The sequence below is a fragment of the Chitinophaga eiseniae genome (assembly GCF_900167135.1).
Classification (GTDB): Bacteria; Bacteroidota; Bacteroidia; order Chitinophagales; family Chitinophagaceae; genus Chitinophaga; species Chitinophaga eiseniae.
Genome location: NZ_FUWZ01000003.1, coordinates 1,037,940 through 1,147,663 on the forward strand (window position 1 = coordinate 1,037,940; position 109,724 = coordinate 1,147,663).

At 51.5% G+C, this 109,724-nt stretch carries 81 protein-coding genes and 1 tRNA gene (1 of these 82 only partly in view); 47 read left to right on the plus strand and 35 right to left on the minus strand.

Annotation, left to right across the window (positions count from 1 at the left end; translation table 11 throughout):
• On the minus strand, nucleotides 1-706 hold the 5' portion of the coding sequence (locus B5D63_RS23385; protein ID WP_078671249.1) for an aminotransferase-like domain-containing protein. The gene continues 773 nt to the left of window position 1, outside the view; the window shows 706 of its 1,479 coding nt (coding positions 1-706); the start codon lies at nucleotides 704-706; the stop codon falls past the left edge of the window.
• Between the two features lie 65 nt (nucleotides 707-771).
• On the opposite strand from B5D63_RS23385, the gene B5D63_RS23390 reads away from it, so the two are divergent.
• From B5D63_RS23390 to B5D63_RS23400, 3 genes are all read left to right on the plus strand, one after another.
• A complete protein-coding gene (locus B5D63_RS23390) occupies nucleotides 772-1,398 on the plus strand; it encodes a pyridoxamine 5'-phosphate oxidase family protein (RefSeq protein ID WP_078671250.1) in 627 nt (208 codons plus the stop codon).
• A gap of 221 nt (nucleotides 1,399-1,619) precedes the next feature.
• Nucleotides 1,620-2,954 carry a GntP family permease gene (locus B5D63_RS23395; RefSeq protein WP_143313047.1) on the plus strand — a complete coding sequence of 445 codons (1,335 nt, stop codon included), beginning with the start codon at nucleotides 1,620-1,622 and terminating at the stop codon, nucleotides 2,952-2,954.
• Between the two features lie 103 nt (nucleotides 2,955-3,057).
• A complete protein-coding gene (locus B5D63_RS23400; protein WP_078671252.1) occupies nucleotides 3,058-5,592 on the plus strand; it encodes a phosphocholine-specific phospholipase C in 2,535 nt (844 codons plus the stop codon).
• 274 nt (nucleotides 5,593-5,866) lie between these two features.
• Here the strand turns inward: B5D63_RS23400 and B5D63_RS23405 are convergent, their stop codons facing one another.
• From B5D63_RS23405 to B5D63_RS23445, 10 genes are all read right to left on the minus strand, one after another.
• Nucleotides 5,867-6,862 carry a Gfo/Idh/MocA family protein gene (locus tag B5D63_RS23405; RefSeq protein WP_078671253.1) on the minus strand — a complete coding sequence of 332 codons (996 nt, stop codon included), beginning with the start codon at nucleotides 6,860-6,862 and terminating at the stop codon, nucleotides 5,867-5,869.
• A gap of 17 nt (nucleotides 6,863-6,879) precedes the next feature.
• Nucleotides 6,880-8,073 carry a Gfo/Idh/MocA family protein gene (locus tag B5D63_RS23410; RefSeq protein WP_078671254.1) on the minus strand — a complete coding sequence of 398 codons (1,194 nt, stop codon included), beginning with the start codon at nucleotides 8,071-8,073 and terminating at the stop codon, nucleotides 6,880-6,882.
• A 17-nt stretch (nucleotides 8,074-8,090) separates the two neighbouring features.
• Nucleotides 8,091-9,284, minus strand: coding sequence for a nucleoside permease (locus B5D63_RS23415; protein ID WP_078671255.1), 1,194 nt, complete (start codon nucleotides 9,282-9,284; stop codon nucleotides 8,091-8,093).
• A 4-nt stretch (nucleotides 9,285-9,288) separates the two neighbouring features.
• Nucleotides 9,289-12,381 (minus strand): PQQ-dependent sugar dehydrogenase, encoded by a 3,093-nt coding sequence (locus B5D63_RS23420; protein WP_078671256.1) that lies wholly within the window; start codon nucleotides 12,379-12,381, stop codon nucleotides 9,289-9,291.
• Between the two features lie 212 nt (nucleotides 12,382-12,593).
• On the minus strand, nucleotides 12,594-14,186 hold the full coding sequence (locus B5D63_RS23425) for a RagB/SusD family nutrient uptake outer membrane protein (protein ID WP_078671257.1): 1,593 nt from the start codon (nucleotides 14,184-14,186) through the stop codon (nucleotides 12,594-12,596).
• 18 nt (nucleotides 14,187-14,204) lie between these two features.
• Nucleotides 14,205-17,675, minus strand: coding sequence for a TonB-dependent receptor (locus tag B5D63_RS23430; protein WP_200817077.1), 3,471 nt, complete (start codon nucleotides 17,673-17,675; stop codon nucleotides 14,205-14,207).
• A gap of 227 nt (nucleotides 17,676-17,902) precedes the next feature.
• Nucleotides 17,903-18,946: a FecR family protein gene (locus B5D63_RS23435; RefSeq protein WP_159456129.1), complete on the minus strand. Its 1,044-nt coding sequence runs from the start codon at nucleotides 18,944-18,946 to the stop codon at nucleotides 17,903-17,905.
• 300 nt (nucleotides 18,947-19,246) lie between these two features.
• Nucleotides 19,247-19,384, minus strand: a complete 138-nt coding sequence (locus B5D63_RS35125; protein ID WP_159456130.1) for a hypothetical protein — start codon at nucleotides 19,382-19,384, stop codon at nucleotides 19,247-19,249.
• A 151-nt stretch (nucleotides 19,385-19,535) separates the two neighbouring features.
• Nucleotides 19,536-20,087 (minus strand): RNA polymerase sigma-70 factor, encoded by a 552-nt coding sequence (locus tag B5D63_RS23440; protein ID WP_078671259.1) that lies wholly within the window; start codon nucleotides 20,085-20,087, stop codon nucleotides 19,536-19,538.
• Between the two features lie 201 nt (nucleotides 20,088-20,288).
• Nucleotides 20,289-21,170, minus strand: coding sequence for an MBL fold metallo-hydrolase (locus tag B5D63_RS23445; protein ID WP_078671260.1), 882 nt, complete (start codon nucleotides 21,168-21,170; stop codon nucleotides 20,289-20,291).
• Nucleotides 21,171-21,384: 214 nt separating this feature from the next.
• On the opposite strand from B5D63_RS23445, the gene B5D63_RS23450 reads away from it, so the two are divergent.
• The gene (locus B5D63_RS23450; protein ID WP_078671261.1) at nucleotides 21,385-23,466 is read left to right on the plus strand and encodes a heavy metal translocating P-type ATPase; all 2,082 of its coding nucleotides are present in this window, start codon (nucleotides 21,385-21,387) and stop codon (nucleotides 23,464-23,466) included.
• Between the two features lie 23 nt (nucleotides 23,467-23,489).
• Here the strand turns inward: B5D63_RS23450 and B5D63_RS23455 are convergent, their stop codons facing one another.
• On the minus strand, nucleotides 23,490-24,008 hold the full coding sequence (locus B5D63_RS23455) for a DinB family protein (RefSeq protein WP_078671262.1): 519 nt from the start codon (nucleotides 24,006-24,008) through the stop codon (nucleotides 23,490-23,492).
• A gap of 141 nt (nucleotides 24,009-24,149) precedes the next feature.
• Between B5D63_RS23455 and B5D63_RS23460 the strand changes: the two genes are divergently transcribed.
• On the plus strand, nucleotides 24,150-24,677 hold the full coding sequence (locus B5D63_RS23460; protein ID WP_078671263.1) for a DinB family protein: 528 nt from the start codon (nucleotides 24,150-24,152) through the stop codon (nucleotides 24,675-24,677).
• Between the two features lie 39 nt (nucleotides 24,678-24,716).
• Here B5D63_RS23460 and mgtA read toward each other — a convergent pair whose 3' ends face one another.
• Both mgtA and B5D63_RS23470 read right to left on the minus strand, forming a co-directional pair.
• A complete protein-coding gene (gene mgtA / locus B5D63_RS23465) occupies nucleotides 24,717-27,428 on the minus strand; it encodes a magnesium-translocating P-type ATPase (protein ID WP_078671264.1) in 2,712 nt (903 codons plus the stop codon).
• Nucleotides 27,429-27,631: 203 nt separating this feature from the next.
• Nucleotides 27,632-28,282, minus strand: a complete 651-nt coding sequence (locus B5D63_RS23470; protein ID WP_078671265.1) for a hypothetical protein — start codon at nucleotides 28,280-28,282, stop codon at nucleotides 27,632-27,634.
• Nucleotides 28,283-28,421: 139 nt separating this feature from the next.
• Between B5D63_RS23470 and B5D63_RS23475 the strand changes: the two genes are divergently transcribed.
• Nucleotides 28,422-28,838, plus strand: coding sequence for a winged helix-turn-helix transcriptional regulator (locus B5D63_RS23475; protein ID WP_078671266.1), 417 nt, complete (start codon nucleotides 28,422-28,424; stop codon nucleotides 28,836-28,838).
• Here B5D63_RS23475 and B5D63_RS23480 read toward each other — a convergent pair.
• Nucleotides 28,777-31,152, minus strand: coding sequence for an ABC transporter permease (locus tag B5D63_RS23480; protein ID WP_078671267.1), 2,376 nt, complete (start codon nucleotides 31,150-31,152; stop codon nucleotides 28,777-28,779). The genes B5D63_RS23475 and B5D63_RS23480 overlap by 62 nt on opposite strands.
• Before the next feature lie 196 nt (nucleotides 31,153-31,348).
• On the opposite strand from B5D63_RS23480, the gene B5D63_RS23485 reads away from it, so the two are divergent.
• Nucleotides 31,349-32,548, plus strand: a complete 1,200-nt coding sequence (locus tag B5D63_RS23485) for a S41 family peptidase (protein WP_078671268.1) — start codon at nucleotides 31,349-31,351, stop codon at nucleotides 32,546-32,548.
• A gap of 8 nt (nucleotides 32,549-32,556) precedes the next feature.
• Here B5D63_RS23485 and B5D63_RS23490 read toward each other — a convergent pair whose 3' ends face one another.
• Both B5D63_RS23490 and B5D63_RS23495 read right to left on the minus strand, forming a co-directional pair.
• A complete protein-coding gene (locus tag B5D63_RS23490) occupies nucleotides 32,557-33,045 on the minus strand; it encodes a GNAT family N-acetyltransferase (protein ID WP_078671269.1) in 489 nt (162 codons plus the stop codon).
• Between the two features lie 80 nt (nucleotides 33,046-33,125).
• Nucleotides 33,126-35,540 carry an ABC transporter permease gene (locus B5D63_RS23495; RefSeq protein WP_078671371.1) on the minus strand — a complete coding sequence of 805 codons (2,415 nt, stop codon included), beginning with the start codon at nucleotides 35,538-35,540 and terminating at the stop codon, nucleotides 33,126-33,128.
• Between the two features lie 125 nt (nucleotides 35,541-35,665).
• Here B5D63_RS23495 and B5D63_RS23500 point away from each other — a divergent pair, with 125 nt between their 5' ends.
• Nucleotides 35,666-36,436, plus strand: coding sequence for an AraC family transcriptional regulator (locus tag B5D63_RS23500; protein WP_078671270.1), 771 nt, complete (start codon nucleotides 35,666-35,668; stop codon nucleotides 36,434-36,436).
• 120 nt (nucleotides 36,437-36,556) lie between these two features.
• Nucleotides 36,557-37,396 (plus strand): hypothetical protein, encoded by an 840-nt coding sequence (locus B5D63_RS23505; RefSeq protein ID WP_078671271.1) that lies wholly within the window; start codon nucleotides 36,557-36,559, stop codon nucleotides 37,394-37,396.
• Nucleotides 37,397-37,406: 10 nt separating this feature from the next.
• Here B5D63_RS23505 and B5D63_RS23510 read toward each other — a convergent pair whose 3' ends face one another.
• A complete protein-coding gene (locus tag B5D63_RS23510) occupies nucleotides 37,407-38,006 on the minus strand; it encodes a DUF4974 domain-containing protein (RefSeq protein WP_078671272.1) in 600 nt (199 codons plus the stop codon).
• Between the two features lie 741 nt (nucleotides 38,007-38,747).
• On the opposite strand from B5D63_RS23510, the gene B5D63_RS23515 reads away from it, so the two are divergent.
• The 6 genes from B5D63_RS23515 to bioA all read left to right on the plus strand — a co-directional run bounded on the left by B5D63_RS23515 (nucleotide 38,748) and on the right by bioA (nucleotide 48,822).
• Nucleotides 38,748-39,419 (plus strand): response regulator transcription factor, encoded by a 672-nt coding sequence (locus B5D63_RS23515; protein WP_078671273.1) that lies wholly within the window; start codon nucleotides 38,748-38,750, stop codon nucleotides 39,417-39,419.
• Nucleotides 39,420-39,434: 15 nt separating this feature from the next.
• Nucleotides 39,435-40,697: a sensor histidine kinase gene (locus B5D63_RS23520; RefSeq protein ID WP_078671274.1), complete on the plus strand. Its 1,263-nt coding sequence runs from the start codon at nucleotides 39,435-39,437 to the stop codon at nucleotides 40,695-40,697.
• 71 nt (nucleotides 40,698-40,768) lie between these two features.
• Nucleotides 40,769-42,757, plus strand: coding sequence for a TonB-dependent receptor plug domain-containing protein (locus tag B5D63_RS23525; RefSeq protein ID WP_078671275.1), 1,989 nt, complete (start codon nucleotides 40,769-40,771; stop codon nucleotides 42,755-42,757).
• Nucleotides 42,758-42,815: 58 nt separating this feature from the next.
• Nucleotides 42,816-44,765, plus strand: coding sequence for an LTA synthase family protein (locus B5D63_RS23530; protein WP_078671276.1), 1,950 nt, complete (start codon nucleotides 42,816-42,818; stop codon nucleotides 44,763-44,765).
• Nucleotides 44,766-44,949: 184 nt separating this feature from the next.
• Complete coding sequence (locus B5D63_RS23535) at nucleotides 44,950-47,448, plus strand: ATP-binding protein (RefSeq protein ID WP_078671277.1); 2,499 nt, start codon at nucleotides 44,950-44,952, stop codon at nucleotides 47,446-47,448.
• A gap of 18 nt (nucleotides 47,449-47,466) precedes the next feature.
• Entirely contained in the window at nucleotides 47,467-48,822 is a 1,356-nt protein-coding gene (gene bioA, locus B5D63_RS23540) for an adenosylmethionine--8-amino-7-oxononanoate transaminase (protein ID WP_078671278.1), read from the plus strand.
• A 72-nt stretch (nucleotides 48,823-48,894) separates the two neighbouring features.
• Here bioA and B5D63_RS23545 read toward each other — a convergent pair whose 3' ends face one another.
• From B5D63_RS23545 to sppA, 6 genes are all read right to left on the minus strand, one after another.
• Nucleotides 48,895-49,389: a DUF2911 domain-containing protein gene (locus B5D63_RS23545; protein ID WP_078671279.1), complete on the minus strand. Its 495-nt coding sequence runs from the start codon at nucleotides 49,387-49,389 to the stop codon at nucleotides 48,895-48,897.
• Nucleotides 49,390-49,511: 122 nt separating this feature from the next.
• A complete protein-coding gene (locus B5D63_RS23550; protein ID WP_078671280.1) occupies nucleotides 49,512-50,042 on the minus strand; it encodes an SRPBCC family protein in 531 nt (176 codons plus the stop codon).
• A gap of 8 nt (nucleotides 50,043-50,050) precedes the next feature.
• Nucleotides 50,051-50,584 carry an SRPBCC family protein gene (locus B5D63_RS23555; RefSeq protein ID WP_078671281.1) on the minus strand — a complete coding sequence of 178 codons (534 nt, stop codon included), beginning with the start codon at nucleotides 50,582-50,584 and terminating at the stop codon, nucleotides 50,051-50,053.
• 42 nt (nucleotides 50,585-50,626) lie between these two features.
• Nucleotides 50,627-51,733, minus strand: a complete 1,107-nt coding sequence (locus B5D63_RS23560; protein WP_078671282.1) for an ABC transporter permease — start codon at nucleotides 51,731-51,733, stop codon at nucleotides 50,627-50,629.
• Nucleotides 51,734-51,764: 31 nt separating this feature from the next.
• Complete coding sequence (locus B5D63_RS23565; protein ID WP_078671283.1) at nucleotides 51,765-52,007, minus strand: hypothetical protein; 243 nt, start codon at nucleotides 52,005-52,007, stop codon at nucleotides 51,765-51,767.
• A 25-nt stretch (nucleotides 52,008-52,032) separates the two neighbouring features.
• Nucleotides 52,033-53,787, minus strand: coding sequence for a signal peptide peptidase SppA (gene sppA, locus B5D63_RS23570; RefSeq protein WP_078671284.1), 1,755 nt, complete (start codon nucleotides 53,785-53,787; stop codon nucleotides 52,033-52,035).
• 86 nt (nucleotides 53,788-53,873) lie between these two features.
• On the opposite strand from sppA, the gene folK reads away from it, so the two are divergent.
• Nucleotides 53,874-54,368 (plus strand): 2-amino-4-hydroxy-6-hydroxymethyldihydropteridine diphosphokinase, encoded by a 495-nt coding sequence (folK, locus tag B5D63_RS23575; protein WP_078671372.1) that lies wholly within the window; start codon nucleotides 53,874-53,876, stop codon nucleotides 54,366-54,368.
• 117 nt (nucleotides 54,369-54,485) lie between these two features.
• Nucleotides 54,486-55,115, plus strand: a complete 630-nt coding sequence (locus B5D63_RS23580) for a deoxynucleoside kinase (RefSeq protein ID WP_078671285.1) — start codon at nucleotides 54,486-54,488, stop codon at nucleotides 55,113-55,115.
• Between the two features lie 6 nt (nucleotides 55,116-55,121).
• Here the strand turns inward: B5D63_RS23580 and B5D63_RS23585 are convergent, their stop codons facing one another.
• Nucleotides 55,122-56,354 carry a BaiN/RdsA family NAD(P)/FAD-dependent oxidoreductase gene (locus B5D63_RS23585; protein ID WP_078671286.1) on the minus strand — a complete coding sequence of 411 codons (1,233 nt, stop codon included), beginning with the start codon at nucleotides 56,352-56,354 and terminating at the stop codon, nucleotides 55,122-55,124.
• A gap of 130 nt (nucleotides 56,355-56,484) precedes the next feature.
• On the opposite strand from B5D63_RS23585, the gene B5D63_RS23590 reads away from it, so the two are divergent.
• On the plus strand, nucleotides 56,485-58,929 hold the full coding sequence (locus B5D63_RS23590) for an MG2 domain-containing protein (protein ID WP_078671287.1): 2,445 nt from the start codon (nucleotides 56,485-56,487) through the stop codon (nucleotides 58,927-58,929).
• A gap of 180 nt (nucleotides 58,930-59,109) precedes the next feature.
• Here B5D63_RS23590 and B5D63_RS23595 read toward each other — a convergent pair whose 3' ends face one another.
• The 3 genes from B5D63_RS23595 to aspA form a co-directional block, all read right to left on the minus strand.
• Nucleotides 59,110-60,273: a porin gene (locus B5D63_RS23595; RefSeq protein ID WP_078671288.1), complete on the minus strand. Its 1,164-nt coding sequence runs from the start codon at nucleotides 60,271-60,273 to the stop codon at nucleotides 59,110-59,112.
• A 39-nt stretch (nucleotides 60,274-60,312) separates the two neighbouring features.
• Nucleotides 60,313-61,653: an anaerobic C4-dicarboxylate transporter family protein gene (locus B5D63_RS23600; RefSeq protein ID WP_078671289.1), complete on the minus strand. Its 1,341-nt coding sequence runs from the start codon at nucleotides 61,651-61,653 to the stop codon at nucleotides 60,313-60,315.
• Between the two features lie 424 nt (nucleotides 61,654-62,077).
• Nucleotides 62,078-63,484, minus strand: a complete 1,407-nt coding sequence (gene aspA, locus B5D63_RS23605) for an aspartate ammonia-lyase (RefSeq protein WP_078671290.1) — start codon at nucleotides 63,482-63,484, stop codon at nucleotides 62,078-62,080.
• A gap of 135 nt (nucleotides 63,485-63,619) precedes the next feature.
• On the opposite strand from aspA, the gene B5D63_RS23610 reads away from it, so the two are divergent.
• On the plus strand, nucleotides 63,620-64,723 hold the full coding sequence (locus tag B5D63_RS23610) for a lipase family protein (RefSeq protein ID WP_078671291.1): 1,104 nt from the start codon (nucleotides 63,620-63,622) through the stop codon (nucleotides 64,721-64,723).
• On the opposite strand, the gene B5D63_RS23615 is transcribed toward B5D63_RS23610, so the two are convergent.
• Together B5D63_RS23615 and B5D63_RS23620 are read right to left on the minus strand one after the other, a co-directional pair.
• Nucleotides 64,720-65,262 carry a hypothetical protein gene (locus B5D63_RS23615; RefSeq protein ID WP_078671292.1) on the minus strand — a complete coding sequence of 181 codons (543 nt, stop codon included), beginning with the start codon at nucleotides 65,260-65,262 and terminating at the stop codon, nucleotides 64,720-64,722. The genes B5D63_RS23610 and B5D63_RS23615 overlap by 4 nt on opposite strands.
• A gap of 171 nt (nucleotides 65,263-65,433) precedes the next feature.
• Nucleotides 65,434-66,924, minus strand: a complete 1,491-nt coding sequence (locus B5D63_RS23620) for an aminotransferase-like domain-containing protein (RefSeq protein WP_078671293.1) — start codon at nucleotides 66,922-66,924, stop codon at nucleotides 65,434-65,436.
• 88 nt (nucleotides 66,925-67,012) lie between these two features.
• On the opposite strand from B5D63_RS23620, the gene B5D63_RS23625 reads away from it, so the two are divergent.
• Both B5D63_RS23625 and B5D63_RS23630 read left to right on the plus strand, forming a co-directional pair.
• Complete coding sequence (locus B5D63_RS23625; RefSeq protein ID WP_078671294.1) at nucleotides 67,013-67,474, plus strand: carboxymuconolactone decarboxylase family protein; 462 nt, start codon at nucleotides 67,013-67,015, stop codon at nucleotides 67,472-67,474.
• A complete protein-coding gene (locus B5D63_RS23630; protein WP_078671295.1) occupies nucleotides 67,471-67,902 on the plus strand; it encodes a GNAT family N-acetyltransferase in 432 nt (143 codons plus the stop codon). Before B5D63_RS23625 ends, B5D63_RS23630 begins: the two co-directional genes overlap by 4 nt.
• A gap of 54 nt (nucleotides 67,903-67,956) precedes the next feature.
• Here B5D63_RS23630 and B5D63_RS23635 read toward each other — a convergent pair whose 3' ends face one another.
• Entirely contained in the window at nucleotides 67,957-69,162 is a 1,206-nt protein-coding gene (locus B5D63_RS23635; RefSeq protein WP_078671296.1) for a hypothetical protein, read from the minus strand.
• Between the two features lie 463 nt (nucleotides 69,163-69,625).
• Between B5D63_RS23635 and B5D63_RS23640 the strand changes: the two genes are divergently transcribed.
• The 4 genes from B5D63_RS23640 (at nucleotide 69,626) to B5D63_RS23655 (ending at nucleotide 75,840) form a co-directional block, all read left to right on the plus strand.
• A tRNA-His gene (locus tag B5D63_RS23640) sits at nucleotides 69,626-69,699 on the plus strand.
• Between the two features lie 134 nt (nucleotides 69,700-69,833).
• On the plus strand, nucleotides 69,834-70,409 hold the full coding sequence (locus B5D63_RS23645) for a DUF445 domain-containing protein (RefSeq protein ID WP_078671297.1): 576 nt from the start codon (nucleotides 69,834-69,836) through the stop codon (nucleotides 70,407-70,409).
• Nucleotides 70,410-70,624: 215 nt separating this feature from the next.
• A complete protein-coding gene (locus B5D63_RS23650; RefSeq protein WP_078671298.1) occupies nucleotides 70,625-73,189 on the plus strand; it encodes a TonB-dependent receptor in 2,565 nt (854 codons plus the stop codon).
• Nucleotides 73,190-73,356: 167 nt separating this feature from the next.
• Complete coding sequence (locus B5D63_RS23655; protein ID WP_159456131.1) at nucleotides 73,357-75,840, plus strand: TonB-dependent receptor; 2,484 nt, start codon at nucleotides 73,357-73,359, stop codon at nucleotides 75,838-75,840.
• Nucleotides 75,841-75,894: 54 nt separating this feature from the next.
• Here the strand turns inward: B5D63_RS23655 and B5D63_RS23660 are convergent, their stop codons facing one another.
• Nucleotides 75,895-76,548 (minus strand): protein-L-isoaspartate(D-aspartate) O-methyltransferase, encoded by a 654-nt coding sequence (locus tag B5D63_RS23660; RefSeq protein WP_078671300.1) that lies wholly within the window; start codon nucleotides 76,546-76,548, stop codon nucleotides 75,895-75,897.
• A gap of 125 nt (nucleotides 76,549-76,673) precedes the next feature.
• Here B5D63_RS23660 and B5D63_RS23665 point away from each other — a divergent pair, with 125 nt between their 5' ends.
• A complete protein-coding gene (locus tag B5D63_RS23665) occupies nucleotides 76,674-78,398 on the plus strand; it encodes a phospho-sugar mutase (RefSeq protein WP_078671373.1) in 1,725 nt (574 codons plus the stop codon).
• 23 nt (nucleotides 78,399-78,421) lie between these two features.
• The gene (locus B5D63_RS23670; protein WP_078671301.1) at nucleotides 78,422-79,405 is read left to right on the plus strand and encodes a DUF2279 domain-containing protein; all 984 of its coding nucleotides are present in this window, start codon (nucleotides 78,422-78,424) and stop codon (nucleotides 79,403-79,405) included.
• Between the two features lie 9 nt (nucleotides 79,406-79,414).
• Here the strand turns inward: B5D63_RS23670 and B5D63_RS23675 are convergent, their stop codons facing one another.
• Entirely contained in the window at nucleotides 79,415-79,912 is a 498-nt protein-coding gene (locus tag B5D63_RS23675; protein ID WP_078671302.1) for a phosphoribosyltransferase family protein, read from the minus strand.
• Between the two features lie 109 nt (nucleotides 79,913-80,021).
• On the opposite strand from B5D63_RS23675, the gene B5D63_RS23680 reads away from it, so the two are divergent.
• From B5D63_RS23680 to B5D63_RS23735, 11 genes are all read left to right on the plus strand, one after another.
• Entirely contained in the window at nucleotides 80,022-81,344 is a 1,323-nt protein-coding gene (locus B5D63_RS23680; protein WP_078671303.1) for a 4Fe-4S dicluster domain-containing protein, read from the plus strand.
• Nucleotides 81,345-81,367: 23 nt separating this feature from the next.
• Complete coding sequence (locus B5D63_RS23685) at nucleotides 81,368-82,147, plus strand: (Fe-S)-binding protein (protein WP_078671304.1); 780 nt, start codon at nucleotides 81,368-81,370, stop codon at nucleotides 82,145-82,147.
• A 22-nt stretch (nucleotides 82,148-82,169) separates the two neighbouring features.
• Nucleotides 82,170-82,679, plus strand: coding sequence for a hypothetical protein (locus B5D63_RS23690; protein WP_078671305.1), 510 nt, complete (start codon nucleotides 82,170-82,172; stop codon nucleotides 82,677-82,679).
• 275 nt (nucleotides 82,680-82,954) lie between these two features.
• On the plus strand, nucleotides 82,955-84,367 hold the full coding sequence (gene miaB / locus B5D63_RS23695; protein WP_078671306.1) for a tRNA (N6-isopentenyl adenosine(37)-C2)-methylthiotransferase MiaB: 1,413 nt from the start codon (nucleotides 82,955-82,957) through the stop codon (nucleotides 84,365-84,367).
• A gap of 55 nt (nucleotides 84,368-84,422) precedes the next feature.
• Nucleotides 84,423-85,673 carry a sigma-54 interaction domain-containing protein gene (locus tag B5D63_RS23700; protein ID WP_078671307.1) on the plus strand — a complete coding sequence of 417 codons (1,251 nt, stop codon included), beginning with the start codon at nucleotides 84,423-84,425 and terminating at the stop codon, nucleotides 85,671-85,673.
• A gap of 16 nt (nucleotides 85,674-85,689) precedes the next feature.
• Nucleotides 85,690-86,211: an LPS assembly lipoprotein LptE gene (lptE, locus tag B5D63_RS23705; protein ID WP_078671308.1), complete on the plus strand. Its 522-nt coding sequence runs from the start codon at nucleotides 85,690-85,692 to the stop codon at nucleotides 86,209-86,211.
• A gap of 105 nt (nucleotides 86,212-86,316) precedes the next feature.
• On the plus strand, nucleotides 86,317-87,675 hold the full coding sequence (locus B5D63_RS23710) for a hypothetical protein (protein ID WP_078671309.1): 1,359 nt from the start codon (nucleotides 86,317-86,319) through the stop codon (nucleotides 87,673-87,675).
• Between the two features lie 5 nt (nucleotides 87,676-87,680).
• Nucleotides 87,681-88,055: a preprotein translocase subunit SecG gene (secG, locus tag B5D63_RS23715; RefSeq protein ID WP_078671310.1), complete on the plus strand. Its 375-nt coding sequence runs from the start codon at nucleotides 87,681-87,683 to the stop codon at nucleotides 88,053-88,055.
• A gap of 73 nt (nucleotides 88,056-88,128) precedes the next feature.
• Nucleotides 88,129-89,172 (plus strand): endolytic transglycosylase MltG, encoded by a 1,044-nt coding sequence (mltG, locus tag B5D63_RS23720; RefSeq protein ID WP_078671311.1) that lies wholly within the window; start codon nucleotides 88,129-88,131, stop codon nucleotides 89,170-89,172.
• 29 nt (nucleotides 89,173-89,201) lie between these two features.
• Nucleotides 89,202-90,182: a YihY/virulence factor BrkB family protein gene (locus B5D63_RS23725; RefSeq protein WP_159456132.1), complete on the plus strand. Its 981-nt coding sequence runs from the start codon at nucleotides 89,202-89,204 to the stop codon at nucleotides 90,180-90,182.
• 264 nt (nucleotides 90,183-90,446) lie between these two features.
• The gene (locus tag B5D63_RS23735; protein WP_235021616.1) at nucleotides 90,447-91,052 is read left to right on the plus strand and encodes a redoxin family protein; all 606 of its coding nucleotides are present in this window, start codon (nucleotides 90,447-90,449) and stop codon (nucleotides 91,050-91,052) included.
• On the opposite strand, the gene B5D63_RS23740 is transcribed toward B5D63_RS23735, so the two are convergent.
• Complete coding sequence (locus tag B5D63_RS23740) at nucleotides 91,053-93,584, minus strand: M14 family metallopeptidase (protein ID WP_078671314.1); 2,532 nt, start codon at nucleotides 93,582-93,584, stop codon at nucleotides 91,053-91,055.
• Between the two features lie 67 nt (nucleotides 93,585-93,651).
• On the opposite strand from B5D63_RS23740, the gene ggt reads away from it, so the two are divergent.
• The 6 genes from ggt (at nucleotide 93,652) to B5D63_RS23770 (ending at nucleotide 103,235) form a co-directional block, all read left to right on the plus strand.
• Nucleotides 93,652-95,358: a gamma-glutamyltransferase gene (gene ggt, locus B5D63_RS23745; protein ID WP_078671315.1), complete on the plus strand. Its 1,707-nt coding sequence runs from the start codon at nucleotides 93,652-93,654 to the stop codon at nucleotides 95,356-95,358.
• 125 nt (nucleotides 95,359-95,483) lie between these two features.
• Nucleotides 95,484-96,005, plus strand: a complete 522-nt coding sequence (locus B5D63_RS23750) for a DUF1572 family protein (RefSeq protein WP_078671316.1) — start codon at nucleotides 95,484-95,486, stop codon at nucleotides 96,003-96,005.
• Between the two features lie 3 nt (nucleotides 96,006-96,008).
• Nucleotides 96,009-96,431, plus strand: a complete 423-nt coding sequence (locus tag B5D63_RS23755) for a hypothetical protein (protein WP_078671317.1) — start codon at nucleotides 96,009-96,011, stop codon at nucleotides 96,429-96,431.
• A 6-nt stretch (nucleotides 96,432-96,437) separates the two neighbouring features.
• Nucleotides 96,438-97,493: an aminotransferase class I/II-fold pyridoxal phosphate-dependent enzyme gene (locus B5D63_RS23760; protein WP_078671318.1), complete on the plus strand. Its 1,056-nt coding sequence runs from the start codon at nucleotides 96,438-96,440 to the stop codon at nucleotides 97,491-97,493.
• A 19-nt stretch (nucleotides 97,494-97,512) separates the two neighbouring features.
• Entirely contained in the window at nucleotides 97,513-98,394 is an 882-nt protein-coding gene (locus tag B5D63_RS23765; RefSeq protein ID WP_159456133.1) for a TraB/GumN family protein, read from the plus strand.
• A 77-nt stretch (nucleotides 98,395-98,471) separates the two neighbouring features.
• Nucleotides 98,472-103,235: a translocation/assembly module TamB domain-containing protein gene (locus B5D63_RS23770; RefSeq protein WP_078671320.1), complete on the plus strand. Its 4,764-nt coding sequence runs from the start codon at nucleotides 98,472-98,474 to the stop codon at nucleotides 103,233-103,235.
• A 76-nt stretch (nucleotides 103,236-103,311) separates the two neighbouring features.
• Here the strand turns inward: B5D63_RS23770 and B5D63_RS23775 are convergent, their stop codons facing one another.
• Nucleotides 103,312-104,514, minus strand: a complete 1,203-nt coding sequence (locus B5D63_RS23775) for a bifunctional 3,4-dihydroxy-2-butanone-4-phosphate synthase/GTP cyclohydrolase II (RefSeq protein WP_078671321.1) — start codon at nucleotides 104,512-104,514, stop codon at nucleotides 103,312-103,314.
• A 421-nt stretch (nucleotides 104,515-104,935) separates the two neighbouring features.
• On the opposite strand from B5D63_RS23775, the gene B5D63_RS23780 reads away from it, so the two are divergent.
• The 3 genes from B5D63_RS23780 (at nucleotide 104,936) to B5D63_RS23785 (ending at nucleotide 109,689) form a co-directional block, all read left to right on the plus strand.
• Nucleotides 104,936-108,235: a TonB-dependent receptor gene (locus B5D63_RS23780; protein ID WP_200817078.1), complete on the plus strand. Its 3,300-nt coding sequence runs from the start codon at nucleotides 104,936-104,938 to the stop codon at nucleotides 108,233-108,235.
• Nucleotides 108,236-108,316: 81 nt separating this feature from the next.
• Nucleotides 108,317-108,871: a helix-turn-helix domain-containing protein gene (locus B5D63_RS34750; protein WP_143313048.1), complete on the plus strand. Its 555-nt coding sequence runs from the start codon at nucleotides 108,317-108,319 to the stop codon at nucleotides 108,869-108,871.
• Nucleotides 108,787-109,689 (plus strand): IS3 family transposase, encoded by a 903-nt coding sequence (locus B5D63_RS23785; protein WP_143313049.1) that lies wholly within the window; start codon nucleotides 108,787-108,789, stop codon nucleotides 109,687-109,689. The genes B5D63_RS34750 and B5D63_RS23785 overlap by 85 nt, the downstream gene beginning before the upstream one ends.
• Nucleotides 109,690-109,724 lie beyond the last annotated feature (35 nt).

Below are 109,724 nucleotides of genomic sequence, written 5' to 3' on the forward strand. Positions count from 1 at the left end.
CCTGCCTGAAGTTAGCCGCGGCGCCGGCCCAGGACATGCTGGCGCTCACCACATGGTCTCCTTTGCTCACCAGCCCGGTCGCCACCAGGAAGAAACCCATAATGGTCCCCCTGACGATCAGGATATTTTCAGCGGTAGTATTTAGTCCGCGCGTTTCATTGAGATATTCGGACAGCTCCTGCCGCAGGCGGGAGGCGCCGGTGGTGTCGCCATAACCGAGGCGCACATAGGGATTGCCATTCAGCAGCTGGCTGCGGTAATTACGCGTCAGCTCATCCAGCGGGGCCAGGCGGGCATCAGGGAAACCGTCGTCCAGGTGCAGTTGGCTATAGGCTTTCATCACCGGGCGGTTGAGATGCTCCGGCACCGTGAAGGAGAAACCTGCCGTCCGTAATGGGTTGAAAGTGGCCTCCGCATTGGCTGTCAGCGTCTGTAGTTCTGTTTTGGGGAGATGACGGGCCACAAAAGTACCGCTGCCGGTATGGCTTTCCAGCCAGCCCTGCGCCAGCAGTTCGTCGTAGGCACGTACGACCGTCTTGCGGTGCAGCTGCAGTTTCTCCGCCATCTCGCGGCTGCTGGGCAACCGCTGACCCGCATGCAGGGGGCCGGTCCTGATAAATCCCATCAATTGATTGGCCAGTTGCAGGTACACTGGCTGCTTGTCATCCCGGTCTAACTGCAACAGGGAGAAAATTGGACTACTCATTTTATCTGAATCGGATGATAACACCGAGCCAATAAAGGTACAACTTTGTAAAAAATTACAACGACATGCAACCTATTCCCCCACATCTCACCCCCAGCCGCTATCCCAAAAGGGCTTCCTACGACCGGGATGCCATCCATACCATCCTGGACGAAGCCCTCGTGTGTACCGTCAGCTTTACAATGGACAATAAACCGTTTGCCATTCCGACCGGCTTTGTACGCCATGAGGACAAAATATATATCCACGGTTCCGTGGGCAGCCATTTCATCCGCGAAATAGAAAAGGGACTACCGGTATGCATTACCGTCACCCTGCTGGATGCCATCGTGGTGTCCAAATCAGCTTTCAACCACTCGATGAACTACCGCTCCGTCATCCTGTTTGCCACCCCCGAAAAAATGGAGGACCCGCAGCAGAAAACCGAAGCCTTTCGCTGGCTGACGGAGAAGTTTGTTCCCAACAGCTGGGACTACCTGCAGCCGGTTAAAGAAAGCGAAGTCCGGAAAACCACCATACTGGCTTTCTCCCTTGAAGAAGCTTCGGCTAAAATACGCACCGGCATGCCCGGCGAAGATGAATACAAAGACCTGCCCATCTGGTCCGGCATCATCCCGCTGGAAACACGGCGCGGAACACCGGTAACAGAAGCGCTCAGCGAAGGAATACCGTTGCCGCCACATTTGTTGTAATAGCACACACCCTGATTCCCCTGCTAACGAAGATCAAAGCGAAGATGAATACAATGACCCGACAGACGAAAGCTACCAACCGATACAGGATAGTTCAGCACTGATCTTCGCTATCAGGGGAATCAACCGTGGCCCCGGGCTTCCGCCCGGGGTTAATTATAATTTGCGGGATGCGGATATAATAGATATCTTGTAAGATATCAGAACTATCACTGCCGCCCATGAACAATATCTCGCTGTTGCAGAGTATCAGCGGGCTGCTGGCTGGTATCGCACTGATTGTGATATTGACCGCACGCTTCCGGATACACGCTTTTTTCGCCCTGTTGCTGGCCGGACTATTGGCCGGACTCATTTTCCAGCTATCGCTGACAGATATACTCACCACTATCAAGACCGGGTTCGGACAAATCATCGGTTCTCTCGGACTGCTGATTATTCTCGGCACCACGCTGGGACTCATCCTTGAGCACACCGGCAGCACTACGGTGCTGGCCGCTTACGTACTGCGGCAAACAGGCACCCGCCGTTCCCCGCTGGCGCTCAATATCATCGGTTACCTGGTAGGCATGCCTATTTTCTGCGATTCCGGGTTTATTGTACTCAGTGGCCTGAACAAGGCGCTGGCACTGCGCTCCGGCGTATCTATGGTCATCATGGCTTCCTCGCTGGCCACCGGACTGTATGCCGTACATTGCATGATGCCGCCGCATCCCGGCATTACGGCCGCCATGGGCGTTATCGAGGCCGACATCGGACGCGTGATGTTATTCGGCCTCCTCATTGCACTCCCTGCTTCCTTCTGCGGATATGCGTGGTCGTTATATGCAGGCAGACGGCTGCCTGTTGTAGCCCCAGCCGCTATGGAGACCGACAGTACACCGGCTGCACTGCCTTCCGTTCTGATGTCGGTGCTGCCCATTGCGGTACCTATCCTGCTGATCGCCCTGCGATCTTTTTTTACGCTCGAACAAAAGACCCTTTCTCTTCCGCTACAGCTGCTGAATCTGGCAGGTATGCCAGAGATCGCCATCACCATCGGTATCGTGCTGGCGTTATCAGGTATGCGCAAAAATCAGGGCGACAGCTTCCGCAAAATACTACAGGAGGGCGCAGAAAAAGCTGCCGGCATCCTCGTAATTATCGGCGGTGGTGGCGCATTTGGCGCCATCCTGGCCAAGGCGGGGATCGGTGAACATATTGCCAGCAACCCTGCTATAACGGGCACGGGCATACTATTACCTTTTATTGTGACCGCCATCCTGAAGACCGCACAAGGCTCTTCCACCGTAGCCATTATCACTGCGGCCTCTATCATTCATCCCTTACTGCCTGCCCTGGGACTGCATACGCCCGATGGCTCCCTGCTCTGCGTGCTGGCCATGGGCGCCGGTTCCATGATGGTATCCCATACCAACGACGCTTATTTCTGGGTGATCACCCGCTTCTCCGGACTGGAAGTAAAAGACATGCTGCGCGTATATACCATGGCCACGCTGGTGATGGGCATCGTAGCGATGCTGGGTGTGTACTTACTGTCGCGGCTGATATTATGATATCGTAAAAGATGGATGAATGGTTACCATCTAACATAAATGATGAGTATTTTTCGCCCCGACACAAACTAAAACTAACGACACATTTAAACAATTTCCACTCATGGACACTCGCAGGGAATTCCTGAAAAAATCGCTATTGTTATCCGGAGCGGCCGGCTTCTCCACCATCATGCCGGCATCCATTCAACGCGCGCTCGCGATAGACCCGACACCTGGCAGCACCTGGCTGGATGCGGAACACATCGTCATCCTCATGCAGGAGAACCGCTCTTTTGACCACTGCTTTGGCACGTTGCAGGGCGTCAGAGGCTTCCGCGATCCACGCGCCATCCCACTGCCAGACCTGAAACCGGTATGGTTCCAGACCGACGAAAACGGCGACACCTATGCACCCTTCCGGCTCGACATCAAAGACACAAAGATCACGTGGATGGGCTCCCTGCCACATTCCCGCGCCAGCCAGGTAGACGCTTACAACGCAGGTAAACACGACCAGTGGCTGCTCGCCAAAAAACCGGGCAACAAACAATATGCACACATGCCGCTCACCATGGGGTATTTTACCCGGGAAGACCTTCCCTTCAACTACGCCATGGCAGACGCTTTCACCATATGCGACCAGCACTTCTGCTCGGGCATGACCAGCACCACGCCCAACCGCTCCTTCTTCTGGACCGGCAAAATCGACAGCCAGGAAAACGGTCGCGCCAAACAAAACATCCGCAACGACGACTTCGCCTACGGCAAACAGACCTGGAAAACATTCCCGGAACTGCTGACAGAAAATAACATCCCCTGGAAATTCTATCAGAACGATCTTAGCTGCGGCGGCGGCTTCAAAGGCGAAGAAAGGGCATGGCTGGCCAATTTCGGCTGCAACCTCCTCGAATTCTTCGAAGCCTATCACGTGAAATTCTCTTCCCGCTATATCCAAACCCTGCTCAAACAGGTGGAAACCCTGCCGGAAGAAATCAACAAACTACAGGAAGCCTCTCCTTCTTCCGATGCAGCGGCAGCCAAAATACGCACCGAAGTGGCAAAAAAACAGGAGGTGCTGGACAACGCCACCAAAGAGCTGGCCAAATGGAACAAAGAAAGTTTTGAGCAACTAACCGCACAACAGCAACAACTTTATAACAATGCCTTTGTGATCAACAACGGCGATCCCAACTTCCGAAGCGTGACCACCTTCCGGTACACCGATGATGGACAGGACCGCAAAGTCACCGTCCCTGCGGGCGATATCCTGCACCAGTTCCGCCAGGACGTGCGCGAAGGGAAACTACCCACCGTATCCTGGCTCAGCGGTCCGCAGAATTTCTCAGACCACCCCAGCGCCCCCTGGTACGGCGCCTGGTACGTGTCTGAAATCATGGACATCCTCACCGGCAACCCGGAAGTATGGAAAAAAACCATCTTCATCGTTACCTACGATGAAAACGACGGCTACTATGACCATGTGCCCCCCTTCTCTATCCCCGATGAAAACAAATCCGGTACCGGTAAAGTATCCGCCGGCATTGATACGGAAGTGGAACACGTACGGCTGGAAAATGAGCTGGCGCAAGGTATCCATAAAAAACAAGCCCGGGAAGCGCCGGTCGGCCTCGGCTTCCGCGTCCCGCTGCTCATCGCCTCCCCCTGGAGCCGCGGCGGTAAAGTGTGCTCACAGGTATTCGATCACACCTCTACCCTGCAATTCCTTGAAACATTTGTAAACCGTAAATACAAAAAACAGGTACACCTGGATAACATCAGCCAGTGGAGACGCACTATCTGCGGCGATCTCACCGCTGCCTTCAGCACCTTTGTGCCTAAAAAAGAAAAACTGCCCTTCCTGCAGAAAGAAAAGTTTGTACAGGAAATTTATAACGCACAGTTTAAAACCATTCCCGGCGGCTTTAAAAAACTGTCCGCAGATGATATCTCGCAGGTCACCGGCAAAACCACACCCACCCGGCTGCTGGCGCCGCAGGAAAAAGGCGTACGCCCCTCTCCCGGCCTGCCTTATGAACTGTACGCCGACATCGACTGTCAGCCCGGAAGCCGGCAGGTAAAAGCCAGCCTCGCAGCGGGCAACAAAGTATTCGGCGCCGCAGCAGCAGGCTCGCCCTTTACCGTTATTGCCCCGGTAACCTACAAAGACGATAAAGGCAACACCGACAAATGCCGCAACTGGTCCTTCGCTGTGAAAGCGGGAGACCAGCTTCACTACGAATGGCCGCTGGAAGCGTTCGAAAACAACCGCTATCACCTGCAGCTGCACGGCCCCAACGGCTTCTTCCGCGAAGCGACCGGCAATACGGAAGATCCGGGTATTATCACTACGTGCACCTATGAACGAAACAAGTCTTCCCAAAAACTGACGGGCAACGTATTGCTCTCCGTGGCCAACAGCGGCGGCAAACCACTGCACATCACCATCCGGGACAATGCTTACGGCAATAAAGCCATCACCCGTACGGTAACGAAGGACCTGCCTGCACAGATCATCCTGCCGTTGCAGTCCAGCCACGGATGGTACGATTTCACGGTACAGGCCGACGGTAACGCCCAATACGCACGGAGGTACGCCGGCCGCGTGGAAACAGGCGCGGAAAGCATTACCGATCCGTATATGGGAAAAATGTCCTGATAACTTATGGAATCCGGGTGGAAATACCGCTCTTTGAATCACCGGGCGGCCACCGGATTCCTTATCCTAAAAAGAAAGATAGCTGTTAAGCATGTTTTAGAGCTGGAGAACTACGGGGAGCGTAGGTACAACCGCTGTGACTACCAGCGCAAAAAGAAACCCTGTGGCCGGGTAAAGTGTACAATGGGACCACGATGTACATTAACTACATGGAATGGGACTGCGAGTAAATAAAACCCCGAAGCAGGCACGATACCCGCCCCGGGGCAGGGCGCTACACATTCATCATTACAGGAGCGCCTTTTTTCTTTTTGCTGGCATCAGCAGCCTCCATAAAGGCCATCATTTCAATCGTCTCCTGTGGTTCCACCGGCACTACGCCGGTTTCGAAGAAGGAAGCGATCTGTAATACCAGCGGCTGGTAAGAACTGAAATCACCGATGGGCATAATACCTTTCTCGCCAAAAGCATGACCACCAAAGCCATACGGCCCCTTGATCACGCCGCGCAGCGTACCGATACGGCCATCGGCCCATACACCGGTCACCTGGTCCATATCAGCAGAGGTAGTACGGGTCACCTTACGGCAACCGGGCCCCATCAGGGCAAACAGCATCTCTACACCGTGGATGCCGTACCAGAACAAGTCGGGATGCGTTTTCTCGGTGGGCGACGGCGTATACACGTCGGCACCGGCCACCTTGCCGATCTTACCCTGTTTCACCTGCCGGATGCTGTCAATAAAACGTAGCGCGGAAGAAGAGAACACGGGCACCTTGTATTTTTCAGCTGCCTTAAAAATAGCTTTGGTGTCTGCGAGGGAGGCGGCTATCGGCTTATCGATAAAAACCCTTTTCCCTGCTTTGAACACCGGGAGCGCCTGCTCCAGATGCACACGCCCGTCATTGGACTCCAGTAGCACCACATCCACCTTCTCCAGCAACGCGGCTATGGAATCCACGATCTCCACGCCCAGTTCTTTCACCTTCGAGAGATGGCCCGGTACCATCTCCAGGCTGGAAGCAATGTCCTTGCTTCCCTGCGGGTAAGCCGCCACCACTTTGAAGCCATGGTATGCCGGGTCTGTATTCGGTGCATTGAACATTTTAGTGAACTCCACACTATGCGAAGTGTCCAGCCCAATGATACCTATCCGTTTACCTGCTGCGGACGTACCGGCAAACAGGGAGCCGGCCCGGCCGACAAGGCCGAGCCCCACACCCGTTATTGCTGCTGTTCTGAGAAATTTCCTGCGATCGTATGCGGTCATATTTTTTTATTTGATGATTAACGGGTCACTTCAATGATCTTCCCGCTTTGTTTTTCCTTTAATATCAGTTTGGTGCTGCCAAAGTGTGTCTTTTCTTCTTTGATCAGGTAGTGATGCTCGTCATAATCCACCAGCGATGCGCCTTTGGCAACACCTTCCAGCCCACGCCATATGTCCAGCTTTACCGGCTCCCACAGCTTACTGGCGGCGCTCCTGTATGCAGCATCCAGGATAGCGTTCACTACATAACCGTCGTAGAAAGATTCCCGCGGCGCCTTGTTTTGTTCGATAGCGTTGAACATATCAGCGAACATGTGATTGTACCCGAGATCATTCAGTTCATCCCCTACGGGAAACAACCAGCCGGTATTGCTCTCTGCTTTCTCTGCTACGTAATCCGCGCCCTTGCCCGTGGTGAACATATCAAAACCGGTACGCAGGAAGTTGTTGAGCCAGATGGTCCCTTCGGTGCCCATCACCTCGTCGCGGAGGTCCAGGCCGCCGCGGAAAGTCCAGCTTACCTCAAACTGTCCGATAGCGCCGTTTTCGTACCGTACCAGTGCGATGGCATGGTCTTCCGCATCGATGGGTTTCACCTGTGTATCCGCCCAGCACATCACTTCCACCGGCTTGATGTCTTTACCTATGAAGCTGCGGGAAATCTCCACGCAATGACATCCCAGATCGAGGATACAACCACCGCCGGCCTGCTCTTTGTCCCAGAACCATTCGCTGTGCGGGCCAGGATGCGTTTCCCGGGACTTGGCCCAGAGGATACGGCCCAGCGCGCCGGCCTGTACGCTCTGCAAGGCTTTGGAAAATTTAGGCGTATACACCAGGTCTTCCATATAACCATGGAAGATACCCGCCGCTTCTACCGCCTCCAGCATCCTTTTGGCTTCTTCCGCATTACGCCCCAGCGGCTTGGTGCAAATCACCGCTTTCTTTGCTTTACAGCAGGCCATTACAGCCGCTTCATGCAGGTTATTCGGCAAAGCGATACACACCACATCCACCTCCGGATGGTTGATCGCTTCTTCCATCGCCGTGGTCCAGTGAGGCGTTTCATAGTCGGCCGCAAACTTCTGCGCGCTCTCTTCCCGGCGCGAATAAATGCTGACGATCCTGTCTTTACTGCGCTGACTGTGGATGGAATCGGCATAAAACCGGCCGATAAAACCACTGCCCAGCATGGCAATTTTTCTTCCCATATGAAAATGTTTTATAATTATTGTCGATCATCATCCCTGAATAAAAAAACAAATAACAGCAAGAATACGGCGGTAATGCCCGCGGGCACCAGCCAGATCGCCTGCCAGTCATAGACCGGGCCGGCAGCGGTAACATGACTGAACTGCCGCGCTACAAACCCTGATACATAAGAACCAACCAGCATACCAATGCCATAGGTAGCCAGCGTAATCAGTCCCTGTGCCGCACTCCTTACTGCCGCTCCCGCTTTCCGGTCGGTATAAATCTGCCCGGTCACAAAAAAGAAATCATAACACATGCCATGCAACACAATACCACCATACAACATCCAGGCGCCAGTGCCGCTATCGCCATAAGCAAACAGCACATAGCGTAATATCCAGCAGGCCATGCCTAATATCAGCATCCGTTTTACGCCCATGCGTACAAACAGCAACGGCATCAGCAACAGGAACAAAAACTCAGATACCTGTCCCAGCGTCATCTTGCCGGCGGCATTGCTCATACCGCTGTCGTTAAGGAACGCGTTCGTAAAACTATAGTAGAAAGCCAGCGGCACACACACCGCGATGGCGGTGATAAAAAATAACCAGTAAGACCGGCTCTTAAACAATACCAGCGCATCCAGTCCCAGTACGTCGGACAGCTGTACCTTCTTTTTCACCGGCGGCGTGTCCGGCAGAAAAAAGCTGTACACGCCCAGCAGCAAAGAACTGGCCGCAGCGATATGAAAGGTCAGCGCTGAAGCTTCCACTTTTGCAAACCCTATCAGCAGCCCGGCAGCAATCCATCCTACGGTGCCGAATACACGTACTGAAGGGAACTCCCTGCCGGCATCGGTCATCTGCCGGAAGGAGATAGCGTTGGCCAGCGACATCGTAGGCATGTATAACAATGTATACAGTAATATCAGCCACCAGAAACTGCCAAAATCCTGTACACTGCCGGTCAGGTAAAGCGTTACCGCCCCCGCCAGATGCAGTACCCCCAGCACTTTCTGCGCCGCAAAAAAACGGTCAGCGATCAGCCCCACAAAAAACGGGGAGATAATGGCCGCAATGGATAGATTGGCATACGCCGCCCCCACCTGCACCGCATCTGCTTTCAACGCTGTGATCAGGTAAGTACTCATGGTGACGTACCATGCCCCCCAGGTGAAGTACTCCAATAACATCAGGACAGACAGCCGTAGCCGTACGGAAAAGGACATAGGTTTAGTTGTTGTTGGAGAAATGTATCCAGTCTATGTTAAAGAGATAACCGTCTTTGCCATCCGCGCTTTTAAACACAAAGTACAGGTCATGCTGACCGGTAACCGGTTGTACCGCGGCAGTAACGGTTTTCCAGCCAGCAGTTCGACCGGCAGCCGCTGCATTGCCGGCTTTGATGGCCACCTGGCCCGCCAGCGGGCCATCCTGCTTGTCCAGCCGTATCTCCAGCACACCGCCGATGCCTTGCTCCTGCACATTGAACTGCAGGCTCTTCACCCCATCCATATACAGCCGGTTGAACCGCATGTAACTATTATTGCGTACCGCGGTATATGCCAGGTTGGCGGTAGTGATCGTAATCAGGCTGACGTTACCTTCATCAAAATCTTCTGCCTGTACACGCGGGTTCTTCAGCATGATATATTCTCTGCCGGTAATCGGCTCTATGTTATTTGCGCCTTTATCGGTGTAAGTGGCCATCAGCAGGTATCCACCTTCAGTGCCTTTACCCGCATGTGCTTTAAACGGTTGTACGCCGTGCATCGGCAGGGTGCCCTGCACGCTGCTGAGGGAAAGGATATAATGCACAATTTCCCTGGCATCTTCCGCGGACATGTCCGGATGGGCGGACATGGTGCGGTTGCCCCAGCTGCCGCTGCCGCCGGCAATGATCTTCTCCGCCAGCTTGTTCACATTGGTTTCGTTATCGGGATAACGTTTGGCCACCTCCAGTAAACTCGGACCGATAGATGCGGTATTCTCGGTATGGCAGGACTTGCAGTCCAGCGACCAGAACAGCTGATGTCCCTTAGCGAACTTCGTATTGCCTCCACCGTTATTGGCCAGTACCAGTGCAAAATCTTTTCCCATCGGGAGATAATCAAAGGTGATTTTAATCTTGCTGCTGTCCGGCGTGCCATCTTCCGGATCTGTCACCATTACCTTGTAATCCAGCGCTGCATTGTCCCAATAGAAGCTTTTATTGGCCGATGTGAATATCTTTACGTCCGGTGGCGTGTTACCTACTTTAATATCCACAGAAGAAGTGCCTTTACCGCCATGGTCATCGGATACGGTCAGATCTGCTTTATATACGCCCGGCTTCGTGAAGGTGTGTTCCACCTGTTCGCCTGTCAGCTGCTGGTCTCCGATTTTCCAGGTATACGTGAGCTTATCGCCTTTATCGTAATCCACGGAACCGTTGGCAGAGAACTTCACGGTCAGCGGCGCACCGCCGTACAATTGGCTGCTGCGTATATTCGCCACCGGTTGACGGTTGCCTTCCGAATAGGTGATACGTACCAGTTTGGCGTTGGAATTTTTGGAGAACCAGTTGGTGCCGTATTCCAGCATGTAGATGCTGCCGTCGGGAGCGAATTGCATATCAGTAGGCGCCGCAAAGTCAATATTTTCCAGAAAAGGTTCCATGCGCAGGTAGTTACCTGCGGAATCCAGTGTTACCGCCATAATCCAGTGCCGCATCCATTCGTAGATAAAGAGCTTACCGTCGTAATAGTTGGACAGTTTATAGGGAGCATCTTTAAAGTGGTCTGCATAAAACACAGGACCGGCCATGGCAGTCTCTCCTCCTTTGCCCACCATCGGAAATACAGGTGAAGCGGCATCGCCGTACCAGATCAATGCCGGTTGCGCTGGCGGCAGTTCTTTGATGCCGGTGTTGTGCGGTGAGTTATTGACAGGCCGCATCGGATCTTTACCCGGGCGTTCCTTCATAGTAGCATAGTCCAGCAATGGATATGCCTCGTTGTTACCATTGAAATAGGGCCATCCGAAGAAACCGGGCTTCTTTGCCTGGTTGATTTCATCGAAGCTCAGCGTGCTGCCTTCTGCGGAAGGCACTTTGGTATCCGGTCCCACGTCGCCCCAGTACACAAAAGCGTTCTTCATGTCTACGGAAAAGCGGTAAGGGTTACGGCATCCCATCACGTAGATTTCCGGGCGGCCTTTGGAGCCGTCTTTCGGGAAGAGGTTACCGTCAGGGATAGCATACGTACCATCCGGCTCCGGCTTGATACGCAGGATTTTTCCGCGCAGGTCCATGCTGTTGGCCGAGCTGGCCTGATCGTCAGACAGCTCGCGGCCCGCTCTTTCATCTACCGGCGTGTAGCCGTGGGTCTCTTCCGCATTGGTATTATCGCCAATAGAGAGATACAGTAAATCCTGCGGACCGAAGAACAGGTAACCGGCTGAGTGGCAGCAATAGCGGCGCTGGGTAGGCACTTCCATCAACACTTTTTCGGAAGACATGTCCAGCGTATCGCCATGCAGTTCCAGCCGTACCAGTTTGTTATACCATTTTTCACCGGCAGGCGCATAGTAAAAATATACCCAGTGATTTTTTTCATAGTGGGGGTCCAGCGCTACGCCCAGCAAGCCGTCTTCTATACCGCTGAACACATCGAAGCGGCCGATCGTTTTCGTTTGCCGCAGGTGGGCATCGTACATCTTCACCGCTCCCTTGCGTTCCACGAACAACACGTTGCCGCCGGGCAGGATCGCCAGCTCCATCGGTTCGTCCAGTCCATGGTCCAGTACCGTATAGGTGTAACGGTTAGTATCCGGCGGTGCAATGGTGAGGGTTTTGTTATAGTCCGGCCACGCGTTATTGCCTACAAGGTAACGGATCGCCGGCTGTATGGTTGCAGCCGCAGCTGTGGCAGGCAAAATATACAGACGGCCTTTGTCCTGTTCCAGTGCTTTGTTTTCCGGCAGGGTGTTCCATTCCCGCAGCCAGGGCCATCCCTGTTTAACGGCGCCACTGTCTTTCACTGCCAGGATGCCACCGCCACCGGCTTCTGCATACCGTTTCAGTGCTGGTATATCGCGGTAGTTCAGGCTGTCGGTCAGCGAAAAGGGTACGCATACCGCACTGAAATTCTTCAGGGAATCGTCCTGGAAATACTGTCTGTCTCCCGTCAGCACAATCTGCCAGCCTTCTTTTTGTCCTGCCTCCTGTAGTTGTTTCACCCAGGCGCTTTCTGTGTTTTTAGTGTAACATAAAATGCGGGTAACAGAACGCTTGGCCCCGCATGCTGTAAGCAATGCGAGCAACACAGGCAACCATAGTTTTTTCATTTCTTTCGATTATAGAGTTCACTTATGACAATTACGAATTACGAATTACGAATTACGAATTGGGGGCGTGTTTTACCGTAATAACCTGGTATTTGCCTTTACAGATAATAACCTGGTATTTGCCTTTATAGATATTTTCTTAACTGTTTTTCCAGGTTCATTTCAAGCCCTTGATTCATAGTCCACCCCAATTCGTAATTCGTAATTCGTAATTAATAACCGGGGTTTTGTTTGATACCGCCGCCGGTGCGGTCTATTTCCTGTTGTGGTATGGGGAACAGGTATTTATTTCCGGAGGCCGGCGCTCTGAAGGCGCTGCCTTTACCGTTGGAATAAGGTTTGGTGGAATAGTCTTTCATGGTGGACACGTAGATGTTCCAGCGTAACAGATCGAACACGCGGCCATATTCGCAGCCCATTTCCACACGGCGCTCGTGGCGCACGGCTTTGCGCAGATCAGCGGCAGCCGTTACCGCCGGCAGCGGGGTGCCGGCGATCACCCTTTTACGGGACACCGCCTCCACATCCGTATGGGAAGAGTTGCTGGCGCGGTCACGTACCATATTGATGTAGTTGGCTGCTTCCTGTTTGCTGCCGCCACTTTCGATCAGCGCTTCGGCATACATCAGCAGAACGTCAGCATAACGCACCAGGTGCATGGTCCAGGCGTCATTGCCCCATCCCTGTCCGCGGCGGTTGGCCGGCAGGAACACTTTACGGTTATGGTGACCGGTATTGGGATAGGAAGAGAAATCCAGCGTTTCGCCTCCGGGGAACACATCGCCCTGATCGAGGACAGTGAAGAGGATGCGCGGATCGCCGGGTTCGTATTCATCCACCAGCGACTGAGTAGGGCAATCGAAGCCCCACCCGCCTACGCTGCGTGGCGAGCAATAGATAGGCAACGTAGTACCGTAGATGAAGGCTGCCGGGTCATCGCCGAAGATAATAGGGAATACTGCTTCAGGGCTTTTATACCCGTCTTTCAGGAACAGTGCCTGGTACTGGGGATCGAGCGTGAAAGCGCTGGCGTCGATCACTTTTTTAGCGGCATCGCGGGCTTTGGCGTAGAGGGTTTTATCATCTTCAGCAAAGAAGAGATAGGCGCGGGCCTGTACCGCCCATGCTGCTTCTTTGGTTACGCGGCCCAGTTCACCGGCGGGAAGATCTTTGCGGGAAGGCAACGCAGCGTCGTTGCCCACCGCTTCCAGTTCGCTGGTGATGAACTGAAACACTTCGTTGGAAGCTGCGCGCACAATTTTGTTGCGGTCTTCCAGCTGCAGTGTTTTCGTCAGCAGGGGAACGCCGCCGAATACACGCACCAGGTCGAGGTAATAGTACGCACGCAGGAAACGTATCTCCGCGAGGTAGCGGGCTTTGGTCTTATCGTCGAGCGGATTGCCTTTATCATCCAGCAGCTGTGCTGCCGGCAGGCGTTCCAGTGCTACGTTGCAGTTGCCGATGCCTTTATAGCAGGCGCCCCACAGGCCGTTGAGCGTTTCATTGGTAGCGAGGGAACGCCCCCAGCCCAGGTCAACCACAAAGGGACGGTCATTGGCGTCGGAACCGCCTTTATCACTTTCATCAGTGGCCATATTGCCCAATTCAGCCATCGCCGCCTGGTATCCCCAGAACTCATAAAACCCGAGGTAACAGTTAACGACCGTCTTGAAACCGGCGCCCGGCGAATTGTAAAAATTTTCATCTGTTTGTTTTCCCAGCGGCGGCCTGTTCAGGTAATCCTTCGAACAGGAAACAGTCAGTAAAACCATCAACAACGGTAAAGTATATACGATCTTTTTCATTACGGACAGTGTTAAGGATTAAAATTTAGCGTTCACTCCTACCATGAAAGTACAGGCCTGCGGGAAGTATCCCTGGTCGATACCGATCAGGCGCGGATCGGAGTTGCCCATTTCCGGGTCCAGGCCGCTGTAATTGGTGAAGGTGAACAGGTTCTGTGCACCTACGTATAACCGTAACTGTGGTATACGCGCCCTCTCCAGCCACTTCTCCGGGAAGTTATAACCCAGCTGTATGTTTTTCAACCGCAGGTAGGAGCCGTCTTCCACGAAATAGTCAGACACGCTGCTGTTGAGCGCGGAATTGGAAGAGATGCGGAAATACTTGTTGGTAGAGCCTGGGCCGTTCCATGATTTTTCCAGGAAGCCCTGCGGAGCGTTGTACCAGCCGGTGCCGGACTCGGTATCATATCGCAGGATGTTCATCACATCATTACCCTGTGAGCCCTGCCAGAACATACCCAGGTCGAAACGTTTGTAGTTCAGGTTGATGTTCAGACCATAGACGAAGTCGGGCCACGGGTTACCGATCATGGTGCGGTCAGCGGCGTCCAGTTTACCGTCCGGGCCGGGCACGATGTTACCATTGGCATCAACGCCGTTGATATCTTTAAAGCGGATATCACCCGGGCGGGAGCTGAGGCGCTGCGGGCTTTTGTCCACTTCTGCCTGTGTCTGGAAGATACCGTCTGTCAGCCATCCGAAGTAGTAGCCTACCGGTTTGCCTACTTCCGTTTTACTGATTGTTTCGCCGAGATGCGCGGTGGTATAGATAGGTTCTCCGCCGCCCATGCTCAGTACTTCGTTGCGGAATGTGGATACATTGAGACGCACATTATACGAGAAGTCGCCGATGTGATGACTGTGTCCCAGCGACACCTCCCATCCTTTGTTGACCATGCTGCCCGCGTTGGTCCAGAAGTCTACCCTGGGATATCCCATAGTGGTAGGTATAGGTACCACCACCAGCATGTTGCTCACCTTTTTGTTATAGTAATCCACCGTCAGGTCCAGGATGCCGTCCCAGAAGGTCAGGTCCAGTGCGAGGTCTGTCTGTTTGGAAGTTTCCCATTGCAGGCTGGGATTGGCCATCGTTTGCCGTTCTGCGCCCAGGTAACCCGTGCCGGTGTTGCCGAACAGGTAACGGAAATAAGTATTGCCATAGGTAGACAGGTACAATCCGCCGGTATTCACATATTGGTTACCGATAGCGCCGTAGCTGGCTCTCAGTTTACCGCTGGTCAGCCATCTCAGGTTGGCATTTTTGATGAAGTTTTCTTCAGAGAAGCGCCATGCTGCGGAAGCAGAGGGAAAAGTACCCCAGCGGTAGCCGTCACCGAAGTTGGAACTGCCGTCCCGGCGCACGTTGGCGGCCAGGATATAACGGTCAGCATATACGTAGTTGACACGGCCGAAGAAAGACTGCAAGGCGCTGGAATAGGTATAACCGGACGCACCGGGGTTCATCGTAGCTGCATCGATGATACGCATATCAGGCTCATTGTTCACGATATTCTGTTTGGAGGCCGCGTAAGACAGGCCCTTGGTCAGCTCTGCAGAGATACCTGCCAGTGCTGTGATATGGTGTTTACCGAAAGTCTTGTCGAAATTCAGCGTATTCTCCCAGACGAAATAGTTGCTCCAGCTGGAACTGTTGCTGACGGTATTATAAGTGGCGTAATCAAAAGAGTTCAGGAAGTAAGCCGGTGTGAAGCCTTTGGAGAGGCCGCGTCCGAGGTCCATCCCGAAATTGCTGCGGAAGGTCAGCGGGTCAATGATTTTCACATCCAGCGCTGCGCCGCCTTTGATCGCGATGCCCTCCCACACGCTTTGCTGCATACGCTCCACCTGCGCCACCGGGTTGGGCTTGTTGGTAAAGAGAATGCCCGCGTATTGGGAATAGGGATTATTGGCTTCGTAACCGGTCATGATACGCTGATAAAAAGCCGGGATGCTCTTCAGATTGTTGCGATATACCGGCGTGACCGGGTCTGCTGCCATCGCGCTGAAGATGGTACCGGTGAAAGGGTTGTTCTCATCCACGTTGCGGCGGTTTTCATAGATCAGGCCGAAATTGGTCGTGAGTTTTACGCGGGAGCTGATATCGGCGATAACATTGGTACGCCAGGAGAGGCGTTCATAGTCGGAGCCTTTTACGATGCCCTGTTGTTTCATGTAGCCTGCGCTGGAAGCGTACACCAGGTTTTTACCGGCCCCGCTCACGCCTATGTTGTAGCTCTGGATGGGCGCGTTCTGCTGCATGATTTCTTTCCACCAGTCGGTACCGTTAGGGCCGGCGTTATCGTTGACAAATTTCAGCACCTGCGCCACTTTTTCCGGGGTATCGATATCCGTTGGCAGCGGTGCGCCGTCGGCCTTGTAAGCCTGTATTTTATATTTAATGAAGTCCGCTGCGTTGAGCATGTGTGGCCGTTTCCAGGCGGACTGCCAGCCGGTGTAGGTATCCAGCGTCACATGCATTTTGGTATCGTTACGGCTGCCTTTTCGGGTGGTAATGATCACTACGCCGTTAGAGCCCCTGGACCCATAGATAGCAGCGGTGGAGGCATCTTTGAGGATGTCCATGGCTTCGATGTCGTTGGGGTTGAGCCAGCCGATGTCTGTCTGCGGGAGACCGTCCACAATATAGAGCGGCGTGTTGCTGCCGCTGATGGAGCCGATACCACGGATACGTACCACGGGTGCGGACCCCGGGCTGCCGCTGCTCTGTGATACGGTCACGCCGCTCACCTTGCCCTGTAAGGCTTCCGCCGCATTGCGTACCGGCACGTTGCGCAGGTCTTTACTATTGACAGAGCTGATGGCGCCGGTCACATCTTTTTTGCGCTGGGTACCGTAGCCGATCACCACCACCTCATTCAGGCCGCTGGTGGATTCTTTCAGGGTGATGTTCATCAGCTGTTCGCCGGCAGGCGCCGGCACTTCCTGTGTAACGAATCCCATGTAACTGATGACCAGTATGGCGCCGGGACCGGCCTGCAGGGAGAAGTTACCGTTCACGTCTGTCACTGCGCCCTGGCTGCCGCCTTTTACTTTTACGGACACGCCTACCAACGGCGCACCTTTCTCGTCGGCCACCTTACCGGCGACCCTGCCCGCCTGTTCTGATTTCGGGGAGATGACCACCAGGTTGTTGTCGACGATGCGGAAAGCCAGCGCGGAACTGTCCAGCATCCGCCGCATGACTTCAGACAGGGGCGCGTCCTTCACCTGCAGGTCTATTTTACCCAGCTGCCGAATGGCCGTATAGTTATAGAAAAAACGGTAGTCGCTTTCCCGCTGGATCTTCGAGAAGATCTTGTCAGCGTCCGTCTTCACAAAAGAGAGCGTGAATTTCGCCTGTGAAAAAACGGTTGCTGAAGCATGTAAACAGGACAATAACACCACAACAAAACATAACTTCATCATGAGGAGTAGTTTGACTGTCTGGCTGAGCGCATAGGAAGCCCCTCCAAATCTGCTTTTTTTCATAGATTTGTTTTAGAAAGGTTTGTAAAGAAGGGTGTAAGTGAAGTTTCTCAGGCTGACTTACCCCTGTACATACACATAAGCCTTTTGGGGGAAGAGCCGATCTCTTCCCTTTTTTATTCCGGATGAAGCTTATCTCATCCTTCGTACATACTTTCAGGTGATACGTGCGTATAACAATGTGTTCATTACAGGTAATTTTTGAGTTGATAAAATGTTGCGCTGATGTATTATCTAGACAGATAAACCTGTCGCTGTACTATTCTATAGTGGAATCCTGTGGTCATCTGCAACAGCCGCAGCGCCTTGTTGACATCCTCTTTTTCAAACACGCCGCTTAGTATTTCTTTCTTCAGTGTTTCGTCTTCAAAAACGATATTAACGTTGAACTGTCTTTCCATTTTACGGGCCACTTCCGCGAAGGTTTCATTCATGAAGGCCAGTTTCCGTTGGCGCCAGGCGGTTTCCATGACCAGGCCGGGGTCTTTGCTGCTGGCAAGTTCCTGCACGCGGAAGTTGACATGTTGTATGCTGTCATCTTCGTGGATGATGGTCTGTTGGTTGAGCGACAGCACCAGTTTTTCGCGGGGCAGCAGCACTACTTTTTTCTCGGGGCTGTTGCGCATCATCACCTGTACTTTCCCGGTGATGACGGCTACCTCCGCTTTCTGATCATCGCCGTACGCCTTTACGTTGAAGGAGGTGCCCAGCACCTGGATGGCGAGATTATCGGAATGAACAATGAATGGTTTGTTATCATCTCTGGCTACATCAAAAAATACTTCACCGGTCACGTTCACATCTCTGCTGTTACCAGCGAAACGAGCATCATAGGTTATTTGGCTGCCTGCGTTGATCCATACCTGCGTACCATCCGGCAGCAATGCTTTGATAGTGCTGCCCATAGGCGCACTGATCTGTTGCAGCGCCAGTGCCGCAGGTTGCTTTTTCCGGGCCATCCACCACATGCCTGCGCCTACTGCCGCCAGCAGCACCGCGGCAGCTGCCCACCAGTAAGGACGCCTGGCAGATATTACCGGCGTTTCAGGTGTCTGCGCCTGCGTTTGTGTTTGCAGGACCGTTTCGATTTTCTCCCAGCCATCCAGTATGACAGCTGTTTCCGGCGCCGGCGCCTCCATCGTGTCCAGCACGTTTTCCATGAAACGGTAGTCCGGGCTTTGCGCCAGCAGTTGCTCCAGTTCTTCCAGTTCCTCTCTGCTCGCCGCCCTGCCGGCTTTTCGCGCCATCAGCTCCAGTATTCTTTCTGCTTTCATTGAATGCTTAGATAGTGTACCTGCGAAAAGGACACGGATAAAAACCGGATTCCCTAAAAAGAGGAAAAAAAATTTGCGGCGGTTTCGTTGGTGATTCCGTTGCATGTCACCCTTCATCGTTTACCGCTCATAGTTCCCGTTCATGATTCACCGCTCATGGTTCATTGTTCATGGTTACCGTTCATGGTTCACTGTTCATGATTCACCGCTCGTGGTTCCCCCACGCACGCCCCGTGGCTGGAAAACAAAAGGGCCAATCCTGACGGACCGGCCCATGTTGTTCGTTTGTTTTGTTTCGGTTTATACGAGACCGGTGGTTGTACACCAGAATGTATTTGGTGGAATAGTTGCTTTTTCGGCCTTCTTCTGGCCGGCTTCATTCAGTTTTACCAGTTTCATTTTGGTAATGTCGAGTTTTTTCTTTGTTTTCTTTTTCATAACAGACGGTTTAACGCGAAAAACATGGCGCTTACTCTTTTCTGAAGGTTTTCAGCTTTCCCTTGTCCCAACAAACAATTCAGGTTTCAGTGGCAGTGTAAAATCGATTTATCCGTCAATTTACAAAATATACCATGCAAAAATACCGCAGTCAGACGACGGTGTGTTGCAGAAAGGGTTGTAGCGAGGCCGACAGTTTTTTCAGTGCGATCATCAATTGTGCATCTACCGTCTTGGGTGAAATATTAAGGATACCAGCTACTTCTTTATAAGACAGCCCATCTTCCTTCACCAGTTTAAAGATCATCTGGCATTTGGGGGGCAGCATCCGGATGGCTGCCGCAATAGCGTCCTGCAGCTCGTGGGTGAGCAGCCGTTGTTCTGCGCCTGCACAGAAACGTACCTGCGGAGCCTGCACATTGTCCAGGTCGGCCTCCTCAAAAGGAGTAGCCGCCCGTAACTGGTTCAACGCCGTATGTTTCACCGCCACATAGAGATATACCCTGATGTTATCTATCTCGTGCAGCGTATGGCGTCGCTGCCACAACTTCACAAATACGTCATTCACAGCTTCCTCCGCCGGCTGATGTTGCTTCAGGAATGCCAGGGCAAACTGATAAAGCGGGAACATCTGCTGCTGATAAAAAGCTTTAAAAGCCAGTTGATCATCGTGAAATTGTATGCGGTGTAGCAGCTCCTTCATATTTCATCGTGCGTAAGCACAATATAAAAATAATTTATTAAAACTAATTAGTTTTTAAATTATTTTCTTAAATAAAAAAGGATGAGCGGTTGGGAGGAGGCGGCTAAAACGAATTATCAATATACAGGAGTATTGCCCCGGACGATGGGGGCCTGGGAAAACGCCTTACAAGCCTGGGGGATACGGCGTAAGAACACGCCTCTACCGGTTCACCGGCGCCCCGCGCAGTATATCCCTGACCGTTTGTCCGGGCAGCACCCGGAACACAGGAATATTCAACGCATACCTGTCACACAGCTGCCGGATGCTTTGATCTATCTGTTCCGGCGTATACCGTGAAGAAAAATGCCCCAGTACCAGCTGCTGCACATTGGTGGCGCTCACCATCTCTATCACTTCCTCCAGGCGGCTGTGCAGGTTCTTATAGGAAGGATGTTCAATGACCTCGTCACCGCCAAGGAAGGTGGCTTCGTGGATCAGTATCTCTGCGTCCTGCCAGGTATCCGGACTGGCTACCGGCGTATCGCCGGAGTAACAGAGGATATTACGGCGTACTTCTATGGTGGTTTTTTCCTTTCCCTGCTCCATCCCTATTCTTCGTATATCCTCTTGCGTTAGCCCCGCCAGTTCAGGGCGTAACTTGCGCCGGGTCTGCAAGATCTTATAACCCAGGCTGCGAACAACATCCGGGGCGGCGCGCACATGTTCATTACGCAACGGCACTACCAGGATATCCTCCTTAATGCGGATTTCATCGCCGGGCGCCACCGGCATCCATACGGTACCTGACACGTGCGGATCGAACCGCTTGGTAAAAGCTTCCAGCGCAGGATAAGAACCACCGTCCCGGGGGTAACAGATCACCGGGAAACCATCCCGCGCATTCAGTTGATTGAGTTGTAACAAACCAGTCAGATGGTCCCTGTCGGCATGGGAGATAAATACATGGCTGATTTTCCTGCTTTTCTGCAACAAAGTGGCACTTACGCCGTCTCCCGCATCCAGCAGGAGGCCCAGCTCTTCTACAAAATACCAGGTGGAAAACAAAGCCGTGGAATAGCCGGTAATCGTTAACGCTTTCATAGCCCAAAGCTACGCATATTAACGACCGCTTTTTGCAACGACGGTGTAAAAATAGAATGGGCGGGCATCGGTGGAAATACTTAATTTTGTGGCATGCGGATCGTTCCTGTAATCATACCGCATACCCTGATCATTTTCCGTAAACAAGCATTATTGAGACTGCCTGTGCGTTCCTGACGCGCAACAACATTTTTGTGCCCATAAAAGCGTTATCATGAAAGAAAATATGACCGCAACGCCCGTCGCTCCCAAACCAGCCCACGCCTGCGACGGCGGCCATCAACACAAGCCGGGAGAGAAACATGACCATGATCACGGTCACGCCCATACGATGATGATATTCGGCAAAAACACAGAACTGTATTTCAGCCTCCTGTGCGGCGCTACCCTGGCCATCGCCTGGATACTCGGTCGCACGCTTGTGGCCGCAGGCTCCATGCCCGAAAGCGGATTGTTACCTATCCTCATCGCTTCCTACATTTTCGGCGGCTTCTATACCGCCAAAGAAGCCATCGAAACCATCTCCAAAGGCGGTTTCGAAATTGACTTCCTCATGCTGGTAGCGGCAGCCGGTGCAGCCATCCTCGGCAAATGGGAAGAAGGCGCCCTGCTCCTGTTCCTCTTCAGCCTCGGCCACTCCCTGGAACACTATGCCATGGAAAAAGCCCGTAAATCCATCACCGCACTGGCCGACCTGGCACCCAAAACCGCCCTGCTAAAAACCGGCAGCGGCACGAAAGAAGTAGATACCGCTGAACTGAAAGCCGGTGATATCATTGTGGTAAGACCCAATACCAAAATATCCGCCGACGGGATCGTCGTTGCCGGCACCAGCAGCGTAGACCAGGCCCCTATCACCGGAGAAAGCGTACCGGTCAACAAAACGCCGGTCGATGATCCGTCTTCGGCATTACAACAGGTAAAACAATTAAACGCCCGCTATAAAGTATTTTCCGGTTCCATCAACGGCAACGGCTCCCTCGAAATCATGGTGAGCCAGCCTGCCAGCGACTCCACCATCTCCCGCCTCGTGAAGATGGTCAACGAAGCACAGTCCCGGAAATCGCCCACGCAGCAGTTCACCGACCGCTTCCAGCGCATCTTCGTGCCGGCAGTACTGATACTGGTGCTGCTCCTGTGCTTCGCCTTCCTCGTACTCGACGAACCGTTCAGCGCCAGCTTCTACCGCGCGATGTCGGTACTGGTAGCCGCCAGCCCCTGCGCACTGGCAATATCCACCCCCAGCGCCGTACTGAGCGGCGTGGCCAGAGCAGCCCGCATGGGCGTACTCATCAAAGGCGGCCGCCCGCTGGAAGACCTGGGCAATCTGACCGCCGTGGCTTTTGATAAAACCGGTACCCTCACAGAAGGTAAACCGAAACTGACCAGGGTGGCGCCGATGAACGGCCATAGTGAAACCGACCTGCTACAGGCAGCCGTAGCAGTGGAAGCCCTCAGCGATCACCCGCTGGCCAAAGCCATCGTAAGGGATGGTAAGGCCCGACTCGGCGACATCACCATTCCGGAAGCACAACAACTGGAAGCAGTACTGGGCAAAGGCATCAAAGCCACCTGGCAGGGCGCTCCGGTATATATCGGCAACCTCGCCCTCTTTCAATCACTCGATCAACACCATCCTTCTCCCGAACTTATCGCAGACGTGCAGGAACTGGAACGCGGCGGCCATACCACCATGGTGGTGCGAAAAGGGACCGTTTACGCCGGTATCATCGCTGTAATGGACACGCCCCGACCCGAAGCGGCAGAGGTGCTTAAAACGCTTAAAAATGTGGGAATACGGCGCATGATCATGCTTACCGGCGACAACCAGCAGGTGGCCGACGCGGTGGCCCGACAGATAGGCCTGACCGACGCATGGGGCAGCCTCCTGCCGGAACAGAAAGTAGAAGCCATCCAAAAACTCGCCCGCGATGAACATAAAGTCGCCATGGTAGGCGACGGCGTTAACGACGCCCCCGCCATGGCCAACAGTACCGTCGGCATCGCTATGGGCGCCGCCGGTTCTGATGTGGCGCTGGAAACGGCAGACATCGCCCTCATGGGTGACAAGCTAACCCTACTGCCCTTCGCCATCGGCCTGAGCAGAACGGCCAGCAGGATCATCAAACAAAACCTCTGGATGAGCCTTGGCATGGTCGCCATCCTCATCCCGCTCACCATCACCGGCATCGCCTCCATCGGCCCCGCTGTGATGGCTCACGAAGGCTCTACGCTGGTGGTGGTATTCAACGGACTACGGCTCCTCGCCTACAATAAAAAAATCCCGGGAAAATAACCCCGGGATTTTTCCTTTCACCATCAGGCGTAGTGCTTCCGCAAAAATGCTGCGATCACCGTCAGATGATGATTATCGTGTTCTGCTATAAAATACAACATATCGGCCAGCGACAGCTGCTGGCCCAAACGCTGATGCATCGCCCGCTTCTCCATATCCTCCGCAGAAAAATGCTCTACCTGCTTGAGGAAATTATCCCGTACCTGCCGGAAATGATACACCAGCTCACTGATCGGATACTGGTTGTGATGCGCCTCTACCGTCATCCTGTTTTCCGGGTCCGCCGCAGTCAGCGTCCTGCCCGCCAGCAAATCCTCCAGCCGCTGGTCATGCAGCAGCTCTATATCCGAAAGATGACCGATATGCTCTTTCACCGACCACTTACCCTCATCCCGCACCTCCATAATGTCCTCCGGCACCAGCACCGTCATCTCATCCAGCCGCGGCGCCGTGGCACGTAACCGCTCCATGAAAAAAGGAACATAGTCAACCGTATGCCCCCACTGAAAACGACGGTCCGCCCATTTCAATAATGCTGTCATAAATTAAAGCCTCCCGTATTGGTAACGCCTCACCAACGGAATTGTTGCCCCTTTTCCGTTCATAAATTTCTGTTTGCCCATACCGCCTGAAGCCATTACCTTCGGCCTATTATTCATCCCCCCAATAATTACAACAGCGTTATGAGAAAGCTACTCCCCGCATGGCTGATGCTGGTATCCGTTCAGGTATTCGGACAAACGGCCACGCCTACCCTGAAATCAGTTTTATTGGCGCAACTCCGCAGCACCCACAACAAGGCTGAGTGGTTCGTGCCAGCCAACACTGCCGTGGCGGGCCTCACCGCCGAACAGGCCAACTGGAAGGACAACAGCGGCAACCATTCCGTAGGTCAACTGGTACAGCACCTCGTATTCTGGAACGAACGGCAACTCAGCAAATTCCAGGGAAAAGAAGTAAAAGACTTTAAAGGCGACAACAACGAAACGTTTGCCAATGTAGACAAAACAAGCTGGGAAACAGCGGTAAAAAAACTGGACGAAATACTGACCGGGCTGGAACAATTCGTGGAAAAAGCGGATGAAAAGACACTCTCCGCTGCAGCTGGCAACATCGCCAATATCTCTGCCCACAACGCCTATCATACCGGCCAGATCATCTTCGTCCGCAAAGAACAGGGATCATGGAACCCTGAAAACGGCGTGAAATAAATATACAGCCGGGTTGTACCTGCAACCCGGCTGTATTGGCTATAACCAGCTGTGAAAACGCCGGATAAACCAACTTTTCACCCATTGTGTCAACACGCAATAGCCTGCCAGTATAGCGAACAAAAATGGAAAATACTGCAGGGGCAACGGTTGCATTTTTAACATCGCGGCCAGCGGAGAAAACGGCAGCAGGATGCCCACCGCCATCACCAGCGTGGTCAGCGCCAGCACCGGTGCAGTCGCCCAGCTCTGGACAAACGGTACCTTCCGCGTACGGATCATATGCACGATCAGTGTCTGCGACAACAACCCTTCTATAAACCACCCGCTCTGGAAAAAGGCCTGATGTTCCGGCGTATTCGCCTTAAAAAAGAAAAACAACAAGGCAAACGTTATATAATCAAAAACAGAACTGATAGGTCCGATAAAAAACATAAACCGTGCAATACCGGAAGCATCCCACTTCTTCGGCTCCGCCAGGTATTCCTTGTCCATCCGGTCCCACGGAATAGCGATCTGCGAAATATCATACAACAGGTTCTGTACCAGCAACTGAACAGGCAACATCGGCAGAAACGGCAGAAAAGCACTCGCGCCCAGCATGCTGAACATGTTACCGAAATTACTGCTGGCAGTCATTTTAATGTACTTGATGATATTGCCGAAAGTTCTTCTCCCGTAAATCACGCCTTTCCGTAATACCATCAGGTCTTTCTCCAGTAAAATAATATCCGCGCTTTCTTTGGCGATATCTGTGGCGGTATCAACAGAGATACCCACATCCGCCTCCCGCAGGGCCGCCGCATCGTTGATACCATCGCCCATAAAACCAACGGTATGCCCTTTCTGCTGCAACACTTTCACAACACGGGTTTTCTGCAACGGACTGAGTTTGGCGAAGATGCTGATATGATCAATCTCTTTCGTTAATTCCGCATCGCTGATATTGTCCAGGTCCGGCCCCAACAAGATATTACCAGCCGGTATTCCTACATCCCGGCAGATCTTTCCGGTCACAACTTCATTATCGCCGGTCAGCACTTTCAGGGTAACGCCCAGCTGCTGCAACGCTTCAATAGATGGCTGCGCAGACGGTTTGGCAGGGTCCAGGAAACCAATGAAGCCGGTCAGTATCATTTGATTTTCATCGGCCACTCCGTAAGTAAGCGCCCGGTTATCGAACTCCCGGATGGCGACCAGCAGCACCCGCAGCCCCTCTTCGTTGAGCTTGCGGGAAATACGGAGGATATGGTTGCGCATTCCTTCGTCCAGCGCCATCACGTTATCATTTTCAGGATGAAGTTCCTTGTCTTCCCCCGGGTTAAAAGCATATGAACAAAGGGCCAGCATCTCTTCCACGGCTCCCTTACAGATGAGCAGGTGCTTTCCATTATGTTGCTGTAAGATCACCGACATACGGCGGCGCTGGAAGTCAAAGGGTATTTCATCAATTTTGGTATAACGATCACCGGCCTGCAGCTGTTCATGCACCTCCCCATGTTCCAGCACCGCCTGGTCCAGCAGATTTCTCAGCCCCGTCTGATAATAACTGTTGAGGTACGCCCATTTAAGCACTTCTTCGTCATCCTGTCCCAGTACATTCAGATGTCTTTCCAACACGATCTTATCGATCGTCAGTGTGCCGGTTTTATCGGTGCAGAGAATATCCATGGCGCCAATATTCTGAATGGCATTCAGCCTTTTGACGATCACTTTCCTTTTGCTCATGTTCAGCGCCCCTTTGGCAAGATTGGCGGTAACGATCATGGGCAGCATCTCCGGGGTAAGCCCTACGGCTAAGGCGATAGCAAAAAGCAACGCAGACATCCAGTCGTGTTTTACAAGTCCGTTGATAACAAAAATCAGCGGCACCATCACCAGCATAAAACGGATCAGCAGCCAGCTAACGCTGTTCACCCCTTTATCGAAACTGGTTTCCGCCCTTTTGCCGGTCAGTGTTTTACTGAAGGAACCGAAGTACGTCTGATCGCCGGTATTGACGGCGATGGCAGTGGCAGCGCCGCTGACCACATTAGTGCCGAGGTAACAGATATTCTCCAGTTCAAACGGGACACGACGTTCTGCATCTGCAATGCTGAACGCCCGTTTTTCTACCGGCAGCGATTCGCCGGTCAGTATCGCCTGGCTGACAAATAAATCTTTGGATTGCAGTATCCTGCAATCGGCTGGTATCATATCACCGGCAGACAACAGGAAAATATCGCCGGGCACGATTTCCCGGATAGGGATCTCCGCTGCGCCTGCAGGATGGCGCAGCACCATGGCGGTCGTTTTCACCATGCTTTTAAGTTTTTCTGCCGCCCGGTTGCTGCGGAACTCCTGCCAGAAACGCAATACAGAGCTGAGCATGACCATCACGCCCACTACCGTTACCGTTTTATAGTCCTGCTCACCGGGAGCCGCCAGCCATACGTCCATGATCAGCGATATGATCGCAATCACCACCAGTACCGCAATAAAAGGATTGAGGAATGCCTGCAGCAATTGTTTGTACCAGGCCGGGGCTTTTTTATGGGTAATTTCATTCGGGCCAAACAACCACCGTTTGGTCTGTACCTGGTTATTTGTCAGACCGCCTTCCTGGCTGTCCAACAGGTTCACGGCCCCGGCCCGGTCGCTCTGTGCTACCTGACGGATTTTCTTCGCTGCCAATACGTTAAAACCGTCTGCAGTTACCTGCTGCGTAAAAGGAATATGCCGCCGGATGCTGCCTGCTGCTGTTCTGATCATGACTGTAGAATAATTTAATGGTCAGCCTGGCAGCCGCTGATCAAAAAAAGTACAGGGCGGCCTGGCTTACATTACCGGATGTCCGGGTCCTGCGTCCATAGTGAAGAATGTTTGTTGACAGGACAAAAATACTACAGCCTGCGCTGGCAGGCTGTTAGAGAGGCTTTAGAAAAATATTAGAAATTCATTAGAACGGGCAGTCGCTATTTTCTCACCAGTTTGGTGATCACATCATGATTATAGTTGATCACCGAAGGAAAGCCTTCCACTGAACTGGTTTTGGAAAAGGAAATGCGTGATTTTAATACCAGGGTATCTCCTTTCCAGCTCAGTTTGGAAGCAATCGGCTGTCCGGTCATGGAACCCTCCATGCCGGGAAAGGAAGCCGTGGCCCCCTGTGAATAGAGGGAGTCATTGGCTTTCAGTTCGTAAGCCGCTTTACTTTCAGAAGGCGGCATGGTCATACGCCATGGCGCGTCCTGTGATGCCACCAGCTCACCGTTGATATAAGTGGCGCTGTTCACTTTTGTATCAATGGTATAACTGATCTCTTTAGATATCATCATACGCTCATCGAAGGTAACAGTACCTTTATTTTCTATGCTGATATAATCCGTGTTGGTAACTCCTTTTAACGTATTACCTTCCATATCGGTAGCCGATGTGACCGACTGCCCCTTCAGCTCCACACCCGCAAATTTCCAGGTGCCCGTCAGTTTATTACCGGACGGACCAGGATTAGTGCCCGGCGGGGTCACAGTAGGGTCCGGATCAGGGCCTGCCATAGGTCCTTTGGTACAGGAGGCAAACAACAAAGCGGCACATGCTGCCAGGAATAGATAGGTACGGGTCATTGGGTATTTGGTTTGAACAGATAATACGGCAAATTTAACACATATTACTAATAACCCATATTATTTCAGGGGGACAGAAATCTCACAGCGGGAAGATCGCTTATGTTTACTTTTACAAACATTCATTCATTTTATTATCATGAAAGCAGCTGTCAACCGGCACCCCGGGTGTGATTACAAGGGCAAGACAAGAGGCCTGAACGATGCCATGGAACTTCTTCAGGGCAAATGGAAAGTATTGATCATCGCGGTCCTGTGCTGCCGTGGGCGGAAACGATTCACCGAACTGCAGCAGGAAGTGGAAGGCATCAGCGCCAGGATGCTGACACGCGAGTTACAGGTGCTCGAACTGAATCAGCTGGTACAGCGGACGGTCTGTTCCACCAAACCGGTGACGGTGCAGTATGAGATCACCCCTTACGGTAAAACCCTGGAGCAGATTGTCATGCAGCTGATGGACTGGGGCCTGGGGCACCGCCGCCGTATTATGTCGGCTACATTGTCTGTAAGCTCTTTACCGGATTCCTCACCGCTGTGCGCACAGCCTGATAACTGACGGTGGCCAGTGCAATCACAATTGCCATGCCTCCCGCCAGGATGAACACCCACCAGTGAATAGCGGTACGGTAGCTGAACTGATCGAGCCAGTAAGCCATAATGCCCCATGCCAGCGGAAATGCGATCACTGCGGATAACAGTACCAGCTTCAGGAACTCCACGGACAACAGCCGCGCAATGCCCGCTACACTGGCGCCAAGCACCTTACGGATTCCGATTTCTTTAGTCCTGCGCTCGGCGGTATAAGCGGCCAACCCGAATAATCCCAGGCAGGAAATAATGATAGCCAGCGAAGCAAATACCCTCGATAATCTGCCTATCAACTGCTCGCTGCTGAACATGGCGTTAAACTGCTCGTCCACAAAGCGGAAAGCAAACGGATAACCGGGATTGTCCCTCGCCATCACCTTCGCTATTCCTTTCACGGCTTGCTCCGGATCGGCTGCAGCAGAGATCCTGATATACATCACCCTGGGATCATTGTCGCGCTTGAAAAACGCCACGGGGTCCGGCTTGCCGTATATGTTCCCGTATACATAATCTTTTACGATACCTACGATCCGGTAAGGACGATAGTTATTTTGTTCATCGTCCGGTATCAGCAGGTTCCGGCCGACACCTCCCTCAGCTCCCATTAAGCGGGAGAGCGATTCGGTGATCACTACGCTGAAACTGTCCACCGCGGCCCCGGACAGGAAATCGCGCCCCTGTGTCAGCTCCATGCCGGAGGTAGCAAAGAACCCAGGCGTCACGCTCCTGTTGGAGATCAGGAAACCACTTTCCGGTGATCCGGGCCAGCGGAAAGCATTGGTATTGTTACCGCCGTAAATAGTAGCATGGTCGGAGAGTGCCACATTTTCTATCAATCCCGTATTCAGCAGGTCCTGGCGAATAGCGGCAAAGTCCTGTCCCATTCTGCCGGTGACGTCCATTTCCAGCAGGTTGTCTTTGTTATAGCCCAGCTTCCGGTGCTTCACATGTTCTATCTGCTGATAGATGATGATGGTGGACACAATCAGCACAATAGACACCGTAAACTGTACCGTCACCAGTCCTTTGCGGATAAAGGCAGCACTGCCACCGGGCGTTTTGATGCCTTTCAGCACCTTCACCGGGTTAAAGGACGAGAGATACAGGGAAGGATAACTACCGGCTACCAATCCGGTCACCAGGGCGATAGCCAGCAACGCCATCCAGTGTGCCGGATGCTGCAGCCCCGGTTCGATCTGTTTGCCTACCATGGCGTTAAATGCCGGCAACAGGAGACTGATGATCACCACCGCCATAACAGCAGCCATCAAAGACATCAGCATCGCCTCACCGATAAACTGTATTACCAGCCGGCCTTTTCCGGCGCCTAATACTTTACGCACCCCCACTTCTTTGGAGCGTTTTTCACTGCGCGCCGTCGCCAGGTTCATAAAATTAATACAGGCAATAAAAATGATGATCCATCCTATCACGGTAAACAGCCGTACATAGCCGATCCGGCCACCGGTCTGCTTTCCATCCGCAAATTCATTCCGCAGCCGCCAGTCATTCATGGAAAACAGAAATGGCGAAGAGATGGCTTTCGGGAATTTCTCTTTTACATAACCCGCCAGCTGCCGGTTCAGTGCCGCCACATCTGTGCCTGGCACCAGTTCCACGAAATTATTGACCGCATTATTATCCCAGGACATCAGCGCTTTGTGCGCATTAAGGTAAGTCTGAAAAGGCGCCAGCCACTCAAAACGAAGGGTGGAGTTCTGTGGCAGGTCTTTCAATACGCCTGTTACCATGTATTCCTGCTGGTTGTCCATCTTCAGCAACTTACCCCGCAGATTGGTCGTCTGCCCGAAGAATTTACGTGCAGCCGTTTCCGTTATTACCAGCGAATTAGGCTGTGTAAAAGCAGTTTGGGCATCTCCTTCCACAAAAGGAAAGGTGAACATGCTGAACAGCGTGCTGTCGGCATACATCCCGGGGCTATAATAAGCCGTCTGACCATTGTTGAACATGGCCGACACCGCTCCTTCCGTAGTCCGGCAGGTGCGGGCCACACCGGAAAATTCCGCCTGAATGGCCGGGCCCATCAATGCCGGGGTAGACCAGAAAGTACGTTTATAACCATCGTACTGCCAATGTTGTAAAATGGCATATAACCGGTCTTTCTTTTCATGCATACTGTCGTATTGCACTTCGTCTTCCACCCACAGGAAGATAATACCGGCACAGGCAATGCCTGTCATCAGCCCGAAAATATTCAGGAAGCTGTATACTTTGTTTTTCCACAAGCTACGGACAGCGGTCCGGATATAGTTGGTAATCATACTAACCAGTTTTCCAATCGGATGCCAACAATCAATATATTAATATTCAATAATATACATATTACACAATGTAAAAAATGTCCGTTTTTGAGACAGATTTTGTTCAATTGCGGATATAAAAGCAGTAACGCCGCCGGCTGTACGTTTTTTTAAAGTTTCCTTAATTCACACCTTTTTAACAATCACTGTTTTTATATTGAAAATAAAAAATGGTCCCTGCCAACCCCTGCTGTCCCTGGCCCTCTTTACGATTCAGCCCGTGCCCGCCGACACCCCGTCGCGTTATCCCGCCGCCACTGTTATTCAGCTGATAGATACCCTTTCCAAAAAGCTGGACGAAAGTCATCCGGGATATTACCGTTACCGCTCCAAAAGCACGGCACAACGTTATACCGATTCACTGAAAGCCACCATTACGGCAGATTCACTGACCACACTGGAAATCTACCGCAAGGTAAAACCTTTTGTTTACTCGATCGGCTGCCTGCACACCGGGCTACAGCTACCACCGGCTTTCGTATCACAACTGGACAGCCATTCAAATTTACTGCCCTTACAACTATTATTCGACGACAGGCAGGCGACGATCACAAAAAATTATTCGGCAGACAGCAGCCTGCTGCCCGGTACTGTTGTCACGGCTATTAACGGTAAAAGTATTCAGGACTTGCTGGCGGTCCTGCTACCCGCCATTCCGGCGGACGGCTATAATCAAACGATGAAATACAAAGCGCTGTACCATCAGTTCCCCACCTGGTACCGCTCCATGATCGGGCCTTCCAGCGCTTTTACGCTGACGCTGGCCGATGGCCGCGCGGTCTCCATACCGGCCGCCCGGTTTGGGGAACTGGCGCGTCCCGGCTTTCTGAAGGTACCTGTCCCGGAAGAAACGCTCAGTTTTACCCTCCGGGGAAAAACAGCCATTCTCACCATCCGTTCGTTCGCCACATCGGATATCAAAAGAACAGGGCAACAATTCAGAAAATATATCGATCGGGTATTTCTTCAATTGCAGCGGCAGGGTATTCAACAATTGATCGTAGACCTTCGCGGCAATACCGGCGGTACAGACGGCAACGCTGTCTATTTCACGCGGCATTTTTTTACACAACCTTTCCGTTATTGGGACAGGATAGAAAAGGCAATTTTCATTGGGGAAGAAACCGGCGGTGGTTACCAGGGTAATACCAGCGGCATGATGCCGGTCGTTGCCCTGCCGCCTGTTTCGTTGTTACTGACGGTACCGCTTCAGGAATATTTTAATGCAGTAGATACAGCGCTTCAACGGGGCCATGGCACGCCGCCGGATTATGTCGTACTGTTAACGGCAGCCGCTGTCATAAACGGCGCCGACCAGCCCATGGAGCTGGCGCTCAGGCTGGCCGGTGCTAAGTAATGTTGTCTTCACTGTGCAAGATAAGTAGGATCATCTCTAAGGTCCATCCGCATTTCTACCAGGTGTTTTTTGAAGCCAGTTTTCTCGTATGCCTTTACTGCCGCTTCATTGTCGGCGTACACATCGAGGCGCAGTTCCAGTACATCCTGCAGATAGGCCCATTCTTTCAGAAAAGCCACGATTTTTGCGTTGATGCCCTGGCCTCGAAAAGCAGGGTCTACATACATGAAGCCGAGATATCCCTGTTTATCATGTTTGAGGTAGGGCCTGGATGCCGGTTCAATACGGCAGTAGCCGGAACCCACAAGCCGGTTGCCTGCCACAGCCACGGCTACCTCTACATGGTCGGCCGCTATCATCTGTGCAACGTCGTAATAATGAATGGTCCCGTCCTGTAATGTAGGATCGTATGGCCTTTCCTCCGAAATAATGCCCTGCTCGAAGGTAAGCAGCAAGGGCAGGTCTTCCTTTACTGCCTTTCTTACGGTGATTTCCATATACGCTGATTGGATTTTTTTAACAGATAAACATTCACTTACATCATCGTAAATGTCGGACTTTATCTGTTGCAACCCAACTATTCAGACCGCAAACTATGCGCCGGGTTCAACAGCGCAGCGCGGATACTCTGGAAGCTCACCGTCAGGAAAGCAATCAGCAGCACAAGCACAAACGGAAGAGCGAACAGCCACCAATACAGCTCTGTCCGGAAAGCATATCCTTTCAGCCATTGGGTAACGCTGAACCAGGCCACCGGCGTGGCAATACCAAAAGCGATCACGATCAGCAAGGCAAATTCACGGTACAGCAACTGCACAATTTCCGGGACGGAAGCTCCCAGTATTTTGCGGATACTGATTTCTTTGGTACGCTGCACAATGGTGAAAGACGCCAGCCCGAACAAGCCGAGACAGGCCACCAGGATGGCCAGCGCGGTGAAGATGCCGAACACCTTTCCAAACCGCTGGTCGGCCTTGTATTGCTCGTCAAAATGTTCATCCAGGAAAAAATACTCGAAAGGATTGGCCGGGAAAAAAGTATTCCAGTTCCGCTGTACCGCGGCAAGGGTGGCATTGACATTATCCGGCGATACGCCGACGGAAATATATCCCCTCACATCAGGCCGCAGGCGGAGAATGAGGGATTCATAGGCATCATGCAGCGATTGCTGGTGAAAATCTTCCACCACACCGGCAATTCTCAGGGTGTCTCCCCAGAAGAAGATAAGTTTGCCGACGGCGAGTTCCGGATTATCAAATCCCAGCCTGCGGATACCGGTCCTGTTGAAAATTACCGCTCCCTCTGCCCCATCCATACCAAAGTCACGGTCGAAATTACGGCCTGCCACCAGCTTCAGATGATAAGCAGGTACAAAATCATAGTCAACGTTGATGGCGCGGAACTGCTTGCCCTCAGTCTGGTGCTGCTCTATCAGGCGTATGCCGCCGACGTTCAGGGGGGAGGCTTCACCTGGCACAATGGAAGATACCGTTACGCTATGGATATTGCTTTCCCGCATCAGTTGCTCTTTGAAAGCCTGTGTTTGCCGCATCCTGGTAGAGTCAGTGTAAATGATCGGTGGTTTAATCACCAGTGTCTGCGCAATGTTGATGCCCAGCTGCTGCGAACGCATAAATTGTATCTGCTTAAAAACGGTGAGCATGCCCACCAGCAAAAACAGGGAAGCGGCGAACTGCACCACCACCAGTGATTTGCGCAGCGTGCTGCCCTGGCGCGAAGAGATCGCCTTGCCTTTCAGCACCACCACCGGTTTAAAACGGGAAAGCACAAACGCAGGATATAGGCCTGACAGGAAAGATCCGGTAATGAACAGCGCCATTAATACGGTCCAGAAAAGCCGGTCATACAACAACGAAAAAGAAAGCTGTTGCCCTGTTACACTATTAAAAAGCGGGATAGAAAAAACCACGAGGAACAGCGCCATTACGACCGCCATCCCGTTCAGCATGACCGATTCGATCATGAACTGCGCCACCAGTTGTGATCTGCGGGAGCCGATCGCTTTGCGCACGCCCACTTCCACCGCCCTGTTGATAGCCCGCGCGGTAGCGAGATTAATATAGTTGATCCAGGCGATGCCGATAATAAACAAGGCAATGCCCATCAATAAATAAACCGTATTACCCTGGCCGTTAGTCTCCGCTTCCAGCATCAGATGGGAATACAGATGGATGTCTTTCAACGGCTGGAGAAAATATTTTGTAGTGAACTCTTTGGGCACGTCCACGTAGTATCTGCTCACCAGCGCAGGGAACTTCGCCTCCAGTTTGCGGGGATCGGCATCCGGGCGGAGCAGCAGATAGGTCAGACAACCGTCCCACTGCCATCCTGTTTCAGGATCGTCCGGCTTTACCATATCCTGGTAACTGGCATAGGAATACATGGCATCGGCCTTCAGGTGGGTGTTGGACGGCATGTCTTTGTATACGCCTGTCACCTTAAAAATACGATGGTGATTCTGGCGGATGATTTTACCGATAGGATCTTCTTTCCCAAACAGTTTACGGGCAATGCTTTCTGAAAGCACGACGGTATTGGGCGCCGCCAGCGCCGTGGCAGGGTCGCCGGTGACAAGCGGTGTGGAAAACACTTTAAAATAAGCGCTGCTGGCCCAATACACAGAGGATACTTTTACACTCCGTTGCTCGTTGTCCAGCAACACCTCCTGCTGTTTGACCAGTTTTACATAATCCTCTATTTCAGGAAAAGCTTCCTTAAAATGATTGCCTATCGCAAATGCGCCGGCGGCCCAGTTTGTCTGCAGTTGTCCTTTTTCATACCGCTCCTGCCGTACCCGGTAAATACGGTCTCCTTTCTCGTGCGATTGTTCATAACTCAGTTCAAACGCTACATATTGCAGGATCAGCAGGGAGGCGGCGATACCGATGGCCAGCCCCGTAATGTTGATAACAGAAAACACCTTGTTGCGACTGATATTCCGCCAGGCTATCTTGATATAATTTTTCAGCATATGAAAGAAATTGCCACCGGCAGGCTGCAATAAATCTGCCACCACCGGAAAGCCTTATCCGGTGCGGCACTACATCAGGTACGCCGGCCGTAAATGTTTCATTATCGTACACCTCCCGTCCGATAATGGACGTTTCTTTTTACCTTTATGACATGTACCGGCAATATAAACCACATCCGCTACTGGAGCCATATATAGACGCTTACTGGACCGTTGCTTCCGTGGCAGGACCGGCGGCCGTAAGCCGCATCCTGCCGGATGGCTGTGTGGATATTATCTGCAATCTCGGTGATGCCGCTGTCAGCGATGCCGGCACACCGCAACAACAGCTGCTGGCGCCGGAAAAAGCGTATCTGATCGGTACCATGACCCGCTATTCAGACTCCTGTCAGCCTGGTATAGCGCGCCTGACCGGCATCCGTTTCAAGCCCGCCGCATTCAATTCCTTTTACCGCCTGCCTTTACAGGACACTGCCGACGAATGCATCGAATTCGGGCAGGAGCTTGTGACTTTGCTGCAGGCTGCCGGGGATCATTTTGTTCCCGCGCTGGATAAATACCTGCTGGAACGCATCACCCACGCCTCCCGCGACATGCTGCCCGTGATAGAGACCATCCGCCGGCACCAGGGCGTTATCCGGATCGGCGACCTGGCCCGCGCTCATTTCCTGACGCCCCGCCAATTGGAACGGCAGTTTCTCAAACATACCGGCGTTACCCCCAAAGCATTCGCCAATATCATCCGCTACCAGGCCGTACACCGGCATATCCGGAAAAATCCCGGCAGCAGCCTGCTGCAGATCGCTTTCGACTACGGCTACTACGACCATGCCCATCTGACCAACGATATCCGGAAATACACCGGTAAAGTCCCCTCCATCATCATGGAAAAATAACGGGCGGGAGGAAAATAAAAAAATCTGAAAATAATTGTCCGTGTTTAGAAGTGGTTAACAAATGCCAATTGGATTATCTGTAATCTTGCAGCATGGTTCATCGCTAAAAAAACGGAGGATATGCCAGGGCTACCTTATTTCACGAAAGACGGCGACATATGGATGTTTCATCAGCCGGCTGTAATGGCCGCCTATCACGGCGAGCTGCTATACGCCATGGACATGATGCAGGCTAGACCGCTGGCCGCAGAGAGGATTTTCCGCAAAATCATCCACGCCTGTGGCCACAGCCATATCGATGCCCTGCTATCACTGGCTGTTATCCTCAACAGGAGCGGCCGCCATATAGAAGGGAACGCGCTTATACACAGGGCGCACCTGATCTGCATGGAAGCGCTGCCGGCGGATTTTCAGCCGGGCAGGGACCATGTCTACTGGCACCTGCTGGAAAACCGGCCCTTTCTGCGCGCCATCCAGGCGGTTGTTCCCGAGTACATGAAGGAAAAACAATATGAGCGGGCGCTGCAAAAGATCAGTTTTCTGCTGAAGATCAACCCGCAGGACGACACCGGCGCGACCTCCCTGCTGCCCGCCTGCTACATGCACCTCGGCCGTTATGAAGCTTACCTGCAATGGTATCAGCAACAACCCGCCGAAAGCCATACTCTGGAAAATACGTTTTTCTCGTTCCTGGCCCTTTATAAACTGGGACTGGCGCCACAGGCCAAAGCACGTTTCCTGGAAGCCCGCCTGGCATGGCCCCATATGGCGGATGAACTGCTCAAATCCAGCCATCAGTTTCCGGCAGATGAGTTTACCGGGTACCGGCAGGAGATACCGCCCGGCAGCAGACAGGAAGCCTTCGTTTGCTGGCTGGCCTCCAGGGAGTTATGGCAAAGGGAAAAGGGATTAAAGAAGTTTATACGCGCTGCCATCGGAGCCCCCGCAGGCCTCCCCTGATACCCGGGCATTAATGTGAGGCGCGGATATGAAGCGTAGACCCCTTGAAATAATAATCCACCGCACTGCTGTATTTCACCACGCTCATAAAGGCGTCCAGCGACTGGCAAGGGTCCATACAACCCGTGAACCGGCGCAACGACATCTCCGGCTCATCGAAAATTACCTTGATCGCAAAACGTTTGTCAATCATCCCCCGGATCTCATTCAGGGAAGCATCGTGAAAAGTATATACCCCGTCCTTCATTTTAGCGCCACCAGCGGCCTCCATCCCATACGGGCCCCGCAATGCCGCCCCCGCCCTTTCATTCAGGGCCAGCTGACGGATCACCTCTTTCTCATGCCTGCTTTGCCACCATCCGCTCAGACATAATCCCGCCAGGATGATGCTGATACAAATGCCGGGCACAGTGTAGTTATACGATTTAGCCTCGTCGCCCTGCACTAACTCGTCCTCTACCGCCAGCCATCCGGCGCCGGCATCCGTAATATCTCTTTTTGGGTCAAGCTTACCTTCCTTCATCAAACGCCGGTATTCCCGGGCTACCCTCCGCGCATTGGGTACCTGGTTCATCAGGTCAAACAGCTCTTTGGTTTCTTTGTTGCTCAAGGTTAAGTGTTTTTGAGTATCAAAACATCAGTGGTACCCGTACAGGCGTACCGGTTATCATCAGGTATAGTATAAAATGCAGACAATACGGGCCTGCCGGATACGCGGCACTAAACCCCATAAACATCATACGGATAGTTCATGATAAGGGTTGTCATAGTAAGGGAAATCCATTTGTCAAATTATTTCCGGATAATCCTGCCGGAAATTTATATGCTACATGATCGTTGTGACTTATCACCTGTTTATCAGGCACTTAGTTATTGCTGGTTCCCAGGCCCCCTTTGTAACACGTCGCCGTCCAGGGCCAGTCTTATCTTATGCGCCAGTACCATATCGATTAATTGCGTTCGTCTACACATCTGTAATATGGCTTTGTAGATATAAACGATAAATAATACCATCCGGATTTAACTTTGACAGGCATGATGACCACTGATTTCCGTGATGCCCTTTTTTTTATCTCTGCCGCTATACCATATATACATCCTACCATACATCAGTGACTACTTTAAAGTAACCGCATCATCACAACAAAAACACAAAACATGTTAATTTAAAATATCAAAATGTATAAATATTAATTTATTACACATAAATAAAATAACAAATACATCAAAACAAATCGACAATAATCATGACTATCACCGTTAGAATTAATTCCTACTTTTGCCTTATTGCCTTTCAACAGGCGACGGGCCACTACCTTAGCGGCTATTTTTCCAACAGTTATTTTACAGAATGAAAGTGCTGATCATAGAAGATGAACCTTCGTTACGCAACAGTATCCGCGAGTACCTGGAACACCAGGGCTTTATCTGTGAAGTGGCAGCAGACTTCCGCGCGGCAATAGACAAAGTAACCGATCATGAATATGACTGCATCGTAGCTGACATCGGCCTGCCATTCGGCAGCGGCCTGGATGTGGTGCATGAACTGAAAACACTGAAATCCAGGGCCGGTATCATCATCATCTCCGCTAAAGACTCCCTCGAAGATAAACTCAGCGGGCTCGAACTCGGCGCTGACGACTACCTCACCAAACCATTCCACCTTTCGGAACTGAATGCCCGCATCAACGCCCTGCTGCGACGCAAAAATTTTGATGGCAACACCCACATCAGTTTCTCCGAAATCACAGTCATACCCGCTTCCAAAGCAGTACTCGTACACGATAACGCTATTACGCTCACCGGCAAGGAATACCAGCTGCTCCTCTATTTCATCGCCAATCAACACCGTGTGGTCACCAAATCAGCCCTCGCCGGACATCTATGGGGCGACGCCTACGATCAGGCGGGCTCGTATGATTTTATCTATACCCACATCAAAAACCTCCGCAAAAAAATGCTGGAAGCAGGCGGAGAAGACTATATTAAAACCGTTTACGGCACGGGATACCGTTTTGGCTAAACCAGCATACGATACATGAAACTTCTTACCAAAACCACTTTGTACTTTATTATTCTCATGCTGCCGGTGTTTGCTGCCGGCGCCTTCTACCTGTTCCACCAATTCAACAAAGAAATTAAACACGAAACGGATGAGGAGCTGGTCAATGACCACCTGGAATGGCTGCGTTATCTCGATACCGCCAGTGTTAACAATCCTATCTTCCGCTTTCAAACCCAGGAATTCCGGCTCATCCCCACCCATCAACCGGTACAACAAAAATTTAAGCTCAAAGGCGTTGCCCTCTATCAGGAAACCGAAGACACATACGCTCCTTTCCGGGAACTATCGCAGGTAATCAACCTGCATGGCCAGCATTACCAGATGATACTGCGCAAATCCATGATAGAAAAAGATGACCTGCTGAAAAATATCATCACCGTAATGCTGCTCGCCTTCGGTGGACTGCTCCTCTTCGTAGTGCTCTCCAACTGGTTCATCAGCCGGCAGATATGGCGCCCCTTCTACCGCTCACTGGACAAGATACAGCAGCTGCAGCTCAACAAAATGGAGACGCTGCGCTTTGCTCCTGCGTCCACCTACGAATTCAACCAGCTCAATAAAACGCTGAATCAGATGACCCACCGTATCCATCAGGATTATATCAACATAAAAGAGCTGACAGAAGACGCCGCCCACGAAATGCAAACGCCCCTCGCCATTGCACAAAGCAAGCTGGAACTGCTGCTGCAGGATGAAAACCTTTCAGGAGAACAACTGAAAAATATTGGTCAGGCCGGCGAGGAGCTGCAACGCCTATCCCGCCTTCATCACAACCTCCTGCTGCTCGCCAAAATAGAAAATCAGCAATTCCCCGTTACCCTGCAGACAGACCTCTGCCAGGTGCTCACCCAATACCTTTCCCTGTTTGAAGAACTGGTGCACGAAAAAGAACTGACCATAGAAACCTCCCTTGTACCTGTCGCCCGGTGGCCGTTACATCCCGCGCTGGCCGACATCCTGATCAGTAACCTGCTCGGCAATGCCATTAAATACAACTACCCCGGTGGCCGCATCCACCTATCCCTCACTGATAAAACCTTCCGTATCGCCAACACCAGCCACCTGCCGGAAATACCGCCCGCAAACGTATTTCAGCGGTTCCGGAAAAACAACCCGGTTTATACCAACTCCAACGGGCTGGGGCTCGCTATCGTCAAAAAAATAGGCGACTCCTATGCTATTCACATCACCTATCAATACCTCGATAATCTCCATATTTTCACCGCCTCCCGCTAGTACAGATTTGCACCAGATTCTCTTTTTTTCTTTGTACCGGAAAAAGAATCTATCATCAAAGTTGTACCTCCATGCGAACACTTATTATAACAGGCGCTTTATGTATCACCCTTGCCTCCGCTTCCGCACAACAGCGTATAGACGCTCCCGTTAAAGACACCCTTCACAGGGACACCACGCACGAGCCAGCTGTCAGTAAAATAGCTGATTTGAATGAGGTCGTTATTTCCTCCACCAGAAATAATAGCCGCATCGCCGATCTTCCCATGAAAGTGGAAATACTGGGCCGCGAAGAAATGACGGAAGAAAGCGGCATCAAACCCGGCAACGTGGCCAGCATCCTCGGCGATCTCTCTGTGATACATATACAGAACACTTCGGCCGTCAACGGCAACAATGCTATCCGTATGCAGGGACTGGATGGAAAATACACGCAACTGCTGCGCGATGGCGTACCGGTATACGAAGGTCTCAGCGGCAGCTTCGGCGTGCTGGCTATCCCTCCGCTGGACCTGAAACAGGTAGAGGTCATCAAAGGCTCCGTATCCACACTGTACGGTGGCGGCGCCATCGCCGGTATGATCAACTTCGTGTCCAAAACACCGGGGCAAAAGCCGGAACTGACCATCCTCGCCAATCGCAGCACGCTGAAAGAAACCAACGGCAACCTCTGGTATGCACAACGTTATGGCAAAACGGGTCTTACGCTCTTTGCCGGCGTTACCACGCAAAACCCGGTAGATGTGAACGATGACGGTTTTAGCGATGTGCCCCGCGTACGGCAATACCTGCTGCACCCCCGTTTCTTCTGGTATCCTAATGCCAACACAACACTGGTGGCAGGTTACACCGGCACCATCGAAAAAAGGGAAGGGGGTGATATGCAGGCATTTGACGGGAGACCGGCTAACAGCCACCCCTATACGGAAAGCAATAACAGCGGGCGCCATAGCGCCGACTTACAGCTGACCCTGAAAAATACGGGCGGCGGCACCATTACGGTCAAAGGCGTCGCCAGCTTCTTCCACCTCGAAAATATAGCCGGCGGGTTCCCGCTCAACGGCCGGCAGACTAATACCTATCTGGAAGCAGCTTATAACAAAAAGAAAGGCCGGCATGACTGGGTAATAGGTCTCAACAATACCGGCGAAATATACCGCCGCGCCAATGGCGACAGCACTCTGCTGGGTAATTACACCTACAACACGATGGGCGCCTTCGCACAGGATGGTTATCATTTCTCCGACAAAGTAATGGCCGAAGCCGGCGTCCGTGCCGATTATCACAGCGTATTTGGCTGGTATGTGCTGCCGCGGCTGGCTTTCGTGTACAAACCCATTGAAAGCCTCAGCCTGAGGCTCAGCGGCGGCACCGGTTACAAATCGCCCGCCATCTTCTCTGCGCAAACGCAAACCATTGGCTATCGCAACCTGCTGCCACTGGCCGCCAGCCTCCGGTCCGAAAAAAGCGAAGGCATCAACTTCGATGGCAACTACCAAACCACATTCGGACAGGTAGACGTGACGCTGAACCAGGCGCTGTACTACACCCATATCACAAACCCCATCCTGCCGGTCACCAGCGCTGATAAAGTAATGCTGGTCAATCAGCCATATGCCGTTAACAGTCTGGGTACCGATACGTATGTACGCCTTGAGCTGGACCATATAGAACTATATCTTGGCTACAATCACACGGTGTCTGAATATACCGACGACGCCTCTACAAGGATGGCCTTTGCACCACAGGACAAGTTCGCCGCCACCCTGGCCTACGCAATAGAAGAGAAGTGGCGTTTTGGCATCGAAAACAGCTGGATAGGCAACCAATATCTGGAAAACAACCAGAAAGCGCCCAATTACTGGTTCTGGGCAGCCATGATATCCCGTAAACTGGGAGAACATGTGACGCTGGTGCTGAACGGCGAAAACATTTTCGACGCCCGTCAGGGAAAACACGCGCCACTGTTCACCGGTTCCATCAGCACCCCCCGGTTCGCACCGCTGTGGGGCCCTATAGACGGCCGTACCATCAACCTGTCGGTTAAATTCGATCTGTAACAATTTCTGCTTTTTCTTTCGGGGAACGGTGTACCTTTGCGGCCACATTTATACAGCCATGAAATCTGTCCAAAATCGGTACGCCGTTCTCTTCGGCTTTGCCGGCCTGTTCCTCGTACTGTCCTTTTTAGTACGTACCGCGTTAATCATCTGGGCCTTCCCGCAAGCGGGACTTTCCCTTACCGGTATCCTTTCCGCCTATGCAAAAGGCTTCGTGTTCGACGTCGGCGTCGCCCTCTTCTTCACCATCGCCTATGCCCTGTACCTGCTGCTATTGCCGCAAAAGCTCAACAACAGCCTCCTTAACCGCGCATTCACCTACACCGGTTTTTTCCTGGCGCTGATGATCGTGATCTTCTCTTTCTTCGCTGAGTTCACCTTCTGGGGCGAGTACGCCGGCCGGTTTGACTTTATCGCAGTAGACTATCTCATCTACACCTATGAGGTGATCAGCAACATCAACCAGTCATACCCGCTGCCTTTATTGATCGGCGGTGTACTGCTGGCCACTGCGCTGCTCACCTGGTGGTGCAGCCGCCGGGGGATGTTCCGCAACAGCTTCCAGTCCCGCACCCCCTTCTCCAAAAGGATAGCGATATTTATCCTGCTGCTGGGCGGGCTGCTGATACATGTTTTCCTGGTCAGCAACACCTGGGCGGAGAAAAGCAAAAACCGTTACCAGCAGGAGCTGTCCAAAGCGGGCATCTACTCTTTTGTTTCCGCCTATCTCAACAATGAACTGGCATACGACAAATACTACCTGCTGGAAGATGACAACAAGGCCTTTACCACCGTGCGCCAGCAGCTGCAGTCACCCGATGCACAGTACCTTGGCAACGGGCACAGCATCTACCGCAGCATTACCGACACCCTCGCGCCGGTAAAGCCAAACATCATCATGGTCACCATCGAAAGCTTCAGCGCCGATTTCATGACCCGCTTCGGTAACAAGGGAAATATCACACCGGTACTCGACAGCATCGCACAAAACGGTATCCTCTTCACCAACATGTACGCCACCGGCACCCGCACGGTGAGAGGCATGGAAGCCCTCACGCTCGCCGTACCGCCTACACCCGGTCAGAGTATTGTACGCCGCCGCAACAACGAAAACCTGTTCTCCGCCGCCACCATCTTCCGCAAAAACGGCTACGAAGCCACTTTCTTTTATGGAGGCGACGGGTATTTCGATAACATGAACAAATTCTTCGGCAACAACGGCTACGATATCACCGACCGCCTGCGGCATCGCCTGGTAGATGATCAGCTGGCAGCAAAACGGACCAACATCCCCGACAGTGCCGTGCAGTTTGAAAATGCCTGGGGCGTCTGCGATGAAGACATCTACAAAGCCGCTATCAAAAGCGCCGATGAAAAATATGCCGCGGGCAAACCTTTCTACGACTTTATCATGACCACCTCCAACCACCGCCCCTTTACCTATCCCGTTGGTAAAATTGATATCCCCTCCGGCACCAGCCGCGAAGGCGCCGTTAAATACACCGACTATGCCATCGGCCAGTTCCTGAAAACCATCCAGGATAAACCGTGGTATAAAAACACGGTCATCATTTTTGTGGCCGACCACTGCGCCAGCAGCGCCGGGAAGAACGAGATAGAAGTGAGCAAATACCACATCCCCTGTATCTTCTTCAATGTGCCCGGCGCCGCGGCACAGGAAATACCGGTCATGTGTTCCCAGATCGACATCTACCCTACCCTGCTGAAAATGTTGCACTGGTCCTACAACACCAACTTCTATGGTAAAAATGTGCTCGACAGCAGCTATCAGCCCCGTGCGATGGTAAGCACCTACCAGAAACTGGCTTACCTCGAAACAGGTAAAATGGTGATTCTCAGTCCTCAGCAAAAAGCGCAGTGCTTTTCCTGGAACCCTGCCCAAAATGAAGAGCAGCCAGCCCCTATGGACAGCACCCTGCTGTCTCACAGCGTAGCGCATTATCAGACCGCCTACTCCCTGTTTAAAAACAACGGTATGCGGAAATAATAAGATATCTATCTGATGTTTTTTTGTATATTTAAGGAGGGGATTGCCGGAGGCAATCCCCTCTCCCGTTCCATAACCGTTCGCCAGCTTGAGAAACCATTTTGTAACAATATAAATCAATCGCATACAGCCTTTGCCAGGCGTATGCCGTGAATGTGCCCAAACCCTCTAAACCTGATTACGCATGCTGGTGAATCCCTTTTCTGGCAATAGTTCCAGGAGCCTTCCCTTAGCAGATGGTATTGATGACCATACCGGTTTTCCCCAACAGAAAGCACTCGATATTATCACCGCCCTGCATACCAGCTTTGCAGACAACAAACCGGCACAGGTGTGCCAGGAACTGCTGCTCGAACTGATCAGTCTCACCGGCAGCGAAGGTGGCTTTATGGGCGCCATGGAAAAGGATTATTATCATCAGCCTTATCTCGAAGTACAGGCCATCATCAATATCCACTGGCACGCCAACGTACAACAATACTTCGGCTCCCGTCTCGAACGCGGACAGCATTTTACCAATATGGATACCCTCTTCGGTAAAGTACTGCTGGAAGGCAAGCCGGTGCTCAGCAACCATCCAGACAAAGATGAATCCCGCTACCCGGCGGTATTCCGCACTTTTCTCGGCATACCGGTCTGCCACCATGGGGAAACCATCGGCATGATCGGGCTGGTCAACAAACCCGGCGGATACCACTCCACGCTTATTCCGCTGTTGCAGCCCATCGCACTGACATATGGCACCTTGTTGCACGCCTACCGTACCCGCTCCAGCCGGGAGAGCCTTGAAATGACGAACCAGCAGCTGGTCGCAGAATTGCACGCCCTCACCTCTTCCCTCGATGATATTGTCTTTGAGCTGGACGAAAACCTGGTGTTTACCCGTGTGTGGTGCAACCAGCAACACCTGCTGTTTTTTCCGGAACATGAAATATTAGGTAAACCCATGGTGGACCTCGTGGGAGAACATGCCAACGCGTTCCGGCAACTGGCCGATACCTTGCTGCGCACCGGCGATCCACAATATTATGAGTACGCCGACATCCGCCAGGAGATGCCATACTGGTATGCCGTGAAGATGCGTACCATGCCCGCCAGCGACAGTTCGCCCCGCCGATTGCTAATGTTTGTACAGAACATCACCCAGCGTAAAAGAAATGAACTGGAACTGCGGCAAGTCAACGCAGACTATGCCCGGAATATCCAGATACTCGATATCACCCAACAGATGGCGCTTATCGGCGGCTGGGAATTTAACCTCGTCACCGGACAGGTATTCTGGACCAGGCAGGTGTATAACCTGCGCGAGCTGCCGGAAAACTTCACCGCTATCTTTAACGACCTGGTATTCTATCACCCGGAAGATAAACACCTGCTGGAAGAAGCACAGATACAACTGCTCCGCCACCATCAGCCTTATTGCATCGACCTTCGGCATATCTCCGCCAAAGGCACTGTCAAATGGGTGCGTACCACAGGGATTCCCGTTTTCAACCATGACAAGGTCACCGCTTTCAGGGGCATCATCATGGACATCGACAAACAGAAAAAAGCGGACATAGAACTGGAAAATGCCGCCAGGAGCCGGAGCGAATTCCTGTCTGTCATGAGCCATGAAATAAGAACGCCGCTCAATGCTATCATCGGGATTGCCGGTACACTGCAGGACCAGCCGACAGCGACGCACCAGGAACTGTTGCAGAACCTGCACTTCTCCGCCAATCACCTGCTGGGCCTCGTCAACGATATCCTCGACCTGAGTAAAATTGAAGCCGGAAAAGTAGAACTGGAACATATCCCGTTCAATCTCCATGAACTGATACAGGGCATCAGCGGCAACTACCAGCCACTGGCCGCCGCCAAGGGATTACAAATGCATTCCTACACCGATGCAGGCATTCCGGGGCTGGTACAGGGAGACCCGGTAAGGCTCGGACAGATTCTCAACAACCTCGTCAACAATGCCGTGAAGTTCACCAACGAAGGATATGTGGACCTCGAACTGCACGTTGAAAATACCAGCGGTAACTTTGTCACCATCTGCTTTAAAATAACAGATACCGGTATTGGTATCCCGCCTCATTTACAGGACAGCATCTTCGATACTTTTGTTCAGGGCGATTCCGCCACCACCAGGGAATACGGTGGTACCGGCCTTGGGCTGGCCATCACCCGGAAACTGGTGGAACTGATGAACAGCAGGATCACGGTAGAAAGCCTGCAGCAACAGGGTACCACCTTCCGGTTCTCCGTTACCTTCCAGGTGCCCGCCACCCAGGCCATGCCTGCACGGGAAGGGAATATCGATCCGGCGAATATGCTGACCGGTATGCAGATGCTGGTGGTGGAAGACAATAAAATCAACCGGCAGGTAATGCAGCTGCAACTCAATAAAACCGGGGCCGCCGTTACCCTGGCGATCAACGGGAAAGAAGCCATTGCCAAAATGCAGGAACAGACGTTCGATGGTATCATGCTCGACCTGCACATGCCCGAGATGAACGGCTATGAAACCATTCCATGGATACGCCGCCTTCAGCCCAACGCTTTTATCCTGGTGCTCACCGCCGATATTATGCCCGAAGCCACCGAAAAACTGCGACAGCTGGAAGTTAGAGACATGCTTCCCAAACCTTACAAGGCAGAAGAGCTGTACCGGGTGTTGTACAGGTATAAAAAATGAATTACCTACATTTGCCCCATGTCAACAATTAAAGGAAACCTGTCTGCCAGAGACCTCGAAGTCATCTGGCACCCATATACCCAGATGCAGACCGCTCCTGCTCCTATCGGTATTGTTCGCGGCGAAGGCGCCTGTTTGTATGATGAAGATAACAACGCCTATATAGACGCCACCTCCAGCTGGTGGGTCAACATTCACGGTCATGCGCATCCGCACATCGCGCAGCAGCTGGCAGCGCAGGCGCTACAGCTGCAACACTGCATCTTCGCCGGTTACACGCATCCTCCGGCGGTGAATCTCGCGGAACGGCTGCTGCAGGTACTCCCTGCCAATCAACGCCGCGTGTTCTATTCCGACAACGGTTCCACCGCTGTGGAAGTAGCCATTAAAATGGCGCTGCAATACTGGCACAACAAAGGACAACAACGCCACAAAATCATCGCTTTTAAAAACGCCTATCACGGCGATACCTTCGGCGCTATGAGCGTCAGCGGACGCAGCGTATTCACCCGCGTGTTCGATAATTTCCTCTTTGAAGTACATTTCCTGGATGTGCCCACCCCCGATAATGCCGCGGAGATCATTGCTTCCATAGCGGCGCAACAGCCGGACCAGATTGCAGCATTTATCTTTGAACCGCTGCTGCAGGGTTCGGGTGGCATGGTAATGTATGACAGGGACGGCTTCGAACAGCTCCTGCAATACTGCCGGCAACAGCAAATCCTGCTGATCGCCGATGAGGTGATGACCGGCTTCGGCAGAACAGGCAAGAACTTCGCCATGGAATATATGCAGACGGATGCAGATATGATCTGCCTCTCCAAAGGACTTACCGGCGGCAGCATGGCGCTGGGCATCACCACCTGTACCGGCGATATTTATGACGCGTTCCTTTCCAACGATAAACTGAAAACGCTGTTCCACGGACATTCCTTCACCGCCAATCCGCTGGCTTGCACCGTGGCCCTGGCCAGCCTCGACCTTTTTACCGACCCGGCCTGTGCGGTCAACCGGCAACGGATACACGACAATCACCGGCAGTTCCTGGAAGAACTGCGGCAGATGAGCGTCGTTAAAAATGCACGCCTCCTGGGAACGGTCCTCGCCTTTGAACTGGTGACAGACAACGCTGACGGGTATACGAATCAGCTGGCGGACCATCTTCACCGCTTCTTCCGGGCTAAGCGGATCATGCTCCGCCCGTTGGGCAATACGCTGTACATCCTTCCCCCTTATTGTATCACAGACGAGCAGCTGGCGGCTGTTTACGAAAGCATCCGCGAACTTGTCTCGCAAAGTTTTATAAGAGAGCAAAGAAGCAAAGAGAATAAAGAAAAGAAAGAAAGCAGAGGTGCGAAGATCAACAAATATTGATCTTCGCACCTCTGCTTTCTTTAGTAAAAAAATCTTAGCGCGCTTTGCTCTCTTACAGAGCTTTGCGAGCAATTACTTAACAGGTACAGATACTTTCGTATCATCCCATTCAAACACCACCGCATTGGCCGGCAGTGTGAAAGTCAGTTTTTCTACCGGCGCCTTCAGTGTTTCGCGGGGTACCTTCACGGATACTACGTCCTGGCCTTTTACCTTATCATAATCGTAGGCGCCCCATTGTCCCAGCTTACCGTTCAGTATAACGGTCCAGGTTTTGGGATCAGGAATGGAAAAGAGCGTGTAGGTACCTGCTTTTACCGGTTTACCACCAAATACCACGTCTTTTTTGAAGGTGATTTCCGTCGCTTCGTCAGCGCCGGTACGCCACACTTTGCCAAAAGGCTCGAGGGTACCGAAGATCACCCTTCCTTTTTTGGAGGGCTGGCCATACACCACTTTAATGTCTTTATTTTCTACGTTTACATGTGGGCTTTTCCTGGCTTTTTCCTGGGCAAAACCGAGCGTGGTGGCCATACAGAAGAAAGCAGCCAATAAAAGGTGTTTCATTGCAGATGTAGTTTTTTTTGTTGAGGAATGAGGTAATGACAACAATTTAGAACTATTCAACTGCTCCACCTTTAAATATTGGATAAATGGCAAAATAACTAAATATCTATAGGTTAACTGGATTATGGGTGTTCGCAAAGCTGGCTGAGACGGGTGAGTCCGTCAGCCATGGCAGGACCATAAATGCGGTCGGCCAGGAAACCCCGGAGCTTCCACCATGGCGCCAGGCCCAGTTTTATTTCCATATGCCAGAATATAGCGGTGCCTTTTCCGTCCGCGCTGGGTTTCAGTTCAATCCCCCCTTTTACGGGGCGCATATTTTTGATGTCCATGGTATAGTGTACGCCTTTATCGGCTTCACTGTCAACAATGGTGACTTTCCCGCTGTTGAACTGTCCGGCCCAGCTATAGGAGGCGCCGGCGCCAGCGGTTTGTGCAGTATACACGAGTTGAGCGGTCGTATCCGGACGGCTCCATGGGTTCCAGTTTTCCCAGGCTTTGAGGTTGTTGACCTGTGCATATACAGAGTCAATGGGCGCCTGGATCACCCCGGTACGTTCTACCACGGCGGTAGAAGGAAACATCAGCGACAACAGCAATACAAAAATGCCCAGAACGACGATGCTGATGCCTAACAATTTAAAAAGACGCATAATGCTGTTTAATTACGAACTACTAATCTTTTGATACCTTCCAGTCCTTTTTCGAAGTCCTGCCCCACCCATTTGTCCATCATGAGGCCCATTACCTTCCGCAGCGGGTGCTGCCCCATGTTGCAGGTCATGCTCCAGCTGACCAGCGTGCCTTCTCCTACAGGGTCCAGCCGGAAAGCGCCTTTGGCGATGCCCATCCGCATGAAGTCGGTATCTGTGGCGATATACTGCTCTGGTCGGGATTCCGTGATCGTCATATGGCCGGTGCCGATGTTGCGGTTATGGCTCTTCCAGCTGTAGCTGGCGCCGGCGCCGCTGTCTTTTTCCCCATAGGTAATAGCGATATCGGGGTCAAGCTCTTTCCAGGGCGACCATAGCTCCCAGTTGCGGACTACGTTGATGAGTGGGAAGATCCTTGCCGCCGGTGCAGGAATCATGAGCGAACGCTCCACTTTGACCATAGGGGGAAGAAACAAGCTGAATATGAAAAGCCCCAATACCAGGACGATCAACGCCCCCAGAAGAATAAAAAAGGCCTGCATGTAGCTGATTTTAGGTAAGCCAAAGCTAATAAAAAAACCCAGCTACTCCCAACGGAATACTTTTACCGCCACGGCGTACACCACCACTCCCCAGAGCGTTAAAATAGCGATGTCCCAGCCTACGTGCCACAGGTGTTGCCCCTCAAACGCCACTTTACGCAGGGCATCAATGAGATAGGTCAGCGGCATCACCTTACAAATGGGCTGCAGCCAGGCAGGGAAAGAGTCTATCGGGAAAAAGGTGCCAGCCAGCAGGAACTGCGGCAGCGTCACTATGTTGGCCAGCGGCGGTATGGTGCTTTCATTTTTGGCAATGCTGCTCACCACAAAGCCGAAGCCCATGAACACCAGCAGCCCGAAGACGGACAATACCAGCATTTCCATGAAAGTAACCCAGCCATGTACCAGCGTAAAGCCAAAAGCGAAGTGTCCCAGACCAATAATCACCACGGAACTGATCAGCTGGAAGATCATACGGCTGAAAGCCTCTGCCAGCACAATATAGGTACGTTTAATCGGAGTGGCGAAGAAACGTTTTAAAACCAGTGTCTGCCTTAAACTGTAGAACAGGAAAGCGGTGCCGAAAACGGCGGCGCTCATCAGCGCAAAGCCCAGCTGACCAGGCAATATAAAGTCAATCGTTTTGAAAACCCTGCCCGGTATCTCTTCGGACGTGAAAGTAGCTACGGACGCACGCGGATACACCCGGTCATCGATGCGGGCTGTCACCTCTTTTAATACAGACAGTAAAATGGCTTTTTTACCAGCGTCGGAAGCAGTGGAGGTCCTGATATTCACCAGGAAATGAGGCAGGCTGTCGGCCCCTGGCTGCGGCACAACATTGAGGATAGCGGTAATACGGCCCTTCTTCAGGTCATCCTCCATCTCTGCCGCCGGCTGGTCGGTCACCAGCTTCAGCGTTTTCACTTTTGACAATCCTTCGTAAAACCGGCTGTTGATATCGGTATGCCTGTCTACTCCCACTTTCACGGATACGCTGCCGCCACCAATAAAGCCGAATACGAGAATGAACACAAGCGGGAATCCCAGGCTAAAAACCACCGCTGAAGGGCTTCTGAAAATACCTCTTAAACTACCTTTTGTTATAGCCAGCATGGCCCTCCATTGGCTGTACTTCACTCCATTCATCTGAGTCTCGTTTGTTAAAAATCCCGTAAAACTACTCAAAAAATTGACGCTCTGCCCGATTTTTCCCTTGGCTTTGCACCCTCTTTTCCATGGGAAAAGTAGTTTTGGGACATTTTTCGCCCATTTTAATCGCTTTTTGACTGTTTTTTGATGATTTTTTGCTGTTTTTAACCCCTGGAGGTGACATCGGGGAAGATGACCGGGTAATTTTTAAGTGGATTTTAATATCAGGACAGACTAAAAAATAAAGGGGGATGAACAACGGTTTGTTCATCCCCCTTTATTTGAATTTTTAAAGGCTAGAATTTATACATGAAAGGCAGTTTAGCCTGTATATCGCCCGGGATATGCTGTATCGCCTTCAACTGTTGATACAGGTCGTAGTTCACGCCCATTTCTCTTTTCACCATGCTCTCCTGTACTTCTCCGCCTACATTTTTCAGCAACCGGAACAGTTTATCTTTATTGATTTCCGGGTATTCCACCATTCTGTAATCAGATACTTTAGCCAGGCGGGCGGCGCAATTGAGCGCTTCGTTCAGGCCACCGATACGGTCTACCAGTCCGAGCCTCAAGGCATCGGTACCGCTCCATACGCGGCCCTGCGCGATGCTGTCCACCACGGCGGCGTCCAGCTTGCGGCCTGCCACCACTCTCGATTTAAACGAAGCGTAGATGCTGTCCACGCCATCCTGGATAAAACGTTTCTCCACGTCGTTCAGCGGCCGGGACATCGTGCCCAGGTCAGCATAAGGCGCTGTTTTAACACCGTCGAACGTTACGCCCAGTTTGTTTTTGAAGAAATTCTCCATATTAAACATGATACCGAATACCCCGATGGAGCCGGTCAGCGTGTTCGGCTGCGCAAAGATGCTGTCTGCCATGCAGGAGATATAATATCCGCCGGAGGCGGCATAATCACCCATAGATACGACTACAGGTTTCACCTTCTTCGCCAGGGACAGCTCGCGCCAGATCACTTCTGAAGCCAGCGCACTGCCGCCACCGGAGTTCACCCGGAAAAGGATGGCTTTTACTTTCTTGTCTTCCCTTGCCTTGCGAATGCTGTGGATATAGTCTTCGCTGGCGATGGTGGTCTGTTTTTCCGACTCACCGCTGATGATATCTCCCTGTGCATAAATCACCGCGATTTTATTATCGCTGGTGCCGTTGCTCAGGGTTACGGAACTATTGTATTTCAGGAAGGAAACCAGGTTGAGGTCTTCATCACTTTTGATACCGGTTTTGTTTTTCAGTTCATTCACCACTTCATCGTCATATTTCAGTGCGTCTACCAGTTTGTATTTCAGCGCGTCTGACGATTCGCGGATCAGGTTTTCGTTGGCGTAACCATGCAGCGTGGCAGTATCCAGCTTGCGGGTCTGGGCGATGCCATGGAGGTAGTTACCATACAGCTGGCCCAGGAACTGGTGGGTTTGTACACGGTTGGCTTCCGTCATCTGTGATTCGCGGAGGGGTTCGGTAGCGCTTTTGAATTTACCGCAGTAGAAAATTTCCGGTTGTATCTCCAGTTTCTCCAGTGTACCCTTTAAAAACGTCAACTGTGATGAAAAGCCGCTGAAATCGATGCCCCCCTTGGGATTGAGGAACACCTTATCGGCCGCGCTGGCGAGGTAATAGCCCTGCTGGGTCATCACTTCACCATAGGCGTACACAAACTTGCCTGACTTACGGAAACGCAGGATGGCATTGCGGAGCTCTTCCGTTCCGGCAAAGCCGTTACCGCTACCATCTACCTTCAGGTAAATCCCTTTGATGTTATCGTCGGTGGTAGCATGCTGGATCAGTCTTATCGCCTGAAACAGGCCGGGGATTTCGGAAGACTCATCTCCCATAAAAGAAGCCACGGGGTTCACAACTTTCTGTTCGTTGAAAGCCTGGCTGGTCTTCAGCACCAGCACGCCATTGGGGGAAATCGTCACAGGCTCGCGGGAAATGGCTCTCCCGATAATCATCAGCAGCAACAGGAAGCACAGGCCCGTAAAAACGAAGAAAGCCAGGAGCGCCGCAAGGAAAGTTTTAAAGAAACGCATACGTTTTAGTTAAAATGAAAGGGAAATGGAAAGATACATTTTTTCAAAAATACGGAATATGGCTACTTTTGGGCTTCAGAATATACATGAATACAGCAATATTACTTATAGGTGGCAACCTGGGCGACCGTGTCGCCAACCTGCAGCAGGCAGTAGCGCTCATCGGCGCGTCCGCCGGAGAGGTGCTGAAGACCTCCGCCTTATACCAGACCGCCCCGTGGGGCTCCGTAGACCAGCCTGACTATCTCAATCAGGGCATTGAAATACAGACCAGTATGGACGCACTAACGCTGTTGCATACACTGCTGGACATCGAACGCCGGATTGGCCGTATCCGCCAGGAGAAATGGGGCGCGCGGGTGATTGACATCGACCTGATCTTCTTCAATGACGAGATCCTGTCCCTTCCTGAACTGAAACTGCCACATCCCCGGATGCACCTGCGCCAGTTTGTGCTGGTACCGCTGGCCGAAATCGTTCCGGACTACCTGCATCCCGTGTTGCACAAAACCGTACGGCAGCTGCAGCAGGACTGTCCCGACGACCTGAGCGCCGTTAAACTGAGCACGCAAAGCAGCTAAGCAGCCAAGACGCCAGGAACAACAGTTTCTATCGTCTTGCAAGTCTACCTAACGTAAACTAATCTTTATCTTTGCTGCTTTGCTGCTTAGCAGCTTTGCGTGCAAAAACACTCATCCATGCACTATAAATTCATTACCATAGAAGGAAATATCGGCGCCGGGAAAACCACACTGGCCAATATGCTGGCCAAACATTTTTCCGCCAAACTGATCCTCGAAGAGTTTGCCGATAACCCTTTCCTTCCCCTCTTCTATGAACGCCCGCAGCAATATGCCTTTCCGCTGGAACTTTTTTTCATGGCAGAAAGATATAAACAGCTGAAAGACATGCTGCAAACAAAAGACCTCTTCTCCGAGGTGGTCATCTCCGACTACCTGTTTATCAAAAGCCTGCTGTTTGCTAAAATTAATCTGCCGGAAGAAGAATACTCCCTCTACCAGAAACTCTTTGATATCATCAATCCCCAGCTGGTGCAACCTGAACTCCTGATATTTCTCAACGCGCCTGTTACCAAACTGCAGCAGAATATCAAACAACGCAACCGTTCCTACGAACAGCAGATACCCGACGATTACCTGCTCAACGTACACGATATGTACATGCAGTATATTAAGCAGCATCCCGTCCGTACCCTCGTTATCGATACGACCAAAGTGGATTTTCTGCGGCAGCCGGAGGACTTTAAAAGCCTGTTGGCCTCGCTGGAGAAGGAATATGAGCCGGGAGTGCACTACCTGAAACTGTGATGGCCATCATAGTTCCGCAATGGTACTGGCAGCGATAAAGCCGCTGGTCCAGGCATGCTGGAAATTAAATCCGCCGGTGATACCATCTACATCCATTACTTCGCCGGCAAAAAACAGGTTGGGCGCCAGCCGGCTTTCCATCGTGGAGGGATCTATTTCACTGAGCGTGACACCGCCGCAGGTAACAAACTCTTCTTTAAAAGTGGTTTTGCCTTTTACCGGAAACTCCATGCTGACCAGCATCTTCATGAACCGGTTCTGGTCTTTCGCCGGAACGTCCGCCCAGCGCATTTCTTCGGAAATACCCGCTTGCAGCAGCAGGAACTGCCACAGCCGCTGCGGTAGTCCGAACGGGTTTTTATGATGTATTTTCTGTTTACCCAGTTCCTGGCGCAGGGAAGGCCATTCTTCCCGCAGCGAATTTTCATGGTGATCGGGCAGCCAGTTCACTACCGCCGTAAAAGTGTATTGCATGGCTTGCAGTTCCCGGGCGCCCCAGGCAGACAAACGTAATATCGCCGGGCCGCTCGTGCCCCAGTGGGTGATCAGCACGGGGCCCGTCTCCTGTAGTTTGGTACCGGCAACTTTCACCTGTGCGGTGGAGGCCACGCCCATCAGCGAGGTAATGGGATTACCCGGCATATTGAAGGTAAACAGCGAAGGCGCCGGTGGGACAAAGGTGTGCCCTGTTTGCGCCAGCCAGCCAAATTTGCCGGCCTGTGCATACCCGCCGGCAGCCACACAGACAAAATCCGCCGTCAGCGAGCGGCCATCCTGCAACTGCAGCAGCCAACGCCCGTCAGCGCTCTTTTCCAGCGTGGTCACCTCTTTATTGGTTTCAACCTTTACATGGTATTTGTCCGCCTCCCGCAGCAAACAATCGATAATCGTTTGTGAATCATCCGTCACCGGGAACATGCGCCCGTCTGCTTCTGCCTTCAGTTTCACCCCTCTTTCGGCGTACCATTCGATGGTATCCGTCACAAAAAAGCGGGAGAAAGCCTTCCGTACAAAATGTTGTCCGCGGGGATAACGTTTAGTCATATACGTGATATCGGGCGCATTGTGCGTCACATTACACCTGCCGCCGCCACTCACTTTTACCTTGGATAACAGTTTACCGGTTTTCTCCAGCAACACTACTTCCAGCGACGGGCATAAACGCGCCGCATTGACCGCACAAAAAAAACCGGCCGCACCGCCGCCGGCCACCACTAATCTTTTCCGGATTGCACTCATTAAAATCTTGTTAAAACCAACGCTTGAAGACGCAATAATAACAAACCTGCCGTAATCTTACCGTTTATTCTTTCGTAAGTTTATATTTGTCCTATTATTATATCCATTATTTCGGCTCAAAATACAGTTCATGCAAGTGCACAATACCAAAAAGAGACGTCACCTGAAGTGGATGATACCCGCTACCCTGCTGGCCGGAGTTATGGGCGCCGTGGCTATCATGCCGCCACCAGCCGACTGGTCGGATCACCTGGTTCAGGCTTTACAACAATACAACAACCGCTTCCCGCAGGAGAAAGTATTCCTGCATCTGGACAAAGACTACTATGCCGCCGGCGAGACGATCTGGTTCAAAGGTTATGTGACCCTCCAGGGCCTCCCCTCCACGCAGGCGACCAACCTGTATGTAGAGCTGCTCGACAAGAATAACAACATCGTACAAAAGAAACTGTTTGCCGTTTTCAACGCCGGCGCCCCCGGGAACTTCGAACTCCCGGAAGCGCAGAAGCCCGGCGTATACCAGCTGAGGGCCTACACCGCCTGGATGCTCAACTTTGACCCGGCCTTCACTTATACCCGTACCATCGAGATATTTGATCCGGCAAAGAAAGGCGGTCCTGCAGCTGACAGCACCGCTGCCGACTTCTCCGTACAGTTTTTCCCGGAAGGAGGCAACCTCATTGCAGGCCAGCCTAACACCGTGGCATTCAAAGCGATTGACAACAACGGTTATCCGATCGAGGTGACCGGCACCATAAAAGATCCTAAAAATACCGCCATCAAATCCATACATGATGGTATGGGCACCTTCGAAGTTACCCCGACCGCCGGCCCGGATGCCTACCAGGCCGTGGTAAAAAGCGCCAAAGGGCAAAGCAAAACCTTTACGCTGCCTGTAGCCCAGGCTACCGGCGCGTCCCTGAAAGTGTTCAACAAAGGCGCCCGTATTTTTTACCAGGCGGTCCCCGCCAATATGGGCGATACCGCGATGAACAAGCTGGTCGTTATCGCACAGATGGGCCAGCAGCTGGTATACAAAGCGCTTCTCGATGTATCTGAAGGGCGTATCAGCGGCTTCATTCCGGCCGACAAGCTACCCAGCGGCATCCTCCAGATCACCCTGTTTGGCAGCAACGGCGCACCGCTCGCAGAACGTCTTTCTTTCGTACGCAGCAACGACCGTATGGAAATGGACATACTGGAGTCTGACGTAGCCCGCGAGCCACGCAAGAAAAGTACTTTTGTGCTGCGCCTTCCCGACACGCTGCAGTCCAATATCTCCGTGGCCGTCACCGATGCCGACGCCGTACCCGTAGATAAAAACGCGGCCGACATCGTGTCTACGCTGCTCCTTACTTCCGATATCAAAGGATTCGTATACAATCCCAACTGGTATTTCAAGGATACCAACCCAGCCACCCTGCAGGCGCTTGACCTGGTGATGATGACCAACGGATGGCGCAGGTTCAGCTGGGAGAAAATCGCTAAAAATGAATTCCCGGAAATACGCCACCCTTACGAACAGGGCGTTAGCGTCAAAGGGGTTACCACCGGCGTTAACGGCAGACCTATCGTGGGCGGCAAACTGGATATGATCATCAAACTGCCGGTTGACAGTTCTTCCATGTTCGCTTCCGCCCCGATCGACGAGAAAGGACAGTTCAACATCGCCAACATGGTGTTCCCTGATACAGCTTACATCTACTATCAGGGCAGCGACGCCAAAAAGAGCAAAGACGTTAACGTGAAGTTTGACATCCACTTCTTTGATCGCGCCACCCAGGTAAAAATACCTTACCCGTTGCGCGTTCCGCCGGCGATAGACAACAACTCCCTGAAGCTGTTCCTCGCCACCGCCGCAGAAAGTAACAAGGTCAACCGCGCTATCAACAACAAGACGGTATACCTGCAGGAAGTAAATGTAAATGCTAAAAAAATCAAGCCGGAAGAAACTACGGAAAAACGGTATACTTCCGGTATGTTCTCCGGCGGTGATGGTTATACCTTTGACCTCACCAAAGAGAACCCTACTGCCTACAATATCTTCCAGTATCTTCAGTCTAAAGTGGCAGGCTTACAGATCACCGGTGACCTCAGCAACCCGGCGCTCTCCTGGCGCGGTGGCAAGCCCGGCCTGTATCTCAACGAAATGCAGACCGACGTAAGCATGCTGAGCACCCTCAGCATCAATGACGTGGCCCTGATCAAGGTATTCCGTCCACCATTTATGGGTGGCTTCGGCGGTGCTAACGGCGCTATTGCGGTATATACCAAAAAAGGCGGCGACAACCCGCCGGCCAACGACCCGTCTATCAAAGGTTTCCAGCTGTATAAAAAGGCCGGTTATGCCATCGTGAAAACCTTCTACTCTCCGGACTACTCCGTGAAAAAAGAAGTGCACGCGCTGCCCGACAAACGCCTGACGCTGTACTGGAGCCCGAACGTGCCGGTAGATACGCTGACACATACCGCCAAAGTAGAATTTTACAACAACGATTTCTCTAAACGCTTCCGCGTAGTGGTACAGGGTATTACCGACGAAGGCACTGTAGGCAAGTTTGAACAGGAGTTCTAACCACGCAAAGGCGCTAAGCAGCAAAGACGCAAAGGATAAAATATCAGCGAGCAGAGAAAGCAAAGGAGCGGAGATCAAATCGATTTGATCTCCGCTCCTTTGCTTTCTTATTAAAACTTAAAAAAATCTTTGCTCCTTTGCTGCTTAGCGCCTTTGCGTGAACGAACCTAGCCAGCGAGGTTACAGGATCAGCAGCGGCGTAATAAATCCTAGCGACACCCGGTAAGTATCATCATTCACCAGTCCGAATTTCGTTTGTGCGTAATCGGTATACCGGTACACCCGGCCGACCATGTTCAGGAAAATTTTCAGGTCGTATTTATCAAACGGATACACTTCGATGGCCGGCACGTAACCCCATGCCGTGCGGAGTTTCTTTTCTCTATTGGGATCGGGGTTACCGTTCCAGTAGGCGAAATCCACGAATCCTGTAGCGGTCAGGTGTACGATCCTGTTCAACCGCACGTCGGCCCTTACCCAGTGGCTCATGTAGGTCACGCCCTGCACGGCTTTTATATCGGGTATCCAATTAGAGACGATGAACTTTCGGTCCAGGTTTTCCAGGCTCAGCTTAAAATCATAGTCCAGTTTGAAATTGCGCAGTATCAGCGAGTTACCCAATGCGATGTAATTCATGTACTGGTGGGTAGCTTCCTTGAAAATGCTGTAGGACCAGATGGTAGCCACTTTTCCGTTGAACAGATGTCCGCGCCAGTTGATCACGGCAGCGAAGGGGAATTTACTCTCCTGGATGCCGGGAAGGGAATCGTACAGTTCTTTAAAGGTTTTGGTGCGGCTGTTGAGCAGTTGAAAGGTAAATTCGTTGTTGTTGTTGGGCAGATACCCTACACCGGCGCCGGACAGGAAGTTGTCCGAGTTTTCTATGATGTCGGAGTATTCGTAGATCTGTATGGGGTTATCGTCAAATTCCACGCCGCCCCAGTCTGCGCATAGTTTACCTGCATATATTCTCCAGTGCTTGCCGGGGTCGAAGCGCAGATAGGCCAGATCGGTGGAGCGGCTGATATTGTCTACCGACTGGGTGGCGGGGTCGCGGGTATATCGGTCACGGAAGCGGAAATAGAGTTTGTCAAGTACTTTCCCTTTTATTTCCAGCCGGAACTGTTCATTGACAAAACGCGAGCCGGTGTAGGTACCTTCATCAAACTCATTCCGGAAGGCGTAGCGCATATTGGCGATAAAGTCCATGTTGTTGAGCAACGCTACTTTATTAATGGGAATGAGGGGTTTATAGAGCGTATCTTTCTTCGATTCCTGGTGCTGTGCTATTGCAGCAAGCGGAAACAACATCATGCAGGCTACCAGCCAATTGCGGATATGCATAAAGGTTAAGTTTGGGAGTTAAAGAAAAAATAAGGTCGTCTATAGAAGGATGCCAGCCAGAAAGAAACCGGCGGCAACGGATACGGCTACACTGACAATCCCCGGAATCATAAAGCTATGGTTGACCAGGTATTTTCCGATCTGGGTGCTACCGGTACGGTCAAAATTAATGGCCGCCAGCAGCGTCGGATAACCTGGCAGGAAAAAATCCCCGTTTACGGCAGGGAACATGGCTACCAGGTGGGCCGGCAGGATGCCGAGGGACAGGCCCAGCGGCATGAGGGCTTTGGTAGTGGCAGCCTGACTGAAGAGTAAAGCGCTCAATATGAACAGGGCGATGGCAAACGTCCAGGGGGCCGCTCTCACCATGTTGCCCAATGTGCTTTCAATAATACCGGTGTTGGTTTGCATAAAGGTGGCGCTCATCCATACCACACCGAAGATAGATACGACCGCCTGCGCACCGGAGTTAAAAAGGCTGGCTTTAGCCACAGCGGCAGCCGTGGTACGGCAAAAAAGCATAATGGCGGCGGCAGCGGCCAGCATCACCAGTTCAATGACCGCAGCCATTTTGATATGCCCCGTGGTGTCTACGGCCATATTGCTTTTCCCTTCCCCAAAGGAAGGCAGCATATTGGGAAAGGCGCCTACGAGCACTATCAGCAGCACGGCCAGTCCAAATATCAGTACCGATGCCTTGGCGCCCGGCAGCAGCGGGGCTTTGCTTTCCTGGACGTCCGCCTCTATGCTGGCGGCGAAGTCAGGGTCTTTCATTTTTTCCAGGAACACCGGATCTTTCGCCAGCTCCTTGCCTTTTTTCCAGCATACCACAACACCCGCCAGCGTGCCGATGATGGTGGCCGGGATACATACCCGCAGAATATCGAGCAGTTCAATTTTACCGCTGAGAATGGTCAGCAGCGCAGCGGTGGCCGCAGAGATAGGACTGGCGGTAATCGCCAGGTGCGAAGAGATCACGGAAATGCTCAGCGCACGCTCCGGTCTTATTTTTTTCTTGGTAGATACTTCCGCAATAATCGGCAGCAGCGAGTAGGTAATGTGGGCGGTCCCCGCAAAAAGCGTAAAAATATAAGTGACCAGGGGACCCAGTAAAACAATCAGGGAAGGTTTGCTCCGCAATATTTTCTCCGCCAGCCGCACCAGGTAGTCCATCCCACCGGCAGCCTGCAGGGTGGCAGCGGTAGTCACTACCGCCAGGATGATCAGCATCACATCTATCGGCGGATCAGCCGGCCGCATGCGGAAAATAAAGATATAAACCGCCAACGCCACCATGCCCATTACCCCAAGGCCAATGCCTTTCATGCGGGCTCCCACCAGGATAGCGGCGAGTAATATTGCGAACTCTAACCAGATCATATAAAATAATATCTGCTGCTGAAGATACTCAAAACCAATAGTATTTTATAACCTATAACCCTATTCTATACTATTTCTGATACTGTTTCCAACCGGCTATTTTGTGCCGGCGATGTCCTACCGGCGGTTTCAAGCCGGTAACATTCTACCTGCGGCTTCATGCCTGTGATGCCCACCGGCGGTTTGTGGTTATGTAAATATGATGGTTATTGCAGTGATTGCAGTGATTGTGATTATCGTGATTATAGTAACTATTATGCTTGTAACTATTATGGTTATTATGGTTACATAGCCGGTACCACACCCGGATGCGGCACCGGCTTCTATTGTAAAACCCTGTTGGGGGGTACAGTCATCTTCCTGCTATAATTATTCGCACAAATCTTCAAAATATCACATTGCGCAGCTATTATTTTAAAAACAGTTAGTGGTTGATAAACTGTGGTCTGATCATGTTGTCAAACGTAAAGATCTCGTCCCATTTCTCCTGTGTGATCAGCTTTTTCTCTTTCACGGCGATATCGTGCACGGACTTACCGGTTTCCAGCGCCTCGCGGGCGATGCCGGCGGATTTCTCATATCCGAGGATCGGGTTCAGCTGGGTTACAATACCGATGCTGTTCATCACCATCTGTTTGGTATGTTCGGCATTGGCCGTAATACCCAGGATACATTTTTCCCGAAGGGTGCGGCAGGCATTGCCCATATAGGTAATGGCGGTAAACAGTGCAAAAGAGATCACCGGTTCCATGACATTGAGCTGCAGTTGCCCTGCTTCCGCCGCCATGGTCACAGTCAGATCGGCGCCAATTACATAATAGGCGGTCTGGTTCACCACCTCCGGTATCACCGGGTTTACCTTGCCCGGCATAATGGAAGATCCGGGCTGCATCGGCGGCAGGTTTATTTCGTTGAGGCCAGCCCGTGGCCCGGATGACAACAAACGCAGGTCATTGCATATTTTGGACACCTTCACGGCTGTGCGTTTCAGCACACCGGAAAGCTGCACATAAGCACCGGTATCATTGGTTGCCTCAATCAGGTTCTCGGCCAGCTTCAGGTCCAGCCCGGTCACCTCGCACAGGTATTGCGTCACCAGCTCCGCATATCCCTCCGGCGCATTCACACGGGTACCGATAGCGGTAGCGCCCATGTTGATCTCAGCGATCAGCCGCTTACTGCTGTCTACCCTGGAAAGCTCTTCTTTCAGGTTGATGGCAAAAGCATGGAACTCATCACCAAGGCTCATAGGCACGGCGTCCTGCAGTTGTGTACGCCCCATCTTCAGTACGTTCTGGAACTCTTTCCCCTTTGTATCAAACGCATCTGCCAGCTTGCCCAGCTCGTCTTTGTAAACGGTCAGCTTCAGGATCAGGGCTATACGAAAAGCAGTAGGATAAGCATCGTTGGTGGACTGTGAACAGTTCACATGGTTGTTAGGGTGGCAGAATTCGTACTCCCCTTTCTGTTTGCCCATCATCTCCAGGGCCACATTGGCGATCACCTCGTTGGCATTCATATTCACGGAAGTACCGGCGCCACCTTGTATCAGATCGCTCAGGAACTGATTGTCAAACTCCCCGTTGATCACCCGGTCACTGGCCCGGATAATGTATTCTGCAATATTTTTGTCCAGCACTCCCAAATCCCGGTTGGCCATAGCCGCCGCCTTCTTCACATACCCCAGGCTCTTTACAAAAAGCGGCTCCACCTTCAGCGGTATACCGGTAATGTGAAAATTCTCCAACGCACGAAGTGTCTGAATACCATAATACACATCCTGCGGTATCTCTTTCTCCCCCAAAAAATCGTGTTCTATTCTCTTGGACATAAATTTTGATTTAAGGCCGGAAGTTAAACGCTTTTAGAACAACATAATCCTCATAATTGTTGTAGTTTCATCTAAAGATTTTTCATTACACTGTTGTTCTATTCGTAAATCATAATTGGCAATTCGTAATTTCTCATGATGTTCCGCATTTCACTGGTTTGTTTTCTATTTTTAGTTTTTACCGTAAAGGCCCTCTCTGCACAACACCTGGCGCCACATTTTAATCCCCGGGAATACCATGAACTGCTCGATCTCAGCTCCCTGCAACGGGATACGTCACTGGAACAAAGCAATGCCAAGGCACCGGAAAACTTCCGCGTCGTTTACCGTTCCCCGGAGACTGGCCTCAAAAACCGCTGGGACTTCTGGGTCAACCGCAGCCGGGGCCTCGGCGTTATCTCCATCAGAGGCACTAACGGTACCGCCACCTCCTGGATGGAAAACTTCTACGCCGGTATGATCAGCGCCAAAGGAACACTGCAGCTAAATGACAGTACTACCTTCTCCTATAAACTGGCGGAAGACGACAAAGCGTTTGTACATGCCGGCTGGCTGCTGGGCCTCGGCGCCATGGCGCCGGACATCGTACAACAAATTAAACACGCCTATCAGGAAGGCATACACGAATTTATTATCACCGGGCATAGTCAGGGCGGCGCTATTGCCTTCCTGGTGCGCTCCTACCTGCAATACTTCGACGGTCTGCCAAAAGACATCGTCTTTAAAACCTACTGCAGCGCGGCACCCAAACCGGGCAACCTGTTCTATGCGTATGACTATGATTACATCACCCGCGGCGGCTGGGGGCTCAGGGTGGTCAACGGACGGGACTGGGTGCCGGAAGTGCCTTTCTCCATACAGACACCCACCGACTTCAGCACCATCAACCCTTTCGCTGACATCAAAAAAGCTTTCCGCAAACAGAAATTCCCGGCACGGGTGGCACTGTCCTACATGTACGGGCGTCTCAACCGCCCCGCCAGGAAGGCCAGCCGCCGCTTTCAGCGGGTACTGGGCAAAATGGTGTACGGTCGCGTAAAAAAAGTACTGCCGGAGTATAACCGTCCCATTTTTGTCAACAGCCACAATTATACCCCGGCAGGTACGCCGGTAATTTTATACCCGGTAAAGGGATATGATGAAAAATTTCCGTTCGACGGTAAAAATATTTTCGTGCACCACTCCATCGATGCATACCGGTGGGCGCTCGATCACATATACCCTGCCGGCGGGCATTAGTCGTTACCGCCCTTTTCGCCGGTAAACCAATGTTCTTTATCCCTGAACAATACGTTGAAAGTAGTGAGCGATCCGTAAATACGGGTGATATACTGCTGCAGGTTGATCTTCTCTTCGTCTGTCAGCACCTTATGGCTGTTGATATTCTGCTCCAGCACCCGTAACCGGTCGCGCAGCATCACGATCTTGTGAAAAAATGTTTCGATTGGCACTTCTTTCGCTTTCAGGGTAGAATCGCCCGGTTGCAGCACCATCGTACCGTTCCGCCAGCGATCGCCCAGCGGCACCACCTCTGTTATACCGCCCCATAAACGCAGTATCTTCAGTAAAGACGTTTCCATGTCCGATACCGTTTCCACTTCAGCCGTCTGGTTTTCGGCGACCAGCACCTCAAACAGCGGGTCTGTTTTGTCGATCATTTTGATACCATGGTCCATAAAAGTGACGCGGTACTGTGCGTATTTAACGCCTACAATAACGCCCGGTCCAAAATGTGCGTGCTGTACCCTTGAACCCACGCCCAGTGTCAGTTCTTCCATGTGTTGCTATTTTTGGTATCAAACTTAATACTTTCACGCAAAGCGCGCAAAGATTTGATAAAGAGATTACGTTTTGAAATAAATTAAGAACGCAAAGGATCGAAGGCTATATTTTATCGTCGACATTAGTTGAATAACAAAATATGGTCGTCGACCCTTTGCGTTCTTTATCTATTTATCAAATCTTTGCGCGCTTTGCGTGAGCACTTTTTCAAGGATACCCACCGCTTTCGTCAGTTCCCTGTTGTTCAGCGACGCGAAGCCAAACCGGATGGCGTTCAGTGATGTTGTGCCGTGCCCATACTGTTCCCCGTTGCTCATCAGGAGGCCCATGGAAGCAGCCTTCACGGCCACCTGTGTCAATGGGTATCGTTTGTGGAAGGTAAGCCAGGTGGCCATGCCACCAGCAGGTTCGGTAAAGCGTACCTTGTCACCCAGGCGGTTTTGCAGCAGTTGCGTGAGCTGATCGCGCCGCTCATGATACAGCTTGTTCGATTTTTTCAGGTGCCGGTCGATGGTCCCGTCGGCCAGGAGGGCCGCCAGTGTTTCTTCCGGGAGGTTGTCTCCCTGGAGGTCCATCAGTTTGCGCAGCCTGGCCATTTCTTCGAGGAACGGCGCCGGGGCCACGAGGAAGCCGCTGCGGATGGAGAGCCCGAGCAGTTTGGTAAAAGAACCTACGTAGATCACGTTGCCGCCATGGTCTCCACTGGCCAGCGGCAATATGGGCGCAGAACTGTAATGATAATCGTAGTCGTAATCATCTTCCAGCACGGCCAGCCGGTGGGTGCGGATAACGTCCAGCAGCCGCATTCTGCGTTCTGCGCTGAGCGTAACCGTTGTTGGGTGGTGATGGTGCGGGATCACATACAGCATCTTCACTTTATGGGCACGGCACAGCCTTCCTACTGCTTCCACATCGATGCCCTCTGCGTCTGTGGGCACGCGCAACAGGCGGGCGCCCAGCTGTTCAAAGCACAGGTCGGCATAAAAATAATTGGGGCTGCCCACGATCACGTAGTCCCCTTTCTTCAGCAGCATGGCGGCGGTCAGGTAGATGGCCATCTGTGCACCCCGGGTAGTCATTACATTGTCGGCCGACAGCGAAAGGCCGCGCGTATACGTCAGGTAATGCACCAGCTGCTGCCGCAGGTGCAGGCTGCCCATCGCAGAACCATAGGTGAGCCGCTGGTGATAGCGCGGCCGGCGGACCAGCGCACGGCTCTCTTTCATCCACGCTTCCAGCGGCGCCTCCCGCATATCGGCAAAACCATCGTTGATGATCAGCTGACCGGGCTGTAGCCGGTCGTAGCGGGAAGTGACCACAGATGGAATACGGTTAAAAGAAAACCCCGGCCCCGCGGTATACGGAGATGCCGGCGCCTGAAAGGAACGAGGCTTGACATCCGGCAGGTTGGTCGCAACCATCACACCCTTTCTCGGAAGGGCGGTGGCCCAGTCCTGGCTCACCAGTTCGTCGTATGCCGCTACCACCGTCTTACGGTGCAGGCCTAACTGTAACGCCAGTACACGGCTGCCGGGCAACAACAGCCCCGGCTTCAGCACACCTTCCCTGATCAGGCTGGCAAAGCGGTTCGCAATCTGCTGATATACCGGTTGCCGCGCCTCCCGGTCGATAGCGATCAGTGTTTTATATGGTAGCATCTGGACTATTGATCGATTTAAATCTGGACTACATGAATAGTCCAGGCAAAACTAATTTTACAGTATCAATAATGCAAAAACAATCGTGATGAAAGAAAGATTTTTTATGCAGGAGGTGCAGCCGGAAGCCTTCAAAACGATGGTGGCGATGGACAAATACACGACCACCACCAACGTGTCCCCGTTACACCGCGAGATGATCAAAGTAAGGGCTTCGCAGCTCAACGGCTGCGCCTATTGCCTCGACAAGCACGCTGCCGACGCCCGTAAACTCGGGGAAACCACAGAGCGTCAATTGTTACTCAATGCATGGCGTGAATCGCCACAGTTCACCGAAGAAGAGAGGATCATACTGGCCATGACAGATGAAGTGACCTTTATCAGTGAACAGGGGCTGACGGAGGAGACTTACAACAAAGCGTTGGCCTGCTTCGGCATGGAAACCACCGCTCAACTGCTGATGCATATTATTTGTATTAATGCCTGGAACCGTATCGGGATAGCTACCCGCCGGATACCGGGCCAACATTATCCAACAACCGCCAAATGAGAACAGTAAGAACAGCCGTCACCGACGCCGAAATACTGGCCTGCCGCGAGGTCATCCTCTCCCTACGCCCGCATATAGCGCCTGAAAGAGTGCTGCCGCAGATACGGGAAATGCAGTTGGAAGGCTACCATCTTCTGTATTTAACAGCAGACGATGATCCTTCAAAAGTAGCCGCTATAGCAGGTTACCGGCACAAACATAATCTCCATAGCGGCCGCTTTATTTATATCGATGACCTGGCCACCCATCCCTCCTGCCGCGCGCAGGGCTATGCCACGCTGCTGCTGTATTACATCCGGGAGATCGCAAAAGAAGAGGGACTCTCTATTATACAGCTGGATTCCGGGCACGGCCTGTGGCCGGCACACCGGCTGTATCATGAACAGGGCTTCTATATCTCAGCCCATCACTTCACGCAGGTGGTATAAAAAAAGCAGCGAAGACAGGTGTCTTCGCTGCATAAAAACATCACAACAAAAAAACTATTCCTTTACCTTATTCAGGAAAAATGATAGCTTGAACAATAGCTCATCCTGAAGGCCTGCTCTCAGTTTAGCCTCATCGTCGGTGATACCCAGGCGGCGCAGCCGCTGATAGTAGACGTAAGAACCGCCGATGAGCTCCAGGCATTCCTGTATCTTGCGCTGCACCTCTGCTTCTTTGGTGCGCTTCTCATATTCTTTTTTAGTCAGTATTTTATCCACAAAGTAGAAGTTGTCTTTGTCTTCCACCCATTTATTGCCTTCGCGATGCTGTGGCTTATACACTTCAAGATAACAATTATCCAGCTTTAAAACATCACCAAATTCTGCCCGTATATCGATTACCGTCGGTTTTTCCGCTGCAGGGTTGGCTAACCGTTTTTTGATGTGGTTGCTGATCTCCACGCCCAGCCCGTCGCTGCTCATAAGAATCTGGTTCAGCTCGGAAAACTCCAGCCCGATGGTGATACGGGTATATCCCCTGCCGCTTTTTATTTTACCAAAAAGGCTGGGCGTCGTGTGTTCATCAAAGATGATGTCTTCCACCTGCACCTTGGTAATGGTTTTATAGTCGGGCTTGTAGCCTTCTTCCGCCGGGGTGGGACGTTTGTTCACCAGCCGCGCTGTTTCCTGGCGGCGGCTGTGCTGGATATAATCATCGATGAAACGCAGCTCATGTTTTTTGAGCTTGGCGTATAACTCATGATGAGAATAATTGTTCATCTTGCTCAACAGGGCAAGGTCATTCCAGCTGTGGAAGTGCTGCATTTTTTTCAGTTCTTCCAGGATATCTGCTGCCGCCATGTTGCGACGGTAATATAATTCTCCTATCAGAAAGAGGGCGTATTCCTGCGCCGGATAACCCAGTTCGGGCAATACGTCGTAAGGGCTGCGCTTCTGGTCACGCGCCTGCTCCAGCAGTTCCACGTCGGACATTACCGGGGCCAGCAGGTACTTTCGGGCGGCCGACCGTAATTTCTTGCTCACATAATCCAACAGCTGGTCACTCACCTGGCTGTGATGTACAAAGTCATGCAGAATCTGTACAAAGCGGCGCGATGTAGGTAATCCAAACTGTGTGAGAATATCATTTTCCAGGTCCAGCACCTCCTCTTTCGCAGGCTCCTCTTTGCCAGGTTTTACCTTCTGCTCCATCTGCTGGTAACGCTGATAATACTCCTGTAACTTCAATTTAAGCTGATCCATAATATATATACAATTAATTATTAAACGATTTTAACTTTCTTATGGCCGGGTCCGGGGAGTTTTGTCATTTTTCCATCGTTTTGCCATCCGGGCTAACATATCTCTCCCCTGTGGACAGCGAACAGCCTGAAATAAGCCTGCTCTGTGTGGCCATCAACCAAACATTCTGTTGACTTTCAACAACTTGATAAAATGGGAATTATAATGGGAAGTGCGCAAAGATACGCCTTTTAATACAGCACGCAAAGCCTCAAAACGCCATCTGGTGCGGATTACATTAGTATATAATAACAAGCATCGGCGGGATAAAATGTACTGCAATGATTATCATATCACTCCCTGTTTTTTCATGATATATAACTTTCTGAAAAAAAATTTCGAAAAGTATTTGGAATTTAAAAAAGCTTTGTGTTATCTTTGCACTCCCAACAACGAAATAACACACGCTGGAAGGGACAAAACGGTGGTTGTAGCTCAGTTGGTTAGAGCATCAGATTGTGGTTCTGAGGGTCGGGGGTTCGAGACCCCTCAATCACCCGAAAATGAAAAAGGCTTCTTACACAGAAGCCTTTTTTCGTTTTATAATGTTTTATTTTTTTTGATGCTTTCGATAGAGAAATTTCAATAGAGGGAGAGTATCTTCGCAACATTGTAAATAACATTTCCATTCAATGAATTATCTGCTTCCCATTATAGCCTCCTGTCTGATACCCGTTGTCACAGCCCTGCTGGGTTGGTTTATCCATCACCTGGCCGCGCACACGTTCTTCACCAGCATTCTTCCGAAACGGCAACAGGCCCTGGCACAACAACTGGGTGCTTTCGCAGGACAGCAGCTTTCCTTCAGCACCATCAAATCCAAACTGACAGATCCTGAAAAAATAAAAAATATTATTCCGCTGGTAGAAGCGCATCTCGATACTTTCCTCCGGGAGAAACTGCCTAAAGCCATGCCGGTCCTCTCCATGTTCATCGGCGACAGCATCGTGAACCAGATCAAATCACATCTCGTGGCAGAACTCGATACCCTGTTCCCCGTGATGATCAGTCAGTATCTCGACAATGTAGAGAAAGACCTGAACATCGAAAAAATGGTAGCCGATAAAGTAGCCGGTATCTCCGCAGAACAACTGCAACAAATCAGTCAGCAAATGCTGGGAGACGGAATTGCCAAATTTAAACTACTGGGCGCCCTCACAGGCTTCTGTTGCGGCCTTCTGGCGTTGATACTCCTGTTTATTTTTTAATCGCCCTGTTTAGCGGCGCCTCCTGAAGGAAGCGCCGCGCACTGTTAACTACTGTTAACCGGAAAGCATTGTTAACTACTGTTAAGACCTTCTAAGGGTCATTTTTTTGATTTCCTGCGGAAAAAATTCCATTCATCACAATATCCGACCATTCACCACTACCCACCGATACATTTGCTGAAATCTGACAAACAGTGCGGATAAAAAACAGCAGGATGAAAAAACGGTATTTACTCCTTGCCGGCATTTTAATGTGGCAGGTACAATCCTTCGCTCAGGCGCCCGTAGCCGGCAAACCAGCGGCTGCGGCCAACGGACAGGGCGCCAAAACACGGCCGGACATGCCGCAGATAGGCAGGCTTTACGGGAAACTGATAGACGCCTCCAATGGCAAACCCATCCCATATGCTTCTGTAGCCCTGCTGCGGCAGCGCGACTCTTCCGTGGTGACCGGTATGCTGACAAAGCCCAACGGTGAATTTAACCTGGAAAGTCTACCATTCGGCCCTTTCCTCGTACGCATCAACTTCATGGGCTATACCGGTCTGCAGAAAAAAGTAAGCATTACCCCGCAAACCACCGAACAGGACCTGGGCAACATTAAAATGCAGCCCAACGTAAAAACCCTGCAAAGCGTGGAAGTGACCGGCCGGAAAAGCGCCTTCACCATGGGCATCGACAAAAAGGTGTTCAACGTGGAACGTAACCTCACCAGCGTAGGCGGTACCGCCACCGATGTACTCAAAAATATACCCTCCGTCAATGTGGACCTCGACGGCAACGTCAGCGTACGCAATGCGGCCCCTAATATCTTTGTGGATGGTAAACCCTCCACGCTCACCCTCGATCAGATACCCGCCGACGCGATCGAAAGCGTGGAACTGATCACCAACCCCTCTGCACGGTACGATGCAGAAGGCATGTCCGGTATCCTCAACATCATCCTGAAGAAAAACCGGAAAGCCGGCTTCAATGGCTCCGTACAGGCGGGCATCGGCACCGGCAATAAATACAATGCCGGCGGTAACATCAACATCCGTCAGGGTAAGTTCAACGTATTCGCCAACTACAACCTCAACGCCAACAGAAGCTGGGGCGAAGGCAACACCTCCCGCAGCAACTACAAAAGCGGCACTGCCGCCGATACCAGCTTCCTGCTGCAGAACAGCAACAGCAACAGTAAACCGCTGTTCCAGTTCGGCCGCTTCGGCCTGGATTACCAGATCGATAACCGCAATACCATCTCGCTGTCGCAGAACATCGTTGCGGGCGACTTCAAAAACAATGAAGACCTCCTCAGCACCTTCTCCAACAGTCAGCACAATATCACCGGCCAGAGCGACCGCCGGAACAACAACAAGTTCGGTTTCCGCAATTACACCACAGCATTGGGTTTCAAGCATACCTATGCCAAACCTAATAAAGAATGGACAGCCGACTTCAACTACAACAGAAGCTCCAACAACCGTAACGGCGATTACCTCACCCAGGCCATGAACGCGCAGGGAACACCGCTCGGTCAGCCGCTGTACCAGACTAATACGTCTGCCGGCAAAACCACTTTCATCACCATCCAGACAGATTATACCAACCCGGTAGGCAAAAACGGTAAACTGGAAACCGGCGCGAAAGTCACGCTGCGCGATTATACCAGCGATTACCAGGTATTCGACAAAGACACCCTCAACGGGCACTTTATTCCCAATGCCATGCTGTCTACCGCCTACAAATACAACGAGGAGATTTACGCCGGTTATGCGAATTTTTCCAATACTATGGGCAACTTCGGCTATCAGGCAGGTCTGCGTGTGGAACAATATGTGTACGCCGGCGAAAACCAGGGCGTGCATTACAAACCCACCAAAGCGGTACCAGGCTTCTTCCCGAGCGTATACCTGTCGCAGAAGCTGAAGCATGACCAGGAATTACAATTGAACTATTCCCGCCGGGTAAACAGGCCGAACTTCTTCCAGCTGATACCTTATCGTGATTACAGCGATCCGCAGAACCAGCGGGAAGGTAATCCCAACCTGAAACCGGAATACATCAACAGTCTGGAGTTTTCCTATGCTAAAAACTGGCAGAACGCCAACCTGCTGGGAAGCGTATACTTCCGTAATGTGAATAATATGATCTCCACCATCAGCACGCCGATTGGCGCCGATACACTGCTCACGCAGTTTATCAACGCCAACAGAAGTAATTCCTACGGTGCGGAGATCACGCTGAAAAACCAGATCCTCAAAGGCTGGGACCTTACTTCCAATGTGAACCTGTACCAGACAGATATGAAGGTGAACAGCAATGGACAACACTTCAACAACAGCGGTTTCAGCTGGCTCGCGAAGATCAATTCAGAAACTAAGCTGCCGGCCAATTTCACCGTACAGGTGACCGGCAGTTACCAGGCGCCTACGATCGCACTGCCCGCTTCCGGCGGTGGCGGCGGCCGTGGCGGTGGCTTTATGATGATCCCTACTTCTTCACAGGGTACCATCAAAGGCTTCAGTACGGTGGATGTGGCGGTACGCAAGGACTTCCTGAAGAACAAAGCCGCCTCGCTCACGCTCAGCCTGTCTGACGTTTTCAATACACGCCAGTATGAACTGAACCAGGCTACGCCTGCTTTCGCACAGGATTACATCCGCAAGCGCGAATCCCGTATCCTGAAGCTCAACTTCAGCTACCGCTTCGGTAAATTCGACGCTTCCCTGTTCAAAAAGAAAAAACCGAATAATAACAACGACATGCAGATGGGTGACCCAATGCAAAGTTTTTGAGTTAATAAAGAGGGTGAATGCAAGACCACAGCCGGTAGACAGCGAATAGTGCCTCTGCCGGCTATCTTTTTGAATATACCATTCATCCCAATTAGTCAACATTTTAAACACCGGCAATTATTTTTATAGCCATAGATCAGCCAGAATAAAGGATGCGAACATTACGGATGCTAAGATTACTTGCAGGGGCAGCCCTGCTGTTTGTTGCTGTTGTGCCTAACCTCTACGCACAAACGCCGGCAGCTACGCCGGTGAAAATGACCGGTAAAGTGGCAAATGCCGTGACCGGCAAACCGGTAGAGTATGCCTCCGTGGTATTGCTCCGCCAGGCCGATTCTTCCGTGGTGACCGGTATGTATACTACTCCCGCCGGCACTTTCACTTTCAACAGCGTTGTTCCCGGTATTTACGTACTGCGTGTTACCTTTATGGGTTATGAGAAACTGGAAAAAGCAGTGAAGGTGGCGCCCGGCAAACCCGCTTTCGCCGGTACCCTGCGCCTGCAAACAGCTGGTAAAGTGCTGAACGCCGTAGAGATCAAAGCAGAAAAACCGGCCTTCTCCATGCAGATAGACCGGCAGGTGTTCGATGCCGGCAGCATGATCAACGCCGAAGGCGGCACCGGCACAGATATCCTGAAAAATATTCCCAGCGTAGATGTAGACATCGATGATAACGTGACCCTGCGCGGCAAAAGCGTGACCATCTACGTGGATGGCAAACCATCGCCATTCGGGGATGCGAAGACAGCCCTGCAGATGATCCCTGCCGAAAGTATCGACCGCATAGAAGTGATCAACAACCCTTCCGCCAAATTTGAAGCACAGGGCGGCGGCGGTATCATCAATATCGTCCTGAAAAAAGATAAGGCCATCGGGTACAATGTAATGTTCAACGCAGGCGCCGCCACCCGCGGGCAGGTCAACGGCAGCGCCAACGCCAGCCTGCGTATGCGCCGCTTCAACTTCTTCGGCAATTACAACGCACGTTACGAATCCATCGGTGGCAGCGGCTACAGCAATCGCCAAAACCTAGTGCCCGACAGCAGCCATACCACCTTCTTCTCGCAGGACAGCCGCAACAACAACCGCAATGGCAACAACGGCGGCCGCTTTGGCTTCGACTACTTCCTCGACGACCATAACACCATCACCATCGCGGAAGGCATCAATCATAACTTCAGCAGGAACGAGGATAACATCCTCCTCCATTACCTCGATGAGCAAAAACAAACGCTCCGCAGCGGCGAACGGCATAATACCAGTCGCAATAACGGCTATAACAACAATACCAGCCTGCATTACAAACGTACGTTCAAAAAACAGAACCAGGAACTGACCGCGTATGTGAGCTACAGCGGCAACCGCTCCGGAAGCAACAGCGACTACCGCACACAATACCAGAAGCCCGGCCAGGATTCCCTCCCCAACCCCAACTGGCAGGAGAATACCGGCAAAAAAGGGAACCGCTTCTGGAACCTCCAGTCAGACTACACCATGCCTCTTGGCAAAAAAGGGAAACTGGAAGCAGGCGTAAAAAGTACCCTGCGGCATATCAGCAACGACTATACGGCCATGTTGTACGACTGGGAACTGAAAGATTTTCGCAAGAGCAACCAGCTGTCCAACCAATACGACTACGAAGAAGATATCCATGCCGGTTATCTCAACTTCGCCAATGCTATCGGCAACCTGGGCTACCAGGTGGGGGTAAGGGCTGAACAATCGTACCTGAAAGGCTACTCTTTTACCCGCGACACCACGGTGGACAACCGGTTCTTCAACCTCTTCCCCAGCGTGTTCCTGAAATATAATCTGCCTAAAAACCAGAACCAGAGCCTGGTGTTCAATTATTCCACCCGTATTGACCGGCCTAATTTCGACCAGTTGCTGCCATATATCAATAACTCCGACCCGCAGAACATCCGCACCGGCAACCCGGAGCTGCAACCGGCGCTGTCGCATAAGCTTGAAGCCAGTTATTCCGTCTATTATCCCAAGTCCAATAACTATTTCAGCACCAGCACCTACTATGCGCAAACCAATGACAACATTGACCGTATCAGTACGCTGGACACCATCTCCGGCGTGACCACCACCAGACCCATGAACCTGGCCACCCAGCAGAACATTGGCGGCAACGTGTCTTACAGCCTTAATATCTATAAATGGTGGAAAATCAATGCCAACCTGAACATGGAGTACAACCGGCTCACCAGCGTAACGCTGAACAATGAGAATTTCAGCTACGGGCTGAACGCTAACACACAGTTCAGACTGCCTTCCCGTATCAGCATTGAGCTGAGCGGCCATTACCGGTCACCGCGGATACAACCGCAGGGCACTTTCCGGGCGATGAATGGTATTGATTTCGGCATCCGCAAGGAAGTGCTGAAGAACAGGGCGCTGGTGGTAGCGCTTAATATCTCCGATCTGCTGAACACACAGCAGTTCAGCTCTCATTACGAAACACCGGTGTTTATCCAGGATTATGAGCGCAAACGCGCCACCCGCTTTATCCGTATCAACATACGCTATCGTTTTGGCAAGATGGACCCTAATCTCTTTAAAAAGAAGAAACAACAACAGCAGGAAGAGGAAGAGAAGCCACAGGAAGAAGAGGAGAAGCCCAAAGAGCGGGGAAGATTATAAAAGAGCCCCTGTTGATGATCAACAGGGGCCCTTTGTATTATTATAGCATACTTTTTATTTTTTACCCGCCAGCATGGGCACAAAGGAGAAGTTGTCAAACAGCTCCTGTTCCGTTTCCGTATCACTGATTTTAGTGATGCGCAGCATCCGCTGTACTTCCTGGCCCCCCACCGGGATGACCATTTTACCCCCGATTTTTAACTGCTGGACCAGCTTTTCGGGAATATGTGGCGCCGCCGCTGTCACCAGGACCTTGTCAAACGGCGCATAGGAAGGCAGGCCTTCGTAGCCGTCGCCATAAAACAGGCGCAGGTTGGGATATTTGCTTTTAAAAGGAAAGGCTTTTACCTGGTCGAACAGGCGTTTCTGGCGTTCAATGGTAAAAACGTTCAGTTTCAGCTCCGCCAGCACACAGGCCTGGTAGCCGCTGCCGGTACCGATTTCCAGTATCTTTTCAAAAGGCCGGGGTTCCAGCAACTGCGTCTGGTAGGCTACCGTATAAGGCTGGGAAATCGTTTGTCCCTCCCCGATAGGAAAGGCCCTGTCATCGTATGCTATGCTCTCGAAAGCCGTATCAAGAAAAAAATGCCGGGGAATATTGCCGATGGCCGCCAGTACGTTTTCATCGGTAATACCTTTCTGACGGATACCATCAACCAGCTGTTTGCGTAATCCTTTTTGTTTATAAGTATCTTCATACCGCCTCATAGTGCAAAATTAACCATTACCTACGATTTTCAATGAATTTGCCCGGGCGGAATTTCCCACATTCATTTTTTTATTTTTACTTTACAACCTGGCCGGGCTATAAAGGCCCGAAAAACAATACGATTATGGATATAAATATTCAAAACAAAGTATCGCAGTGGCTCAACGGTAACTATGACGCCGAAACCATTGCCACACTGAAAAAGATGCAGGAAGGCAACCCCGATGACCTTAATGATGCTTTTTATCGTAATCTCGAGTTTGGTACCGGTGGACTGAGAGGAATTATGGGCGTAGGTACCAACCGCATGAATAAATATACCGTCGGCATGGCCACTCAGGGCTTTGCCAACTATCTTAAAAAGACCTTTGAAGGCGAGGTAAAAGTGGCCATCGCGCATGACAGCCGCAACAATTCCCGCTTTTTTGCCGAAACCGTTGCCAATGTGTTTGCGGCCAACGGCATTAAAGTCTTTCTGTTCGAAAGCCTCCGCCCTACGCCGGAGCTTTCTTTTACCATCCGTCACCTGCAGTGCCAGGGTGGCGTGGTGCTCACCGCCTCCCATAACCCGAAAGAATACAACGGCTATAAAGCTTACTGGAACGACGGCGCCCAGCTGGTGCCCCCGCACGACAAGAACGTGATCCGGGAAGTGGAGAGCATCCTCTCCCCCGACGACGTGAAATGGAGCGGCGGCGAAGCCAACATCACCCTCATCGGCAAGGAAGTGGACGAAGCTTACCTGAAAGAGTTACAGGGCCTGTCCATCAACCCGGAAATCAACAAACAACAGCACGACCTGAAGATCGTGTATACGCCTATCCACGGCACCGGCATCACCATGGTACCGGAAATACTGCAGCGCTTCGGTTTCACCAACGTTAACGTGGTGGAAGAACAGGCGACACCGAACGGTAATTTCCCCACGGTGGTGTATCCCAACCCCGAAGAGTCTGAAGCCATGAACCTGGGCCTGAAGAAGGCCAAAGAACTGGATGCGGACATCCTGCTGGGCACTGACCCGGACGCAGACCGTGTAGGCATTGCCGTAAAAGACCTCAAAGGCCAGTGGGTATTGCTGAATGGTAACCAGACCGGCGTACTGCTGTTCAACTATATCGTGGAAGGCCGCCGCAGGAAAGGATTGCAGCAACCGAACGACTATATCGCCAAAACCGTGGTGACCTCCGACCTGATCGATGTATTCGCTGCCAAAAACGATATCAACTGCTATAATACCCTCACCGGCTTCAAATGGATCGCTGACCTGATCCGCCGTAAAGAGCCACAGGAAACCTTTATCTGCGGCGGGGAAGAATCATATGGTTATATGATCGGCAACAATATCCGCGACAAGGACGCCATCTCTTCTGTGGCCATGATCTGCGAAATGGCAGCTTATGCCCGCAGCCAGGGCAAGTCCTTGTTTGAACTGCTGGTGAACGTCTATCAACAGTATGGTTACTATAAAGAACACCTGATCTCCATCACTAAAAAAGGAATGAAAGGCGCCGATGAAATTGCCGAGATGATGCGGGGCTATCGTGAGAACCCGCCGGCCACCATCAACGGCTCTCCGGTGGTGACGCTGTACGATTATCAGCTGCAACAGGTAAAAGACATCCAATCCGGCGAAATCAAACCGCTGGACCTGCCCAAATCCAATGTGCTGCAGTTTGTACTGGCCGATGGCAGCAAGATCTCTGCCCGCCCATCCGGTACCGAACCTAAGATCAAGTTCTATTTCAGCGTAAACGCGCCGCTGGACAGTGCCGCCAGCTATGATGCCGTTACCGCCGATCTTGACAAAAAAATCGAAGGTATCATCAACGACATGCAGTTGAAATAATAAAACATCTTCCTATCACAACATTGAAAGAGAATACTGCCCGGTTAACCTCCCTCTCCCACGGGGGAGGCCTCCTGGCGGGAATCTTCCTGGTCCTGTTGAATTCCCTGACTGCACCGGCCCAACAAAAGCCCCCCTTTTTCTCCTTACCCGATACGACCGTCAAAGAAAGAGTATGGATGCTCTCCGGCACCACCGCCGTTGTTTACGGCAGCAGCCTGACAGTGCTCAGCAGCGCCTGGTACAAAGGTTATTCCCGCTCTTCTTTCCACTTCTTTAACGACGCACGCGAATGGAACCAGATGGACAAAGCCGGACATATTTTTGCCGCTTACCTTGAAGGTAAATACAGCCGTGAAATGTGGCGATGGTCCGGTCTTCCGCGTAAGCAACAGATCTGGATCGGGGGCCTCAGCGGCTTCGCTTACCAGTCGGTGATAGAAGTACTGGACGGGTTCTCTTATAAATGGGGCTTTTCGTGGAGCGATATGGGCGCCAATGCCATCGGCTCCGCTCTGCTGATCAGCCAGGAATTGGCCTGGGACGAGCAACGGATACAGCTTAAGTTCTCTTCCCATCCTAAAAGTTATCCCGAAGGACCAGTGCGGGAGAAAGCGGACCAGCTTTTTGGCCACACATTCTGGGAAAGAACGCTGAAAGATTATAATGCACAAACGTACTGGGTTTCTGTCAACCTGTATTCTTTTCATAAAAACTCCACATGGCTGCCCCGCTGGCTGAATATGGCCGTGGGATACGGTGCAGAAGGGATGTATGGAGGGCGTGATAATACCTGGACGGACGCACATGGGCAGCACCACGACTACAACCAGGTGCGCCGGATACGACAGTTCTACCTGTCGCCGGATGTTGATTTCACCAGGATCCGTACCCGTAAAAAAGGCGTCAGGGTATTGTTCCAGGTACTGAATATGATGAAGTTTCCCGCTCCTGCCCTTGAAATCAATTCACAAGGCGGCGTGAAACTGCATCCTGTTTATTTTTAACGGAAAAGCTTATTCAAAATAAGCAGCGATAATATCTTCTCCCTGCATTTCCACCAATACCATGTCCTGCAAGGTGGTGGCCAGAGAATAGCCTACAAAGTCGACCGACAGCGGGAAAGATTTGTGCCGGCGGTCTACCAGCACAGCTGTCTGTATTTTCTTCGGAAGATAAGCCAGTAGGGGCTTCAGCGCATAAAGCATGGTACGGCCGGAGTTGGCCACGTCGTCTACCACAACGACTACCTTATCATTAAAGTCAATGTCTTCAGAAACTTTTACTTCATCCGGATGTTGTTTGTCCAGGTGCAGGGAAATAATGCTTGTTTTCAACGGAGAGATCTGTTCCAGTACAGCCGCTATTTTACGGGCCACGACCATGCCTCTGTCCCAGATACCGGCAAGGATGATGTCTGTACCGTCGCTGTTCAGTTCATAGATCTCATAAGCGATCCGCTCAATCTTTTTCTGGATGATATCCTGTGTAAGAATAATGTTCCTGCTTTCCATAGGCGCAAATGTAAGAAGATCAATTATAGGAAGATGCTTTTAATAAAAATTTCCCCTTCAAAAGCCGGGAACCAAAAAAGACATAAATTAGGGAGTCAAATCTAAGATAATGCGAATTGTACAAGAGTTACTGTTTATTATTGCCTTCGGGACGGCAGTATACCTATTTTCCACGAAAGTGCGCCAGATCAGGCGGAATATCCTGCTGGGGCGCGATGAAGACCTCAATGACCACCCTGACCTACGCTGGAAAAACGTTCTGCTGCTGGCTTTCGGCCAGAAAAAAATGTTCCGCAACCCGCTGGTGGCTGTACTACACTTCTTCGTGTATGCAGGTTTTATTATCATCAACCTGGAGATCCTCGAGATCATCCTGGACGGGATAGTGGGCACCCATCGTTTATTCGTTCCCGTGTTAGGCGGACTGTATCCCATACTGATCAGCGCTTTTGAAGTGCTGGCCGTACTGGTAACGCTGGGCTGTGCCATTTTCCTGGTGCGCAGGAACATCCTGAAGATCCGCCGGTTTATGAGCAGGGACCTCAACGGATGGCCACGTTCCGATGCCAATTACATCCTTATTACCGAGATTGTGCTGATGCTCCTGTTCCTGACGATGAATACCGCCGATCAGCAAATGCAGCTGCGTGGCAGTGAACACTACATCGCTACCGGTAATTTCCTCGTCAGCGGCAGCCTGGCTTCTATATTCAATAACACGCCGGACGGCACGCTGATCGCTATCGAGCGTACCTGCTGGTGGCTGCACATACTGGGTATCCTGGCATTCCTGAATTACCTGCCTTATTCCAAACACCTTCATATCATACTGGCCTTTCCGAATGCCTACTATGCCCGCCTGGAGCCGATGGGCGAAATGGAAAACATGCCTGCCGTACAACGGGAGGTGCAGCTGATGCTGCAACCGGAGCTGGCTGCCAACGAGCCCGCCCCGGAGGGCATGCCCAAGTTCGGCGCCAAAGACGTGTTTGACCTCAGCTGGAAAAACCTGCTGGACGCTTACAGTTGCACCGAATGCGGCCGCTGCAGCGCCGCCTGCCCTGCCAATATCACCGGCAAAGCGCTTTCTCCCCGTAAAATTATGATGGACACCCGCGACCGCGCCGAAACGGTAGGCCGCAACATCAATGAAAACGGCGAGTTCAGGGACGATGGCAAAACCCTGCTGCGGGACCATATCACAGAAGAAGAACTGCGCGCCTGCACCACCTGCAACGCGTGCGTACAGGAGTGCCCGGTAAGTATCAGTCCGCTCGACATTATCGTGCAGCTGCGCCGTCACCTCGTGATGGAAGAATCCAGCGCCCCCGCCGAATGGACCGGCATGTTCAGCAATATCGAAAACAACATGGCCCCCTGGAAGTTCAGCATGGACGACCGCGACAAATGGGCCGAAGAAATGAATCAATAACGAAAAGCTAAAAGCGAAGAGCTATGCAGATAAAGACAATGGCTACATACGCCGCCAACGGGGAAACACCGGAAATACTGTTTTGGGTAGGTTGCGCCGGCAGCTTCGACCAGCGGGCGCAGAAGATCACCAAAGCTTTTGCCACCATCCTCGAAAAAACAGGCGTTCAGTTTGCCATCCTGGGCAAAGAAGAAAGCTGTACCGGTGATCCGGCCAGAAGGGCAGGCAATGAATTTATTTTCCAGATGATGGCGCAGAACAATATACAGTTGCTCAACATGTACGGGGTAAAAAAAATCGTCACCGCATGCCCTCACTGCTTCAATATCCTGAAAAATGAATACCCTGCGCTCGGCGGTAATTATGAAGTGATACATCATACCACCTTCCTCCAGTCGCTGATCGACGAAGGGAAAATCAAAATGAAGGAAGGCGGCGTCTTCAAAGGCAAAAAAATCACCTATCACGATTCCTGCTACCTCGGCAGAGGCAATAATATTTACGAAGCGCCCCGCAAAGTGCTCGAAACGCTCGACGCCGAACTGGTGGAAATGAAACGCTGCCGCAGCAAAGGACTCTGCTGTGGCGCCGGTGGCGCCCAGATGTTCAAGGAAGAAGAAAAAGGCACTACCCGCATCAACTTCGAACGGGGCCAGGAAGCCGTAGATACGGGCGCCTCCGTCATCGCCGCCAACTGCCCTTTCTGTATGACGATGCTGACTGACGGCGTAAAAGAAACCGGCAAAGAAGACACTGTGAAGGTGCTGGATATCGCTGAACTGATTGCCATGAATATGGAATAATCATTTGTCTTAAATTTGCATCATGGATACACAAGCAATCAATCTCCCTACCGGGTTTTCTCCGGCTTCGAGGGTTTGGATATATCAGAGCAACAGACCATTCAATGAGCAGGAGATCAAAGAAATCGATGAACAGCTGTTACAATTCACCGAACAGTGGAACGCCCATGGCGCGCCTGTAAAAGGCTGGGGCCGCGTGGTCCTCGGTCAGGTGATCATTTTGATAGCGGACGAAACAGACACGACTGTCAGCGGCTGCAGCACCGATAGCTCTGTGCGGGTCATCAAAAGCATTGAAAAACAATACAATGTGAATATGTTTGACCGGCTGCTGCTGGGTTTTATTGTGAAGGACAAGGTGCAACTGCTACCAATGGCCCAGCTGGGTTACGCCATGGAACAAGGGTTTATCGACGAGAATACCCTCTATCTCAATAATACCGTACTGACCAAAGCCGATCTGGACACCAAATGGCTGATACCGCTGAAGGACAGCTGGCTGAAGGCGAAGATCGTCCGCAAAGCAGTGTAAGAGAGCTAAGAGCGCCAAGACAAAGAACTTGATAAGAGCGAAGACAATAGAACATAAACTATTGTTTTCGCTCTTATTACATATTATAAATATTATTCCGGGCCGATCAATATCGTACGCAGTCCTTTAATATCCTACGTAATCCTTTAACATCGTGCATAATCCTTTGCGTTCTTTTACAAACCTATACGATCCTTTGCCACTTTGCGTGATGACATATTGTCATTTTTTCCGTTTTTAATCCTTATTTTTGCTCTCCAAAATTTTTGTTAGGAATGCTGGACCAGGTTACTAAAGTGCATGATGAGAGCCGTCAGGGGGAAGCTTTTGCTCCTGTAGCGACTGACAGCCAAACATATAGTAAGAAATTTTATATAGAAAGCTATGGTTGTGCGATGAATTTCAACGACAGTGAAATCGTTGCCTCCATTCTGAATAAAGAGGGATTTGGCGCTACCCGCAACGTGGAAGAGGCCAGCCTGATCCTGCTCAACACCTGCTCGATCCGGGAAAAAGCGGAACAGACAGTCCGTAAGCGCCTGACGGAATTCCGTCGCATCAAAAAATCCACGCCCGGATTGCTCATCGGGGTGCTGGGCTGTATGGCAGAGCGGCTTAAAACCAGGCTGCTGGAAGAAGAGAAGCTGGTAGACATGGTCGTAGGCCCTGATGCCTACCGTGCCCTCCCCTCGCTGATCGCAGAAGCGGAAACAGGCCAGAAATCCGTGAACGTATTATTGAGCCGCGAAGAGACCTATGGTGATATCAGCCCTGTGAGGCTGGACAACAACGGGGTTACCTCCTTTGTGTCCATCATGCGGGGTTGCAACAATATGTGCACTTTCTGTGTGGTGCCTTTCACCCGTGGCCGCGAACGCAGCCGCGATGCGCACTCTATCGTCAGGGAAGCTGCGGAACTGTTTGAAAACGGTTACCGCGAAGTAACGCTGCTGGGCCAGAACGTAGACTCCTACTACTGGACCAGCGACGACGGCAGCGAAACCGTCACTTTTGCGCAGCTGCTGGAGAAAGTGGCGCTGATCAACCCGTTGCTGCGGGTGCGTTTCAGCACCTCCCATCCTAAAGACATCACCGACGAAGTACTGTTTACCATAGCGAAATACGAAAACATCTGCAACTACATCCACCTGCCGGTACAAAGTGGCAACAACAGGATATTGCAGCTGATGAACCGTACATATACCCGGGAATGGTATATGAAGAAGGTAGAGCGTATCCGGGAAATCCTTCCCGACTGCGGTCTTTCCACAGACATCATCTGTGGCTTCTGCAGCGAAACAGAAGAAGAACACCAGGAAACCATGGACATCATGCGGTTTGCCGCTTATGACCTGGCCTATATGTACTTCTACTCCGAACGCCCCGGTACACTGGCACAACGCCGTTACCAGGACGATATCCCGGAAGATGTCAAAAAAAGAAGGCTTGCTGAAGTGGTGGAACTGCACCGCCAGCAGTCAGAAAAAAACATGAAAGACGATGTCGGCAAAACCTTCAAAGTGCTGGTAGAAGGCACTTCCAAACGTTCCGAAGAACATCTGTTCGGCCGTAATGACCAGAACAAGGTGATCGTTTTCCCCCGCGAAAACTTCAAAAAAGGGGACTACGTTATGGTGAAGGTGGATAGCTGTACATCCGGTACACTTATAGGAAAGGCAGTACAGTAGCCTACCCGCTGCTGCCTGCTCATTTTTGGACCATTAAACAATCGGGTTACCACTTATGGACATACAGGCTATCAAAAACAGGTTTGGCATTATCGGAAACAGTCCCGCATTGAACTACGCCCTGCAGGTGGCCGCACAGGTGGCCAATACTGACCTCACCGTGCTGATCAACGGAGAGAGCGGCGTGGGTAAAGAAGTATTTTCCCAGATCATCCACGCGCTCAGCGCCCGCAAGCATAATCCATTCATCGCCGTCAACTGCGGCGCCATCCCGGAAGGCACTATCGACTCCGAATTGTTCGGCCACGAAAAAGGTTCCTTCACCGGAGCGGTAGACAGCCGCAAAGGTTATTTTGAAACCGTGAACGGCGGCACCATCTTCCTTGACGAAATCGGGGAAATGCCCCTGGGCACACAGGCACGCCTGCTCCGTGTACTGGAAACCGGCGAATATATCCGCGTAGGCTCTTCCAAAGTACAGAAGACAGATGTACGCGTGATCGCCGCCACCAACCGCGATCTGCTGGAACGTACACAGCATGGTAAGTTCCGGGAAGACCTCTACTACCGGCTCAACACCGTGCCTATCCGTGTGCCCGCCCTGCGCGACCGCAAAGAGGATATCCCGCTGCTCTTCCGTAAATTCTCTGTCGATTTCTCCGAGAAATACAAAACACCTTCTATCCAGCTGGATGAAGAAGCCCGTCAGGTGCTGGTCAACTACCCCTGGCGCGGTAACGTGCGTGAACTGAAAAATATCGCCGAACAGATCTCCGTGCTGTCGTCCGATAAACTGGTCACCGCCAACGACCTGAAAAGGTTCCTCCCGGAAATACCGGAAGTCAACCGCCTTCCGATGCTGGCCGCCCCACAGCACCAGCCTGGCAGCGGCGGCGATTTTGCCAGCGAAAGGGACATCCTCTACAAACTTTTCTTCGACATGAAAAAAGACGTGACAGAGGTTAAAAAAATGTTCTTCGATATCCTGCAGAATCCCAACATGGCCCCTGCCGCGGAATATCATCATCCGGATAACCATGTGTTGCACAGCTACCCCGCCGGCAATGACATGCCCGCGGTACCATCTTCCGGCATCAGCAACAACCAGCCCATCATCATCGCCGACAATAAGATCGATCATCACGAGGAAGTGGAAGAAACCCTTTCCATTGCCGACAAAGAGAAAGAGCTGATCGTGAAAGCGCTGAAGAAACACAAAGGCAAACGCAAAGACGCCGCCCTGGACCTGGGCATTTCCGAAAGAACACTTTACCGCAAACTGAAAGAATACAACATTGCCGAATAAACGAATTTTCAGCAGCATGACCACTACCATCCGAACATTCATCGCCCTTGCCATGATAGCGCTTCTGGGCGGTTGCAGTGTACATTATTCCACCACCGGCGCCAGTATTGACAATGACGCCAAAACGGTGAACATCCGCTTTATCGAGAACAGGGCGCCGATCACCAACCCTACCCTCAGCCAGAAAATCACCCAGAAGCTGCGTGATAAGGTCACTTCCCAGACCAGGCTGATACAGGTGGGCGATAACGAGCCCCGCGCCGACTACGAATTCCGGGGCGCCATTACCGGTTATTCCTTCTCCAACGCCGCCGTTACCAACGTAGACCAGGCCGCCACCTCCCGTCTGAACGTGACCATCAATATCACCTTCATCAAACGGGTAGGCGACAAAAAAGGCTTTACCCAGTCCTTTACCCGCTCAGCCGACTTCTCCGCCAACCAGCTGCCTTCCACCGTGGAGAACAACCTGCTGGAAAACAACATCATCCCCGGTATCGTGGACGATATTTTCAACAGAGCCTTCGCTAACTGGTAATAACATTGGATTATTTCGTTATTTTTTCATTTGGTTATTAGTCTGTAACAACTCAATAACCAAATGATCAAATAACCCAATAATAAAATTTACTACATTAGGACTATGATCGCAAACACCATCATCGCACACGTCTTTTTGCAGGCAAGCCTTCACCAGGTAGATGTGGCCGCCATGGAACAACTGGTAGCGGAATATCCCTATTTTTCTGCCGCCCGGCTCCTGCTGGCCAGAAAAGTATATCACCAGCATGGCGACCTTCATGATCCCGCCATCAAAAAGGCGATGTTGTACAGCGGTCAACCACACCATTTTTATCATATCGTGACCCATGAACCGGTACTGGAAACCGTGGAGGACCGCGTGCCGCCGGCCATACCGGTCGATGCCCTCCCCGACGGACTGTCTGTGGCCCCCGAAACAGCCGTGATGGAAACACCGGTACCCGCGCCGGCGGAAGTTCACGGGAAAGTAACCGCAACGGCGGAAAACACCCCCGAAGGACTGACCGAAATACCAGTTGTGGCAGCCGCGGAGACAACAGTGCCTGAAGGACTGACCGAAATACCGGTTGTGGCAGCCGCGGAGACAACAGCGCCTGAAGGACGGGCCGGGAGCCCTGTAGCAGCAACAGCCGAACAATTGACCGGAGTGGCTGAAGCCGGGACTGACAACGGAGCAGCAACCATAGCAATGGAAGCGGAAACGCTTGCTGCCACGGAAGTTGCCGAAGAAACACCCGCAGCAGTAAATACAGCAACACCGCTGGCTACTGCCATAAACGGTGCGAAAGCGGAGGAAACAGCTGAACCGGAAACAGTACCAGCGGACGTCGAAGCAGCCCACCAGGAAGCGGTATTATCCGATATTCCGGAACCGGCTGACATGCTGACAGCACCAGAAGGCAACCACACGCCTCATCCTTCCGCCACGAAAGCTACAGAACAGGCAACAGATACCAAAGACGAACGGCCGATTAAAATATTCCCATTGGAAATCAGATCAGGAGAAGAAATAACAGAAGAAACCGTCCTCACTTTCCAGCCACTGTATACCGATGACTACTTTGCGTATAAAAGGCTGAAAAATCCGGAAGACGCAGACGAACTCAGCGCCCAGGGCGAAGCGGAAATGAAGAGCTTCACCTCGTGGCTGCGGCAGATCAAGGACAATTTTTCCGGCAGGACCAGCAAAGACTGGTACCACCAGCAGCTGCACCGCATTTACGAAGAAGACGAGGAACCGGAAGTATCCGAAACCGTGGAAAAAATGGCGATGGAATCCATCACATTCAACAACGACATCGTATCTGAGACACTGGCAGAAATCTGGGTACGCCAACACCAGTACCAACAAGCGATCAGGATATATCAAAAATTAAGTTTGCTTAATCCCGACAAAAACGCTTATTTTGCGCAGAAGATACAAGAACTAAAATCTTTAATAGATAAAAGCAAACATTAATATTTATGTTAATCATTTTTGGTATCCTGATCATATTAGCCTGTGTGTTGTTGGGCTTTTTCGTGCTGATCCAGAACCCTAAAGGAGGCGGCCTGTCCGGTTCTTTTGGCGGTATTGGCAATCAGGTGATCGGGGTGCGTCAGACTACTGACGTTTTGGAAAAAGGTACCTGGATCCTGGCGACTATCATTGCTGTACTCTGCCTGACAGCGCCGTTCTTTATCAGCAAAGCCGGTAAAGTATCCAATACCGCACCTACTGCCATCGAAAGAGCTGGCGGTGGTACACCAGCTCCGGCTCCTGCACCTGCACAACTGCCAGGTACTCAGCCGCAACAGCCGGCACCGCAGCAACCGGCACCTTCTACTCCGGGCAAATAATCATCTTTTCCGAATAATATTTCATAAACCTCGCCGTTAAAAGCGAGGTTTTTTTAATCACTACCCGCTACGAATGGCTAAGAAACGAAAACCTACCAACGTATGGCTTAAACGCAGCCTCGTGATTGCCGGCTGCCTCGCCGCAGGTGCCCTCGTATATTTCTCCTACCGGGTGTTCGGCCCCAATACCAAAGCTTTCGGTGATTCCAAATACTTTTATGTCCGCACCGGCAGCACCTATGATGATGTGCTCGACGGACTGGAAGACCAGGGCATCATCCGCAACCGCAACAGTTTCAACTGGGTGGCCAAAGAGCTGGACTATCCGTCCCGCGTAAAAGCCGGCCGGTACAAAATAGCCCACGGCATGAGCAACTTCGATATTGCGAAAATGCTCCGCTCCGGTAAACAAACGCCGGTGGTGCTGGTGATCAATAAGCTGCGCACCAAACAGGACCTGATCAAAAAAGTCAGTAACAACCTGGAAGCCGATTCCAACGCGCTCCGCGCCCTGCTGTCTGACCAGGTATACCTGCGCCAGTTCAGTCTCGACAGCAATACCGCCATGTGCGCCATCGTGCCCAATACGTACGAGTTCTACTGGAATACCAATGCAGAAACCGTTTTCAAAAAACTGGAAAAAGAAAGGGAAGAATTCTGGACCAGCGAACGCCGGGAGAAAGCCAAAGCGCTGAACCTCACCCCGGTACAGGTAACGGTACTGGCGTCTATCGTGGAAGAAGAAAGCAACAAACTGGACGAAAAACCAATTATCTCCAGCGTATACCTGAACCGCTTCCGTAAAGGCATGCGCCTGCAGGCCGACCCTACGGTTAAATTCGCGCTGCAGGACTTTGGCCTGAAGAGAATACGGGAAGGACATACCCAGTTCGACTCCCCGTATAACACTTACCGTTATGAGGGCCTCCCGCCGGGCCCCATCTGTACACCGTCTAAAAAAACATTAGACGCCGTACTGAACACACCGGAAACAGATTATTTGTACTTTTGCGCGAGGTCTGACTTTTCAGGCTACCATGCTTTTGCAGCCACCTACGCGGAACACCTGGTGAACGCCAGAAAATATCAGGCTGAACTAAACAAAAGAGGATATTGATACCCAAATAATTAAATAATAACATCGCTTTGGTTTTTAAACCCGAAAACATCATCTTCCGTTCCCATCCTTACCGTTGGCTGGTTGAGAGGAGCAAAACCCTTATCCTCCCTGGTTTTGAAGGATTACCGCTGTATGATGTACTAAAATATTTCGGGCAGGAAACCAAAGCGAGAGGGCTTGGAGACAGGGCCCGGGCCATTTCGTTCAACTTCCTGCTGGCCATTCCGCCCTTTTTTATCTTCCTCTTCACCCTCGTTCCCTATGTGCCGGTAAAAAATATAGAGCCTACGCTCTATGACCTCGCACAAGACCTGACACCTAACTACAACACCTATATGATCGTACGGGAAATGATCCATGATTTCCTGTACACCCATCGCAACGGCCTGTTGTCCGTCGCTTTCCTGATGGGTTTCTTTTACTCCTCCAACGGTGTAATGGGCATCCTGCGCTCCTTCAGTAAGATAGAAGGCGCCGGCTTCCGTAAACGCAAATGGTGGCAAAACCGCCTGATCGCCTTACAGTTAACCCTGATACTGGTCGTGCTGCTGCTGGTAACAGTAGCCCTGATCATCCTTCAGGGCGCCACGCTCCGCTGGCTGTTCAATCTCACCGGTGTGCATAACGCACGGCTGCTCAGTCTCATCGATGTGGCCCGCTGGGTGTTCATCGTGCTGCTGTTCTACTCCGTTAATTCCGTGTTGTACCGAATCGGGGCCGCCACCACCAAAAAGTGGAAATTCATTACCGCCGGCGCTACCGTGAGCACCGTTTTCATGATACTGGTCACTATCGGCTTTTCCTGGTTTGTGAATAACTTCGGCAACTATAACAAAATCTACGGCTCTATCGGCACCATCCTGATCCTCATGCTGTGGGTGTTCTTCAATTCGTTCATCCTGCTGGTAGGCTTTGAGCTCAATGCCAGCATACGCGCGCTGAGCGATGCGCGGCAGGAGCATGCGCATGAACAGGAAAAAGCCGCCAACAGCCCGCTGCTCAGCTAGACCAACGTCCGAACCAACGCCCGATGGCAGTAGCCGGGCCTTCCCTCTTTTGCCGACCCCACCATAGCGTACCATAGCCACCATGAACAGCCGGCTGAAAAAACGCCAAGACGCTCTCTTCGTCATTCCTCCTATCGTCTAAACATCTCCCGAAAATTTTTATTTTATTTTTTTTTACCATATCTTTCTTAGGAATTCCTGTTACTGTCAGGAAAACAACTGTCGCATTGATTATATTTATACTGGACACGAAATCCTCATGATATGATGAAGTCCGCTCTCTACCTTGCCTGTGCCTTCGCGTTGACATCAGCCTGTCCGGCTGGCGAAACCCCGCTTGATCCCGGCGCTCCCCTACCCAAACCAGACATGAAATGGATGGACGTTTCCGGAAAAGAAATTTCCCTGAACGGTGCCAAAGGCAGCAACGGGCTGCTGGTCGTTTTCGGAGGTAATCAATGTCCCTATATGGTGCGCAACCAGGACCGCCTGCACAGCATCTGTGCGTTAGCGCATAAAAACAATATCGGTGTGGTGATGGTCAACTCCAATGAGGCCAATCGTGCAGACGGGGATTCCTTTTCGGCCATGAAAGCCTATGCCGTGCAGCATAGTTTTCAGTGTTATTATATTCTCGATAAAAATGCGGAACTGGCGGACGCCTTTGACGCGAATCATACGCCGGAGTGTTACCTGTTTGACAAAAAGAATCGTCTTGTCTATAAAGGCGCTATCGATGACAACCCGGGGAATGCCGCTGCAGTAAAAGCCCGCCATCTGCAAAATGCCATAACAGAACTGGTGGCCGGCAAAGCCGTTACCACCAGTACTTCCAGCACGCTGGGCTGTAATATTAAAAGGAACCGCTGATTACTGTCCAACGAGGAACACAGCGTTACTGAACATCAGTTTACCATTTTCCCAGAAGCTTCTGAACAGTGGGTTATCGGCGAGGACCACTACAGATCCGTTGCCTATTTCCTTTACACCGAACAGCAGCCCGTCTTTCAGGCGGTTGCGGGTATCAGCGCCCACAAAGCCGCTGAGGTAATTATCTTTCTTTAACACCCCAACGTTCCAGCCGTTGTTATCAATAAATTCGTACAACCGGCTGTCCTGTTTCAGTGTGTAGTAAGTGCCGGGATAACCAAAGGCCAGCGGGTGCGTAGTGTCCAGCTGTACTTTAAAGATGGCGCCCGGGATGAACTGCCGCACGCTTTCCCGTTCCCGGTTGGCATAAGGTTTCAGCGCATTGTAGGGAGACTCGTCTGTCAGTTTATCTTTGTCGGTCGCTGTTTCTTCTTTTTCTTTTTTCTCCATGATGCCCCAATTGGCCCCTGCGATCTGTGCTGCGGCGCTTTCCAGCGCAATCAGTTTACCGCCCTTGCTCACCCACTCTTTCAGGCGGTCGGTCGCCGCTTTCTCTGTAAAAACTTTATAGTCACCGTCCGGCAGGATCAGCACATCTGTCTGGTCCCAATTCACGCCACCCATATTTCGTTCATTCACCACCGTTATCGGGTAGCCCAGCTGCTGTTCAAAGAAATGCCATACTTCGCCCACGCCGAGGGAAGAAACACCGTCGCCCATCAGCAGTACCACTTTCGGCGCTTTGATATAGCGTATTTTATCAGAGCCGAAATCGGTGCCTTTCTCCACAAAACCGGTCGTTACTGCGTCCAGTGTAATCTTGTATTTGTCTGCCTGCGATGTCACATAGCTATCGAAGGAAGCGCCGTTGCTGTTATTACCGGTACGGGTGATCACCAGCGTGCCTGCAGGAAATGTTTTACCTGCTGACGTGAAGGCCGCTTCCGTAAAACGTACTTTCATGCCGCGTTTGAGCAGTGCAGCAAGGAACTTCACGTCCCGGAGGCTGTTCCATTGCGCCAGGTAAGCGTAAGGATGCTGTGCAGCCAGGGCGGTATTGGCCGGTGCCGCCGGTGTATCTGCGAACGGCGTCAGCGGCTGTTTCACGGCATAGGAAGTAAGACCGTATACATAAGGCAACGCCCATGCGGTTATATCGTACGTCACCGAATCGGTGAGGCGGGAAGTAGGTTCAAACAGCACGCGCAACATGTTGGAGCGGGGCTGGTAAGCGTTGATCACCAGGTCTTCTTTGGTGACGGAGAAAGCTTCCGTTTTGCCTGTAAAGTAGTTAAACCCGCTGGCGTTGCCGGCGTTGGCGCCGTAGCCGAAAGCGATGTTGTTTTTGCGCAACAGTTCAGCCAGCGCATTTAGTTTTTCGGGATTACCGCCGGATTTGATCACGTAGGATTTAAATCCGCCCTGCGGATCTTTCTTCGCTGTTTCAAAATACTGCACATACTCTTTCAGGATGCGGTCCGCCTGTTGGGAGGCCACTTCTATGGTGGACAAGCCGGTAGTAAAGTGGTGTGCGATACGGTCTGTCAGGGTGAGGGTATCACCGTCCCTTTTCAGCACCGCTACGCCGGCGCGGCCACTGCCGCCCTGTTCGTAGGTCATACCGATAGCACCGTTATACATGGGGTACGTGTCGCCATAGCTGGGATAGAACAGGTCGAAACGTTCCCTGGTGAAATAGAGCCATCCCTCCTGGTCGAAATATTTAGCGTTGTTTTTACCGATCATCACCTGGACTTCCCGTTGCCAGGGGGTGATGGCGTCGTGGAAAGGTTCCGCTGCCGGCGCAAAATAATAGGGCGCCTCGATTTCCTGTTCGTGGAAATCCACATGCAGCTGCGGCATCCATTGGTTATAGCGGGTTACCCGCTGTTGTGATTCCTTTTGTGTTTGCCATGCCCAGTCACGGTTCAGATCGAAGTAATAGTGGTTGGGCCTTCCGCCGGGCCATGGTTCGTTGTGTTCACGGGAGTAGCGGTGCACGTCCGGTTGCAGGCTGCGTACGGAATTATAGAAATTGACATAACGTTCACGCCCGTCGGGGTTGAGGCAGGGGTCTATCACGACAACGGTGTTCCGCAGCCACTGCTGCGTTTGTGCATTACCGTTATTTACCAGTTCATAGAGTGTTTTCATGGCAGCTTCAGTAGAAACGGCCTCGTTGCCATGTACGTTATAGCTAAGCCATACGATCACGGGCTGATCGCCGGACTGGCCGCCTTTGGCCATGGACATGCCGAGGCTTCGCTGCCGGATGTCGTCCAGCCTGCTGAAATTGGCAGGAGAAGCAATCGTCGCGGTAATGAGCGGGCGACCTTCATAGGTGGTGCCATACTGCTCCACTTTCACATTTTTGGCGGTAGCAGCCACCTGTCTGAAATAGTCAAGTACGCGGTAGTGCGGGGTGAACTGGCTTCCCAGCGGGTAGCCCAAAAACTGGTCAGGAGTAGGGATCTGGGCCATGGCGGTCGTAAAGCCAAGCAGTAGTAGTGCCAGAAGTAAGTGTTGGCGCATAGCAACAAATAGTTTGATACCGTAAGATAGGGATTGTTTTGTTAATTTACACGCAAACAGAAGTATCATGCGTCTCCTGATCATATGGGGCCTGGCGGCCGGCAGCATCTGTACTGCCAGCGCCCAGACACTACCACAACAGCAATGGCCTTACGACTACCAGATTGAAAAGAACATCACCGTATCCCACAGCGCGGTGGTTTCGGCCCATCCGCTGGCCAGCATTGTCGGAAGGCTCATATTACAGGATGGCGGCAACGCCGTGGACGCAGCCATCGCCACACAGCTGGCGCTGGCCGTAGTATATCCCGGCGCCGGCAACCTGGGCGGCGGCGGTTTTATGGTAGCCCGGCTGGCCAACGGTCAACAGGTAGCACTGGACTACCGGGAGGCTGCGCCGGCCAAAGCCCGTCGTGATATGTACCTCGACAGCGCCGGCAATCCCATCACCACGCTGAGCCTCGACGGCCATCTGGCAGCCGGTATCCCCGGCACCGTAGCGGGCCTGTTCGCCTCCATGAAATATGCGAAACTGCCCTTCTCCCGGCTGATTGACCCCGCTATCCTGCTGGCTGAAAAAGGATTCGTGATCACCGCCTCCGAAGCGTCCAACCTCAACGCTTACAAGGCCGACTTCCAGCGGCTCAACACTGCGCCTACCGCTTTCGTAAAAGACCAGCCCTGGAAAGCAGGCGACACGCTGATACAGAAAGACCTCGCCCATACCCTCAGGCTTATACGAAAAAAAGGAGCCGCCGGCTTCTACCAGGGGGAAACAGCGGCCAACATTGTGGCGGAGATGCAGCGCGGCAAAGGTATCATGACCCTCGCCGACCTGAAAAACTACAAAGTACGCGAAAGAAAAGCCTTGTCTTTTAACTATAAAGGCTATACGATCCTGACCATGCCGCTGCCCTCCAGCGGCGGCATCTGCCTGCAGCAGATGATGGGCATGATGGAAAATTACCCGGTGTCGGAATGGGGCTTCCATTCTCCCAAAGCTGTACAGCTGATGGTAGAAGTAGAGCGGAGAGCCTACGCTGACCGGGCACAGTTCCTCGGCGATCCCGATTTTGTGAAAGTACCGGTGGCCCGGCTCACCAGTAAAAAATACCTCACCGACCGCATGGCAGATTTTGTGCCCGGTAAAGCCGGTAGCAGCGAAATCACCAAAGCAGGCACTTTCCCTGAAAGTGAAGAAACCACGCACCTGAGCATCATCGACGATAAAGGCAACGCAGTAGCCGTGACCACCACGCTCAATGGCCATTACGGCAGCCGCACCGTGGTGGGCAAAGCCGGTTTCCTGCTCAACAATGAGATGGACGACTTCAGCGTAAAACCCGGCGTACCCAATATGTACGGCCTCGTAGGCACCGAAGCCAATGCCATCGCCCCTGGCAAACGCATGCTCAGCTCCATGACACCGACCATCGTACTGCAGGGAAAACAGCCGCTTTACAGTCTTGGTACGCCCGGTGGCGCTACCATCATCACGTCCGTTTTCCAGATGCTGATGAACACGCTGGAATTTGGCCTTTCCCCGGCCGACGCCATCAACAAACCCAAATTCCACCACCAGTGGCTGCCCGATGAAATCGCCGTGGAAAAAGATTTCCCGGAAACGGTGATCACCGCGCTGCAACAGATGGGATATAAAGTGATCAAACGCGGCCCCATCGGCCGCTCCGAAATTATTAAACGGACACCCGGCACTTTCGTTCTCGACGCCGCAGGCGATAAACGCGGCGACGACAGCGCATCGGGTTACTGATTTACGGATTATTTGATGGAGGGATTCAGGGATTTTTTCGGGTATGAAAAACCGGCGCCCACACACCCCATCCCCCAAATCAAAAAATCAAAAAATCGAAAAATCGAAAATTAAAAAATTAAAATATGCAACGCTATCTCGACAGTGCCCTGCAAAGATTCCATTCCTATCACGATATGGGCACCAAAACCATCGAACGGCTGGACACAGCGCAACTGCACTGGCAGCCACAGGGAGCACCCAACAGCATCGCTATGATCGTTAAACATCTTCATGGCAATATGCTGTCCCGCTGGACCGATTTCCTCACGACCGACGGAGAGAAGCCCAACCGGCACCGGGATGAAGAATTTGAAGAAGACCAGGCCTCCAAAGAAACCATTCTGCAACGCTGGCACGAAGGGTGGGACTGCCTGCTGAAAGCGATCGGCAGCCTCACGCCGGACGACCTGGAGAAAACCGTGTATATCCGCGCAGAAGCTCATTCCGCACTCGATGCCATCAACCGGCAAATGACCCATGTGCCCTACCACGTAGGACAGATGGTATATATCGGTAAAATGATCCTTGGCGACCACTGGCAGAGCCTTTCTATTCCCAAAGGCCAGTCAGCAGCTTTCAACAGGGAAAAATTCGGGAACAAATAAGTTATGAAACTACGTACTCTCTTTACCGTTATCCTGCCCGCAGCCGCTTTGCTGGCCTGCAATACCGGCAAAACGGACAAACTGCTGAAACACAAGAAATGGCGTGTATACGATGTGAAAGTGCCCAAAGGTGATCCATACAACAATACCCAGATCATCCAGGCCAAAGACCTGAAAGACGGCTACTACAGCGATGTATACTACCAGTTCCTGGACAACGACGTGTTTGTGGCCACCATTGCCGGCAAACCCGATTCGGGCAAATATTTTCTGCTCAGCAACGGCAAGGTGATCTCCGTCACCGCTTCCAACGGTTCCCGTACAACCGAAAACCTGGTCACCGTGGAACTGCTGGACGAGGACCACTTTGATATGAAAGTGACCTCCGGCGACTACCATTTTATTCTGCGTACCCGAAAAGAATAGCCACCTATGCTTCTACACACCGATATTACCCCGGGAAGGACCGTTACTGTCGACAATCGCAGCTGCCTGTTCTTCTCGGGCTTTTCCTATCTCGGTTTACACCAGCTGCCCGCTTTTAAAGCCACCTTTACAGAGGGCATCCACCGTTACGGCACCCTCTTTCCTTCTTCCCGGGCCGGTAATGTGAGGTTGCCCCTCTTTGAAGAGATGGAGCATGCCTTGTGTGCCCACCTGGAGCAACAGGCGGCCGTAGTGCTCTCTTCCGGCTATATGGCAGCGCAGGCAGCTGTGCATTATGCTGCCACCCGCGGCCAGCTCTGTTATGCCCCTGGCGCCCATCCGGCTTTATGGCTGGGCAACCCGCAGCTGCCGGCAGGCAGCAGGGCGCAATGGGAACAGGATACCGTGGCAAGAGTGAACAGCCAGGCGGACCACCATTATGTGATCGTGACAGACACCCTGAATCCTATTACCGGGGAGGTATACGCTTTTGACTGGCTCCGCCTGCTGCAGCGCAAAGTGCTGGTGCTGGCAGACGATTCACATGGTATCGGCGTGCTTGGCCCGCGCGGCCAGGGCAGCATTCACCTGTTGCCCGGCACCGACCAGGTACGTTATCTCCTTACCGCGTCGCTGGCCAAGGCCTACAGCATAGAAGGCGGTATGGTGGCAGGTCATGCAGCAGATATTGCCGCACTGAAAAAGAACGGGTTCTTTACCGGCAGCACGCCCATGATGCCCGCCGGCGCCTACGCCTGGCTGCAGTCTGACGACCTCGTCCGGCAGCAACGCATGTCACTGCAGCAGAACGTAGCTTACTTCCTGCACCTGTCGGCCCATTCCGCCATCCACAACCCTCATGCGTTACCGGTGTTTATACTGCCGCAGCCAGCCGAAAAACAACCGTTGCTAAACTATCTTGCCGAACGGGATGTTATTATTTCCAGTTTCCCTTACCCGTTTCCCCACAGCCAACCGGTAAACAGGGCCATCATATCTGCACTGCATACCCAGCAGGATGTACTGACCCTTTACCAGTTCCTGAAAGAATATGGTTATTAACAATAAAAACTACCAGCTGATGTTACGCCTTATGAAAACCTCCACCCTCCTGTTATCCCTGCTGCTACTGCAGTTCTCCGGCCATGCGCAGGGCAAATCCCTGTTATGGAAAGTAACCGGTAAAGACCTCAACGCCCCCTCCTATCTTTTTGGCACCATGCACCTTGTCTGTAAAAACGAGCTTTCTTTTTCCCCTGCCGTGACCAACGCGCTGCAGAGCGCTAAAACCATGTGCATGGAAATAGACCTCATGAACGAAAACAAGGAGAAGATGCAGTCACTGATATACAATCAGGACGACGGCTATTCCCTGCGGCAATTGTTTGATTCCGGCCAGTACCGGATGGTAGACCGCTTCTTCCAGGACACCATGCACTTCGGCCTGGCCACCCTCGATAAAGCCAAGCCCTTTATGCTCACCACCCTGCTGATGATGAAACAGGTGCCCTGCCCCAGTAAAGAGATCGCCGCACCAGACAGGGAACTGGCTACCATGGCTACTAACAGGAAGATCCCCATTGCCACGCTGGAAACCCTGGAGTCCCAGATGGCCCTCTTTGACAGCATCCCCGATAAAGCGGAAGCAGCGATGATCGTGCGGATGGTAAAGGACATACAGCGCAACGATAAAGAAACCCGTATGATGATGGACACCTGGAAACAACAGGACCTCGACAAACTGTATAAGATGGTGATACAGGCCCCTGATCTGAAAAACTACCAGGACCTGATGCTTTTTCGCCGCAATGCCGCATGGGTACCGCAACTCAAACAGCTGATGGCACAGGGCCCCGTGTTTGTTGCCGTAGGCGCCGCGCATCTGGCGGGTGACAAGGGATTGATTGCCCTGTTAAGAAAAGAAGGTTACAAAGTGGAGGCCGTCAGCTCAAAAAATCCCTAAATAACCCCTATTTTTGCCGGATAAACTTTTGGCGCCTGAAAAAAGTTCGGAAAATACTAACTATCATTTTACTGTGTTTGTTAGGCCTGATCATTCTGGTGGGTGTATTAATCAATATACCTGCTGTCCAGAACCTGCTGGTGAGGGAGGTGACATCACGTTTGTCCGATCAGCTCCACACACGGGTCGAAATAAACCGCGTCACGTTACGGCTGTTCAACAGTATGCAGCTGGAGGGAGCACTCATCGAGGATCAGCGCAAAGACACCCTCCTGTACGCGGGTAAATTGCAAGTGCGCATTACTGACTGGTTCTTTTTTCAGGACAAACCCGTTATCAAATTCGTTGGACTGGAAGATGCGCAGGTGAACCTGCTGCGGCCGCGCAATGACTCTGTCTGGAATTACCACTTTCTGGAAGAAGCTTTCTCCGGCCCTCCCCGCTCCCAGCCACAAACCCCTTCCAAAGGCATTTCCCTCGACCTCAAAAAAATAGATCTCCGCAATATCCATATCAATCAGATCGACGCCTGGGTGGGTGAAGACATGCGCGGCTACGCCAAACGCATTTTTCTCGATGCCAAAAACCTCGACCTGCAAAGGCATAACATCGATATACAGGAGTTGTTTCTCGACAACCCGTACTTTATTATCAGCAGCTACGCCTCTTCGCCGCTACGGCATAAACGGCCGCAGCTCACAGGCAACCCGGTGCCGGACAGCACAGCTTCCGGCGAGCTTCGCTGGAACTATGGCAACTGGAAACTGCTGCTGAAAGAACTGCATATCCGCAACGGCATGCTCGGCGTAGATATGCCGGACGACAGCACCAGGGTGGAACCGGGATACTTCGCCCCCAACCAGATCCGCTTTGGAGAGATCAACCTGTCCCTTACCAATACCAGCCTGGTAAAAGACAGTATCATCGGCGACCTGACGCTCAGCACCAAAGAACGTTCAGGCTTTGAAGTGAAAAAACTCACCAGCCGCTTTAAAATGTCTCCGGTGGAAATGGAGTTCTCCCGGCTGGACCTGCAAACGAACCGTAGTCATATCGGCGACTACTTTACCATGCAGTACTCAGATATCAGTGACATGAACGACTATGTGAACAATGTGTTCATGCAGGCGCGGTTCAAAGACTGTAAGCTGTCATCCGACGATATTGCCTTTTTTGCGCCGCCCCTTTCCACCTGGAAAAAAGAAATTACGCTCACCGGTAAGGCCCGTGGCCCTGTGAGCAACCTGAAAGCGTCCGGGATAGAACTGGAAGCAGGGTCCACCACCCGCCTCAAAGGCAGCATTGAAATGCGTGGCCTGCCCGATATTTATGAGACCTTCATCGACTTTCATACAGAAGAACTGGTCACCACCGGTGCAGATGTCATGCAGATCATGCCGATCGTCAAAGAAGTGAAAGCCATCCGCATGGACAAGCTGACTTCCATCCGTTTCCAGGGAAGTTATACCGGCTTTATCAATGACTTTGTGGCCTATGGCCAGTTTCAGACCAATCTGGGCAAACTCAGCTCCGACCTTAACTTCAAAACCAGCCGCGACGTGCCCGTATACTCCGGGAGCCTCACCAGCAACGGATTTGATGTAGGCACGCTCTTCGACAACAGCAACCTGTCTACCCTCACGCTCAACGCCAAGGTAGACGGCGCCGGTTTTAATTTCAAGACATTGAAAGCCAGCGTAGATGCCGATGTACAGGAAATCAGCCTGTTTGGCTATACCTACCGCAATATCAAAACCAACGGCACCATGAGCCGTAAGTTCTTTAATGGCTCACTGGCATCCAAAGACCCCAACCTGGATATGGATTTTGCCGGTACCATTGATTTTAACGAAGCGCTGCCGGTATTCAATTTCCACTCAGACCTCCGCAAGGCGGACCTGAAAGCGTTGCATATCGTGGAAGATTCCGTTACCCTGCAGGCCAAACTGGACCTGAACTTCGCCGGTAACAACATCGATAACTTCGACGGCACCGCCCGTATGCATGAAGTGTCTGTATATAAAGACGGCAGGCGGCTGGAGTTCGATTCCCTCCGCGTGGCCACCCATATGCAGGACAACCAGAAAGTATTAAGCCTGAACGGCAGCGAGTTAAGCGGTTATGTAAAAGGCTCCTACAAATTGATGGAGCTGCCGGACGCTTTCCAACTGTTGTTGTATAAATACTACCCCAGCTATTTCCTCGCGCCAACGCGGGCGGACATCCAGGAGAACTTCACTTTCGCCTTTCAGTTCGGCGAAGTGGAGAAACTGCTGAAAGGCTTTACCAATAAATTCACCGGCTTCGACAACTCATCTGTTCAGGGCGGTCTTAATACCATGAACGGCGGTAACCTGTCGCTCAATATTAACATCCCGGAAGCCGGTTATCTCGGTTATAGGGTACAGGAGCTGCAGGTAAAGGGAGACGGAACTTTCAACAAAGTCAATATCAGCACCAGCATCAGCAAAGTATTGTCCGGCAACAATACCATCCTGCAAAACCCGCTGATACTGGCCAGTTCCGGTAATGACACCTCTTATCTCAAGGTAGACCTGCAGGCGCAGGACACCTCATCGCTGGATGGTTTCTATGCCCGCGTGGTGACCGTTCACCAGGGCGTAAAAGTGAATTTCCTCAACAGCGCCTTTACTGTCAACGAGCGGCAGTGGAACGTAACGCCCGGCAATGAAATATACTGGAGCAAGGATTTTCTCACCGTACACAACCTGCGGGTAACCCGCAACGATCAGAGCATCACGGTGGAGACCAACGAATTTAACCCGGACGAATCGCGGTTTATCGTTACACTGAAAAACCTGAATCTGCCCGATGTTATTCCTTCACAGCTGATCACCACCCGTATTGAAGGTATTACCGACGGCACCATTCATATCACCGATCCCACGCAGGACCTCGATGTAACTGCCGCGCTGCGTACCCGGGAGCTGCGGATAGACAATGACTCTATCGGCACACTAAATATAGACGGTACTTATCTGCACCGTACCGGCACTGCCACTTTCCTGGTGAAATCCGACAATGAGGGCAAGAACTTCCAGGCACAGGGTAAAATCGGCCTTTCCGCTACCAATAAGGATATTGACGCCGCCGTGGATTTCAATACCATGTCCATCAACCTGCTGAGCAAATACCTGACAGGATACGTTTCCGATTTAACCGGCGCCGTGACGGGCAAGGTGAATATTACCGGCACTACCGACCTGCCTTCCATGCGGGGCAGTCTCCAGCTGGACACTGTGGCCGTGACCGTGGATTACCTGGGCACCCGTTATAAAATACCAAGGCTCAATGTCAATATCGACGACAACCTGATAGAGTTCGGCAACTTCGCCGTTATTGATAAATATGGTACCAAAGGCAGCGCCAGCGGTTATATCAGCCATGATCACTTCAACAAGCTCAATTTCGACTTCGATGTTACCGGCCGTAATTTCCTGTTCCTTAACACAACGTCCGCCAGCAGCGATCTGTTTTACGGAGATGTGCTGGCAGACGGGAAGGTTTATTTCTCCGGCCCTCTCAACGATATGCAGATGCATATCCTGGCGCGGCCGCTGAAGGGCACCCATTTCTACCTGCCGATGTCTGACAGTAAAGACATTGGTAAATACGATTATATCATCTTCAAAAGTTATGGTACAGAGATCAAGGAGAACAAGCGGAAGAAAGACAATACCAAGCTCACCGTGAAGCTGGACATCGCCGCCAATCCGGATGCGCAGATAGATGTGATCCTTGACGCTACCACCGGGGATATTATCTCTGCCAACGGCAGCGGCAACCTCCAGATTATTGCCAATACAGAAGGAGATTTTAGTATGTTTGGCAACTATGAGATCAACAACGGGTCTTACAATTTCACCTTCCAGCGCCTGACCAGCTGGAAGTTTGATATAGAAAAGAACAGTACCATTACGTGGAATGGCGATCCCCAGGAAGCCAGGGTGAATATTACCGCGAAGTACTCACTGCCCAAAGTGAGCCTGTACAACCTGCTGGGCCAGGCTGCCACCGTGAGTTCCAATGACAAGCTGGCAACCCGTACCGAGCGGGTGGACGTACTGATCAACCTGCGCGGGGCGTTGATGAAACCAGACATCTCCTATACCATTGAGCTGCCGGACGTGGGTAGCCTTTCTTATGAAAGTGGTGTGGCCGCCAAGCTGAAGGAGATCAACAACGACCAGAACAAAGCATTGCTGCAGATGTATGGCCTGTTGCTGTTCAACCAGTTCCTGCCGGACGACGCCACCACCAATGCGGCCGCCAATGTGGGCATCACTGGTAAGAACAGTGTGGGACAGGCTTTGTCCGCTCAGGCTTCCGCTATCCTCAACAATATTACCGGCGCACTGCTTAAAGGCAGCGGCATCGGTGTGAATGTCAACTATCGCGCCTATAACGTAGGCGGGCCTGGTGGCAGTGCCGACAACAGTTCCGTAGACCGTAACCAGGTGAGCGCCGGTATTACCAGTACCTTGTTCAATAACCGCTTCCGGTTATATGCCGGCGGTGATTACGACTGGGGTAAGTCTTCCACCTCCGCCAACGCCAACCGTTTTGCCGGTGACTTCCGGATCGAGTACCTGCTGACACCGGACGGCCGTTTCCGTATCAATGCTTTCAGTAAGTCGGATTACGACGTATATAACCTCAACAACCGTACGAAATCCGGTGTGGGCATTTCCTACATCCGTGAGTTCAATCGTCTCGGGGAGCTGTTCAATAATCAGCGCCGCAGCCGTACCCCGCTGATGGATTCACTCCGCAGGGCTGCAGCACTGAAGCCGAAAGAAGATTCTACAGAAAAGAAATAATTCCGGGGCAGGGTCCCGGAACAAAAAATCCCGGAGCGGTCTGCTCCGGGATCGGTATTATCTATACAATATTATATCAGCCTTTCAGTATTTCGTGGCCCAGTTTGTCCCTTTTTGTCCGCAGGTAATTTTCATTGTGCGGGTTGGGGTTGATTTCGATGGGTACGTTTTCGATCACTTCGAGGCCGTAGCCGCTGAGGCCTGCGCGTTTACGCGGGTTGTTGGTGATGAGGCGGAGCTGCGTGATGTTCAGGTGCCGCAGGATCTGTGCGCCGACGCCGTAGTCGCGTTCATCCATTTTGAAGCCGAGCTCCAGGTTGGCTTCGACGGTGTCTAGTCCTTCTTCCTGCAGTTTATAGGCTTTGAGTTTGTTCATGAGACCGATACCGCGGCCTTCCTGGTTCATATAGAGGATGAGGCCTTTTCCTTCTTTTTCCACCATCTGCATGGCAGCGTGCAGCTGTTCGCCACAGTCGCAGCGCAGGGAGTGGAGGATGTCGCCGGTTACGCAGGACGAGTGTACGCGTACGAGTACCGGTTCGTCTTTGGTCCAGTCGCCTTTTTTGAGCGCCATGTGGATTTCGCCGGAATTCAGTTGTTTGAAGGCGATCAGTTCGAAGTTACCGTATTTGGTCGGCATTTGTACCCTTACTCCTTCTTCGATCAGTGTTTCGGTGCTGAGCATGTAGGAGATGAGGTCCTGGATGGAGATCAGTTTGAGGTCGAATTTGTCGGCTATTTCCCGCAGCTGAGGCAGGCGGGCCATGGAGCCGTCTTCGTTCATGATTTCCACCAGTACGCCGGCGGGCTCAAAGCCAGCCAGTCGCGCCAGGTCTATTGTTGCTTCGGTGTGGCCGGCACGGCGCAGGACGCCGCCGGTTTTGGCTTTTAAGGGGAAGATGTGTCCGGGTTTACCGAGCTCTTCCGGTCTGATATTAGGATCGATCAGCGCTTGTACCGTTTTGGCTCTGTCGTGTGCGGAGATGCCGGTAGTGCAGCCATGGCCGCGCAGGTCTACCGATACGGTGAAAGGTGTCTGATGCAGGGCGGTATTATCTCTCACCATCAGTTCCAGTCCCAGTTCTTCGCAGCGTTCTTCTGCCAGGGGTGCGCAGATCAGTCCACGGCCGTGTGTGCTCATAAAGTTGATGATCTCCGGCGTAACATTACGCGCTGCGGTGATAAAGTCGCCTTCATTCTCGCGGTCCTCATCATCTACTACGATTACCAGTTTGCCGTTCTTGATATCTTCTATTGCTGCTGCTATTGTATCTAACATATATTATCCCTCCGGGTCAATGTTGAATGAGCGCAAAGTTACGACTTAAACGCGGGAAATGGGCAAGGAAACATTCTGTTCGAAAACGAGGGAACCGGCTGGCGATTTGACAATTATACAATCAGATTTTAACAAATAACAAATAAACACAATAAGTATGACGCGTAACAACTTAATATCCAATAAAGTTCAGTCCGGACAACGTTTTTATGCATTAGCAAATTGGCCGATTTGAGGATTCATAATTTTTTTTGAAATTCCTGAACAAACATCCTGCAAATACGGATTAACCTGTTAAGATATCAAAAAATTTTATCGAGGTTTACATGATCTTTCACGACTTAACAATTTGTTAATTCCGCGTTAAAATTTTCCCAAACTTTTTCGGCACCTTTGCGCCATGAAACAAACTTCTCTAATCATGGGATTTAAAAAATTACTCTTTACCTTATCCTTATTACTCACAACGATCTTTACCTATGCACAGGTTACGACCTCTGGTATGAACGGTAAGGTAACCGGTACAGACAATGTTGGTTTACCCGGTGCAACAGTAGTGGCTGTTCACCTCCCCTCAGGTACCCGTTATGGTACAACCACCGATGCCGAGGGCTTTTACCGTTTGCCAAACATGAACGTAGGTGGTCCGTACAAAGTGACCATTTCCTACATTGGCTTTAACGAATTTTCCCAGGACAACATTTCGCTTGCACTGGGCCAGACATTTAAACTGAACGCTAAACTGGCTGACAAAAGCCGGGAAATCAAACAAGTAGAGGTAGTTGCACAGCGTAACAACGCTTTCGATCCGAACCGTAAAGGTGCTCAAACAGTGATCAGCCGCTCTCAGATTGAAGCCCTGCCAACCGTTGGCCGTAACTATACGGACTTTGCCCGTTTAACACCTCAGGCAAGGCTGACAAAAGACGGTAACGGTAACAATGGTATCTCCATTGCCGGTACCAACAGCCGTTACAATGCCATTTTCGTAGACGGCGCCGTACAAAACGACGTATTTGGTCTGTCTGATAACGGAGCTAACGGTGGTCAGATCGGTATTTCTCCTTTCAGCGTGGACATCATTGATCAGATCAACATCAACGTTTCTCCGTTTGACGTAAAACAAGGTGGTTTCGCCGGTGGTTCCATCAATGCCGTAACCCGCAGCGGTACCAATAACATAGAAGGTTCTGCCTACTATTTCTTCCGCAACCAGGACCTGGCCGGTAAAAGACCCACCGACGTAAAAGGTGCTGACCGTCCTAAACTGCCGGACTTCACCTCCCAGACTTACGGTCTGCGCATCGGCGGTCCGATCATCAAAAACAAACTGTTCTACTTCGTAAACGCCGAATTCCAGAAAGACGAAACTCCACAGAACTTCGGTTATGACACATATGCTGCGAGCCTGAAAGCAAATGCTGCCAGTCGCGATCAACTCGATGCCATCAGCACCAAACTGATGAAATTGGGTTATGATCCAGGAGGATATGAAAGCAATATCCGCAAACTGGATGGTACCAAACTGTTTATTCGCCTGGACTGGAACATCAACAATGTTCACAAATTCACCATCCGTCACCAGTACACAAGAGGTGTAAGCACCAGCCCGGCGGTATCTAACCAGCGTAATATCTTTTATGCTAACAGAGGCGTTTACTTCCCTTCTACCACCAACGCTACTACCGCTGAGCTGAAAAGCCTGTTCGGTAACAAAGCGTCCAACTCATTGCTGATCGGTGTAAACCGTGTGCGTGACGACCGTGGAGTGATGGGCAACCCTTTCCCTAACGTTTTCATCACCAAAGAATCTATTGGTTTTGGTTCTGAAGCATTCTCCGCAGCCAACCTGCTGCAACAGGATGTGATCACCCTGACAGACAACTTTGAGCTGTATAAAGGAAAACACACCATCACCATCGGTACCAGCAATGAATACTACAATCTGAACAACGTATTCATCAGAAATAACTTCGGTGCTTATACCTACGCCAATGTAAATGATTTTCTGAACGATAATTCACCGATCCGTTTCCAGCGTACTTTCTCTGCTGTTGATAACGGCATCGGCGATGACACCAAAGCTGCCGCTAAATTAAAAGCCATGCAGCTCGGCTTGTACGTTCAGGACGACTACCAGATCAGCGACAACTTCAAACTGTCCTATGGTCTGCGTGCCGACCTGCCTATCTTCCTCGACAAACCGCGTGAAAATGCCGGTTTCAACGAAAATGTACTGCCTAAACTGGAAGCTGCCGGTTGGGACCTGAACGGCGCCAAAACCGGTGTAAAACCTGACAGCAAAATCCTCCTTTCACCCCGTATCGCCTTTAACTGGGATGTTACCGGTGACCAAAAAACCCAGATCCGCGGTGGTGCAGGTATCTTTACCAGCCGTATTCCGTTTGTATGGGTAGGTGGCATCTACAACAACAATGGCGTGACCCTGGGTGAAATGGACGTGAAATACGATCCTACAAAACCAACTGCTCCGGGTAACCAGCCGATTGTGTTCAACCCGGCTTATGACAAACAGCCTTCTATCACCGCCGTACCTTCCGGCCAGATCGACCTGTTTGCCAAAAACTTCAAATTCCCGCAGGTATTCAGGACTAGCCTCGCTGTTGACAGAAAACTGCCCTGGGGCATGGTGGGTACCCTCGAAGGTATCTTTACCAAAACCCTCAATAATGTTAACTACTACAACCTGGCATACGTAAAGAACGGCAACCAAACCGTTACCGGCAACGGTGCTGACAACCGTCCTATCTACAGAAAGATCGGTACTGACACCCTGGGTGCTTATCCTAATGTCTACTACGCTGAAAATACCAGCAAAGGTTACACTTATAGCTTTACCGCCCAGTTGCAGAAAGCCTTCCGTAATGGTCTGAGCGCCAATGTTGCCTATACTTTCAGCCGTGCAAAAGGTTTGAACGACGGTCAGTCATCTCAGAACTCTTCCCAGTGGCGTATGCCTAATGTAAGAGGTAAAAATGACCTTGACATGTCCTACTCGATCTATGATGCTGGTTCCCGTATCGTAGCGTCCGTATCTTATAAAAAGGAATATGCCGGTTTCATGGCTACTACTGTCAGCCTGTTCTATACCGGCCAGAATGGCGACCGCTTCTCTTATGGTTACAGAGACAACGCCGGCAACCAGAACATTACCAGAGACCTGCCTGGCTCCGGCGACGCTGGTCTGAGCATCATGTATATTCCCAGAGATGCGAGCGAAATCCACCTCGTAGACTATAAAGACGCCGGCGGTAACACTGTATCGGCTGCTGATCAATGGAACAGACTGAACAGCTTTATCGAAAACGATAAATACCTGTCATCCCGCAGAGGTCAATACGTTGAAAGAAACGGCGTAAGAGCTCCGTTCTCCAACATCTTCGACCTTCACCTGGCACAGGACTTCTACATCAAACAGAAAAATGGTGTAAGACATACCCTGCAACTGACCTTCGACATCTTCAACCTCGGTAACCTGATCAACAAGGATTGGGGCAGACTTTACACTGCACGTGCCGGCATGAGCTACAACAACTATGGTCTGATTGACTTCGTTGGATTTGAAGCTGATGGTACTACTCCGAAATTCAACTACACAGGTCCGGCTACTAAAAACAAAACCGTTGCCCAGATCGATGACATCGGATTACAAACTGCCCGCTGGCAGAGCCAGGTGGGTATAAGATATACTTTCAAATAAGCAGGATCTTATCCACATAAAAAAAGCTGACCAGTGATGAAGTGCCCCCTAAAAGTTAGACACTTTTAGGGGACATTTTTTATGAATAAAAGAATCAAATACAGTTATCAACAAAAAATAGGTGCAGTACAGTCAGTGATCTCTGGTAAGGACTCTCTGGCTTCTGCGGCACGTAAAATTGGAGGAAACGACAAGAGTATTCAGCGCTGGGTAAATCTTTACAATCAGTTTGGGAAGAAGGGGTTGTTGCTTCGCTCTGGCAGCTATGAGGGCGAGTTTAAAGTTCGGGTTATAAAATATATGCTAAAAAAGCACCTATCTTTATTGCAGACATCAGCACTCTTTGGTATTGCTAACGATAGTGTAGTAGGTCGTTGGTTAAAGATATATGAAAGCCAGGGAGTAGGAGGTTTACTGATGGAAAACAGAGGTAGAAAAAAGTCAGCAATGCCTAATAAGAAAAAAAAGACCACTAGAATAGTGTCTAACCCCGAAGCGGAAAAGCTTGCTGCCTTGCAGGCAGAGAACGAGTATTTGCGCACAGAGCTTGCATTTTTAAAAAAGTTAGACGCCTTAATTCAGCAGGAAAAAGCTGCCAAAGCACAAGGCAGGCAGCAAAAGCCATCCAGGAATTAAGGCGGTCCTACGATCAGGAAATATTGCTGAAAGTAGCGGGGATGGCACGGAGTACTTTTTACTATTACTTGAAAAAATCGGTACAACCTGATAAGGATAATCACGTTAAAACTTCAATAATAGCTATTTATCGTCAGCATAAGGGTAGATATGGTTATCGCCGAATAACGGATGCTCTAAAGAGCAGTGGGATGCATATCAACCATAAACGTGTTGCCAGACTAATGAAAGAGTGCGGTCTAAAAAGCCTTGTTAGAAGGAAGAAGTACAAATCTTATAAAGGGCAGCAAGGAAAAATTGCCCGGAATCTGCTGAATAGAGATTTTAACGCCCGGAAGCCTAATCAAAAGTGGGTGACCGATGTAACGGAGTTCAATGTGTCAGGTAAAAAGTTGTATTTATCGCCAATTATGGACCTTTACAATGGAGAGATAATCAGCTACACCTTATCGAAACGGGCAACGTTCCATCAGACTATGGATATGCTTGAAATGGCGCTAAAAAAGTTGCCTGAAAAATCCAGACCGATCCTCCATTCTGATCAAGGATGGCAATATCAAATGAAAGGGTATCAACAAAGGCTGCGAAAAAGAAGAATAAGGCAAAGCATGTCAAGAAGAGGCAATTGCCTGGATAATGCAGCTATGGAAAGCTTCTTCGCCATTCTGAAATCTGAAATGTTCCATCTGAAAAAATTTACATCAATCGAAACGCTTAAAAAGAATATTGTCAATTATATTCACTATTACAATAATGACAGAATCAAACAAAAACTTAACGGCTTGAGCCCAGTACAATACCGAACTCAAGCCGCTTAATCAAAAAAGCTGTCTAAACTTTTGGGTTCACTTCA

Excerpts from the sequence above, each read along its gene's own strand:
- B5D63_RS23550 (WP_078671280.1), bottom strand. The coding sequence starts at position 50,042 with ATGCGTCTTTTTAAATTGTTAGGCATCAGCATCGTCGTTCTGGGCATT.
- B5D63_RS23495 (WP_078671371.1), bottom strand. The coding sequence starts at position 35,540 with ATGCTGAAAAATTATATCAAGATAGCCTGGCGGAATATCAGTCGCAAC.
- B5D63_RS23445 (WP_078671260.1), bottom strand. The coding sequence starts at position 21,170 with ATGAAAGCGTTAACGATTACCGGCTATTCCACGGCTTTGTTTTCCACC.
- B5D63_RS23460 (WP_078671263.1), top strand. The coding sequence starts at position 24,150 with ATGAGAAAGCTACTCCCCGCATGGCTGATGCTGGTATCCGTTCAGGTA.
- B5D63_RS23660 (WP_078671300.1), bottom strand. The coding sequence starts at position 76,548 with ATGAGGCGGTATGAAGATACTTATAAACAAAAAGGATTACGCAAACAG.
- B5D63_RS23620 (WP_078671293.1), bottom strand. The coding sequence starts at position 66,924 with ATGCTACCATATAAAACACTGATCGCTATCGACCGGGAGGCGCGGCAA.
- B5D63_RS23595 (WP_078671288.1), bottom strand. The coding sequence starts at position 60,273 with ATGCATATCCGCAATTGGCTGGTAGCCTGCATGATGTTGTTTCCGCTT.
- bioA (WP_078671278.1), top strand. The coding sequence starts at position 47,467 with ATGTCAACAATTAAAGGAAACCTGTCTGCCAGAGACCTCGAAGTCATC.
- B5D63_RS23635 (WP_078671296.1), bottom strand. The coding sequence starts at position 69,162 with ATGGATCAGCTTAAATTGAAGTTACAGGAGTATTATCAGCGTTACCAG.
- B5D63_RS23710 (WP_078671309.1), top strand. The coding sequence starts at position 86,317 with ATGATCGCAAACACCATCATCGCACACGTCTTTTTGCAGGCAAGCCTT.
- B5D63_RS23750 (WP_078671316.1), top strand. The coding sequence starts at position 95,484 with ATGCAACGCTATCTCGACAGTGCCCTGCAAAGATTCCATTCCTATCAC.
- sppA (WP_078671284.1), bottom strand. The coding sequence starts at position 53,787 with ATGCGTTTCTTTAAAACTTTCCTTGCGGCGCTCCTGGCTTTCTTCGTT.
- B5D63_RS23675 (WP_078671302.1), bottom strand. The coding sequence starts at position 79,912 with ATGGAAAGCAGGAACATTATTCTTACACAGGATATCATCCAGAAAAAG.
- B5D63_RS23455 (WP_078671262.1), bottom strand. The coding sequence starts at position 24,008 with ATGACAGCATTATTGAAATGGGCGGACCGTCGTTTTCAGTGGGGGCAT.
- secG (WP_078671310.1), top strand. The coding sequence starts at position 87,681 with ATGTTAATCATTTTTGGTATCCTGATCATATTAGCCTGTGTGTTGTTG.
- B5D63_RS23615 (WP_078671292.1), bottom strand. The coding sequence starts at position 65,262 with ATGGAAGAACTGACACTGGGCGTGGGTTCAAGGGTACAGCACGCACAT.
- B5D63_RS23515 (WP_078671273.1), top strand. The coding sequence starts at position 38,748 with ATGAAAGTGCTGATCATAGAAGATGAACCTTCGTTACGCAACAGTATC.
- B5D63_RS23530 (WP_078671276.1), top strand. The coding sequence starts at position 42,816 with ATGAAATCTGTCCAAAATCGGTACGCCGTTCTCTTCGGCTTTGCCGGC.
- B5D63_RS23685 (WP_078671304.1), top strand. The coding sequence starts at position 81,368 with ATGCAGATAAAGACAATGGCTACATACGCCGCCAACGGGGAAACACCG.
- B5D63_RS23535 (WP_078671277.1), top strand. The coding sequence starts at position 44,950 with ATGCTGGTGAATCCCTTTTCTGGCAATAGTTCCAGGAGCCTTCCCTTA.
- B5D63_RS23760 (WP_078671318.1), top strand. The coding sequence starts at position 96,438 with ATGCTTCTACACACCGATATTACCCCGGGAAGGACCGTTACTGTCGAC.
- B5D63_RS23740 (WP_078671314.1), bottom strand. The coding sequence starts at position 93,584 with ATGCGCCAACACTTACTTCTGGCACTACTACTGCTTGGCTTTACGACC.
- B5D63_RS23470 (WP_078671265.1), bottom strand. The coding sequence starts at position 28,282 with ATGACCCGTACCTATCTATTCCTGGCAGCATGTGCCGCTTTGTTGTTT.
- B5D63_RS23690 (WP_078671305.1), top strand. The coding sequence starts at position 82,170 with ATGGATACACAAGCAATCAATCTCCCTACCGGGTTTTCTCCGGCTTCG.
- B5D63_RS23475 (WP_078671266.1), top strand. The coding sequence starts at position 28,422 with ATGAAAGCAGCTGTCAACCGGCACCCCGGGTGTGATTACAAGGGCAAG.
- B5D63_RS23410 (WP_078671254.1), bottom strand. The coding sequence starts at position 8,073 with ATGGGAAGAAAAATTGCCATGCTGGGCAGTGGTTTTATCGGCCGGTTT.
- B5D63_RS23525 (WP_078671275.1), top strand. The coding sequence starts at position 40,769 with ATGCGAACACTTATTATAACAGGCGCTTTATGTATCACCCTTGCCTCC.
- B5D63_RS23630 (WP_078671295.1), top strand. The coding sequence starts at position 67,471 with ATGAGAACAGTAAGAACAGCCGTCACCGACGCCGAAATACTGGCCTGC.
- B5D63_RS23480 (WP_078671267.1), bottom strand. The coding sequence starts at position 31,152 with ATGATTACCAACTATATCCGGACCGCTGTCCGTAGCTTGTGGAAAAAC.
- B5D63_RS23400 (WP_078671252.1), top strand. The coding sequence starts at position 3,058 with ATGGACACTCGCAGGGAATTCCTGAAAAAATCGCTATTGTTATCCGGA.
- B5D63_RS23700 (WP_078671307.1), top strand. The coding sequence starts at position 84,423 with ATGGACATACAGGCTATCAAAAACAGGTTTGGCATTATCGGAAACAGT.
- B5D63_RS23610 (WP_078671291.1), top strand. The coding sequence starts at position 63,620 with ATGATGTTCCGCATTTCACTGGTTTGTTTTCTATTTTTAGTTTTTACC.
- B5D63_RS23765 (WP_159456133.1), top strand. The coding sequence starts at position 97,513 with ATGTTACGCCTTATGAAAACCTCCACCCTCCTGTTATCCCTGCTGCTA.
- B5D63_RS23560 (WP_078671282.1), bottom strand. The coding sequence starts at position 51,733 with ATGAATGGAGTGAAGTACAGCCAATGGAGGGCCATGCTGGCTATAACA.
- B5D63_RS23405 (WP_078671253.1), bottom strand. The coding sequence starts at position 6,862 with ATGACCGCATACGATCGCAGGAAATTTCTCAGAACAGCAGCAATAACG.
- B5D63_RS23735 (WP_235021616.1), top strand. The coding sequence starts at position 90,447 with ATGATGAAGTCCGCTCTCTACCTTGCCTGTGCCTTCGCGTTGACATCA.
- B5D63_RS23585 (WP_078671286.1), bottom strand. The coding sequence starts at position 56,354 with ATGAGTGCAATCCGGAAAAGATTAGTGGTGGCCGGCGGCGGTGCGGCC.
- B5D63_RS23420 (WP_078671256.1), bottom strand. The coding sequence starts at position 12,381 with ATGAAAAAACTATGGTTGCCTGTGTTGCTCGCATTGCTTACAGCATGC.
- B5D63_RS23430 (WP_200817077.1), bottom strand. The coding sequence starts at position 17,675 with ATGAAAAAAAGCAGATTTGGAGGGGCTTCCTATGCGCTCAGCCAGACA.
- B5D63_RS23505 (WP_078671271.1), top strand. The coding sequence starts at position 36,557 with ATGCCAGGGCTACCTTATTTCACGAAAGACGGCGACATATGGATGTTT.
- B5D63_RS23645 (WP_078671297.1), top strand. The coding sequence starts at position 69,834 with ATGAATTATCTGCTTCCCATTATAGCCTCCTGTCTGATACCCGTTGTC.
- B5D63_RS23755 (WP_078671317.1), top strand. The coding sequence starts at position 96,009 with ATGAAACTACGTACTCTCTTTACCGTTATCCTGCCCGCAGCCGCTTTG.
- B5D63_RS23590 (WP_078671287.1), top strand. The coding sequence starts at position 56,485 with ATGCAAGTGCACAATACCAAAAAGAGACGTCACCTGAAGTGGATGATA.
- B5D63_RS23680 (WP_078671303.1), top strand. The coding sequence starts at position 80,022 with ATGCGAATTGTACAAGAGTTACTGTTTATTATTGCCTTCGGGACGGCA.
- B5D63_RS23520 (WP_078671274.1), top strand. The coding sequence starts at position 39,435 with ATGAAACTTCTTACCAAAACCACTTTGTACTTTATTATTCTCATGCTG.
- folK (WP_078671372.1), top strand. The coding sequence starts at position 53,874 with ATGAATACAGCAATATTACTTATAGGTGGCAACCTGGGCGACCGTGTC.
- B5D63_RS23425 (WP_078671257.1), bottom strand. The coding sequence starts at position 14,186 with ATGAAAAAGATCGTATATACTTTACCGTTGTTGATGGTTTTACTGACT.
- miaB (WP_078671306.1), top strand. The coding sequence starts at position 82,955 with ATGCTGGACCAGGTTACTAAAGTGCATGATGAGAGCCGTCAGGGGGAA.
- mltG (WP_078671311.1), top strand. The coding sequence starts at position 88,129 with ATGGCTAAGAAACGAAAACCTACCAACGTATGGCTTAAACGCAGCCTC.
- B5D63_RS35125 (WP_159456130.1), bottom strand. The coding sequence starts at position 19,384 with ATGAAAAAGAAAACAAAGAAAAAACTCGACATTACCAAAATGAAACTG.
- B5D63_RS23565 (WP_078671283.1), bottom strand. The coding sequence starts at position 52,007 with ATGAACAAACCGTTGTTCATCCCCCTTTATTTTTTAGTCTGTCCTGAT.
- B5D63_RS23395 (WP_143313047.1), top strand. The coding sequence starts at position 1,620 with ATGAACAATATCTCGCTGTTGCAGAGTATCAGCGGGCTGCTGGCTGGT.
- B5D63_RS23655 (WP_159456131.1), top strand. The coding sequence starts at position 73,357 with ATGCTAAGATTACTTGCAGGGGCAGCCCTGCTGTTTGTTGCTGTTGTG.
- B5D63_RS23500 (WP_078671270.1), top strand. The coding sequence starts at position 35,666 with ATGGACGTTTCTTTTTACCTTTATGACATGTACCGGCAATATAAACCA.
- aspA (WP_078671290.1), bottom strand. The coding sequence starts at position 63,484 with ATGTCCAAGAGAATAGAACACGATTTTTTGGGGGAGAAAGAGATACCG.
- lptE (WP_078671308.1), top strand. The coding sequence starts at position 85,690 with ATGACCACTACCATCCGAACATTCATCGCCCTTGCCATGATAGCGCTT.
- B5D63_RS23650 (WP_078671298.1), top strand. The coding sequence starts at position 70,625 with ATGAAAAAACGGTATTTACTCCTTGCCGGCATTTTAATGTGGCAGGTA.
- B5D63_RS23415 (WP_078671255.1), bottom strand. The coding sequence starts at position 9,284 with ATGTCCTTTTCCGTACGGCTACGGCTGTCTGTCCTGATGTTATTGGAG.
- B5D63_RS23600 (WP_078671289.1), bottom strand. The coding sequence starts at position 61,653 with ATGATCTGGTTAGAGTTCGCAATATTACTCGCCGCTATCCTGGTGGGA.
- B5D63_RS23490 (WP_078671269.1), bottom strand. The coding sequence starts at position 33,045 with ATGGAAATCACCGTAAGAAAGGCAGTAAAGGAAGACCTGCCCTTGCTG.
- B5D63_RS23780 (WP_200817078.1), top strand. The coding sequence starts at position 104,936 with ATGGGATTTAAAAAATTACTCTTTACCTTATCCTTATTACTCACAACG.
- mgtA (WP_078671264.1), bottom strand. The coding sequence starts at position 27,428 with ATGATCAGAACAGCAGCAGGCAGCATCCGGCGGCATATTCCTTTTACG.
- ggt (WP_078671315.1), top strand. The coding sequence starts at position 93,652 with ATGCGTCTCCTGATCATATGGGGCCTGGCGGCCGGCAGCATCTGTACT.
- B5D63_RS23775 (WP_078671321.1), bottom strand. The coding sequence starts at position 104,514 with ATGTTAGATACAATAGCAGCAGCAATAGAAGATATCAAGAACGGCAAA.
- B5D63_RS23545 (WP_078671279.1), bottom strand. The coding sequence starts at position 49,389 with ATGAAACACCTTTTATTGGCTGCTTTCTTCTGTATGGCCACCACGCTC.
- B5D63_RS23390 (WP_078671250.1), top strand. The coding sequence starts at position 772 with ATGCAACCTATTCCCCCACATCTCACCCCCAGCCGCTATCCCAAAAGG.
- B5D63_RS23555 (WP_078671281.1), bottom strand. The coding sequence starts at position 50,584 with ATGCAGGCCTTTTTTATTCTTCTGGGGGCGTTGATCGTCCTGGTATTG.
- B5D63_RS34750 (WP_143313048.1), top strand. The coding sequence starts at position 108,317 with ATGAATAAAAGAATCAAATACAGTTATCAACAAAAAATAGGTGCAGTA.
- B5D63_RS23665 (WP_078671373.1), top strand. The coding sequence starts at position 76,674 with ATGGATATAAATATTCAAAACAAAGTATCGCAGTGGCTCAACGGTAAC.
- B5D63_RS23435 (WP_159456129.1), bottom strand. The coding sequence starts at position 18,946 with ATGAAAGCAGAAAGAATACTGGAGCTGATGGCGCGAAAAGCCGGCAGG.
- B5D63_RS23440 (WP_078671259.1), bottom strand. The coding sequence starts at position 20,087 with ATGAAGGAGCTGCTACACCGCATACAATTTCACGATGATCAACTGGCT.
- B5D63_RS23450 (WP_078671261.1), top strand. The coding sequence starts at position 21,385 with ATGAAAGAAAATATGACCGCAACGCCCGTCGCTCCCAAACCAGCCCAC.
- B5D63_RS23580 (WP_078671285.1), top strand. The coding sequence starts at position 54,486 with ATGCACTATAAATTCATTACCATAGAAGGAAATATCGGCGCCGGGAAA.
- B5D63_RS23625 (WP_078671294.1), top strand. The coding sequence starts at position 67,013 with ATGAAAGAAAGATTTTTTATGCAGGAGGTGCAGCCGGAAGCCTTCAAA.